The 115,343-nt window shown below is 44.8% G+C and carries 115 protein-coding genes and 1 tRNA gene (2 of these 116 only partly in view); 79 read left to right on the top strand and 37 right to left on the bottom strand.

Annotated elements, in window-relative coordinates:
• The 16 genes from rpoC to NL930_RS11225 form a co-directional block, all read left to right on the top strand.
• On the top strand, positions 1-485 hold the 3' portion of the coding sequence (gene rpoC, locus NL930_RS11300; protein WP_254376742.1) for a DNA-directed RNA polymerase subunit beta'. 4,042 nt of this gene lie to the left of the window's left edge; the window shows 485 of its 4,527 coding nt (coding positions 4,043-4,527); its start codon lies beyond the left edge, outside the window; it ends in the stop codon at positions 483-485.
• A gap of 87 nt (positions 486-572) precedes the next feature.
• Positions 573-950, top strand: a complete 378-nt coding sequence (rpsL, locus tag NL930_RS11295) for a 30S ribosomal protein S12 (RefSeq protein ID WP_039672128.1) — start codon at positions 573-575, stop codon at positions 948-950.
• A 73-nt stretch (positions 951-1,023) separates the two neighbouring features.
• Positions 1,024-1,494, top strand: coding sequence for a 30S ribosomal protein S7 (gene rpsG, locus NL930_RS11290; protein WP_039672129.1), 471 nt, complete (start codon positions 1,024-1,026; stop codon positions 1,492-1,494).
• Between the two features lie 83 nt (positions 1,495-1,577).
• Positions 1,578-3,656: an elongation factor G gene (gene fusA, locus NL930_RS11285; RefSeq protein WP_039672130.1), complete on the top strand. Its 2,079-nt coding sequence runs from the start codon at positions 1,578-1,580 to the stop codon at positions 3,654-3,656.
• Between the two features lie 167 nt (positions 3,657-3,823).
• Positions 3,824-4,783, top strand: coding sequence for a methionine ABC transporter ATP-binding protein (locus tag NL930_RS11280; RefSeq protein WP_254376741.1), 960 nt, complete (start codon positions 3,824-3,826; stop codon positions 4,781-4,783).
• Positions 4,784-5,461 carry a methionine ABC transporter permease gene (locus tag NL930_RS11275; protein ID WP_254376740.1) on the top strand — a complete coding sequence of 226 codons (678 nt, stop codon included), beginning with the start codon at positions 4,784-4,786 and terminating at the stop codon, positions 5,459-5,461.
• A 102-nt stretch (positions 5,462-5,563) separates the two neighbouring features.
• Complete coding sequence (locus NL930_RS11270; protein WP_254376739.1) at positions 5,564-6,385, top strand: MetQ/NlpA family ABC transporter substrate-binding protein; 822 nt, start codon at positions 5,564-5,566, stop codon at positions 6,383-6,385.
• 121 nt (positions 6,386-6,506) lie between these two features.
• Positions 6,507-6,583, top strand: a tRNA-Arg gene (locus tag NL930_RS11265).
• A gap of 32 nt (positions 6,584-6,615) precedes the next feature.
• Positions 6,616-7,623, top strand: a complete 1,008-nt coding sequence (gene yedA / locus NL930_RS11260; RefSeq protein WP_254376738.1) for a drug/metabolite exporter YedA — start codon at positions 6,616-6,618, stop codon at positions 7,621-7,623.
• Positions 7,624-8,055: 432 nt separating this feature from the next.
• On the top strand, positions 8,056-9,294 hold the full coding sequence (locus NL930_RS11255; RefSeq protein ID WP_254376737.1) for an OprD family outer membrane porin: 1,239 nt from the start codon (positions 8,056-8,058) through the stop codon (positions 9,292-9,294).
• 148 nt (positions 9,295-9,442) lie between these two features.
• Positions 9,443-10,714, top strand: a complete 1,272-nt coding sequence (locus tag NL930_RS11250) for a nitroreductase family protein (protein ID WP_254376736.1) — start codon at positions 9,443-9,445, stop codon at positions 10,712-10,714.
• Positions 10,715-10,898: 184 nt separating this feature from the next.
• Positions 10,899-13,448, top strand: a complete 2,550-nt coding sequence (torA, locus tag NL930_RS11245) for a trimethylamine-N-oxide reductase TorA (RefSeq protein ID WP_254376735.1) — start codon at positions 10,899-10,901, stop codon at positions 13,446-13,448.
• A 3-nt stretch (positions 13,449-13,451) separates the two neighbouring features.
• Positions 13,452-14,012 (top strand): hypothetical protein, encoded by a 561-nt coding sequence (locus tag NL930_RS11240; protein ID WP_254376734.1) that lies wholly within the window; start codon positions 13,452-13,454, stop codon positions 14,010-14,012.
• A gap of 100 nt (positions 14,013-14,112) precedes the next feature.
• Positions 14,113-14,799 (top strand): response regulator transcription factor, encoded by a 687-nt coding sequence (locus tag NL930_RS11235; RefSeq protein ID WP_254376733.1) that lies wholly within the window; start codon positions 14,113-14,115, stop codon positions 14,797-14,799.
• The gene (locus NL930_RS11230) at positions 14,789-16,384 is read left to right on the top strand and encodes an ABC transporter substrate-binding protein (protein ID WP_254376732.1); all 1,596 of its coding nucleotides are present in this window, start codon (positions 14,789-14,791) and stop codon (positions 16,382-16,384) included. Before NL930_RS11235 ends, NL930_RS11230 begins: the two co-directional genes overlap by 11 nt.
• Positions 16,381-18,060: a sensor histidine kinase gene (locus NL930_RS11225; RefSeq protein ID WP_254376731.1), complete on the top strand. Its 1,680-nt coding sequence runs from the start codon at positions 16,381-16,383 to the stop codon at positions 18,058-18,060. The genes NL930_RS11230 and NL930_RS11225 overlap by 4 nt, the downstream gene beginning before the upstream one ends.
• Positions 18,061-18,085: 25 nt before the next feature.
• On the opposite strand, the gene NL930_RS11220 is transcribed toward NL930_RS11225, so the two are convergent.
• The 3 genes from NL930_RS11220 to NL930_RS11210 form a co-directional block, all read right to left on the bottom strand.
• The gene (locus NL930_RS11220) at positions 18,086-19,468 is read right to left on the bottom strand and encodes a methyl-accepting chemotaxis protein (RefSeq protein WP_354672756.1); all 1,383 of its coding nucleotides are present in this window, start codon (positions 19,466-19,468) and stop codon (positions 18,086-18,088) included.
• Positions 19,469-19,511: 43 nt separating this feature from the next.
• Complete coding sequence (locus NL930_RS11215) at positions 19,512-20,018, bottom strand: PAS domain-containing protein (protein WP_254376729.1); 507 nt, start codon at positions 20,016-20,018, stop codon at positions 19,512-19,514.
• 241 nt (positions 20,019-20,259) lie between these two features.
• On the bottom strand, positions 20,260-20,736 hold the full coding sequence (locus tag NL930_RS11210; RefSeq protein WP_254376728.1) for a hypothetical protein: 477 nt from the start codon (positions 20,734-20,736) through the stop codon (positions 20,260-20,262).
• Between the two features lie 131 nt (positions 20,737-20,867).
• Here NL930_RS11210 and NL930_RS11205 point away from each other — a divergent pair, with 131 nt between their 5' ends.
• The 8 genes from NL930_RS11205 to NL930_RS11170 are packed head-to-tail and all read left to right on the top strand — an operon-like array spanning position 20,868 to position 29,805.
• Positions 20,868-22,379, top strand: a complete 1,512-nt coding sequence (locus NL930_RS11205; protein ID WP_254376727.1) for a 2Fe-2S iron-sulfur cluster-binding protein — start codon at positions 20,868-20,870, stop codon at positions 22,377-22,379.
• Positions 22,376-23,659: a complex I subunit 1 family protein gene (locus tag NL930_RS11200; protein ID WP_254376726.1), complete on the top strand. Its 1,284-nt coding sequence runs from the start codon at positions 22,376-22,378 to the stop codon at positions 23,657-23,659. The genes NL930_RS11205 and NL930_RS11200 overlap by 4 nt, the downstream gene beginning before the upstream one ends.
• Entirely contained in the window at positions 23,660-24,157 is a 498-nt protein-coding gene (locus NL930_RS11195; protein ID WP_254376725.1) for an NADH-quinone oxidoreductase subunit I, read from the top strand. It abuts the gene before it with no gap.
• Positions 24,154-24,651 carry an NADH-quinone oxidoreductase subunit J gene (locus NL930_RS11190; protein WP_254376724.1) on the top strand — a complete coding sequence of 166 codons (498 nt, stop codon included), beginning with the start codon at positions 24,154-24,156 and terminating at the stop codon, positions 24,649-24,651. Before NL930_RS11195 ends, NL930_RS11190 begins: the two co-directional genes overlap by 4 nt.
• Positions 24,648-24,968 (top strand): NADH-quinone oxidoreductase subunit NuoK, encoded by a 321-nt coding sequence (gene nuoK / locus NL930_RS11185; RefSeq protein WP_039672146.1) that lies wholly within the window; start codon positions 24,648-24,650, stop codon positions 24,966-24,968. The genes NL930_RS11190 and nuoK overlap by 4 nt, the downstream gene beginning before the upstream one ends.
• Entirely contained in the window at positions 24,965-26,845 is a 1,881-nt protein-coding gene (gene nuoL, locus NL930_RS11180; protein WP_254376723.1) for an NADH-quinone oxidoreductase subunit L, read from the top strand. Before nuoK ends, nuoL begins: the two co-directional genes overlap by 4 nt.
• Positions 26,846-26,848: 3 nt before the next feature.
• Entirely contained in the window at positions 26,849-28,327 is a 1,479-nt protein-coding gene (locus NL930_RS11175; RefSeq protein ID WP_039672148.1) for a NuoM family protein, read from the top strand.
• Entirely contained in the window at positions 28,324-29,805 is a 1,482-nt protein-coding gene (locus tag NL930_RS11170) for an NADH-quinone oxidoreductase subunit N (RefSeq protein ID WP_254376722.1), read from the top strand. The genes NL930_RS11175 and NL930_RS11170 overlap by 4 nt, the downstream gene beginning before the upstream one ends.
• A gap of 22 nt (positions 29,806-29,827) precedes the next feature.
• On the opposite strand, the gene nuoF is transcribed toward NL930_RS11170, so the two are convergent.
• The 5 genes from nuoF to NL930_RS11145 are packed head-to-tail and all read right to left on the bottom strand — an operon-like array spanning position 29,828 to position 34,078.
• On the bottom strand, positions 29,828-31,078 hold the full coding sequence (gene nuoF / locus NL930_RS11165; protein WP_254376721.1) for an NADH-quinone oxidoreductase subunit NuoF: 1,251 nt from the start codon (positions 31,076-31,078) through the stop codon (positions 29,828-29,830).
• Positions 31,068-31,553, bottom strand: coding sequence for an NADH-quinone oxidoreductase subunit NuoE (gene nuoE / locus NL930_RS11160; protein ID WP_039672151.1), 486 nt, complete (start codon positions 31,551-31,553; stop codon positions 31,068-31,070). The genes nuoF and nuoE overlap by 11 nt, the downstream gene beginning before the upstream one ends.
• On the bottom strand, positions 31,550-33,217 hold the full coding sequence (locus NL930_RS11155; RefSeq protein ID WP_256497251.1) for an NADH-quinone oxidoreductase subunit D: 1,668 nt from the start codon (positions 33,215-33,217) through the stop codon (positions 31,550-31,552). Before NL930_RS11155 ends, nuoE begins: the two co-directional genes overlap by 4 nt.
• On the bottom strand, positions 33,210-33,728 hold the full coding sequence (locus NL930_RS11150; RefSeq protein WP_060826624.1) for an NADH-quinone oxidoreductase subunit B: 519 nt from the start codon (positions 33,726-33,728) through the stop codon (positions 33,210-33,212). Before NL930_RS11150 ends, NL930_RS11155 begins: the two co-directional genes overlap by 8 nt.
• On the bottom strand, positions 33,719-34,078 hold the full coding sequence (locus NL930_RS11145; RefSeq protein ID WP_060826623.1) for an NADH-quinone oxidoreductase subunit A: 360 nt from the start codon (positions 34,076-34,078) through the stop codon (positions 33,719-33,721). The genes NL930_RS11150 and NL930_RS11145 overlap by 10 nt, the downstream gene beginning before the upstream one ends.
• A gap of 159 nt (positions 34,079-34,237) precedes the next feature.
• Here NL930_RS11145 and NL930_RS11140 point away from each other — a divergent pair, with 159 nt between their 5' ends.
• Genes NL930_RS11140 through NL930_RS11130 form a run of 3 tightly spaced genes read left to right on the top strand, consistent with a single transcriptional unit; the run spans position 34,238 to position 36,633 of the window.
• Positions 34,238-35,359: a murein L,D-transpeptidase family protein gene (locus NL930_RS11140; protein ID WP_254376720.1), complete on the top strand. Its 1,122-nt coding sequence runs from the start codon at positions 34,238-34,240 to the stop codon at positions 35,357-35,359.
• A gap of 9 nt (positions 35,360-35,368) precedes the next feature.
• Positions 35,369-35,602: a hypothetical protein gene (locus NL930_RS11135; protein ID WP_254376719.1), complete on the top strand. Its 234-nt coding sequence runs from the start codon at positions 35,369-35,371 to the stop codon at positions 35,600-35,602.
• Positions 35,603-35,604: 2 nt separating this feature from the next.
• Positions 35,605-36,633: an alanine racemase gene (locus NL930_RS11130; protein WP_039672157.1), complete on the top strand. Its 1,029-nt coding sequence runs from the start codon at positions 35,605-35,607 to the stop codon at positions 36,631-36,633.
• Here NL930_RS11130 and NL930_RS11125 read toward each other — a convergent pair.
• From NL930_RS11125 to NL930_RS11100, 6 genes are all read right to left on the bottom strand, one after another.
• The gene (locus NL930_RS11125; RefSeq protein ID WP_254376718.1) at positions 36,630-37,877 is read right to left on the bottom strand and encodes a diguanylate cyclase domain-containing protein; all 1,248 of its coding nucleotides are present in this window, start codon (positions 37,875-37,877) and stop codon (positions 36,630-36,632) included. The genes NL930_RS11130 and NL930_RS11125 overlap by 4 nt on opposite strands.
• A gap of 4 nt (positions 37,878-37,881) precedes the next feature.
• The gene (locus tag NL930_RS11120; RefSeq protein ID WP_254376717.1) at positions 37,882-38,256 is read right to left on the bottom strand and encodes a hypothetical protein; all 375 of its coding nucleotides are present in this window, start codon (positions 38,254-38,256) and stop codon (positions 37,882-37,884) included.
• Complete coding sequence (locus NL930_RS11115; protein WP_060826619.1) at positions 38,253-38,480, bottom strand: PP0621 family protein; 228 nt, start codon at positions 38,478-38,480, stop codon at positions 38,253-38,255. The genes NL930_RS11120 and NL930_RS11115 overlap by 4 nt, the downstream gene beginning before the upstream one ends.
• Positions 38,470-39,027, bottom strand: coding sequence for a 16S rRNA (guanine(527)-N(7))-methyltransferase RsmG (gene rsmG / locus NL930_RS11110; RefSeq protein ID WP_041962890.1), 558 nt, complete (start codon positions 39,025-39,027; stop codon positions 38,470-38,472). The genes NL930_RS11115 and rsmG overlap by 11 nt, the downstream gene beginning before the upstream one ends.
• Before the next feature lie 124 nt (positions 39,028-39,151).
• Positions 39,152-41,137 carry a methyl-accepting chemotaxis protein gene (locus NL930_RS11105; RefSeq protein WP_305880140.1) on the bottom strand — a complete coding sequence of 662 codons (1,986 nt, stop codon included), beginning with the start codon at positions 41,135-41,137 and terminating at the stop codon, positions 39,152-39,154.
• A gap of 161 nt (positions 41,138-41,298) precedes the next feature.
• Positions 41,299-41,727 carry a desulfoferrodoxin family protein gene (locus tag NL930_RS11100; protein ID WP_254376716.1) on the bottom strand — a complete coding sequence of 143 codons (429 nt, stop codon included), beginning with the start codon at positions 41,725-41,727 and terminating at the stop codon, positions 41,299-41,301.
• A 166-nt stretch (positions 41,728-41,893) separates the two neighbouring features.
• Here NL930_RS11100 and NL930_RS11095 point away from each other — a divergent pair, with 166 nt between their 5' ends.
• The gene (locus NL930_RS11095; protein WP_254376715.1) at positions 41,894-42,490 is read left to right on the top strand and encodes a superoxide dismutase; all 597 of its coding nucleotides are present in this window, start codon (positions 41,894-41,896) and stop codon (positions 42,488-42,490) included.
• A 57-nt stretch (positions 42,491-42,547) separates the two neighbouring features.
• Here NL930_RS11095 and mscL read toward each other — a convergent pair whose 3' ends face one another.
• Genes mscL through ribA form a run of 3 tightly spaced genes read right to left on the bottom strand, consistent with a single transcriptional unit; the run spans position 42,548 to position 43,981 of the window.
• Complete coding sequence (mscL, locus tag NL930_RS11090; RefSeq protein ID WP_039672164.1) at positions 42,548-42,976, bottom strand: large conductance mechanosensitive channel protein MscL; 429 nt, start codon at positions 42,974-42,976, stop codon at positions 42,548-42,550.
• Positions 42,969-43,409 carry a GNAT family N-acetyltransferase gene (locus NL930_RS11085; RefSeq protein ID WP_254376714.1) on the bottom strand — a complete coding sequence of 147 codons (441 nt, stop codon included), beginning with the start codon at positions 43,407-43,409 and terminating at the stop codon, positions 42,969-42,971. Before NL930_RS11085 ends, mscL begins: the two co-directional genes overlap by 8 nt.
• Before the next feature lie 8 nt (positions 43,410-43,417).
• The gene (gene ribA, locus NL930_RS11080; protein ID WP_039672166.1) at positions 43,418-43,981 is read right to left on the bottom strand and encodes a GTP cyclohydrolase II; all 564 of its coding nucleotides are present in this window, start codon (positions 43,979-43,981) and stop codon (positions 43,418-43,420) included.
• 76 nt (positions 43,982-44,057) lie between these two features.
• Here ribA and hemB point away from each other — a divergent pair, with 76 nt between their 5' ends.
• From hemB to NL930_RS11030, 10 genes are all read left to right on the top strand, one after another.
• Positions 44,058-45,032 carry a porphobilinogen synthase gene (gene hemB / locus NL930_RS11075; RefSeq protein ID WP_254376713.1) on the top strand — a complete coding sequence of 325 codons (975 nt, stop codon included), beginning with the start codon at positions 44,058-44,060 and terminating at the stop codon, positions 45,030-45,032.
• A gap of 74 nt (positions 45,033-45,106) precedes the next feature.
• Positions 45,107-46,033, top strand: coding sequence for an ornithine carbamoyltransferase (gene argF, locus NL930_RS11070; RefSeq protein ID WP_060826611.1), 927 nt, complete (start codon positions 45,107-45,109; stop codon positions 46,031-46,033).
• A gap of 29 nt (positions 46,034-46,062) precedes the next feature.
• Positions 46,063-46,521: a DUF2603 domain-containing protein gene (locus NL930_RS11065; protein WP_254376712.1), complete on the top strand. Its 459-nt coding sequence runs from the start codon at positions 46,063-46,065 to the stop codon at positions 46,519-46,521.
• An 8-nt stretch (positions 46,522-46,529) separates the two neighbouring features.
• Positions 46,530-47,903 carry an oxygen-independent coproporphyrinogen III oxidase gene (hemN, locus tag NL930_RS11060; RefSeq protein WP_254376711.1) on the top strand — a complete coding sequence of 458 codons (1,374 nt, stop codon included), beginning with the start codon at positions 46,530-46,532 and terminating at the stop codon, positions 47,901-47,903.
• 2 nt (positions 47,904-47,905) lie between these two features.
• Positions 47,906-49,168 (top strand): (Fe-S)-binding protein, encoded by a 1,263-nt coding sequence (locus NL930_RS11055; protein ID WP_254376710.1) that lies wholly within the window; start codon positions 47,906-47,908, stop codon positions 49,166-49,168.
• Between the two features lie 220 nt (positions 49,169-49,388).
• On the top strand, positions 49,389-49,664 hold the full coding sequence (locus NL930_RS11050) for a DUF2798 domain-containing protein (RefSeq protein WP_254376709.1): 276 nt from the start codon (positions 49,389-49,391) through the stop codon (positions 49,662-49,664).
• A 190-nt stretch (positions 49,665-49,854) separates the two neighbouring features.
• On the top strand, positions 49,855-50,622 hold the full coding sequence (locus NL930_RS11045; RefSeq protein WP_254376708.1) for a helix-turn-helix domain-containing protein: 768 nt from the start codon (positions 49,855-49,857) through the stop codon (positions 50,620-50,622).
• An 18-nt stretch (positions 50,623-50,640) separates the two neighbouring features.
• Positions 50,641-51,036 (top strand): hypothetical protein, encoded by a 396-nt coding sequence (locus NL930_RS11040; protein ID WP_254376707.1) that lies wholly within the window; start codon positions 50,641-50,643, stop codon positions 51,034-51,036.
• 42 nt (positions 51,037-51,078) lie between these two features.
• Positions 51,079-51,705, top strand: coding sequence for a LysE family translocator (locus NL930_RS11035; protein ID WP_041962876.1), 627 nt, complete (start codon positions 51,079-51,081; stop codon positions 51,703-51,705).
• A gap of 99 nt (positions 51,706-51,804) precedes the next feature.
• Positions 51,805-54,654 carry a transporter substrate-binding domain-containing protein gene (locus tag NL930_RS11030; protein ID WP_254376706.1) on the top strand — a complete coding sequence of 950 codons (2,850 nt, stop codon included), beginning with the start codon at positions 51,805-51,807 and terminating at the stop codon, positions 54,652-54,654.
• Positions 54,655-54,657: 3 nt separating this feature from the next.
• On the opposite strand, the gene NL930_RS11025 is transcribed toward NL930_RS11030, so the two are convergent.
• Positions 54,658-55,845 carry a sugar transporter gene (locus tag NL930_RS11025; RefSeq protein WP_254376705.1) on the bottom strand — a complete coding sequence of 396 codons (1,188 nt, stop codon included), beginning with the start codon at positions 55,843-55,845 and terminating at the stop codon, positions 54,658-54,660.
• Between the two features lie 88 nt (positions 55,846-55,933).
• Here NL930_RS11025 and NL930_RS11020 point away from each other — a divergent pair, with 88 nt between their 5' ends.
• From NL930_RS11020 to NL930_RS10975, 10 genes are all read left to right on the top strand, one after another.
• Positions 55,934-56,332: a YchJ family protein gene (locus tag NL930_RS11020; RefSeq protein ID WP_254376704.1), complete on the top strand. Its 399-nt coding sequence runs from the start codon at positions 55,934-55,936 to the stop codon at positions 56,330-56,332.
• Positions 56,333-56,989 (top strand): Crp/Fnr family transcriptional regulator, encoded by a 657-nt coding sequence (locus NL930_RS11015; protein WP_254376703.1) that lies wholly within the window; start codon positions 56,333-56,335, stop codon positions 56,987-56,989.
• Between the two features lie 190 nt (positions 56,990-57,179).
• Positions 57,180-57,608 (top strand): Hsp20/alpha crystallin family protein, encoded by a 429-nt coding sequence (locus NL930_RS11010; RefSeq protein ID WP_254376702.1) that lies wholly within the window; start codon positions 57,180-57,182, stop codon positions 57,606-57,608.
• Positions 57,609-57,724: 116 nt separating this feature from the next.
• Positions 57,725-60,016, top strand: coding sequence for a CHASE domain-containing protein (locus NL930_RS11005; protein WP_254376701.1), 2,292 nt, complete (start codon positions 57,725-57,727; stop codon positions 60,014-60,016).
• Positions 60,017-60,139: 123 nt separating this feature from the next.
• Positions 60,140-60,958: a prolipoprotein diacylglyceryl transferase gene (lgt, locus tag NL930_RS11000; RefSeq protein WP_041962871.1), complete on the top strand. Its 819-nt coding sequence runs from the start codon at positions 60,140-60,142 to the stop codon at positions 60,956-60,958.
• Positions 60,959-61,147: 189 nt separating this feature from the next.
• The gene (locus NL930_RS10995; protein ID WP_039672181.1) at positions 61,148-61,930 is read left to right on the top strand and encodes a fumarate reductase cytochrome b subunit; all 783 of its coding nucleotides are present in this window, start codon (positions 61,148-61,150) and stop codon (positions 61,928-61,930) included.
• 2 nt (positions 61,931-61,932) lie between these two features.
• Complete coding sequence (locus tag NL930_RS10990; protein ID WP_039672182.1) at positions 61,933-63,918, top strand: fumarate reductase flavoprotein subunit; 1,986 nt, start codon at positions 61,933-61,935, stop codon at positions 63,916-63,918.
• Entirely contained in the window at positions 63,915-64,640 is a 726-nt protein-coding gene (locus tag NL930_RS10985) for a fumarate reductase iron-sulfur subunit (RefSeq protein ID WP_039672183.1), read from the top strand. Before NL930_RS10990 ends, NL930_RS10985 begins: the two co-directional genes overlap by 4 nt.
• 126 nt (positions 64,641-64,766) lie before the next feature.
• Positions 64,767-67,136 (top strand): dynamin family protein, encoded by a 2,370-nt coding sequence (locus NL930_RS10980; protein ID WP_254376700.1) that lies wholly within the window; start codon positions 64,767-64,769, stop codon positions 67,134-67,136.
• A complete protein-coding gene (locus tag NL930_RS10975) occupies positions 67,133-69,160 on the top strand; it encodes a dynamin family protein (RefSeq protein WP_254376699.1) in 2,028 nt (675 codons plus the stop codon). The genes NL930_RS10980 and NL930_RS10975 overlap by 4 nt, the downstream gene beginning before the upstream one ends.
• Before the next feature lie 57 nt (positions 69,161-69,217).
• On the opposite strand, the gene NL930_RS10970 is transcribed toward NL930_RS10975, so the two are convergent.
• Genes NL930_RS10970 through panB form a run of 3 tightly spaced genes read right to left on the bottom strand, consistent with a single transcriptional unit; the run spans position 69,218 to position 72,070 of the window.
• On the bottom strand, positions 69,218-70,258 hold the full coding sequence (locus tag NL930_RS10970; RefSeq protein ID WP_039672186.1) for an AI-2E family transporter: 1,041 nt from the start codon (positions 70,256-70,258) through the stop codon (positions 69,218-69,220).
• The gene (gene ruvB / locus NL930_RS10965) at positions 70,255-71,277 is read right to left on the bottom strand and encodes a Holliday junction branch migration DNA helicase RuvB (protein WP_254376698.1); all 1,023 of its coding nucleotides are present in this window, start codon (positions 71,275-71,277) and stop codon (positions 70,255-70,257) included. Before ruvB ends, NL930_RS10970 begins: the two co-directional genes overlap by 4 nt.
• A gap of 4 nt (positions 71,278-71,281) precedes the next feature.
• The gene (gene panB / locus NL930_RS10960; protein ID WP_039672188.1) at positions 71,282-72,070 is read right to left on the bottom strand and encodes a 3-methyl-2-oxobutanoate hydroxymethyltransferase; all 789 of its coding nucleotides are present in this window, start codon (positions 72,068-72,070) and stop codon (positions 71,282-71,284) included.
• An 80-nt stretch (positions 72,071-72,150) separates the two neighbouring features.
• Here panB and NL930_RS10955 point away from each other — a divergent pair, with 80 nt between their 5' ends.
• Both NL930_RS10955 and trpA read left to right on the top strand, forming a co-directional pair.
• The gene (locus NL930_RS10955; RefSeq protein ID WP_041962864.1) at positions 72,151-72,561 is read left to right on the top strand and encodes an Hpt domain-containing protein; all 411 of its coding nucleotides are present in this window, start codon (positions 72,151-72,153) and stop codon (positions 72,559-72,561) included.
• The gene (gene trpA, locus NL930_RS10950; protein ID WP_254376697.1) at positions 72,558-73,298 is read left to right on the top strand and encodes a tryptophan synthase subunit alpha; all 741 of its coding nucleotides are present in this window, start codon (positions 72,558-72,560) and stop codon (positions 73,296-73,298) included. Before NL930_RS10955 ends, trpA begins: the two co-directional genes overlap by 4 nt.
• 3 nt (positions 73,299-73,301) lie before the next feature.
• Here the strand turns inward: trpA and NL930_RS10945 are convergent, their stop codons facing one another.
• Positions 73,302-73,916, bottom strand: coding sequence for an ABC transporter substrate-binding protein (locus NL930_RS10945; protein WP_254376696.1), 615 nt, complete (start codon positions 73,914-73,916; stop codon positions 73,302-73,304).
• Between the two features lie 4 nt (positions 73,917-73,920).
• Positions 73,921-74,664, bottom strand: a complete 744-nt coding sequence (locus NL930_RS10940; RefSeq protein WP_254376695.1) for an MlaA family lipoprotein — start codon at positions 74,662-74,664, stop codon at positions 73,921-73,923.
• 235 nt (positions 74,665-74,899) lie between these two features.
• Here NL930_RS10940 and rpsB point away from each other — a divergent pair, with 235 nt between their 5' ends.
• From rpsB to NL930_RS10890, 10 genes are all read left to right on the top strand, one after another.
• Positions 74,900-75,691, top strand: a complete 792-nt coding sequence (gene rpsB / locus NL930_RS10935; RefSeq protein WP_254376694.1) for a 30S ribosomal protein S2 — start codon at positions 74,900-74,902, stop codon at positions 75,689-75,691.
• Positions 75,691-76,758, top strand: a complete 1,068-nt coding sequence (gene tsf, locus NL930_RS10930; RefSeq protein ID WP_060826585.1) for a translation elongation factor Ts — start codon at positions 75,691-75,693, stop codon at positions 76,756-76,758. The genes rpsB and tsf overlap by 1 nt, the downstream gene beginning before the upstream one ends.
• Before the next feature lie 57 nt (positions 76,759-76,815).
• Positions 76,816-77,460 carry an ABC transporter ATP-binding protein gene (locus NL930_RS10925; protein ID WP_039672195.1) on the top strand — a complete coding sequence of 215 codons (645 nt, stop codon included), beginning with the start codon at positions 76,816-76,818 and terminating at the stop codon, positions 77,458-77,460.
• 3 nt (positions 77,461-77,463) lie between these two features.
• On the top strand, positions 77,464-78,237 hold the full coding sequence (fliR, locus tag NL930_RS10920; protein WP_041962859.1) for a flagellar biosynthetic protein FliR: 774 nt from the start codon (positions 77,464-77,466) through the stop codon (positions 78,235-78,237).
• A gap of 60 nt (positions 78,238-78,297) precedes the next feature.
• Positions 78,298-79,761 carry a hypothetical protein gene (locus NL930_RS10915; protein ID WP_254376693.1) on the top strand — a complete coding sequence of 488 codons (1,464 nt, stop codon included), beginning with the start codon at positions 78,298-78,300 and terminating at the stop codon, positions 79,759-79,761.
• Positions 79,762-79,764: 3 nt separating this feature from the next.
• On the top strand, positions 79,765-80,379 hold the full coding sequence (gmk, locus tag NL930_RS10910; RefSeq protein ID WP_039672198.1) for a guanylate kinase: 615 nt from the start codon (positions 79,765-79,767) through the stop codon (positions 80,377-80,379).
• Positions 80,380-80,448: 69 nt separating this feature from the next.
• A complete protein-coding gene (gene tatA, locus NL930_RS13400) occupies positions 80,449-80,673 on the top strand; it encodes a twin-arginine translocase TatA/TatE family subunit (protein WP_039672199.1) in 225 nt (74 codons plus the stop codon).
• A 30-nt stretch (positions 80,674-80,703) separates the two neighbouring features.
• Positions 80,704-80,943: a twin-arginine translocase TatA/TatE family subunit gene (tatA, locus tag NL930_RS10900; protein ID WP_254376692.1), complete on the top strand. Its 240-nt coding sequence runs from the start codon at positions 80,704-80,706 to the stop codon at positions 80,941-80,943.
• A 9-nt stretch (positions 80,944-80,952) separates the two neighbouring features.
• A complete protein-coding gene (gene argS / locus NL930_RS10895) occupies positions 80,953-82,539 on the top strand; it encodes an arginine--tRNA ligase (protein ID WP_254376691.1) in 1,587 nt (528 codons plus the stop codon).
• Positions 82,540-82,548: 9 nt separating this feature from the next.
• Entirely contained in the window at positions 82,549-83,382 is an 834-nt protein-coding gene (locus NL930_RS10890) for a DNA/RNA non-specific endonuclease (RefSeq protein ID WP_039672202.1), read from the top strand.
• On the opposite strand, the gene NL930_RS10885 is transcribed toward NL930_RS10890, so the two are convergent.
• From NL930_RS10885 to NL930_RS10870, 4 genes are all read right to left on the bottom strand, one after another.
• A complete protein-coding gene (locus tag NL930_RS10885; RefSeq protein ID WP_254376690.1) occupies positions 83,379-85,295 on the bottom strand; it encodes a bifunctional diguanylate cyclase/phosphodiesterase in 1,917 nt (638 codons plus the stop codon). The genes NL930_RS10890 and NL930_RS10885 overlap by 4 nt on opposite strands.
• Positions 85,292-85,750 carry a hypothetical protein gene (locus NL930_RS10880; RefSeq protein ID WP_254376689.1) on the bottom strand — a complete coding sequence of 153 codons (459 nt, stop codon included), beginning with the start codon at positions 85,748-85,750 and terminating at the stop codon, positions 85,292-85,294. Before NL930_RS10880 ends, NL930_RS10885 begins: the two co-directional genes overlap by 4 nt.
• Positions 85,750-87,663, bottom strand: coding sequence for a TonB-dependent siderophore receptor (locus NL930_RS10875; RefSeq protein ID WP_254376688.1), 1,914 nt, complete (start codon positions 87,661-87,663; stop codon positions 85,750-85,752). The genes NL930_RS10880 and NL930_RS10875 overlap by 1 nt, the downstream gene beginning before the upstream one ends.
• Before the next feature lie 139 nt (positions 87,664-87,802).
• A complete protein-coding gene (locus NL930_RS10870) occupies positions 87,803-88,207 on the bottom strand; it encodes a Fur family transcriptional regulator (protein WP_254376687.1) in 405 nt (134 codons plus the stop codon).
• 191 nt (positions 88,208-88,398) lie between these two features.
• On the opposite strand from NL930_RS10870, the gene NL930_RS10865 reads away from it, so the two are divergent.
• Positions 88,399-89,427: a cytochrome-c peroxidase gene (locus NL930_RS10865; RefSeq protein ID WP_254376686.1), complete on the top strand. Its 1,029-nt coding sequence runs from the start codon at positions 88,399-88,401 to the stop codon at positions 89,425-89,427.
• A gap of 31 nt (positions 89,428-89,458) precedes the next feature.
• On the opposite strand, the gene nadD is transcribed toward NL930_RS10865, so the two are convergent.
• Positions 89,459-90,340 carry a nicotinate (nicotinamide) nucleotide adenylyltransferase gene (nadD, locus tag NL930_RS10860; protein WP_254376685.1) on the bottom strand — a complete coding sequence of 294 codons (882 nt, stop codon included), beginning with the start codon at positions 90,338-90,340 and terminating at the stop codon, positions 89,459-89,461.
• A gap of 112 nt (positions 90,341-90,452) precedes the next feature.
• Here nadD and gap point away from each other — a divergent pair, with 112 nt between their 5' ends.
• Genes gap through NL930_RS10830 form a run of 6 tightly spaced genes read left to right on the top strand, consistent with a single transcriptional unit; the run spans position 90,453 to position 95,344 of the window.
• On the top strand, positions 90,453-91,454 hold the full coding sequence (gap, locus tag NL930_RS10855) for a type I glyceraldehyde-3-phosphate dehydrogenase (protein WP_039672207.1): 1,002 nt from the start codon (positions 90,453-90,455) through the stop codon (positions 91,452-91,454).
• A gap of 14 nt (positions 91,455-91,468) precedes the next feature.
• Positions 91,469-92,668: a phosphoglycerate kinase gene (gene pgk / locus NL930_RS10850; protein WP_060826576.1), complete on the top strand. Its 1,200-nt coding sequence runs from the start codon at positions 91,469-91,471 to the stop codon at positions 92,666-92,668.
• Between the two features lie 2 nt (positions 92,669-92,670).
• A complete protein-coding gene (locus NL930_RS10845) occupies positions 92,671-93,384 on the top strand; it encodes a triose-phosphate isomerase (protein WP_254376684.1) in 714 nt (237 codons plus the stop codon).
• Between the two features lie 14 nt (positions 93,385-93,398).
• Complete coding sequence (gene fabI, locus NL930_RS10840; protein ID WP_254376683.1) at positions 93,399-94,220, top strand: enoyl-ACP reductase FabI; 822 nt, start codon at positions 93,399-93,401, stop codon at positions 94,218-94,220.
• Positions 94,221-94,232: 12 nt separating this feature from the next.
• Entirely contained in the window at positions 94,233-95,198 is a 966-nt protein-coding gene (locus NL930_RS10835; protein WP_039672211.1) for an ABC transporter permease, read from the top strand.
• On the top strand, positions 95,195-95,344 hold the full coding sequence (locus NL930_RS10830; protein ID WP_173636964.1) for a hypothetical protein: 150 nt from the start codon (positions 95,195-95,197) through the stop codon (positions 95,342-95,344). Before NL930_RS10835 ends, NL930_RS10830 begins: the two co-directional genes overlap by 4 nt.
• Before the next feature lie 42 nt (positions 95,345-95,386).
• Here the strand turns inward: NL930_RS10830 and nusA are convergent, their stop codons facing one another.
• Positions 95,387-96,517: a transcription termination factor NusA gene (nusA, locus tag NL930_RS10825; protein WP_039672212.1), complete on the bottom strand. Its 1,131-nt coding sequence runs from the start codon at positions 96,515-96,517 to the stop codon at positions 95,387-95,389.
• A gap of 262 nt (positions 96,518-96,779) precedes the next feature.
• On the opposite strand from nusA, the gene NL930_RS10820 reads away from it, so the two are divergent.
• From NL930_RS10820 to NL930_RS10795, 6 genes are all read left to right on the top strand, one after another.
• A complete protein-coding gene (locus NL930_RS10820) occupies positions 96,780-97,022 on the top strand; it encodes an HP0268 family nuclease (protein WP_039672213.1) in 243 nt (80 codons plus the stop codon).
• 9 nt (positions 97,023-97,031) lie between these two features.
• The gene (miaB, locus tag NL930_RS10815) at positions 97,032-98,348 is read left to right on the top strand and encodes a tRNA (N6-isopentenyl adenosine(37)-C2)-methylthiotransferase MiaB (RefSeq protein WP_256497248.1); all 1,317 of its coding nucleotides are present in this window, start codon (positions 97,032-97,034) and stop codon (positions 98,346-98,348) included.
• Positions 98,329-98,970, top strand: a complete 642-nt coding sequence (locus tag NL930_RS10810; protein WP_254376682.1) for a lysophospholipid acyltransferase family protein — start codon at positions 98,329-98,331, stop codon at positions 98,968-98,970. Before miaB ends, NL930_RS10810 begins: the two co-directional genes overlap by 20 nt.
• Before the next feature lie 117 nt (positions 98,971-99,087).
• A complete protein-coding gene (locus NL930_RS10805; protein ID WP_254376681.1) occupies positions 99,088-100,149 on the top strand; it encodes a hypothetical protein in 1,062 nt (353 codons plus the stop codon).
• The gene (locus tag NL930_RS10800) at positions 100,146-100,667 is read left to right on the top strand and encodes a hypothetical protein (RefSeq protein ID WP_039672216.1); all 522 of its coding nucleotides are present in this window, start codon (positions 100,146-100,148) and stop codon (positions 100,665-100,667) included. The genes NL930_RS10805 and NL930_RS10800 overlap by 4 nt, the downstream gene beginning before the upstream one ends.
• Entirely contained in the window at positions 100,660-101,217 is a 558-nt protein-coding gene (locus NL930_RS10795; protein WP_039672217.1) for a hypothetical protein, read from the top strand. Before NL930_RS10800 ends, NL930_RS10795 begins: the two co-directional genes overlap by 8 nt.
• Here NL930_RS10795 and tilS read toward each other — a convergent pair.
• The 3 genes from tilS to panC are packed head-to-tail and all read right to left on the bottom strand — an operon-like array spanning position 101,183 to position 104,287.
• Positions 101,183-102,172 (bottom strand): tRNA lysidine(34) synthetase TilS, encoded by a 990-nt coding sequence (gene tilS / locus NL930_RS10790; RefSeq protein ID WP_254376680.1) that lies wholly within the window; start codon positions 102,170-102,172, stop codon positions 101,183-101,185. The genes NL930_RS10795 and tilS overlap by 35 nt on opposite strands.
• Positions 102,147-103,457 carry a 30S ribosomal protein S12 methylthiotransferase RimO gene (gene rimO / locus NL930_RS10785; protein WP_254376679.1) on the bottom strand — a complete coding sequence of 437 codons (1,311 nt, stop codon included), beginning with the start codon at positions 103,455-103,457 and terminating at the stop codon, positions 102,147-102,149. The genes tilS and rimO overlap by 26 nt, the downstream gene beginning before the upstream one ends.
• Positions 103,458-103,465: 8 nt before the next feature.
• Positions 103,466-104,287, bottom strand: coding sequence for a pantoate--beta-alanine ligase (gene panC, locus NL930_RS10780; RefSeq protein WP_254376678.1), 822 nt, complete (start codon positions 104,285-104,287; stop codon positions 103,466-103,468).
• A gap of 114 nt (positions 104,288-104,401) precedes the next feature.
• Between panC and prfB the strand changes: the two genes are divergently transcribed.
• From prfB to NL930_RS10760, 4 genes are all read left to right on the top strand, one after another.
• Positions 104,402-105,499: a peptide chain release factor 2 gene (prfB, locus tag NL930_RS10775; RefSeq protein WP_039672221.1), complete on the top strand. Its 1,098-nt coding sequence runs from the start codon at positions 104,402-104,404 to the stop codon at positions 105,497-105,499.
• 241 nt (positions 105,500-105,740) lie between these two features.
• A complete protein-coding gene (locus NL930_RS10770; protein WP_039672222.1) occupies positions 105,741-106,067 on the top strand; it encodes a hypothetical protein in 327 nt (108 codons plus the stop codon).
• A gap of 13 nt (positions 106,068-106,080) precedes the next feature.
• Positions 106,081-107,472 carry a DUF945 family protein gene (locus tag NL930_RS10765; protein WP_254376677.1) on the top strand — a complete coding sequence of 464 codons (1,392 nt, stop codon included), beginning with the start codon at positions 106,081-106,083 and terminating at the stop codon, positions 107,470-107,472.
• 4 nt (positions 107,473-107,476) lie between these two features.
• Positions 107,477-108,226, top strand: coding sequence for an EI24 domain-containing protein (locus NL930_RS10760; RefSeq protein WP_039672224.1), 750 nt, complete (start codon positions 107,477-107,479; stop codon positions 108,224-108,226).
• Here the strand turns inward: NL930_RS10760 and NL930_RS10755 are convergent.
• Genes NL930_RS10755 through rho form a run of 3 tightly spaced genes read right to left on the bottom strand, consistent with a single transcriptional unit; the run spans position 108,223 to position 111,787 of the window.
• Positions 108,223-108,720, bottom strand: coding sequence for an asparaginase domain-containing protein (locus NL930_RS10755; protein WP_254376676.1), 498 nt, complete (start codon positions 108,718-108,720; stop codon positions 108,223-108,225). The two genes, NL930_RS10760 and NL930_RS10755, sit on opposite strands and share 4 nt — an antisense overlap.
• A 2-nt stretch (positions 108,721-108,722) precedes the next feature.
• Positions 108,723-110,393 (bottom strand): DNA polymerase III subunit gamma/tau, encoded by a 1,671-nt coding sequence (locus tag NL930_RS10750; RefSeq protein WP_254376675.1) that lies wholly within the window; start codon positions 110,391-110,393, stop codon positions 108,723-108,725.
• A 20-nt stretch (positions 110,394-110,413) separates the two neighbouring features.
• Positions 110,414-111,787: a transcription termination factor Rho gene (rho, locus tag NL930_RS10745; RefSeq protein ID WP_039672227.1), complete on the bottom strand. Its 1,374-nt coding sequence runs from the start codon at positions 111,785-111,787 to the stop codon at positions 110,414-110,416.
• Between the two features lie 227 nt (positions 111,788-112,014).
• Between rho and NL930_RS10740 the strand changes: the two genes are divergently transcribed.
• Both NL930_RS10740 and hcp read left to right on the top strand, forming a co-directional pair.
• Positions 112,015-112,701 (top strand): di-trans,poly-cis-decaprenylcistransferase, encoded by a 687-nt coding sequence (locus tag NL930_RS10740; protein WP_039672228.1) that lies wholly within the window; start codon positions 112,015-112,017, stop codon positions 112,699-112,701.
• Positions 112,702-112,787: 86 nt separating this feature from the next.
• On the top strand, positions 112,788-114,119 hold the full coding sequence (hcp, locus tag NL930_RS10735) for a hydroxylamine reductase (RefSeq protein ID WP_254376674.1): 1,332 nt from the start codon (positions 112,788-112,790) through the stop codon (positions 114,117-114,119).
• A gap of 109 nt (positions 114,120-114,228) precedes the next feature.
• On the opposite strand, the gene NL930_RS10730 is transcribed toward hcp, so the two are convergent.
• A complete protein-coding gene (locus NL930_RS10730; protein WP_254376673.1) occupies positions 114,229-115,230 on the bottom strand; it encodes an RES family NAD+ phosphorylase in 1,002 nt (333 codons plus the stop codon).
• A protein-coding gene (locus tag NL930_RS10725; RefSeq protein WP_254376672.1) for a sce7725 family protein crosses the window boundary here: on the bottom strand, positions 115,223-115,343 show its final stretch. The gene runs 815 nt beyond the window's last position; the window shows 121 of its 936 coding nt (coding positions 816-936); its start codon lies beyond the right edge, outside the window — the gene reads right to left on this strand; the stop codon is at positions 115,223-115,225. Before NL930_RS10725 ends, NL930_RS10730 begins: the two co-directional genes overlap by 8 nt.

The raw sequence follows: 115,343 nt of genomic DNA, 5'->3' as shown, positions 1-115,343 counted from the left end.
ACGATATTTTACGTATTATGGGCGAGAAAGCGCTTCATTACTATTTGATTAGCGAGATTCAACAAGTTTATCGCGGTCAAGGCGTTGCGATTAACGATAAACATATCGAGATTATCGTTTCTCAAATGTTACGACAAGTCCGTATCGTCGATAGCGGCAATACGAAGTTTATTATCGGCGATTTAGTGAGCCGAAGACGCTTTAGAGAAGAAAACGAAGCGGTTATGAAAATGGGCGGAGAACCGGCGATTGCCGAGCCCACACTCTTAGGCGTTACGCGTGCAGCTATCGGAAGCGATAGCGTTATCTCGGCGGCATCGTTCCAAGAAACGACGAAAGTTTTAACCGAAGCGAGTATTGCGGGTAAAATGGATATGCTTGAAGATCTTAAAGAAAACGTTATTTTAGGTCGTATGATTCCGGTCGGTACCGGTTTATACCAAAACAAAAAATTCAATATCGAATTGAACCCGAGTCGTAGTTAAGTTAAGGAATTTTCCTTAACTTAACCTTTTTTTAAGCTATTTTTAAATAAAATTAGCACCTATTTTTTACAAAACAAAGGAATTAATGTGCCAACCATTAACCAACTCGTCAGAAATGAGAGAAAAAAGGTGATTAAGAAGTCGAAATCTCCGGCAATGGCGAAATGTCCTCAACGAAGAGGCGTTTGCACCAGAGTATATACGACGACTCCTAAAAAACCAAACTCAGCTTTAAGAAAAGTTGCCAAAGTCAAATTGACCAGCGGTTTTGAAGTCATTAGCTACATCGGTGGCGAGGGACACAACCTTCAAGAACACTCCATCGTATTGGTACGCGGCGGTAGGGTAAAAGACTTACCGGGTGTTAAATACCATATCGTACGTGGTGCGCTTGATACCTCAGGTGTTGCAAAAAGAACGGTGTCTAGAAGTAAATACGGTACAAAAAGACCAAAAGCTAAATAAATTTAAACACAGGTGATGTCCTTTGGTTTTGACATCATTTGAGTAAAATTTTTAAAAATTTGAAGGAAATAATATGAGAAGAAGAAAAGCGCCCGTAAGAGAAGTATTACCCGATCCAATCTACAATAATAAAGTCATTACGAAGTTCATCAATGCTTTAATGTACGACGGTAAAAAAAGCGTTGCAACCCAAGTATTTTACGGTGCATTAGAATTAGCCGAAAAACGAAGCGGAAGCCTAAAAGGTATTGAAATTTTTAACGCGGCTATGGATAATGTTAAACCCGTTATGGAAGTAAAAAGCAGACGCGTCGGCGGTGCAACGTACCAAGTTCCGGTAGAAGTAAGACCTGCACGTCAACAAGCATTGGCTCTTAGATGGTTGGTTTCATATGCTCGAAAGAGAAGTGAAAGAACGATGATCGAGAGGTTGGCAAATGAACTTTTAGATGCGGCTAACAGTAGAGGCGCAACCTTTAAGAAAAAAGAAGACACTTATAAAATGGCAGAAGCAAACAAAGCGTTTGCTCACTATCGCTGGTAGAATGACGATGAGCGTGTCCAAACAAATGCGACACGCTTTCTCATTTCTCAATTTTTACTCCTATTACATTTAAGGAAACGACAATGGCAAGAAATACCCCTATAAGCATGGTTCGTAATATCGGTATTGCTGCGCATATTGATGCGGGTAAGACTACGACAACCGAAAGAATTCTATTTTACACCGGCATCTCCCATAAAATCGGTGAGGTACACGACGGTGCTGCAACCATGGACTGGATGGAGCAAGAGAAAGAAAGAGGTATTACGATTACTTCTGCGGCAACCACATGTTTTTGGAAAGATCATCAAATTAACATTATCGACACTCCGGGCCACGTCGACTTTACGATCGAAGTTGAACGTTCTATGCGTGTTTTGGACGGTGCCGTTGCGGTATTTTGTGCGGTAGGCGGTGTTCAACCCCAATCAGAGACCGTTTGGAGACAAGCAAACCGTTACCAAGTACCACGAATGGTTTATGTAAACAAAATGGACCGTATCGGTGCGAACTTTTACAACGTCGAAGCACAAATTAAAAATCGTTTGAAAGCCAATCCGGTGCCGATTCAAATTCCTATCGGTGCAGAAGATACCTTTAAAGGCGTTGTGGATCTTGTCGAGATGAAAGCTTTGATTTGGGATGACGATGCGGCGATGGGTTCAAACTACCAAGTCGTTGATATTCCTGCTGAGTTGATGGATAAAGCAAAAGAATACCGTGAAAAAATGGTAGAAGCAGTTTCCGAAACCAGCGACGAGTTAATGGAAAAATACCTCGGCGGCGAAGAGTTAAGCAAAGAAGAAATTAAAGCGGGTATCAAAGCGGGATGTCTTGCGATGACGTTTATACCTATGATCTGTGGAACATCGTTTAAAAACAAAGGTGTTCAACCGATGTTAGACGCGGTTGTTGATTACATGCCGGCTCCTACGGAAGTGCACGCAATCAAAGGCGAGTACGAAGACGGACGCGAGTGTGTCGTTGATTCAACCGATGAGGGTGAATTTGCCGCGCTTGCATTTAAAATTATGACCGATCCGTTCGTCGGACAATTAACTTTCGTTCGTGTTTACCGCGGTACGCTTGAGAGCGGAAGTTATGCGTACAATACGACCAAAGATAAAAAAGAGAGAATCGGACGTCTTTTAAAAATGCACGCGAACAAACGTGAAGAGATTAAAGTCCTTCACGCCGGTGAAATCGGCGCGGTTGTAGGTCTTAAAGACACACTCACCGGTGATACGCTTGCGAGTGAAAAAGATCCTGTGATTTTAGAGCGAATGGTATTCCCAGATCCGGTTATCTCTGTTGCGGTTGAGCCAAAAACCAAAGCGGATCAAGAGAAAATGGGTATTGCGCTTCAAAAATTGGCACAAGAAGATCCAAGCTTTAGAGTTGAGACCGATGAAGAGAGCGGTCAAACGATCATCTCCGGTATGGGTGAGCTTCACTTAGAGATTCTTGTAGATCGTATGTTACGTGAGTTTAAAGTGAGTGCCGAAGTCGGACAACCGCAAGTTGCTTACCGTGAAACGATTCGTCAAGCGGTTAACCAAGAGTACAAATACGCAAAACAATCCGGCGGTCGCGGTCAATACGGTCACGTTTACCTCAAAATCGAGCCTCAAGAAGCGGGTGCCGGTTATGAATTCGTTAACGATATCAAGGGTGGTTCCGTACCGAAAGAGTATATTCCTGCGGTTGATAAAGGTATTAAAGAAGCACTTCAAAGCGGTGTTCTTGCGGGCTATAAAGTGGAAGATGTTAAAGTTACATTGTATGACGGAAGCTACCACGAAGTCGACTCATCAGAAATGGCGTTTAAATTGGCCGCTTCAATGGGCTTTAAAGAGGGTGCGCGAAAAGCAAAACCGGTTATTCTTGAACCGATCATGAAAGTGGAAGTTGAAACACCGGAAGACTTTATGGGTGATGTTATCGGCGATCTTAATAGACGTCGTGGACAAATCAACTCAATGGATGATAGAAGTGGTAACAAAATCGTTAACGCATTCTGCCCATTGGCTGAGATGTTTGGTTACTCAACTGATCTTCGCTCTCAAACTCAAGGTCGTGCGTCTTACTCGATGGAATTTGATCACTACGACGAAGTTCCTAGAAACGTTGCGGACGAAATTATCAAAAAACGTAACGGTTAATCCTTTTACATGTAAAGAGTCTTCGGGCTCTTTACACCCCTTTTTTCTGCGAACTGTGCTTCAATGAGCCAAATGCGTTTTTTCTCAAACAACACTTTTTTTGATAACAGCTTATAACTGGCTATAATCATACGTTTTGGATTTCAACCTCTTTATAAAGGTCACATGTGATAGAGATAAAAAACTTAAACAAATATTTTAACGATCAAAAAGTTTTAGACGACATCAGTGTACATGTCAATACCGGCGAAATTTTTGCCATTGTCGGGCACAGTGGAGCAGGAAAATCCACACTGCTTCGTTGCATCAACGGACTTGAAAGCTACAGTGAGGGAAGTTTAAGCGTTTTGGGCAAAGAGGTCAAAGAGCTGAACGAAAGCGAACTGAGTGCTTTACGCAGTCACATCGGTATGATCTTTCAAAACTTTTCACTGCTCAATCAAAAAAACGTCTACGATAACATTGCCCTTCCAATGAAAGTATGGGGATACGGTAAAGAAGCCATTCAAAAAAGGGTTGATGAACTCTTAACCCTCATCGGGCTTGAACATAAAAAATTTGCTTACCCTAAAGAGCTTAGCGGCGGCCAAAAACAGCGTGTGGCGATTGCAAGGGCTTTAACGCTCAATCCCAAAATTCTTCTTAGCGATGAAGCGACATCGGCTTTGGATCCCAATACCACCAAATCCATTTTGGAACTTTTACAAGAGATCAATGCCAAATTAGGCGTTACGATCATTATCGTAACACACGAAATGGATGTGGTTAAAAAAGTTGCTTCGCGTGCGTTGTTGCTGGAAAATGGGAAAGTCATCGGCCTGGGGCGCATCGAAGAGCTTTTTTTAAAACCCGACGAAAAGATGATGACGTTTTTAGGCGAAGATGAAGAGCTTCCAAGCGAAGGTGCTAACATTCGACTCTTCTTTCCGAGTCAGGTTTCGTATCAGCCCATCGTGACGCAGATGGCAAGGGAACTTGATCTTAATTTTAATATCGTTTGGGGCAAGCTTGAAAAGTTGAACAACCATGTCGTAGGCTCACTCGTGATTAACGTCGATAAAAAAACCGCAAGCGATGTGACGCACTATTTGCAAACAAAAACTGAAGTGATTTGGGAGATTCTCTAAATGGAAGCACTGATAACTTTTTTTGAAAAATCTTTAGGTATGAAAAGCGTTCTTATCGATGCACTCCTCGAGACATTGACGATGAGTCTGGTTTCGACTTTTTTGGCGACATTAATCGGTTTTGTGCTTGCGATTGTTTTGATCACCACCGATAAAAACGGCATCGCACCGAATGCATACACCTATAAGTTTTTAGATGTTACGATCAATATGTTGCGCTCTTTTCCGTTTATCATCCTCATCATCGTGCTTTTTCCCGTGACCAAGTTTTTGGTGGGAAAACACACGGGAACCTTTGCGATGATCGTTCCTTTAACGATCGGAACGGCACCGTTTATTGCGCGTATGATCGAGGGGGCTTTTAAAGAGGTTGATTCCAGTGTCGTGGAAGCGGCGAAGTCGTTTGGAACGAGCAAGTTTCAAATTATCTTTCGTGTGCTTTTGCCCGAAGCGTATCCTAGCATCATTTCAGCGATCACCCTTTCTCTCATCATCATCGTTGGCTTTTCCGCGATGGCAGGAACCGTTGGAGGTGGGGGTCTTGGGGCGGTTGCGATGAATTATGGTTATTACCGTTTTGATGGTATTTACATCTTTTGGACCGTCTTTATCTTGATCGTTTTGGTGCAAATTTTTCAGAGTATCGGGGATTTTCTCTATAAGATCATCAAACATTAAAAGAGCGATTCAGTCCTTTTTAATACGAATGACGTTACGATTTCAGAATTGTTTAGTAAATAAAGTGATTTACTAAACAATTAGTTATTTAAAGGAGCACACATGTTTAAGGGTTTAGGGGTTATTTTAGTCAGCGCAGCTTTAGCATTCGTCGGATGCAGTGGCGATAAAAAAGCTGAGAATAAAGTGGCGGCAAAAGAAGATAAAAGCGCAAAAACGATCATCGTTGGAGCAACACCTGTTCCTCACTCTGAAATTCTTGAAGTGGTCAAACCGCTTTTGGCAAAAGAGGGTTATACGCTTGAAATTAAGGTCTTTAACGACTATGTGATTCCCAATAAAGTCACAGACAGCGGAGAGATCGATGCGAACTTTTTTCAACATACGCCCTATTTGAACGAGTTTAACAAAAGCCAAGGTACGAAATTGGTCAGTGTGGGCAATATTCACATCGAGCCGATCGGTGTTTATTCTAAAAAAATTAAAGCACTCTCAGAGCTTCAAGAGGGTGATAGCGTAGCGATTCCTAACGATCCAAGCAACGCAGGACGAGCACTCGATGTTTTAGCCAATGCGGGGTTGATCAAACTCAAAGATGCTGAGCATAAAACCAAATTGGACATCGTTGAAAATCCAAAAAATCTTAAATTTACAGAACTTGAAGCGGCACAATTACCGCGTGTGATCGAAGATTTTACCATTGCGGTTATCAACACCAACTACGCGCTTCCAGCAGGACTCAATCCAAGTACGGACGCTTTAGCGTTAGAGTCTTCTAACTCTCCGTATGCGAACATCCTTGTGGTAAAAGCGGGCAACGAGAACAGCGACAAAACCAAAGCGTTACTCAAAGCACTTCAATCGGATGAAGTGAAAAAGTTTATCGTTGAAAAATACAAAGGCGCTATCGTTCCTGCGTTTTAACGCTTCATTCTCGTGTTCTTTATCTCAAAGTGCTTAAATCAATCAGGCACTTTGAGACTTTCTTTTTTAGATTTCCTAAGTATGCTTTTGCTATAATCCCGCCACATCAAACTTCATTTTTGTCTCGATAGCTCAGCAGGATAGAGCATCAAATTCCTAATTTGAAGGCCATGCGTTCGAATCGCATTCGGGACACCATCTTTTGATTCTTGATCTCTTCAAACGACTCGTTGAAACCCTTTCGAGCCAAATTAGAACACGGATACATCGCCAAACACACCAAGGAAACGGGCATGAACACTTTACATGTAAACGAAAATTTTTTAACCAAACATCGCAAAAACCTGAGTATTGGTGTGGCATTATTGGCGGTATATATCGTGTGGGGCAGTACTTATTTGGGGATTAAAATTGCCATCGAAACCTTTCCGCCTTTTTTGATGGCGGGCATTCGTTTTGTGATCGCGGGAGTGCTGTTGTATGAGTTTGTTGCGTACAAAGAAAAAAAGCGTCCACGACTGATCGAGTGGAGAGACACCACGATCATCGGCACGTTACTTCTTTTGGGCGGTAATGGGCTTGTGGTTGTGGCTGAAAAAACGATTCCCTCTTCGATTGCCGCTATTGTGATTGCAACGGTGCCTTTGTGGATGATTGCGATCGCTTGGCTCTTGAAAATCCAGACTAGACCCAATAGAAGCACGCTGATCGGAACGCTCATCGGCTTTATTGGGGTGGTTATGTTGATGTTACCCTCAAGGCAAGCCGACCTTCACTTTGATACGTTTGGACTCGTGTTGACACTTTTAGCGGCGATTTTGTGGTCATTAGGTTCGATCTATTCTCAAAAAGCCACCTTGCCGACTTCCGTGATGCTCACCACCGCCATGCAGATGATCTCAGGCGGGCTTGTGCTTATCATCGTCGGCACACTCTTTGGCGAATGGCAGCAGTTTCATGCCGAAAGACTCTCTTTACGCTCGATATGGGCTTTTGCATATTTGGTTTTTATCGGCTCGTTGGTGGGCTATAGCGCCTATGTCTGGCTCTTAAAAAATGTCTCACCCTATCTTGCCTCCACGTATGCTTTCGTCAATCCGATGGTTGCCCTGTTTTTAGGATACTTCTTTGCAGATGAAGTGCTCTCTTTACGCTCACTTCTTGCAACAACGCTGATTATCGGTGCGGTTATTCTCATCACCTTGGCAAAAGCTAAACGAAAATCCCGTAAGTATTGACAACGGTTTTAGTTTATTTTTAGCGATTTTTGTTTCACGATGGGAGTATACTTTCACTATCCAATCTTTTAAGGAGACAAACATGGCATGCAAAAAACCTGCGGCTAAATCAGTCAGTGAAGAGACAAAAGTTGAGAAACCGGCTTCTTCTAAAACATGCGGTACGAAAAAACCGTGCGCTAAAAAATAGTTTTTAGCCTTTTTCGCGATACGAAGGTTTGAAAAAAACGCTTCGTATTGCCTTTTAACGTATTACCGATCGGTAATAAAAACGTCTAAATTTCCTCTTTTTAACCAATGGTTACAGCTTCGTTACGGTTTGATTACCAAACGGTCATAATCTGAAAAAACGCTTAAAAATACGGTTGTGATGCCTTTTTGCTTTTGCTAAACTCATCGTGCCTTTTCATACAATTCAGCAGGAGAAAATAGATGAAATTAGCTAAACTTAGCTTGGCGGCAATCGTAGTTGCGGGACTTACGTCCGGCTCATTTGCAGCGGATACCTTAGCCGACGCTTTTAAAAACGGTAAAGTGAGCGGAGAACTTCGCGCGTACTACTTCGATAGAGATACGGGCGATGCCAATACGGGTACGGCTAAAAAAGGAAATGCTTCCATTTTCAATACGGGCGTCGTTCTTGGTTACGTGAGCGATTCTTTGTACGGATTTAAATTCGGAGCGACGATGCAATCCAACTTTGCTCCGTTTGCCGACAAGGACGCTAAAAACTTATTTAAAGGTGACGAATACGGTTCAGGTGCCGTTCTTTCCGAAGCTTATTTACAATACACGATCGGTCAAACAACCGCAAAAATCGGTCGTCAATTTATCTCTACGCCGTTGGTTGCCGGAAGCGGTTCTCGTATGATCAAACAATCGTTTGAAGGTGCTACGATCGTTAATACTGATCTTCCTCAAACCACTTTGGTTGCCGGATACGTCGACAAATACCAAAACCGTACCTTAACGCAAACCAGCTCATCTGAGACGGGCGTGCCTGAATTTGCGCAAGTCGGACAAAAAGGTGATGGTGCGTACACTTTATTGGCGATCAACAAATCGATCCCCGGTCTAACGGTTACGGGACAATGGGCGGAAGTTACGGATGAAGAAGACGTCTATTATGCCGAACTTGCGTATGCCGGAAAAGCAGGCGATTTTGCGTACGGCTTTTCAGGACAGTATGACGTGATCAACTTTGACAACGCTATGAGCAGGGAAGATTCCGGATTTTACGGTTTAAAAGCCAGCATCGGCTTTAGCGGCCTTAATACCTATGTTGCGTATACGAAAGTCGATAAAGACGGTAATGCCGACACGATCGCAACCAGCGGCAATGCGGGCGTGGGAAGCGGATCGGATATCATCTATACCGCTAACGTGATCGGTAGCGGTAATTACAGCGCGGATGCCAAAGCGTATGCGATCGATAGCAATTACGCGATTAATGCACAAGCTAAAATCGGTGCACGCTACGTTAGCGTCGACCTTCCTCAAGCAGCGGGTGCTAAAAGTAAAGATTATAACACTTTAGATTTTTACGCCAGTTATGCTTTCGAGGGTGCACTCAAAGGCTTCGTGTTAGAAGCGCAGTATGAAGATCTCAGTGCCGATAGCGGTGCTAAAGATACCAACGAATTTCGATTTAAAGCCGCGTATAAATTTTAATCCGACGGTTTGAGAAGAGGCGGTTTCAAACCGCCCCTTTGTCTTACGTACGCCTCTTTTTGACAACGATACTTTCAAGACGTGATTAATCCTGACATGTAAAGCTTTTAGTAGCGATGAAAAGATAGCATACGCTAAAGGAGCAAACATGTCTAGCTACCATGATCAAACGGCCCACACGTACCGCTCGGTGCGAATGAAGTCGCATCGTATCGACTGGGACAATCCTCCCAAACCGTTTAAAAGCTATCCTGAGAGTTTCCCTCGTATTGCGCTGGATGCGAAAGTACCTTCGCATCGCTTTTTGATGCTTATCGGCGGCATTACGGCGCAAAAAAGCTATCCGGGCGTTACGTATGCTTTGCGTACCAATCCAAGTGCCGGAGCTTTGTATCCGACGGAAACGTACGTACAAATTCGCACGGTCGAGGGATTGGAAGACGGAATTTACCATCTATGCACTTTGGAAAACACGTTGGTACGTTTAGGCGATTTAAATGAGAACGAAGGCGTAGAAACATTTTTACATGTAAAAAAAATCAAAGGTTTCGTTTTCTTGTTTTCGGCACTTTACTATCGCTCTTCTTGGAAGTATCAAACGCGTGCGTTTCGCTACTGCTTACTCGATACGGGGCATATGATAGGTACATTGGAAGCTTCGTGCTTGCTTTTCAAGCGCGATTATCGTGTCTGTTATCGCTTGGATAGAAGTCGTTTGAACACGCTTTTTGCTTTTGAAAACGAAGAGTTTTTTCTCTCGAGCGTGATTGTCGGAGAAGAGGACGAAGCATTGAGCCCTCAGATAGCGGCGTTGCGCCTTATGCGGGTGGATGGAACGGGACGGTTTGAAGCCGATCTTCGTATCGAAGAGGCGTACCGGATGACATGTACGCTTCAAGCGGAAGAAGAACAACGTGCTATGCCCGCATTTGCGTTCGATCGTAAACGTTGGGAAGAAGCCATTTGGAAGCGTCGCTCCATTCGCGATTTTACGCAAAAACCTCTTTCCAAAGAGCAATTTTTCGAAACGATACGTTTTGTAACGGAGCCGATTCCCAGCGACTGTGACGTGAGGGTCGATCTTTATGCGGTTATTAACCGCGTGAACGGCATGGAGCAGGGTATTTGGCGGGAGGGAAAATACGTGCAAAAAGGCGATTTTTCAAAATATGCGGGCTATTTATGCTTGGAGCAAGCCCTCGGTGAAGAGAGCGGCGTGACGTTTTTTATCGTAGGAGACGATGCGCAAAACTACCAAGCGATGATGCAAAAAGCGGGTATCCTCGGACATCGCTTGTACCTGATCGCTACGTATTTAGGGTTTGGATGCAGCGGTATCGGTGCTTATTACGACGACGAAGTCAAGGCTTTTTTACAACAAGAAGGCATGATTCTCTATGCGCTGAGTATAGGATATTAGCTGACATGTAAGGTTTTTTGCGATAGATTTTCGATCGTTTGAACGCTTCTCAACACTCATTAATTCCTCATTTTTTTTCGTTAAGCTTCATCTATAAAAGTAAAAATTACATTCTAAACGTAACTTTTACTTAAGATTCATACGTTTTCGTATGGCTCAAATCGTTCAATTCAAGGAGCAGACAATGACAAAGAAGATGGACAGAAGATCGTTTTTAAAAGCAAGCGGTGCGGCGGCAGGCGCGATGGTTGCTACGGTGAACGCCGAAGCGATTCCCTTAGTCGGCGATTCGATTTTACAAGACGGCGTTGATAGCGTGAGTGCCTCACACTTCGGTGCGGTAACGACCAAAGTACGCAACTCTCGATTTGAGAGCGTTGAGGCGTTTGCGGAAGATCGTTATCCGTCGAGCTTAATTCAAGGACTTCCGGCACGTACCTATGCGCAAGATCGTATCTTATATCCGTGCGTTCGCGAAGGGTATTTGAAAAACGGTTACAAAAGCGATAAAAGCAAACGCGGTTCGGACAAATTTGTGCGCGTTTCATGGGAAAAAGCCTTTGATTTGATTGCCGACGAGCTCAAACGCGTCTATAAAAGTTACGGGCCTGACGCGGTATACGGTGGAAGTTACGGTTGGTTTTGCGTCGGAAGTCTCAATAACCCTCAAGCACTTTTAGGCAGAATGCTCGGTATCGCCGGTGGGTATACTTCACGTACGCTAACCTACTCAACCCATGCGATTCGTGCGATTACCCCTTACGTTACGGGCGGCGACGAGTCGAGCAATCAACAAACAGCGTATCCCAATCTCATTGCCAACTCCGAGTGTATCGTTTTTTGGAGCAGCGATCCGATCAATACCAATCAAATTGCGTGGGGCGTGCCCGATCATCAATCGTATGAGTATATGAAACAACTCAAAGCCGAAGCGAAAAAGCGCGGTATCAAGTTCTACTGCATCGATCCGGTTTATAACAACACCGCGGTCTATTTTGGAGCAGAACATATCAAAGTACGCCCAACGACCGACGTTGCGATGATGCTCGGTATGGCGCACTATCTGTACAGCGAGAACCTTTATGCCAAAGAGTTTGTGGAAAAATACACCAGCGGCTTTGCGGAGTTTAAAGCATACCTCTTGGGCGAGGGCGAGGATAAAACTCCTAAAACACCCGAGTGGGCGGCTAAAATCTGCGGCGTAGATGCCAAAGTGATTAAGATGCTAGCCAAAGAGTTTGTCTCTAAACGTACGATGCTCATGGGCGGATGGGGATTCCAAAGAGCGCACCATGGGGAGCAACCGCACTGGATGTTGATCACGCTTGCAAGTATGATCGGCCAAATCGGACTTCCCGGCGGAGGGTTCGGATGTGCATATCACTACTCAGACGGCGGTGTTCCGGCTCCTGCGGCGGCGACGGGCAATCCTTTAAGCGATGTCAAAATGGGCAACGGTAGCCAAGGAACGGCTGCGAGTGCGGATGCCCCTGCGGCCTCTCCCGGACTTACAGGCATTAGCGTGAATTCTAAAGTGGACGGTCCTTGGAAACAACGTAAAATTCCCGTGATTCCCGTTTCACGCATTGTGGAATGTCTGGAAAATCCCGGCCGTGAGATCTTATTTGACGGTAAAAAACTGACCTATCCCGATTTGAAAATGGCGTATTGGGCGGGCGGCAATCCGTTCCATCACCACCAAGACCGTAACCGTATGATCAAAGCGTGGCAAAAATTTGAGACCTTTGTCGTCAACGAGTGCTTCTGGACGGCAACGGCGCGTATGGCGGACATCGTGCTTCCCGCAACCACGGAGCAAGAGCGTAACGACATCACCAAATCACACACCAACAGCTACATTTTTGCCATGAAAAAAGCGGTTGAACCCGCGGGCGAAGCGATGGACGATTTTGATATTTTCGTGAACATCCTCAGGCGTTTTAGTGCCGCTGAGGTGTTGGCGTTTACCGAGGGTAAAAGTAAGATGGAGTGGATCAAATCCTTCTACGAAGAGTCCTTCAACAAAGCGAAAAAATCGGGTGTTACGATGCCTTCTTTTGAAGCATTTTGGGAAAAAGGATTTGTGAAGTTTGAAACACCCGAAGCGGCTAAAAATTTCATCAAGTACAAAACTTTTAGGGACAATCCCGTAACCCATCGTTTGGGAACCCCTTCGGGTAAAATCGAGATTTTCTCGAAAAAAATTGCGGGATTCGGGTATCAAGAGTGCAAAGGACATCCGACGTGGTTTGAGCCGATGGAGTGGCTCGGCAGTTCTACGGCAAAAGAGTTCCCGCTCAATCTGGTCTCTCCGCACCCCAAATACCGCCTTCACTCACAGCTCAACAACACGTGGTTGCGCGATCTTGAAGAGGTTCAAGGTAGAGAGCCTATCTGGATGCACCCTAAAGATGCCGCTAAACGAGGTATTCAAAACGGTGACGTCGTGCGCATTTTCAACAAACGCGGTCAAGTGCTTGGAGGTGCGGTGGTAACCGAAGCGGTCATGGAAGGCGTTGTTAGAATGCAAGAGGGTGGTTGGTATGATCCTAAAGAGCCCGGCAAAATCGGCTCTTTATGCGTACACGGCGACGTCAATGTGTTGATCGCCGATATTCCGACCTCCGAACTTGCCCAAGGTAATCAAGCCACGGCACTTGTGGAGATTGAGAAATTCAAAGGGGAGTTACCTGCCATCGGTATATTTAAAGCCCCGAGCATTAAAGGAGCGTAGAGAATGTTCGTCAAAACGATAACGTTAACCCTATGCCTTGCCTCGTTCCTTTTCGGGGCGGGCGGGTCGTTTATGAGCAAAAATAGCCCTCTGTTTTCCGATGCCAGTGCCAAAGAAGCGATAGGCGAATTGATCGTATCGGCGGAAGTCAAAGATCTTTCCAAAAGCGGTGAGTATACCGAAGTCGAATTTATCGGTTATCAGCCTAAAGACAGCGCCGTCGTGTATGAAAAAGCGGGAGTGCTGATCGTCGGCTTAGAGGTCGCCAATGCCGGTGCACTCAAAGTTATCGGCGAAAAAACGGACGAGTACGGAACGGTTTGGCTCAACGTCTCGATGAAAGGTTTTGTCGCTAGCAGTGCTTTGGGCAAAGACAAAGGGAACATTTTGCAAGCGGGAAAAGAGCTTTTCGGTGCCAAATGCGGTACATGTCACGCTTTGCATGCCGAAAGCGAGTTTGATGCTAACGTGTGGCCGAGTATTTTAGATGCGATGGGCGAACAAGCCGCGCTTTCCAAAGACGAAAAATATTCGATTATGAAGTACCTGCAAAACTATAAGTAACACGCACTTCCTTCGCTCTTCGGGGCGGAGGAGGCTCATAGCATCCAAAGATAAACTTGGCTAGAATCATTACATGTAAGCTCATTTCAAAGGATCACTGATGGAACTTTGGTTGGAAAAACTCAAATCTTTGAAGCTTTTGTATGCCGAAGACGAAGAGGGGATTCGAAAACCCATGGCCAATACCTTGGCGTATTACCTCAAAGAGGTTCTTGAAGCGCGTGATGGCGAAGAGGCACTCGACATCTACTACGAGCAACGTCCCGACATTATTTTAACCGATCTTCGAATGCCCCGAAAAGACGGGCTCGATATGGTCAAAGAGATACGTAAAAACGACAAGAAAACCCCCATTTTAATGATTACCGCGCATACCGATAAAGAGTATCTACTCAGCGCAATCGAGCTGAAGATTGAGAAATACCTGATTAAACCCATCGCGCTCAACGAACTTTTAAGCGGTTTGAGACTTTGCGTCGGCGAGATCGAATCGGGACGTTCGTTGTTTCTCGAATGCAAAAACTGTAAATTCGATTTTAAAAACAGACGGATTTTACACGAGGGAGGCAAAGAGACCGAGCTGACGCACAAAGAGTCCGATTTTTTGGAGCTTTTATTGCGTAAAAAGGGGATGATCGTCAGTTACGAAGAGATTGAACTCAACGTCTGGAAAGAGGAGTTTATGAGTATCGCCGCCCTTCGGACGTTGGTTAAGTCTTTGCGAAAAAAACTTCCGAACAGTTCGATTAAAAACCATTCGCAAACGGGGTACAGCTTTGAGGTATAAGCTTGTTTGCTTACTTCTTTTAAGCCTTCATTGCGGCATTTTTGCGGCGCAAGAGGAACCTTACGTTGAAGATACGAGCGAGCGACACGCCTTACATGTAAGAGATCCGCGTTCGCATATCAAGGTCTTTTTGCCTTCGATGCCGTATAACTATGTTTCGCGTTTGGTGAACGAGGGCTTGGTGCGCTTGGCGGAAAACGATCAAGGGTGGGAGTACGCTTTAGCGACCAAGAGCACCAAACTCTCGCCGCTTTTGTATGAATTCGAACTGCGTAGGGGCGTTCGTTTTCAAGACGGTACGCCCTTTAACGCCGACTCGGTCATGCACAATTTTCGCTACTTTCTTAAACAGCCGTTTAACTACACCAACATTCACCGTTCCCTTAAAAGCGTCGAAAAAATTTCCGACTATACGATTCGTTTGCATCTGTCTCAACCCTACGGTATGCTTTACCGTGATCTTGCGCGTATTTACATCTATTCCGAAGCGTACTTGAAGACGTTCGGTTGGAAAGGTGCGGAGACGGGTGCCAACATCAAAGCATCGGGGCCTTACGGTTTAGGACCGTATATTTTAACCGAGGGAATGATTACGGGGCGCAAACAAACGCCCAAAGCGATTCTCAAAGCCAATCCTTATTATTGGGAAAAACAGTATCCTTGCATCGAAACCATTACGTTTTACACGGAACTCTCAACCGCCGAAGCGTTGCGTTTAGCTTTATACGAAGACGGCGGGCTTGATTTTATGCAAATTCCTTTCAATAAAAAGATCGAAACCATGCTTTCTCCTTATGCCAAGTTGGTTTCCATGCCCTCAACGCATAATTTTACGATCTATTTTAATTTAGCCAAAACCGCTTCGCCCGTAGCGCGTAAAGAGGTGCGTCAAGCACTCAATTGCGCGCTCAACCAACAAAGTTTACTCGACTTCACCTATAAAAAAGAGGGCAGGCTCAACCCCGCCGCGTTCAAAGACGGAGCATGTCCTTTGGACGCGGCAATGATAGAACGTACGCTAAAAGGGCTGGAGCTAAACGTCGCCACGCAAGACTCGTTGCTTTTTTTATGGAAAGGCATCGAATATCAGCTCTCAACGTACGGCGTGAAACTTCGTTACCGCATTACGACGAGCGAAAAAGAGATTTACGATTTGGCGCAAAAAAATCATCGAGATACGCAAGAGTGGGATATTTTGATTCAAAATACCCAAGATTGGTACGGTAGGCATCCGTGGCCGGTGTTTATTCGCTATCAAGAGAATAATCCGTGGAGTTTTGTGCGACACGACGCTTTGATGAAAAGTTCTATCGAAACGTTTTTCGGATTGGAACAAGACGATGCGTTGTTTTACACTTTAACCCAAAAGATTCAAGATCGCGCGCGTGAGGAGGCGTATATGTTGTTTGTCCCGATTCCCAATGCCGTTTTTGCGATGAACAAAGAACTGGTATTTGAACCGCTCGGCATCGGAATGCAGCCGTTTTGGAAAGCGAAAATTACCGATCGGCATTGGTCGGTAAGAGGCGATAAAGCGTATCCGGAAGAACTTCAAAAACCTTTGATTCCCAAGCGGTTCCCATGAAAAAAATCCCTATCAAATACAAACTTTTACTGCTCTTTAGTTTCTCGTTTATCGGCATGTTGATTTTGGCGGAACGAACGTTTAGCCTCTCGCAAGAGAATATCCGTAATGCGACGACGATTTTCGAGAATTCTCAAAGCACGTTGCATTTGCAGGAAAACTACATCGAGCCGACCAACGCTTTACGCGAAATGAGCCTCTCGTTGGTGATGTCGCCCAATGAGGATTACCGAAAAAATATCGAGGCGGACATTATCGACCGGCGTGCGCGTTTGGAAGAGAATTTCGCAAAGTTGGATCCCCAAACCTACAGTGCATGGAAAGCGTATTCAAACAGTGTTCAAAAGACGTGCGGTTATCTGGAAGCGCGTTTTGAGGAGGCGGCATTTGTACATGTCACTTCCATCGAGCGGGAAAACTATACGGCACTTTTAAATCGTCTTAAGTCCCTTCAACACGATGCGATTATGCAAACCAAACACAATTTTTCGGATATTCAAACCGGTGCGCGTGCGCTGAAGTACGAATTGATCGTTTTGGTACTTCTGCTTTCGGCATTGGTGTTCGTCGCGGGCTATTTACTCTCCAGCCATATCGTCTCTTCGATTTTGAAATTGCAAGAGGGACTCAAAGAGTTTTTCGGTTATTTGCAAACCAAAACGACGCAACCTAAACCCATCGAGCTTCACAGCCGAGACGAACTTGAGGATATGGCGAAACTGCTCAATCAAAGCATCTCCAAAGCTTCGGCAACGATTATCCAAGATACGCTCTTTATCGAAGACGCGATTAGCGTGGTCAACGATCTTAAGCTCGGCAAACTCTCTTCGCGCCTCCATTCGACGGCACAAGCGCAAGAGTTGCGTCTGCTTAAAGACGTTATCAACGCGATGATCGACAATTTAGAGTCGAAAATTAACGAAGAGATTCTCAAACGTACGGAGCAGGAGAAACTTCTGATTCAACAAAGCAAACTTGCGAGTATGGGCGAAATGATCGGCAATATCGCACATCAATGGCGACAACCTTTAGGCGAGCTCAGCGCGCTTTTGATCAATCTTCAAGTCAAACACGAGTTTCACGATTTGGATGAGGGGTATTTGCTTGAGAGCATTCAGCGGTGTATGAAAATCAATGCGTTTATGTCGGGTACGATCAGCGATTTTCAAAATTTCTTTAAACCCTCGAAGGAAAAAGAGGTGTTTGAAATCAGCGAAGCGTGTGAACGCGCCATCGCTATTTTGCAAGCATCTTTGCGTTATCACGGGATCGAGTTTTCGTTCGATATTTCCGAAAAGATGGAAGTGCTCGGCTACCCCAACGAGTTTGCGCAAGCGCTTTTAAATATTCTCTCCAACGCCAAAGACGTTTTAAGCGAGCGAGAGATCAGCAATCCGTTTATTCGTCTTTACCTCAAAAAAGGGTATAAGTATATTTTGATCGTCATCGAAGATAACGGCGGCGGCATCGCCAAAGAGCATATGGAGCGTATTTTCGAGCCTTACTTCACCACCAAGTACGCAAAACAGGGAACGGGCATCGGACTTTATATGACGAAGATGATCATCGAAAATAATATGGGCGGCATTATTACGGTCAAAAACACCGAATCGGGAGCTCTGTTCACGATCAAATTACCCAGCGTTCCCGAAGCGGAATCAATGCCTTACATGTAAGAAAATTGCTTACATGTAAGGATTTTTAGAGGCGTGCGTTTTTCTCTTCAATCATCGTATCCAGCGTCGTAAAGAGCGTTTTACTCTCTTTCTCGACCTCTTTAAAAAAGTCGATGATTTGCTTTTTCTCATCTAACAAATTCGATTGCGTCGAACGAATCAGGCCGCTAATGGCAAGAACGTGTTGATGGAAGCTTTGATGCGGTGCGTAAAGGGCTTTAAAGCTTGGCGTATCTCCGAAAATCTTCTCACCGTCTTTGCGGTACCATTCGCCCAAACTGCACGTCTCGTGGGTTTGAAACGAAGCGTTTGCGTCATTGACGTAAACGGCACTGTAGGCGTTGGCTTTGAAAATCGCATGGTTCATTTTCGCAAGCGTGACGAAGATCGTTTGTTGAATCGTATTGATATTAGTCGACGTCGTATTGGAGTGTTCGATCAGACTGTTAAACGTGAGACTGAGTTGATCGAGCGTTTTAGTGGAAGCGTCGGCATTTTCTTTCATCGATTCGGCGTTGCTCTCGAGTCCCGCCGTTTCTTGTTGGAGCATTTTAATCGAAACGGAAATTTCCGCGGTTGCCTTTTGCGTCGTTTCGGCCAATTTTCGTACTTCATCGGCGACAACCGCAAACCCTCGTCCGTGTTCGCCCGCACGCGCGGCTTCGATGGCGGCATTGAGGGCTAAAAGATTGGTTTTATCGGCGATGTCGTTAATCATATCGACGACGTTGCTGATGTCGCGTGTGCGTTGCGCTAAAATACCGATACTTTGCTCGTTTTGGTTGACAAATTCGATCAAAGCGGTAATCTTTTCGATCGTATCGCGTAAGTTTTGGTAGCTTCCTTTAGTTTCGTCGGCATAGATTTCACCGTCTTTGGCGATCTCTTTGAGGCGTTCGACGATGGTCGTGAGGTTGGCTTGGACGGTAGAGAAGTCGTTAGAACCGCTGCTGATTTGCGCCAATTCCGCATTCAACGTGTTGCGTGCGATAAATTCATGGGTTTGCTGCATCGCGTGAACGGCTTGGTTGATCATTTGCGCTTGATCTTTAAATTCGCCGTGCATACCTTTTTGAAGGATTTTACGGCTGAAATCCTCTTTAGAAGCCGCTAAAATCGTCGCTTTGATCTCTTTAGTGACCAATTCGAAGTTATCCAAAAGCGTATTCATATTGGAACAGAGTTGCTTAAGCTCTCCGCCGTCGTCGACGTTGACGATACGCCCGTGAAGTTCTCCGTGCGCACTGTCGTGAATAATGCCGGCTAAAGAGTGAATCGTATTGCGGACTTTATGGATATTGACGAACATAAACCAACCTAGCGCGAAATTGCTGAGGTTCAAGATTTGAATCCAATGAAAACCGTTAAAATAGACCTCCAAACAAAACGCAATAAAAAAAATAGCCAACGAAATAACGTTAGCATTCTGGACACGCGCCAGTGAAGACGATCTATTCGTAGGAGAGGATAAATTCTGCATAAGAAACCTTTAATTTCGCAAGAGTATTGTCAAGAAGCGCTAAAGAACTTTGCATACCGCCGCTTTTTTCCGCTTCGAGCATTTGACGATAAAGGGGTTCGATCACACTAAGGCCTTTTGGACTGGGGCATCGCCTGACGGAGTGGTAGCCGATAATTGTGGCATTTCTCGTATCGACGATCGGCGTAATATAGGCGTGAACCCAATAAAACTGCCCCGATTTGGTACGGTTTTTGACGTACGCAAAGATTTCGTCGCCGGCTTGGACTTTGTCCCATAGAAGTTTAAAGACGGCACGAGGCATATCGGGATGGCGTAAAATATTGTGGGGCGCGCCGATCATCTCTTTTTCACTGTAGCCGCACATTTCGATACAAAGATCGTTAACGTAAGTAATCTTACCTTTGAGGTCGGTTTTGGAAACGATAAACTGATCCTCGCCGAAGAACAGTTCGTTACCTTTTTGCGTAATAGACACGGAACATCTCCTCATAATAACAACGATATCGTATAAATTTTGAAGTGCTTAGTATAACAAAAAAATAGTATATTTTAGTCGCATTTGTGACATTTTATACGTTTTATACGATTAACGATGCAATATCCAATCCGTACGAGAACATGCCGTCCAAATCGTTTACGAAAGCTTTCGCCAAGTCTTTGAAACGCCTTGGAAATAAAACACTCAAGACGACGTTAATGATGATTGTACGAGAAGTTTATTTATCGGTTTGAAACGTGAAAACCGCCCCTAAACTTCGATCGCTTTTGTTTAAAATGACGTTGGCTTGCCATATCATATTCCCGACCGCACATGTGGGTAAAAGACCGCTACCTTCGTATACGCCCTTAGCTGTCGGTTTTAAGACGAACGTATGAAATCCCATGTTCATATTGGTGGCGAAAATTTTCAGTTCGATCGAAGAGAGTTCATGCGGCGTCGTGACCTTAAAATGAAGCGGTTGCATGAGCGGAATGGATTTGGGATCGATCTCAAACGAAAGCGGCGTGTCGTCTTTAAGGTTCAATTCACAGCGTTTGTGATGCAAATCGCACGGAAGCGAAAGCGTCGCAAACTGCGTATCGCCGACCCACCAACGGTATAGGTCGCTCGAATCGATTAAAAAGTATGCCGCAATCAAGACAACGACGATACATTCGACTAAAAAATATTTAATGATTTTTGAACTATTCATGAAAAGCCTTTTTTTGACGTGTTAATATAACACGACTTTGTTAAAATTGAGTAAATGTGAAGTGACAGCTACTTTAAAGTTTGGTGTCGATAGAATGGAGAAACAAGCTCATTATGAGGGTTCAGACGTCCATGGTGTCACTTAGCGTAGACGGAAAACGGATCGAAGTCCGCGAAAACACGTTACTCATCGAAACGTTACTTTCTCAGGGGATTTCTATTCCCCATTTTTGTTATCATCCCGCATTAGGAAAAGACGGTAATTGCCGTATGTGTATGGTCGAGATCGAAGGGCAAAAGCGTCCGCAAATCGCCTGCGATACTTTGGTCAAAGAGGGTATGGTCGTTCGCACGAAAGGCGAAAAGATCGATCGCGTTAAACGCTCGATTTTGGAGATGGAGCTCATCAACCATCCGATCGACTGCCCGATTTGCGACCAAGCCGGAGAGTGCTCTTTGCAAAATTACTACATGGACGTCGGACTTTACGAGAGCCGTCTTAGCACCCCCAAAGTGCGCGGGAAAAAGCATGTCGATTTGGGTTCGAACGTCGTACTCGACCAAGAGCGATGCGTGTTGTGTACGAGGTGCGTACGCTTTACCGAGAAGATTACGAAAACGCACGAACTAGGCGTTCTTTCTCGCGGCGATACGTCGGTCATCGACACGTTTCCGGGCGAAAAGCTGAGCAATCCTTATGCGATGAACGTGGTCGATTTGTGTCCGGTGGGAGCACTTACCAGCAAAGATTTTCGTTTTGCCAAACGCGTGTGGTTTTTGCAAAGCGAAAAAGCGATCTGCAACGCTTGCGCGCGAGGGTGTTCGATTTTCGTCGATCACCATAAAGAAAAGTACCGAAGCGAAAAAATTTACCGTTATCGACCGCGCTTTAACGATGCGATCAACGGTTATTTCATCTGCGATGCGGGACGATTGAGTTATGCTCAAGAGAACGCGCTTTTCGATGCACAGGCGATGATTCGGGGGAAAGTCAGCGAATACGACTACGCCGAGGGAAAATGGCTTCGTTTATTGAAACGCTATTTAGGCAAAACCCTCTTTGTCCTCTCCTCATCGCTTTGTTTGGAAGAGCTCGTACGCCTTCAAAAACTCGCCAAGCTTTACGATATTAAACTAAGCGCGTATGAGCCTGACCGTTTTGATGAATGTTTCGGGGACACGTTTTTAAAATGTTCGGATCGCTCCGCTAACGCACGGGCGTTGCCTTTGTTGGGGATCGACGACACGAAAGAGGGATTCCAAAACGCTTTACAAGATGCCGAACTAATCGTCTTAATCGGCCGTCACGACGTGGCTTTGACGTTTGATGCGCCTTGCCGTAAGAGTGTGGTCGTCTTGGACGCGGGAGGCATGACATGTGAAGCCGTAGAGCTGATGTTGCCCGTCGCGTCGCACACGCAAAAAGAGGGAACGTACGTCAACGTCGACGGTTACGTGCAATACAGCGCGTGCATGATCGCAAACGACAAAGGGCGTAAAACGCTTTTGGAACTTTTAGGTACGGTGCTAGGAGACGGCATTGTGCGTGCGCAAGAGGTTTGGGAAGAAGAGATCATCCGTTTGGAGCCGTTTAAAAACCTCTCGTTTGCTCTGCTTCCCTCGACGCCGAGGATTGCCTTATGAGCGGACTTGCGATCGGTATCGTCGTTTTGAACGTGGTATTGGCTTTGCTCTTTTCGCTCGGAGCCGCACCGATTTTGGTTTGGATCGAGCGTCGGGTCGCCGGATTGATTCAAGACCGTTTGGGCCCTAATCGTTGCCATATCGCGGGAATTCGTTTGGGCGGCTTGGTGCAGTCGTTGGCGGATATGCTCAAGCTTTTTTTTAAAGAAGATTTTAGAGCCAACGCGATTCGCGAAAAATTCCTCTTCTCTTTAGCTCCCGTGATTGTCTTCGTTTCGGCGTTTTTGAGCTTTATGGTTATGCCTTTTGCGGACGACGTGTACGTTGAGGGCGAGCGTTTTATCATGCAAGGCTTACCGATCGATACGGGCGTTTTGTGGTTTTTGGCGTTGGCGGGTCTGAGCGTTTACGGCATTATGATCGGCGGATGGGCAAGCCGTAACAAATACGCACTTTTAGGCGCGATGCGCTCGGGTGCTCAGGTCATCAGCTACGAAGCGGCGATGGGACTTTCGTTGATTTCGGTACTTTTGTGTTATCCCTCGGTGCAGCTAGGCGATATCGTCCGTGCGCAAGGCGAGCTTTTGGGCGGCATTTTGCCCGCTTGGGGCATTTTTCTCCAGCCTTTGGCGGCATTGATTTTTATCGTGACCGCTTTTGCCGAAGCTAACCGAACGCCTTTTGACTTAGCCGAGGGCGAAAGCGAAATCGTCGGCGGGTTTCATACCGAGTACGGTGCGATGCGTTTTGGACTCTTTTTCGTCGGCGAATACGTTGCGATGAGCGCGTCGAGCGCGTTGATCGTTACGCTTTTTTTCGGCGGATTTCAGCTACCCTATCTTAACACCCAAACCTTACATGTCACGATGCCTCTCATCTTAGGCGCGTTGGGAATCGCCGTACCTTTGGGAAGTTTTTATGGTATTCGTTGGATACGAAAACATAACCGTTGGGCACTGCCAAACGACTGCCGAAACCGCGAAAGTGCATGGCTTAGCAACATTATTATCGGATTGAACGGCATTTTGGCGGCGGGTATCGGTTATGTTTGGATCGTCGGATTGTCGTCTTTCTCGACGCAGATGTTAACGGCATTGTTGCAAGTCGTGACCTTTGCGCTTAAACTGTTGGCGATGAATTTCGTTTTCGTATGGGTACGTTGGACGTTGCCGCGTTTTCGTTACGATCAACTGCAAATGTTAGGCTGGAAAGTGCTGATGCCCTTAGCCCTTGCCAATATTATCGTGACCGCGAGCGTCATCGTGTTGAGGGGGGCGTAAATGGGTGTTAAAATCGTTCCGCGTCACGGAAAAACGCTACGGGAAAAACTTTACCTTCCCGCCATTTTCGGCGGTATGAAAACGACCTTGCGCCATTTTACCGTCAATTTAGGCGATACGCCGCAGATTAAAACCTTTAGTTACCCCGAAGAACAGCCCCAAGATATCGGTGAGCGCTACCGCGGCGTGCATCGTTTAACCAAGCGTGAAGACGGTAGCGTGCGATGCGTTGCTTGCTTTATGTGTGCAACGGCATGTCCGGCAGAGTGTATTTTTATCGAAGCGCAAGAGCGCGAAGACGGCGTGGACGAAAAGATGCCCAAACGCTTTGATATCGATCTTTTAGAGTGCGTCTTTTGCGGAGCGTGCGTCGAAGCGTGCCCGTGCGACGCGATTCGCATGGACAGCGGTATTTTCAGTTTTATCGGGAAAAAACGCGAAGATTTTATCCAGACGAAAGAGCAACTCTTAGCCCGTGAAGCCAAGGAAAACGCATGAACGACCTTTTGTTTATATTCCTCTCTTTTTTTGCCCTGCTCGGCGCTTTCGGGATGATCGTATTGCATCAGCCCGTCCACAGCGCATTGAGCTTGATCGTGACGCTTTTGGCACTTGCGGGACTTTTTGCGCTTTTAAACGCTTCGTTTTTGTTTGCGGTGCAAATTATCGTTTATGCCGGAGCGATTTTGACGCTTTTTATTTTTATTATCATGTTTTTAAACGTTAAAGAGTCCAATTTGCCCAAAGAACCCAATAAAACGCTTTACCTCTTTCTCGGCGGTATCGTTTTGATTCCACTCAATCTTCTCGTCGTGCGCGCGTTTTATGCGATGCCGCTTTTAAGAGAGCCTTTGGCGGAAGATTTCGGCGAGATCAAGCCTTTGGGTGCGGAGTTGTTTACGAAATGGCTGTTGCCTTTTGAGCTGATTTCATTGTTGCTTTTGGTCGCCCTTATCGGTGCGGTCGTTTTTGCGCGAAAGGATGAGGTATGATCGTCTCGTCGCTTTTTTCGTACGTGCTGGTGGCGATGCTGCTTTTTTCGATCGGGCTTTTGGGCGTGATTGCGCGCAAAAATATTTTCGTTATCTACATGTCGATCGAATTGATGTTCAACGCGATCAACCTTCTTTTCGTCGCTTTAGCCCAATACCGCCATTCCTACGACGGGCAAATTTTCGCCGTCTTGATTATTGCGACGGCGGCGGCGGAAGCGGCGGTTTTTTTGGCGTTGATCGTTGTTCTGTTTAGGCGAAAGCAATCTTTAGATGCCGACGCGTTTCGCGCGTTGTCTCAAAAGGAGGCGGCATGAGCGTCGTGTTGGCTTGGATCGTCTTGCTTCCGCTGTGTTCGTTTGTACTGCTAGGAGCGATGTACCTTTTTTCGATCACGCAACGGCGTATCGCGCAACGCTACTTTACCTTCGTCGCACTGTTTTCTCCTGCGGTCGTGTTTGTTCTGGGTTTAGCGGCACTACGTGAGCTGATACTCCGCGGACACGCGTTGCATTATCGTGCCTACGTTTGGTTACATGTAGGGGATTATCGCATCGATATGGGATTTTTAGGCGATAAATTGTCATTGTTTATGGTCTTTTTTATCACGCTCGTGAGCGGCTTGATTCATCTTTACGCAACGTCGTATATGAACAAAGACGAGGGTTACGGCAAATTTTTCGCCTATTTTCATCTTTTTACGGCGTGTATGCTTTTGTTGGTTTTGGCCGATGGCCCTTTGATGCTCTTTATCGGCTGGGAAGGGGTGGGGCTTTGTTCGTACCTCTTGATTGGCTTTTATTATCAAAACAATGCCAACGTCGTTGCCGGCAATAAAGCGTTTATCGTCAATCGCGTCGGCGATTTAGGCTTTTTAATCGGTTTGGCGATGCTCTTTTTTTACGGGCAGTCTCATGATTTTAGCTACGAAACGCTTGCCTTGCATATCGGTGCGGTGCCGTCTGAAATTTTAACGGGAATTGCCGTGGCTCTTTTTGTCGGTGCGATGGGAAAATCGGCGCAAATTCCTTTGTACGTCTGGCTTCCGGATGCTATGGCGGGACCCACACCCGTTTCGGCGTTGATTCATGCCGCAACGATGGTTACCGCAGGCGTTTATATGGTTGCACGGTTTCATTTTCTCTACGATTTGGTGCCGCATGTGGGTGTTTTTATCGCGTATATCGGCGCATTAAGCGCATTCTTTGCCGCGCTAATCGCCACGAAACAAAGCGATATTAAGAAGATTTTGGCGTATTCGACGATGTCGCAGTTAGGCTACATGTTCGTCTCCGTTGGACTTGGCGCATACGATAGCGCGCTTTTTCACGTCTTTACGCATGCTTTTTTTAAAGCGCTTTTGTTTATGGGTGCCGGAGCGGTGATTGTCGCGTTGCATCACGAGCAAGACATTTTCAAAATGGGCGAAATGCGTCGCGTCATGCCCGTTACCTATGTTACGATGCTGATAGCGACCTTAGCAATTAGCGGTATTCCTCCGTTTGCGGGATTTTTTAGTAAAGACGAAATTTTGTCGGTTGCGTTTGGAAGCGGTCACTACGAACTGTGGTTGATCGGCACGGTGACGGCGGCATTGAGTTCGTATTATATGTTTCGGCTCTTCTTCGTCGTTTTTGAAGGAACGCACGCGTCGCATTCAAGAGCGCATGACGTCGATTGGGTAATGAAAGCACCTTTAATCGTTTTAGCGGTGGGGGCGACGTTTGCAGGATTTTTAGGATTGCCCGAACTCTTCGGCGGCAAGCATCTCATCGGCGAATGGTTAGCCCCATGGAGGCGCGAGGCATTTCATCTTTCGCACGTTGTTGAGGAAATACTAATCGCACTGAACGTCGTTGCCGCTCTTTTAGGCATAGCAATTGCCTATCGAAAATTTCGTTTTTACGATAGACGCGTCGCATACAAACCCGAAGGAATCGTATACCGCAAATTTTACGTGGACGAGCTCTACGACGTACTGTTCGTGCAGTCGATTCAACGCTTGAGCCGTTTTATCGCCGAGACAATGGACAAAAAGCTTGTCGATCGCGTCGTAATGGGAATGAGTCGAGGATTTGTCGCGGCGGGAACTCGAATCGCTTGGGTTCAAAATGCCTCCGTTCGGTTGTATGCGTTTATTATGATTGCGGGTATCGGCGCGGCTTCGTGTTATTTACTTGCAGTATTGAGGTAGCGTATGGGTATCCTCTCTTGGATTATTTTTTTACCGATGGCGGTTGCGTGCGTGCTTTTGGTTCTTCCCGTGGGCGCAAAAGCAACGCGTAACGGAGCGTTTGGCGTCTCTTTGATTATTTTTGCGTTGGCGTTTTACGTGCATGAACATTTTGTGCCAAGCGCGCAGATGCAGTTTTACGAGCAATACGATTGGATCAAAAGCTACGGTATCGCGTATCGCGTCGGCGTCGACGGTTTTTCGCTGATCGTTTTGATGCTCATCGCCACGTTGCTTCCGAGTGCGTACCTTTTGTTGTGGCACAACGAACGTTCGAAAAGTTATTGGATCAGTATGCTTTTCATTCAATCGGGCATTAGCGGTACGCTTTTTTCACTCGATCTGTTTTTGTTTTACTTTTTTTGGGAAGCGATGCTGCTCCCCGTTTTTATGATTATCGGGCTTTTCGGCTCGGGCAATCGTGTTTTTTCGACCTTGAAGATCACCGTTTACACGATTATGGGGTCGCTTTTTATGTTTGTGAGTATTTTGTATTTGGGCGTGTCGCACTACTACGAATTCGGGGCATGGAGTTTTGCACTTTCGGATTTGGTGCGGATTTCGAGTTTGACACAGGCTCAAGAGATGTTTTTGTTTGCCGGTTTTATGATCGCCTTTGCGATCAAAATCCCGCTTTTTCCCTTTCATTCGTGGCTCTTGGAAACCTACTCGACTTCGCCTACCGGAGGCGTTTTTTTACTCTCTTCGATCATGGCAAAATTGGGCGTGTATGCTTTGGTGCGCTTTACGATGCCGCTTTTTCCCGACCTTTTTGTCGCCTACGCGCGTTTTTTTATCGGCTTGGGAATTTTCGGTTTGATCTATTTTGGCATTGCGGCGATTGTGCAGGATAACATCAAAAAGATGCTCGCGTACTCTTCGGCGTCGCACTTGGGGCTGATCACTGCGGGCGTTTTTTCGCTCAACATGCAAGGCTTAACGGGCAGTGCCTTTCTCATCGTTGCCCACGCGATTGCCACGGGAGGGCTCTTTTTATTGGTCGGCGTGATGCAACGCCATTTGGGGATTCGCCCGCTAAGTGCCTTGGGCGGCATTGCCAAGCGCGCTCCGTGGTTTAGCGTCTACTTTGCGATCATGCTCTTTTGTACGGTCGGCATTCCCGGAACGAACGGCTTTGTGGCGGAACTGTTGATCGTTTTGGGTATTTTTCATTACAATCCCTATTTGGGCGTTTTAGCGGCATTGACCGTTTTGGTGGCGGCGAGTTATATGTTCTGGGTTTTTCAAAAAGCGATTTTGGTGCAAAGCGGCAACGACGTTTCGCACATGCGCGACTTGAGTCTTCACGAAATCGTCGGTCTGTTTCCTTTGGCGTTTTTGATCGTCGCGATGGGTGTTTACCCTGATTTTTTCTTGGCAAAAATCACGCCGACCTTGCACTATTACCTCGATACGATCTTACATGTAGGAGCGAATGCATGATCGCGCTTGGATGCATTGCCTTGGGCGCGGTGCTTTTGATGCTTTTGTCGGCGATGCCCAAAGTTCGTATGGAACACTGTTCCGTGTTTGCTTTCGTGACGCTTCTGATCGGCTTGATCCTTACGCTCACGTCGTTCGGAGAGTTGTTCACCTTTTTCCCTTTGCCGAAATTTTTTCACAAAATGCTCATCGTCGATAGTTATTCGGTCTATTTCGATGCGATTATTTTAAGCGGCGCATTGGTAACTTCACTGATCGGCACGCACTATTTTCAGCCAAAGAGACACTTTAAAAAAGAGTTTTTTTCGCTTTTCTTGTTTTCGGTTTTCGGGATGATGCTTTTGGTGCATGCAAGCGAATTGCTCAGTGCTTTTATCGCATTGGAGATCGCGTCGCTAAGCCTCTACGTGATGATCGGCTTTCAAAAAGTCCACGACAAACGCGTGGAAGCGAGTTTTCAATACCTCGTGTTAGGTTCTTTGGCGGGCATCTTCTTTCTTTTAGGCAGTGCGTTTGTGTATGCGGGGCTGGGTACGACGATCTTGGGAGAGATGGGAAACCGCTTGGATACGCTGATGGGTAAAGACGTTTCACTCGTGATCATCGGTGCGACTTTGATTTTGGTAACGTTTTTGTTCAAAATCTCCGCGTTTCCGTTTCAAAACTGGACGATCGACGTGTATGACGGCTCTTCGCTTCCGGTGAGCGCGTTTATGGCGGCGACCTTTAAAGTGGCGATTTTCGGGTTTATTCTTCGTTTGATGTTGGTGGATTTCGACCCGATCCGCGATACGTGGGATACGCTTTTCATCGTCGTTATTATCGCAACGCTTCTGTACGGCAGTTTCTTGGCGATTATCCAAAAAAGCTTGAAGCGAATGCTGGCGGCTTCGAGCATCGTGCATACGGGCTATTTGCTGATCGCTTTCGTCTCGATCGGTTACGCGGGTGAAAATGCCGCTTCGTCGATCATCTATTACCTCGTCGCTTATTTTCTCTCGGCAATGGGCGCGTTCGGGCTGATTTCGTATATTGCGGCGGACGAACATGTCAGGGTAACGTACGAAGATTTTAGGGGCTTTGCCCATGTGCATCCTTACATGGCGGCGATGCTGAGCGTCTTTATGCTCTCTTTGGCGGGAATACCTAGCACCATCGGTTTTGTGGGTAAATTTTATATTTTTACCGGAGCGATCGAAGCGGGTTATACCTTTCTTGCCGTATGCGGCGTGGTGGCGACGTTTGTATCGGTGTATTATTACTTTAAACTGATCGCGCTTATGTATTTTTACCCTGCGTGCGATTCGGATTGGAAAGACGTACCGAGCCTTAACGGTATTACGCCCTTAACGATCGGTTTGATCGCCCTAGCAATCATCTGGGGCGGCATCGGCAATACCTTTATCGCTTACTTTCCGGGCGTGGATTTTCTGATCGACACCGCACGACTTTCTTACATGTCGTTGTTTATCAAATAACAACGCATCGCATGTCGACATACTAATGTGCGCGAAGCAGTGCCTCGAACTCATCGGGAAATTTTTTAAGGTAGCTTTGCGCGATAAAAGCGACCGATGGCGCAAACACGCAGATGGTTTTACCGTTCATCGTATCGACCGCATCGAGGATGGTTTGGTAGTCTTCTTTGCTTCCTTTGCCCGCTAAGATTTTGGCTAAGATGCGATCGACCCAACCCGTACCTTCGCGACACGGCGTGCATTGACCGCAGGATTCGTGATGGTAAAACGCAAACAAATTTTTCATTGCTTCGGGAATGCTCACGCTCTCGTCCAGTACGATCATACCGCCCGTACCCAAAGCCGAGCCGTGTGCTTTGAGGCATTCGTAATCGAGCGTTATATCGTCGATCTCATCGGCTCTGAGGATTTGTACCGAAGAGCCTCCCGGGATGATCGCTTTGAGATTTTTATCCCCTTTGATGCCGCCGCACAACTCGTAAATGACGCGTTTCATACTCGTTCCGTAAGGCAGTTCGTACACGCCCGGTTTTTTGACATGTCCGCTGATGCCAAACAGCATCGTTCCGGGGCTTTGTTCCGTACCGTAAGCACGGTACGACGCATAACCTTCGCGAATAATAAACGGCACGCTGGCGATGGTTTCGACGTTATTGACGACGGTCGGATTGCCGAAAAACCATTCGGGTTCTTTGCCTTTGGGTTTGAGTCTCGGGTGTCCGCGCTTGCCCTCTAACGATTCCAAAAGTGCCGTTTTTTCGCCGCAAATATACGCTCCCGCACCTTTGTGAATCGTGACATGTAAAGAAAAATCACGACCGAAGACGCTATTTCCCAAAAGTCCCGCCGCATAAGCCTCGTCGATCGCTTGTTGCAGGCGGTTCATCCAAAAGACGTATTCGCCGCGAATGTATACGTAAGCGTGGTGTGCATTGATGGCGTAACTTGCGCAGATGATGCCTTCGATCAGCAAATGCGGGTCAAACTCCAAAATTTGGCGATCTTTAAACGTCCCCGGTTCGCCTTCGTCGGCATTGACGACCAAGTAAACGGGCTTGGAGCTTTGGGGCGGAATGAGTCGCCATTTCTCTCCCGTTAAGGCACCGCCGCCGCCTTTGCCTCGAAGTCCGCTTCGTTCGATTTCGCAAATCGTTTCATCGGAGCTGAGGCAAAAGAGTTTTTCCAAGGAGGCATAACGGCCGTTGGCACGTGCAATTTCGAGGGTGTGGGCATTTGGAATATCGAAATTTTTGCTGACCACTTTAGCGATCATGGCAAAGTCCGTCTAAAATTTCGTCGATTTTTTCAGGGGTTAGGTTCTCAATATACGCATCGTTGAGCCGCATACAAGGTGCCGTACCGCATGAGCCGAGGCATTCGACGAGTGAGAGCGTAAATTGTCGATCGGGCGTCGTTTCGCCTACTTTGATGCCGAGTTTATATTGAAGGTACTCTTGAATGTTTTTCGAGCCGCAGAGCATGCACGAGAGTGTTCGGCAGAGCTGAATGTGGTATTTGCCGACGGGTTGGAGTTGAAACATCGTGTAAAACGAAGCGACCGAATAGACTTCCATAGGCGTACGTTCTAATTTTTTGGCGATAAAACGTATCGCATCTAGGCTAATCCACCCCTCTTGATACTGAACCATCCACAAGGCAGGTAACATTAACGATTGTTTGTCGGGATAACGCTCTAACAACGCGTCAAATTTTTCTTCGTTCTCCCAATTAAACCCAAAACGACTCATCGATCCAACTCTCCTGCAATAATATTCAAACTTCCTAAACTAAGTATCGCATCGGCGATCATACCGCCTTCAATGATGCTCGGATACGCCGCCATCGCATAAAAACACGGCGGTCTGACTTTGACTTTATACGGTTTGGGGCTTCCGTCGCTGACGATAAAAAAGCCGAGCTCTCCGTTGGCCCCTTCGATGGCTCGGTAAGATTCGCTAGGAGGCACTTTGACGCCCTCGAAAACGAGCTTAAACTGATTCATCAAGCCCTCGATATTGCCGTAAACTTCATGCTTGGGCGGTAGCGAAATCGAGCGATCCGCAACGCACACCGCACCTTGGGGAAGGCGTTTCATCGCTTGTTCGATGATGCGTTTGCTTTGCCTGATCTCCTCAAAACGTACCATAATGCGATCGTACACGTCGCCCACGCTGCCCAACGCCATATCAAAATCGAAACTTTCGTAGTGGTAATAAGGCGCATTGACGCGAAGGTCGTACGCCACGCCGCAGGCTCTGAGGTTGGGGCCGCTGAGGCTTCGGTTGATTGCCTCTTCTTGAGAAATAATGCCCACGTTTTGCGTTCGATCGTGAAAAATGCGGTTATGTTCTATCAATGTGAGCGTATCGCCGACTCCCGTATCGATGGCTTTCAAACAGACATGTAAGTCGTGTTCGAATCCTTCGTAGAGATCGTGACTCATACCGCCGATGCGCATATAAGAGTTGGTGAGCCTTGCTCCCGTGAGCTTGGAAAGAAGATCGTAAACGCTCTCTCTAGGGTTGTACAAATACCAATAATTCGTCAGCGCGCCCATATCGACCAAGATCGCCGCCAAACAGACCAAGTGGTCGATCATACGCGAAAGCTCGCCGATAATGACGCGGATAAACTGGGCGCGATCGGGCAATTCAATGCCCAAAATACCCTCCACCGCATGCGCGAAAGCGATATTGTTCAAAATCGCCGAACAGTAATTGAGCCTGTCGGTATAAGGAATGATTTGGTTGTAAGTATGGTTTTCGCACGATTTTTCAAAACCGCGGTGCAAGTAGCCGATTTCGCTGATGGCGCATCGGATCGTTTCGGACTCTAATGCCACAAACGTGCGAATCGTCCCGTGGCTTGCCGGATGTGCGGGTCCTAGATTGAGAAACATTAACGCATCGTGCGATTCGATGCCTTTGCGTTTGAGCCGAGGCGTCATCTCGTCCATCAAATCGTCGCTTTTATGGCAGAGCTGCCCTTGCGTGATGGGATAGTCTTTGCGCAACGGATGACCGATAAACTCTTTATGATTTAAAATGCGCTTGAGGTTGGGATGGTTTTTAAAATGAATGCCGTATTGATCCCAGATTTCGCGCTCCGCCCAATTGGCACTTTTAAATAAGGAAGCGATACTATCGACCGCTAAAGTTTCGTCCACGTCGATTTTAAGCGTTATCGGGTTGGAAAAAAGTCGATCACGTAAAAGATAGACGATCGCAAAACGCCGTAACGCTGAAGGCTGATGTAAATAATCGATGGCCGTCATATCGACTAAAAACGTGTAACCGTCGTTTTGATACAGTACATGTAAGGCTTGCAGTATTAAAGAAGCATCGAGTTTGTACGCACCGTACGCGTCGATTGAAACCTCTTTTTCAAAGCGTTCAAGAAAGGCTTTAGGCATCAAGGCGTCCTTTGAAAACGCGTTTGGCGCGATCATCGAGCAAACGTTCGTCGGCTTGAATCTTTTGAATCGCCAAAAGCGCGTCTAAAAAAGCTTCGGGGCGCGGCGGACATCCGGCGACGTAGACGTCGACGGGAATAATCGCATCGATGCCTTGAAGGGTAGTGTAATTGTCGTAAAAACCTCCGCTACAAGCACAAGCTCCGGCACTGATGACCCATTTGGGTTCGCACATTTGATCGTAGATTTTTTTTAAAATCGGTGCTTGCTTGTAGCTAATCGTCCCTGCGACGATCAGTAAATCGGCTTGTCGCGGCGAAAAACGCACCACTTCCGCGCCGAAACGCGAGATATCGTATTTGCTACTTGCCACGCTCATAAACTCGATGGCACAACACGCCGTTCCGAAAACATACGGCCACATCGACGATTCTCTTGCCCATGAAAGTGCGCTCTCAAGCGTCGACGTAATGACGCTATCGCCGAAAATCGCTTCGGCTCCTACTGCCATGAGAGCGCCTTGATACGATACACGTACCATAATCCCGCCGCTAAAAGCAGGATAAACGTCAGCATCTCAAAAAGACCGAGAAAACCGAGTTCTCTTAAGTTGAGTGCCCACGGGAACATAAAAATAATTTCGACGTCGAATAAAACGAATAAAATAGCGATCAGGTAAAATTTGGCACTCATGCGCCCCTCGCTCGTACCGATCGGAGAACTGATGCCGCTTTCGTAGAGCATATGTTTGTTTTTCGTTTCGCTTCGAGGACCTAAACGAGCCGAAGCTAAAAAAAGCAGAGGAAGAAAAAGCGTTAAAAAAGCGACGATACACGACGCTAAAAAAAGGTTTTCAGACATTAATCGTATCTCCTCTAAGGTCTGAAATCATCATAACCAAAGAAATGTAAAAGAGACGTAAAAAAAGAAAATCAATTTTATCGCTAAAAAAGAGCGATGCTTAAGAGATTTTTTTATACAATAGCACCCAAAATTGTTATTAAAGTTAGAGGATTGTGTATGCGCTATTTGGTTTTTTTGTCTCTTTTCTCTTTAGGTTTGTATGCCGCGATTACGGCAGACGATATTTACTACGTTTACAAAACAAAAGGTATTAAAGCCGTCGAGGAGCTTTTAAAACGAGAGTACGAAGTCAAAGAAGTGAAAGAAATCAAAGAGGTCAAAGAACCCTTTAAAGAAGTAAAAGAGGCGAAAAAAGAAGAGCCTAAAGAGCCGGCGGTTAAATTGGGTCAAAAACGTTTCGTTAAATTCAAAACGCCGAGTGAAAAAGAGTCGGTTTCGCGCGATCATTGGTTGAAGCAACTTAAGGGAATCGATGTGAGTTACGGCTACTACGAAGACGTCGAGTCATTGATCGTGTGTGAAAAAGAGAAAAAACGCTGTGACGTCTTCCATGTCGAAGAAGACGGATTGAAACTCGTTCGCGTTCACGACGACGTTATTATGGGTAAAGGCGGCGATAAAGTCAAACGCGGCGATCTTAAAACGCCGGTGGGCGTGTATGAAATCACGAAACGCTTTAAACCGACCAATCAATTTTACGGACCTTTGGCGTTCTCGCTCTCCTATCCCAACCTTTTCGACGTCTTGCGTAACAAAAGCGGCGACGGCATTTGGATTCACGGTATGCCGATTGACGGAAAAGACAGAGACGATTTGAGCAAAGGGTGCGTGGTCATGGAAAACAACGCCATCTTAACCCTCGATACGGAGATTAACGCACAAAGCGCGGTCGTCATTATCGGCGAATCGAAAGTGCCTAAAATGACGCGCGAACAAGTTGCGACGATTTTAAGCGAAGTTTATAAATGGCAACGGGCTTGGAAGGTCAACGACATTACGACCTATCTTAATCTCTATTCCAACGATTTCAAAAAATCAGACGGCTCGGGTAAGGCAAAATTTTCGGCGATGAAACAACAAATTTTCTCACGCAAAGAGAACAAAACGATTCTGTTTGAAAATATCAGTATTTCGCCGTATCCGACCGTAGACGATCGTAAATTGTTCAAAGTCTCATTTTACCAAACGTATAAGAGTCCCTCTTTTGCTTCAAAAGGCGATAAAGAGTTGTATATAGAGATGGTCGGCGATAAAATGCAGATATTGGCGGAAAAATAGGAAGTAAAGATGCAAGAACACGAAGAGATTGAAGAAGAATTAACCAAGCTGATCGCGGCGCGCGAAGCTTTTTTGGCGTATATGGACGCGACGATTCCTAAAGACGAAAAGGGTATCGGTTTTGACTTTTCAACCAATCCTACGTTGGATGCAAAAACGGTTTACGAACACTTTTACAAACTCGATTACCAAGCGCGCAAAATCAGGAGTTTTGTCGTTAAAGCTTTCGAATTGAGGCATTAACGATGGCGTACATTACGATTAACAAAGCGCATTTTTTTCACAATCTCACGCTTTTGAGCGATAAAGCCGGCGGCAAAAAGAAGCTGATGGCGGTTTTAAAAGACAACGCCTACGGACACGACGTCGCCTTAATGGCGCGTTTATGCCAAGAGTACGGCATCGTCCGCGCCGCCGTTAAGACGATAGACGAGGCTAAAATCATCGCTCCGATGTTTGACGAAGTTTTGGCTTTAGTCGATCATCCGACGCATAAAAGCTTGCATCCGAGCATTTCGTTTGCAACGCATTCGCTAGAAGCATTGCATGCGCTTCCTCCCGGAGCGGCGATTCATTTGAGCATCGATACGGGCATGCATCGAAACGGCATTAAAGAAGAGATGATCGAAGCGGCACTGGCATTGATTGCGCAAAAAGGGTTGCTTCTCAAAGGTGTTTTTACGCACTTTCGCAGTGCCGACGAATTGACGAGCGAGTTTTTTTGGCAACGTTCCAATTTTGAACGCGCAAAAGCAAAAATCCGCTCTTTTGCTAACATGTACGCATTTCCGAAGATTCATTTTCACTGTTGTAACTCAGCGGGGCTTTTGCGCTCGAACTCCTTAGGCGACGACGACTTCGCACGTCCGGGGATTGCGATGTACGGCTACAGTCCGGTCGATCCGCGTATCGGTACGTACGACTTAAAACCCGTTATGGCGTTATGGGCGGAAAAATTGAGCACGCGCATCCTTAAAAAAGGAGAACGCGTCGGATACGGCGGTATTTACGAAGCGAAAGAAGACGAGGTGATTTCGACGTACGACATCGGTTACGGGGACGGTTTTTTCCGCTTCGACGGGTTTGAACCCGTGTTGATGGCAGATGGCAAAGCAACCAAAGGACGTATGTCGATGGATAGTTTTTGCGTGGGCGGCGATGCCGCGAAAGTCTGTATGTTTGATGACGCAGAACCGCTTGCAAAACAATTTCATACCATTAGCTACGAAATTACGACCAAACTTTCCGCTTCGTTAAAACGTATCGTGATTTAGCTCGCGAACAACTTGATTTCGATTGCGCCGCTTGCTTCTCGCGTGCTAGCGACGCTCAATGCGCTCTCCGCTCGAAGTTTAAACGTCGATAAGGTATCTTTGGGAGCCAAAGAGGTAATGCCGAAACTGCAACTAATCGTTCCGATATGGGAAAACTTCGTTTGAGCCAATAAGGCTTGAAATTTTTTAGCGACGCCCAATCCCGCTCTAAAATCGACTTCGGGTAGCAAAAGCGCAAAACGATCGTCGGTCCATTTTGCAAAGACGTCGATGTCGCGCGTATTTTTTTTCACCAGTTGAATAAATTCTCTTTTAAATCCCGTGATAACCGCGGCGGGAAAGATATTGCTGATATTTTTAAAGGCGTTGATCTCGATGAGAACGAGCGTGAGATTCGTGTGGTAGCGTTTGTGACGTTTAAACTCTTGTTGCACTTCGTCTTGGAGTTTTAAATAGGTAAAAACGTCAAGCGTTTTATCGTATTGCGTCATTTCGCCGGCGTAACTCGTATTCATACTTTGCAAGAGTTCTTTTTTTGCCGAAAGGGAAAGTGCAAAGCTTAGCATTTGAAGAAAACGGCGAAGTATCGACATGTGGGCTTCAACGATTTCGGGTGAGAAGCTTGCCAGCATTAAGTTTCCCAAAATCTTTTCATGACGCTCTTCTTTAATCTCAAAAGCAAAAAGCGTTAAAGTCTTTTTATCGATCGTAACATGTTCTTTGGAAAACGCGGATTTCTTGGTGTAGATTTGAATCGCGATTTTTTCGATTTCGCTTTGGTACGGGTTGGTGTGCAGAGGATGAATCTCTTTGGAGCGAAAGTGCGCTTTTATAAAAGTGTTTTCATTGTAAAGTGTCATACTCTCTTTATCGTAGAGAAACAAAAGCGTTGCTTCTAAGGACAAGTTTTTTTCAAGAATCTCCAATGCTTTGACGGTATTGAGTTTGGTAGAAAGCGAAGAGAGTAGGACATCGGAGAGTTGTTGTAGCTGTGCGATCTCGTCTAAAGGTTCGGTATATTTTTCGTCTTGAAGAGGAAAAGAAAAACGTTTCGAAAAGAAAATCGCGGCAAAAATCAGCGCAAAAATCGCTATTTTAATCCATGCGACGCTATGGTTTGAACGCAATAAAAGTTCATCCCCCAACGAGGTTTCGTAAAGCACAACGTTGGAAAAAGCGTCCAATACCCAATAAGCAAGAGCACCGATGAGAGCTACAACGTAGAGGTTAAGGTCGCGGCGCATAGGCTTACTCGCGGATTCCGTCAGCAAACAAAATACCGTCGATACCGTGCAAGGCGGCAAACTCAATGTCGTTATCGTCGCTTGAAGTCAACAGTATTTTGGCGTCGAAGAGATAGTCGTCGGCAATTTTTTGCGCTTGTAACACCAAGGCTTTACCGACGACGAAATACGAAGCATGAAGCGCATGACCCAACATCAGCTCTTGAATGTTTTTGACGTTCATGGCAAACGGAACATTTTGCGCGAAGCAATAGCTTGCCAAAGGCGCGTCAAACTCAAAAAGCACGATCGCGTTTGAGGGCGTGTGAGACAATGCTTCTTGAGCGGCGATACGATAAAAAGGCGTATAGGGAATGAGCGAATGTCCTAAAATGATCATGACGTCAACCTTGCACACTCTTTGGAGCAATAAAAAACACCGTCTTTAATGATGGCGTCTTTATGGCTAATAAACGTTGAACACGCATGGCATTCCACCATCGTTTCGCCTTCTAATTTCTTCGCGTCGCGGTTTTTTTGAATCGTTTCTTTTCGAGCATTTTTGAAAAAAAAGAGATAAATCAATACGATAACGGCGCAAAATAGCGCGATTTTAAGCAACATCGACATCCTTCATCACAAGATAATAACGTTTTTCTCTTTGGTACACGCGACAGTTCGACAACCCTTTGATCTCTTCTTCGACGAATTCGCCTTTGTAGAATAGTAAGGTTGTCGTAGGACGAATAAAATTACGGCACAATCGTACCAGTGTTTTTGTTTGGGTCACGGCGCGCGAACTAATCAAATCGACCTCGAAAGGCGCTACTTTTTCGACGCGATCGGTTGCAATGTCAACGTTTTTAAGATCGAGCGTTGTTTTGACCAGATGTAAAAAAGCACTTTTTTTCGCAATCGGTTCGAAAAGCGTAAAATGCACGTTCGGTAGCGCAAACGCCAAGACCATTCCCGGAAAACCCGCTCCCGTGCCGATATCGATTGCCGTTCGAAACGAAGAGCTTTCCAAAAACTGCAAAGGATAAACGCTATCTTCGATATTTTTCATGACCGCTTCGTGCGTTTTGGCTCCGGAAATATTGTGCGTACGGTTATAGTGCAATAAAAGCGATGCGTACGTTTGGGCATGTGAGTCAAAATATTCCGGAAGCATTGCGTGCCCTTTGAAAAAAAGATATTAAAAGTATATCGTATCTAAAGGGCGATTAAGGAAGGTTTACATGTGGGTCGTACGGTAAGCATTTTTCGTACGATCCACATGTAACCAAAGAAAGCGTTTAACGGATGCGAAAGCGGCGTAGCTCGATATTGGCGTTTTGTGCTTTTGTCAACAACTGACCGGAAATCTCTTTAACGCGTTCGCCCAAGGCGTTGTTATGTTCGGAGAGCGACGTCATATCGTCGATTTGTTGCATAAACGTTTCTGCCGTTTGCGCGACGAGCGTATGTTCGTTACTTTGTTGCTCGGAGATTTCGATGGTACGGCTCAATGTTGCGGAGGTGCGTTCGGAGTCGCCGATGAGTTGATTCGTGTCTTGCGAAAGGCGGAAAAACGATTGTGAAATTTTTTCCGTTTCGTTACTTACAAGGTTGATCGTTTGTACGATGACGTTGGTCGTCGTGCTAATATCAAGCAGTGAGGCTTGTGTGCGTTCGGCCAATTTGCGCACTTCATCGGCGACGACGGCAAATCCGCGCCCGTGCTCGCCCGCCCGTGCGGCTTCGATAGCGGCGTTGAGGGCTAAAAGATTGGTTTGATCCGCGATATCGTCGATAATGCTAAGGACTTCTTTGATTTGCGTCGCTTGTTGCGAAAGCGATTCGACCTGAGAACTTAGAGCGTGTTGTTCTTGTGCGCTTTGGCGCGTGCGATCGACGACGCTGCGCATATTCATCACAAACGTATTGAGGATCTCTTGCGTTTGTTGGAGATCTTGACAGGTTTGAAACGATGTGTGTTTCATCTCCAACTCTTTCGCTTTTAAGCGTTGCATATCGGATTGGACGGTATGCATAAAGCGGTTTTGTTTTTCGATATTGCAAGAGAGGTCGGCGGAAACGCTGTTTAACGAATGGCTTGCTTCGACGCTTTGGTCGGAAGTCTCTAACGCTTTGGAGATGGAGGCTTTAAAATTTAAAATCAAGGTTTGTACCTGTTTCATCGTATCGGAGATTTCGTTATCGTTTTTCAACGTGAGCGATTCGGTAAGATCGAGGTTGGAAGCGATACTTTCCAATTTTTTTCCCGAAACGGTAATGGCCTGTAAAACGTCTTTAAACGTAGCATACAGTAAAACGATGATAATCAAGGCGGTTAAGACAAGCACACTGCCTTCAATCCAAACATGGCGGTACGTTGAGGCTTCCAAGGCGTTAAGGGTTTGTTCGATTTCTGCGGAGAGATGATCGTCGACGCTTTTGAGCAGGTTGATTTTATCGGTAATCGTGTTAAACCATACGGTTGCATCCACGCCAAAATGTCCTTCGTTGGCTTTGGTGATCGCACTTGAGCGCATCTTCTCGACTTCTCCCACGACGGGCGATTGCATCGTTTTTTGGTAAAACGCTATCGAAGCAGGCGAAGCCGTGCCTAAAAAAGCATCCAAATACGAAGCTTGTTCGGAGACGAGGGTAATCAGTTTAACGAACATGTTCGGCGCGAAGGCATCGGCGGCAAAGGTATTGGACAAGACGGCCCGTTCGATGCCCGTGCGTTCTTTGGCTTTGAGAAAATTGGCGTAGGCATTGAGCTGTTTGATGGTTTCGGGATTATTCGAGAGCATGGACGAGGAGGTAACGATGTCTAAAAGGTGTTTGTTTAAAAGCGTGTAAAAATCAACTTGCTCCGCCGCACTAATCGCAAAGGTATCGACGCGTTTTCGAATGCTCTCCAGATTGGAAAGCATGGTATCGATCGTCTGGATCTGTTCACCCAAAGAAGCGGGAAATCGGCTCAAATCGATCGTTTGAAGTGCTTGGCGGTAGCGCGCTCTTTCCTGATCCGTCAATTGACGTTGCGAGGGAAGCTTGTCGGCAAATTTCTTCCCCGACGAGCCCAAATATCCCGCACTCGTACCTCTTTCTTTTTGGCTTTCGTGAACGAGTAAGCTAATGCTCGTCGAAAGAGAGACGATACGTTGAAGGTTTTGAATATTGGAGAGTTTTTCATGCGTCGTCATAGCCATTCTAACACCCATAAGTAAGGCGACGAGACCGACGACGATCGAGACAAAGGCTAGTTGAAGCTTAACGGTGCGGCGCATACTCTATCTCCTCGTATAAAAGTCGTTTTATTTCATAGCGTTGATTATACTGGTGTCGGAAATCCAAATGCATTGACGTACGTCAAACGAATATTAAAGGCTCAAAATCGATACGTGGGGCGCACGTGATGTGCGTCCCAAATACGCTATATCAAAAAAGCTTAAACAACGGCGATAGAAGAGGTATAGTCGCCGTGGAGATTACAGCGTGCAACGGCGGAAAGCGTTTTGACGCTTTTCGTATCGATGCGTGCCGCCAAATAGCCTCGAGACGTTTTAGGCTCAAGCGAAACCGTTGCCGCTTTGTGTCCGTCCGCAAAAAGCGTGATTTCGTAAATCCAATGGTTCTCGACGCTTGGATGAAGAACGCCTTTTTGTCCAATATTGACTTCCACCAGCGCAAAGCCGTTTTTATCCGCCGCACCGATCGTGATTTCGGGAGAGTGTTTAAGTTCCGCCTCGGTAGGATTTGCCGGATCTTTAATGCTCATAGCTTGTTTATTGACGATTAATTTTTCGTCGTAAGCACTTGCAACCGTCGTCGCCAATGCGGCAAGAGCACCTATTTTTAAAGCATCTCTTCGTTTCATACGCAACTCCTTTAAGATGAAAAATACGAAAAAATTATAGCTAAAAAGTTTCAAAAGTCAATTGATAAAAAAATGTAACTAAGAGACTAAATTCATAGATTTAACATTCCTTTAGCAAGAAGCGATAGAATGAACGAGAAGATTATTTTACGACAAGGAGTTTACGATGGCGATTACTTTACCTCCGCTTCCTTACGAAGCTCATGCGCTTGCGCCTTATATCAGTGCCGACACTCTTGGATTTCATCACGGAAAACATCATCAAACATATGTTACAAACCTAAACAATCTCATTCAAGGAAGCGACCTTGCGGACGCGCCGCTGGAAGAGATCATCAAACTTTCGGCGAACAAGCCCGAAAAAGCGGCTATTTTCAACAATGCGGCACAGGTGTGGAACCACACGTTTTACTGGCATTCGATGAAAAAAGGCGGCGGCGGTGCGCCAAGCGGTGCGATCGCTGCAAAAATCGACGAAGCTTTCGGAAGCTACGAAGCGTTTGTTGAAGCGTTTAAAAGTGCGGGTGCGACGCAATTTGGAAGCGGCTGGGCGTGGCTGGTGCTGGAAAACGGCGTGCTCAAAGTGACGAAAACGTCCAATGCCGATACGCCGATGGTGCATGCTCAAAAAGCTTTGTTAACCGTGGACGTGTGGGAACATGCTTACTATTTGGATTATCAAAACAGGCGCGTAGATTATCTCGATATTTTCTTAAAACATCTCGTGAATTGGGAGTTTGCCCAATCCAATTTGCTAGCGTAAGGTCGATTGAAAATCCTTACATGTCATCTTACATGTAAGGATTTTTGTGCGTCGATGTTATGCTTGATCGCTTAAACAATGCGGACATTTTTTAGCGGCGAGGGGAATGTTCATCGCGCACTCGGGGCACGCTTTCGTCGTAGCTTCGGGTGCTTTTTTGGGTGCAATCTTCGTGTAGCCTTTGATCATCATAAACATGACAAATCCCAAAATAACAAAGGAGGTCAGGTCGTTGAAAAAAACACCGAGTTTGATCGCCGGAGCACCCGCTTTTTCAAGCTCACTTAAAGAGGCGTAGCTTTTGCCGTCCAGTGCAATAAAAAGCGACGAAAAATCGACGTTCCCGAGCAACAAGCCGATCGGCGGCATGATGACGTTGCTGACCAGCGATTTGACGATCGTCGCAAACGCCGCTCCGAAAATAAAACCGACCGCCATATCGACGACGTTTCCTTTGACGAGAAAATCGCGAAATTCTTTAAGCATCTTCACTCCTTACATGTAGGTTTTTGACAAAATATTTCGGCGATTCGACGTAACCGCATCGCGCGTAAAAACGGTGTGCGTCTTTGCGTCTTTCATGGCAATGCACTTCGATGCGATCGCAGCCTTTCTTTCGAGCGACGTCTAAAGCATAAGCTTCTAAGGTAGCACCGATGTGAACCGAACGCATCGTTTCATCGACGACAAAGTAGCTAATCCGTAAAAACGGACCGAGTAGGGCGATTTGAGGAATGACATGTAAACAAAGCAAAGCGACGACGCGACCCTCGGTTTCGTACACCGCTAAAGACGCGTCGGGATGTTCTAAAAGCGTTTGAATGCGCGCGGGAAGAAACGAGGACGTGTTCTCATAGCCCAATTGTTCGAGAAGAATCGCTAAAACGTCGGCATCTTGAACGTTGGCTTCGCGTATCACGGTTTCTCCTAAAAAAGGTGTCCCATTTGCTCTTTTTTCGTTTTTAAATACTTCTCGTTGAAAACGTTCGGTTCGATAATCACGGGCACGCGTTCTGTAATTTCAATCCCTTTGAGGCTTTCGAGCTTTTTGGGATTGTTGGTTAAGAGTCGGATTTTCGAGACGTTAAAACGGTTTAAGATAAACTCGACGATCTCGTAGGTACGTTCGTCGGCTTTAAAACCGAGCTGGTGGTTGGCTTCGATGGTATCAAAACCTTTATCCTGCAAAGCATAGGCGTTGACTTTGTTGAGAAGCCCGATATTACGCCCTTCTTGGCGTAAATAAATGACCATACCGCCTTCTTTTTCGATGAGCTTCAAGGCATATTCGAGTTGGTCGCGACAGTCGCATTTCAGGCTTCCGATAGTGTCGCCCGTAAGGCATTCGCTATGAATTCGGACTAAGGGAATCGTACCTAAGGGCTCTTTGAAGATTACTAAATGCTCTTTAATACCCTCTTTAAACGATTGAATTTTGAAGCTTCCAAACCGAGAGGGAAGGTTTGCAACTTCGGAAATTTCGATTTTCATATTTTTTAAATCCAGTTATGGTAAAATCATTATTTTTTATAAGCGACGATAATTCTAACGAAGATAAGGCAAAAGAATGTTTAAAAGATTTAGAAGACTCAGAATGAACGCAACGCTTCGCTCCCTTGTGCGCGAAACCACTCTTAGCATGGACGATTTTATCTATCCGTTATTTGCACGAAGTGGCGAAGGGATTAAAAAAGAGATTGGCTCGATGCCCGGTGTCTTTCAGATGAGCATCGACGAGATTGTGAAAGAGTGCGGCACGTTGCAAACACTTGGAATTAACGCAATTATTTTATTTGGTATTCCCGAAGTCAAAGACAGCGTGGGCAGTGATGCACTTTGTGAGCATGGCATTATCGCAAGTACGATCAAAGCGGTGAAAAAAGCGTATCCGAACATGTTTGTCGTCACCGATCTTTGTTTTTGTGAATTTACCGATCATGGACATTGCGGCATTTTAGATATGGAGCACGAAAGCGTTGATAACGACGCAACGTTAGAGATTTTAGCCAAACAAGCTCTTGTTCACGCGCATGCAGGTGCTGATATGATCGCCCCATCAGGTATGATGGACGGGATGATCGAAGCATTACGTGAGGCTTTGGATAGCGAAGGCTTTATTAACCTTCCGATTATGAGTTATTCGACCAAATTTGCCAGTGCGTACTATGGACCGTTTCGCGATGTGGCAGAGTCTGCTCCTTCTTTTGGCGATCGTAAAACCTACCAGATGGACCCAGCCAATCGCAGAGAAGCCATTGCTGAATCCATCGAAGATGAAGCGCAAGGGGCTGACATTTTGATGGTGAAGCCCGCTCTTGCCTACCTCGACATCGTGCGTGATGTGCGTGAAGCAACGTCGACACCGCTGTGTGTTTACAACGTGAGTGGCGAATATGCGCTCTTAAAAGCGGCCGCAAAAGCGGGCGTGATCGATTATGAGCGTGTGATGATGGAGACGATGATCGCGTTTAAACGCGCGGGGGCTGACATCATCATCAGTTACCACGCGAAAGAAGTAGCTGAGATTTTAAGAAAAAAGTAAATTCTACGCAAAGCGTAAGCTTTAGTGCGGGGAATTTTATGTGGGCTTTGCCCAAATAAAAGGAGACATTGAATATGAGACACTTTCTCACACTGAAAGATTTTTCAAAAAAAGAGATTTTAGAGATCATCGATTTGGCGATCAAGATCAAAAAACAGGCGAAAAAAGGCAAATTTAAACCCTACCTTGAAAATCAAACCTTAGGCATGATTTTTGAAAAAAGCAGTACACGAACACGTGTCAGCTTCGAGGTGGGGATTCATCAGCTTGGCGGAAAAGGGTTGTTCCTCTCTTCCAATGACTTACAACTAGGGCGCGGTGAACCGATGAAAGATACGGCACGTGTCATTAGCCGAATGGTCGATATGGTGATGATCCGAACCTTTGCGCAAAGCACGCTCGAAGAGTTTGCGGCGTATTCACGCGTTCCTGTGATCAGCGGTTTGAGTGATTCGTACCATCCTGTGCAGTTGATGGCGGATTATCTCACGATGGTCGAATACAAAAAAGATCAAAACCCCATCGTTGCGTATGTGGGCGATGGCAACAACATGACCCATTCCTGGTTGATGCTCGCTTCTAAACTAGGTTTTGAACTTCGCATCGCCACACCTAAAGGGTATGAAGTGGATGCTCAAATCTTAGAAGATGCTCTCTCATTTGCCAAAGAGAGTGGCGCGGTGATTAAAATCGGCAATGATCCTAAAGAGGCGATCACAGGTGCTACGGTGGTGACGACCGACACATGGGTTTCGATGGGGCAAGAGGCAGAAAAAGCGAAGCGCATCGCTGATTTTCAAGGGTTTATGGTCGATGATGCGATGATGAGTTTGGCGCAAGACGATGCAATGTTTTTACACTGCTTGCCGGCGTACCGTGATTATGAAGTGAGCGAAAGTGTCTTTGAAGCGCATGCCGATGAGATTTTTGATGAGGCAGAAAACAGACTTCATGCCCAAAAAGCCGTGATGGTATGGCTGGATAAGCACAGAAATAACTAATGGAATTTAAAAAACGAAAAGAGTTTAAGATGATAGAAAAAATTTCTAAAAATTTAAGCCCAACCAAACAAAAAGAACAGACGGTTTTGGAAATTCTTCCAAGCGAAGAGAGTGAGGCGAAAGTATTGCGCCTGAAAAGCGGTTCGTGGGATAACACGAAAGAGCCGTGGTTAGTTTACGACGAAAACGATAAACTTCATGCGCTTTTGTCGATCGAGACGCTCAGTAAAATGATCGAGCATTTTAAAGAAGCCGAACAAGAGGCTCTTTTTTTGAAACTTGAGAAGAGTATTTTAAAGCATTTGCCTTTAGATTTTCACGACGTCTTAAGCGTGGCAATGGAAGAGCTCAATCGAAGCAAAAAGAAAAACATCGATTTTGATAGCTTAATCGCGAAGATCAAAAAAGAGCATCCCAACCTCTTTTTGGATTTGAAAGACCTCTACTTGCCGGAAGGTTCGAGTATTATCAGCGCGACAACGCGCTAAGGACGCATATGATTGATTTTGAAAAATTTGCCAAGTATTCCAAAGCGGGACCTAGATACACGAGCTATCCGACCGCTCCGGAGTTTCATGAGAGCTTTACATGTAGAAGCTACGAAGATGTTTTGGCACATCAAGATAAGAGCCGTAAACTCTCTTTGTATTTTCACCTTCCGTTTTGCCGAAGTGCGTGTTATTTTTGCGGCTGTAACGTCGTATACACGAGTAAGGAAGACAAAAAAGAGCGTTATATCGACTATTTGGAGCGTGAGCTAGAGTTGCTTTCCAAACACCTCGATACCTCGCGCGAAGTGATTCAGATGCACTTTGGTGGCGGTACGCCGACATTTTTTAGCACCGCACAGTTAGAGCACATTATAGGTGCTATCAAGAAGCATTTTAAAAACTTCGCCAAAGATGCCGAGATCAGCTGTGAGATCGACCCGCGCTACCTTACCAAAGAGCAGTTAGAGGTGCTTACATGTAACGGGTTTAACCGCGTGAGTTATGGTGTGCAAGACTTTAACGATGAGGTTCAAAAAGCAATCCACCGCATTCAACCTTACGACGTGACGGAAAATGTTGTAAAAATGGCTAAAGAAGCGGGCATTAAGTCGATCAATATGGACTTGATCTATGGACTTCCCTACCAAACTTTTGAGAGCTTTCAAGAGACCCTTCGTCTTGCCGTAACACTTGATCCAAGTCGTTTGGCGGTCTTTAACTACGCGCACGTGCCGTGGATGAAAAAGTCGATGCGCAAGATCGATGAGACCACGCTTCCGCACCCCAGTGTCAAGCTTGCTATTATGCGCTACACGATTGATTATTTAGAGTCCAATGGCTATAAAATGATCGGTATGGATCACTTTGCAAAACCTGATGATGAGCTGTTTCTTGCCATCGAAAAAGGCGAATTGCACCGTAACTTCCAAGGCTATACGACCAAAGGTGGAGCGGATTTGATCGGTATTGGTTTAACCAGCATTGGTGAGGGTGTGCGCCACTATGTGCAAAACTTCAAAGAGATGGATGCGTATGAAAAAGCGATCGATGAGGGTAAACTACCCGTGCATCGTGGGCTCATCTTAAACGACGATGATGTGCTTCGAAAAGCTGTCATTATGGAGATGATGAGCAACTTCAAGCTCAACATTGCAGGCATCGAAGCGCAGTTTGGCATCGACTTTTTTGACTACTTTGCCGACGCGATTGAAGCGCTTGCGCCGTTTGTCGAAGAAGATTTGGTGATGATCGATAAAGTGGAGAAAAAAATTCTCGTCAATACCACAGGCACACTGCTCATTCGCAATATCGTGATGCCCTTTGATGCGTATCTTAAGAAAATTCCCGAAGCACAACGACGCTTCAGTAAAACGGTGTAAACATGTTCCCCTATACCCTAACTTCAGATGCCTGCGTCAAATGCGGCAAGTGTATTCCGGTCTGTACGATTCACGAAGTGAACCGTGACGAAGTAACGAGTCCGAGAGGTTTTTTAGACCTTTTAGGTGCGTACCAAAAAGGCGAGTTGGAGCTGGATAAAAACGCTAAAAAGATTTTTGAAAGCTGTTTTTTGTGTACCAATTGCGTGAGCGTCTGCCCTAACTCTTTACCGGTCGACGGGCTCATCGAGCAAGCGCGTAACGATATTCGTAAAAAATTCGGGCTTGCATGGTATAAAAAACTTGCGTTCTTTTTGCTACGCAACCGTAATATTATGGACGTCTTAGCCCGTTTGGGTTACATGTTTCAAACGTGCGGTTTTAAACTGGTGGAGAAACAAAGCTCCATGTACATGCGAAACTTCCCGATCATTAAAATGGACAGATTGTTCCCGAGCTTGAAAAAGAAAACGTTTTTGAATTCCCACCCTGACGTGATTTATAACGGCGGCAAAGGCAAAGTGGGCATTTTCATCGGGTGTTTGGCAAACTACATGTACACCGACATCGGTAAGGCACTATTAGAGATTCTCAAAGTCTTGGAGATCGATGCGTATCTCATCAAACAACAAAAATGCTGTGGCGCGCCTCAGTATTTTACGGGCGATTTTGAGAGCGTTGATGCGCTTGCAAAGTTTAACATCGAGTACATCGAGGGCTTTAAAGATGAATTAGACGCCATCATCATTCCAGAAGCGACCTGTAGCGCAATGATCAAAGCCGACTACGTGCATTTCTTCCACGACCAACCAGAGTGGCAAGCCAGAGCCAAAGCTATTGCTCCGCATATTTTTATGGCAACCGAATACTTGGAAAAGAAAACAAACCTAGCGCAAATCTTGGCAACCAAAGCCAAACAAAGCGATGCCGTTACCTACCATGACCCGTGCCACGCGCGCAAAATGCAAGGTGTGTGGAAAGAGCCGCGAAACTTACTCTCACAAAATTACGTGATGAAAGAGATGAGTGACCCGAACCGTTGTTGCGGTTTCGGCGGTGTCACGATGCAAACGGGCAATTACCGTTTCGCTAAAGCCGCAGGCGTACCAAAAGCGGCGATGATCAAAGCCACAGGCGCCGAGTACGTGAGTGCTGAATGCAGTGCGTGTCGAATGCAACTCAGTGACGCTATGCACGGACAAAAAGTCGATGTTATCTTTAAAAACCCGATAGAATTGATCGCTAAAGCGCTAAGAGAGGGGTAATTTAAGGTCGAAATTTTCGACCTTAAATCAGTGACACATTTATCGTAAAGCACAGATTTTTTGCTATAATACCCGTGCAAATTTTTCTATAAAGTATGCCGTAAGCATTTAACGTTAACCAATGCGCTAACTTCTACCGGTTCGTCCGGGGATGAACTTTATGTTATGCCTCATAACATGAAGAGCGCCTTGATAGCCGGTTATTTGCAAAGGATGCTTTATGAGTCACTCTTCTCATACATCTCCCACCATTGTTTTCGGTATACCAAAACTTCCCGCTAAATACAGCGGAATCGTTATGCCGTTTTTCCTCTCCGTTTTAATGACGATGCTCGTTTCGTTCATCAGCACGATAAGGGTTTCAGGGTTGAACTATTCGTTTATCAATCTTTGGATGAGTTCTTGGGCGATTTCATGGTTGATTGCTTTTCCGACACTGTTGCTTATTTTGCCTATTGTGAAAAAAATAACGACTGTTTTCGTCAGACACGCGTAAAAGAAAAAGTATCTAGCCGCATAACGGTTAGGTACTTTTTGAAGTCTCCAAACCGGTCAATCTTGACCTCTTTTTTGCATTAAACTATAATTATCTGCATGTGCAGATTTCTTAAAGTGTATTTTCCATCGGAAAAATCATGCCATGTAGCGTCTAATCTTGTTACATGTAAACACAAAAGGTCATTGATTTGCAGTTTTTGAAGACTCAAAAATACCAACCTTCTTTTACTCTCCAATCTTATATCGATACGTACTGGAGCTTTCAAAACGTTTCGTCCAAAAGTATTTTAATGCCTATTGTGCCGGATGGATGCATGGATCTTGTCTGTCAAAAGCGGCAATGGATGCTTGTCGGAGCGATGAGCGAGAGTAAAATTATGCCGATTGAAGCGGGCGATGATGCGTTTGGAATTCGTTTTCGTCCTTCCGTTTTACCTCAACTGTTACACATCGAAGCCCATACTTTGACCGATCGTATCGTCCCTTTAGCGGAAGTGTCTCCATCGTTGCACTATCAGCTTGATCGTTACGAGTCGGATGAGGCTCAAAAAGTCATTCTCCTTGACGCGCTTTTTGAATCTTTATGCAAAACGACGGTATTTCATCAACCGATACTCGACCTCGTTGATCACATCACATTGTATCAAGGCGTTCGAACGATGCGCGATTTGGAACATTTCACACAGCTTGGAAGTCGCCAAATTGAGCGGCTTTTCAAGCATTACATCGGGTATACGCCGAAAAAATTTTGCACTATTCTGCGCTTTTTTACGGTGTTTAAAGAGGTGATCAAAAACGATATTTCCAATTTTTCCGCGATTGCGTATGAATTTGGCTATTGTGACCAATCTCACTTCAATAAAGAGTTCAAAAAATTCTCACAGTTTTTTCCCACGCATGAGATTATGTCGGTTTTTTACAAGACAAAAGCGTCGTTTCACCCTACAATACGGTAAAAAATTAAGGTCGATACGATGAATATAAAACTTTTGTTAGCAGGGCTTTTGGCACTGGTAACGACGCTGATTCACGTCATTGCAGGCGGGGCGGATGTCGCTTCGGTATTGCTCGCGACGCCGATGGATGAAGAAGCGAAGCTCGTTTTGTATGCCCTATGGCATATGGTTTCGGTAACGCTAGGGTTTTCGGCATTGATTTTCATACGAAGTTCTTATGCCTGTACGAAAGAGCTGCTTGTAACCGTGAAGTGCATTGCTTTTTTGTGGTGCTCTTTCGGCGGTATCTTTTTAGCCGTGATAGCAATGCAAACATCAAGCGGTTGGTGGTTTAAATTACCGCAATGGATATTGCTTTTACCGGTTGGATTGCTTGGATTTTGGGGAAGTTCACACTATAATAGTACGCGATAAACTCTTCAAAACAGAGCACCCTGAAGCAACGCAAGGAGAACGATGTTCGGAACACACGATCTTTGGCTTTTTGTCGTCTCCGGTTTACTGCTCAATATGACGCCCGGAGCCGATACGTTTTATATTCTTTCACACGCTTCGTCACGAGGCTTTAAAGGCGGTTTGGCGGCGGCTTTGGGAATTTCGACGGGATGTATGGTGCATATCGTGGCGGCAAGCGTCGGCTTATCGGCCCTTCTCGTTGCTTCCGCAACGGCGTTTACGGTCGTGAAGGTCATCGGTGCGTTGTACCTTTTGTATTTAGGCTTTAAGATGATCTTTCAAAGTGCCTCTCTCGTTTCGTCGCAACGTGCGCGATTTGTCTCGTTTCAAACGATTTTTTGGCAAGGGTGTTTAACCAACGCGCTCAACCCCAAAGTCGCACTTTTTTTCTTAGCATTTTTACCTCAGTTTGTGGATCAACAAGCGCAATACCACTCCTTAAGCATGCTCTTTTTAGGTGTCGTCTTTAACGTGAACGGAACGTTATGGAATATTTTGATCGCATGGAGTGCAACGCTTGCACTGCAAAAACTAACGTCGGATCATTTCGCAATTCGATGGTTTCATAAAACCGTCGGAGTTCTCTTTCTCTTTTTAGGGTTGAAACTATTGCTTGATGAGCATTAAAAACGTTACATGTAAGGCTAAATGTTTCGGCATAACGCATTTGTAGAAAATTTTTAGTATACTAAGCCCCGAAACACTCTTGTCTTGATAGGGCGTGCCATGAAAGTGATCGTCTCCCTTTTTTTTATAACGGCGTACTTTCTTGGATGGTTGCATGCCGCAACGGTTGAGATAAGTCCACAAGAGCAAGCATGGTTGGATAAAACCAAAACCCTTCACGTTCGCATCACGAAAGACCTTCCGCCCTATCAATTTATGCACGAAAATGAATATGTAGGCATCAGCGTCGAGTACATCAAATTTTTTGCTTCTATGTTCAATCTCAAAATCGAATACGAAACCGAGGGCAGTTGGGCGGAAGCGTTGGAGCGTGTGAAAACGCATGACGGTATCGACGTCATTTTACGGTTGACGCCTAATTCCCAACTCCACCAAACGATGCTTTTTAGCAAAGCCTATTGTGCTTTTCCTTTCTCGCTTTTAACGTCCAAAACCTTTCCTTCCGAAATCTTCTTTAACGGGAGTATGCGTAAAATCGCCGTGGTTCCTAACTACGTGATTAACGAGAAGCTCAAACACGATTTTCCGCATTTTACCTACATCACTTATGCCAATTCTCTTGAAGCGATGAGGGCGGTCAACGAGCATAACGTCGACGGTTTTATCGGCGATATTGCGATTATGAGCATGTTTGTTAAAAATTATCGTCTGGATAACGTCAAGATTTCCAATCTCACGCGCTACGCCACCGAAGAGCAGTCTGTTGCGACGGCAAAGGATTGGCCTGAATTTATCTCGCTTTTTAATAAGATGTTGGATGCCATGCCGCAAGATTTACATGTAAAGATCAAGCGCAAATACCTTCCGCTGGTTCACGAAAAAACTTCGCCTGCAAACACGCAAAGCGTTGAGCTTAGCGAACATGAAAAAATGTATATCGCAACGCATCCAAGCATCAGCGTGACCAACGAGCTGGGATGGTATCCGTACGATTTTAACGAAGAGGGGGAGGCGAAAGGTTTTTCGGTGGATTATTTGAAACTTTTAGGCAAGAAAGTAGGCTTACATTTCAATTTTATCAGCGGTACGTGGCCTGTCGTGTATGAAAAGTTTCAAAACAAAGAGATTCAGATGGCGCAACCGCTCATTCCCTCCGCGGAGCGACGTCACCATTTTCGTTTCAGCGATAAATTTATCACGATGGACTTAGCCCTCATCACCCAAACCAAGCGTCACGACATCAGCACGATGGAAACGCTCAAAGGTAAAACGGTCGGTGCGGGCAAAGGGTGGCCGACGACGCAATACCTCAAAGAGGAGTATCCCGAGCTCAACGTTGTGGAGTATGAAACCGCCAAAGAGATGCTCGAAGCGATCGCATACGGATTGATCGACGCCGGAGTCGACGATGCGTTTACGGCGCATTATATCATCGAAAAAGAGATGCTCACCAACTTACATGTCGCTTTTAAAGTCGCGCTCAAAAATTTGGAAGATAGCAACCTTTACATCGTGATGCAACCCGAAGACGAAATCCTACAAGGGATTATCAACAAAGCCTTGCACAGCGTCACGCCCGATGAACTAGACGCGCTGAAATCCAAGTGGTCGAAAAGCATTATGTCCAAAGAGTTGAGATTGGCTTTTTCCTTAGACGAGCAGATATACCTTGCGCAAAAAAACCGTATTCGTATGTGTATCAATCCCGATCAAATGCCTTTGGAGATGAACCAAAACGGGAAGCACGTGGGCATCATTGCCGATTATATCGCCCTTATGGAGACGTTTTTAGGCGTTCCGATCGATTTGATACCGACGCGCACGTGGGCGGAATCGCTTCTTAAAGCCAAAGAGCGTCAGTGCGACATTTTATCGCTTTCCATCGCGACGCCCGAACGTAAGGCATATCTCAATTTTACCCATCCGTACATGCAAATACCGCTTGTGTTGGTTTCGGGGGAAGACAAAGTGTTTTACGCAGACATGAACGCGCTTGCGGGCAAATCCATCGGTATAACCAAAGGGTATGCGTACGGCGATATTTTGAGGGTTCATTATCCGAATCTTCAATTTGTCGATACCCCAAGCGACGAAGAGGGACTCAAGCAAGTGGCGCAAAAGAAGCTTTTCGGGTTTATCGGGACGTTACCGACGATGGCGTATCAGATTCAAAAAGACTATTTCGGTTCGTTAAAAATCATTAGCAAACTGGATGAAAGAATAGACCTGAGCATCGCGACGCGAAACGATGAACCGCTTTTGCTCTCGTTATTTGAAAAAGCGATCGATTCGATCGATGCGACCCAAAAACAAACCGTTTTAAACAAATGGATTTCGGTCAACGTCGAGGGGCATATGGACTATACGTATGTTTATATGATTTCGGCGTTCATCGGTTTTATTGTTTTTATCGTACTGATCAGGCAGTATCAACTCCATCAATACAACGCTAAATTGGAAATCCTCTCCAACACCGACAAGCTTACGGGTATTCATAATCGTTTGAAGCTGGATGATATTTTGGAGCAGGAAAAAAAGCTGTTCGATCGCTATCAATCACCGCTTTCGATTGTTTTATTCGATTTGGATTATTTTAAAAACGTGAACGACAATTACGGGCATAAACGAGGCGATGAGGTACTCAAAAGCATCGCCGCAATCGTGATGCGTGCGAAACGCGAAAGCGATGTGTTCGGACGTTGGGGCGGCGAAGAGTTCTTGCTCATTTGCCGCAACACGGACAAAAACGGGGCTAAAACTTTGGCGGAAAAATTGCGCGAAAGCATTGCCGCGTACAGGTTTCCCGAAGTAGTTTCGATTACGGCGAGTTTCGGGGTAGCGCAATTTGAAAAATACGATAGTATCGTTAAAGTTTTCGACAAAGCCGACAAAGCCCTCTATGAAGCCAAAGCGCAAGGGCGAAACCGCGTCGTTGCATTTGACATGTAAGATTTAACGTCTCTCTACAAGATACCGCTTCCAAAGCCAAACCGCCAACGCCAGCGCAAAGCTTCCAAACAGTGCGCCGACGAAGCCGACGTATGCCATAGAACTGTGCGAAATGACCAGACTGCCTACAAACGCACCTCCACCGATACCGATGTTGTAAATGCCCGAGTACATCGACATCGCCACGTCGGTCGCGTCGGGGGAAAGTTCCAAGACGCTGATTTGTAAAATGAGATTGACCAAACAAACCGCAATGCCCCATAGGACACACAAGACGCTCAAACTAAGAGGGTAGAATCCAAGCGGTAAGAGCAGTAAAAGTACGCCGATCAGCATGCTTAAAGCAAAGACGATCAGGCGAAACGGATGGCGTTGTTTGAACTTGGCAAAGATCACGCTTCCTAAAAGTCCGGACGTTCCGAAGATAAAAAGTGCGGTCGTGGCAAACGTCTCTCCCAAGAGCGAGACTTGTTGCACGAAAGGCTCGATATAGGTGTACGCGGTAAAATGTGCGGTAATCGTGACAATCGTGAGCAGGTAAATGCCCAGCAACGCCGGACGCTTCCATAACAACGGCAGGCTTTTAAGCGATCCGGCGTTGACGCTTGGAAGCAAAGGCAGAAGCTTGACGAGAAAGAAAAGCATGAGGGTCGATAATGCGGCGATACATCCGAACGTAAAACGCCATCCCAACGCTTGCCCGATAATACGCCCGATCGGCAATCCCAACACCACCGCCAAAGCACTTCCCGTCGCCAAGATGCTGAGTGCGCGCGTGGTTTGACCTTTGGGTGCTAAGCGATAGGTCAACGAAGCGGTAATCGACCAAAAAATCGCATGGGCAAACGCGATGGCAACGCGTGAGACCATCAAGATCGTATAGCTCCACGCAACGCTTGAGAGCAGATGTGCGCCGATAAAAAATACCAAAAGCATCAGCAAAAGTTTTTTGCGTTCGACCGACTGGGTTAAGAGCATTAAGGGCAACGACACGGTCGCAACGATCCACGCGTAAACGCTCATCATCAGCCCCGCTTGCGCTTCGCTCATACGAAAATCGCGGGCGATGTCGGATAAAAGACTGATGGGCGCAAATTCGGTGGTGTTGAAAATAAACGCGCAAATCGTTAAACAAAAAACGGGAAACCACGGGCGAAGCGAGGTATAAAACGGGAGCAATGCAACTTTCATAACGCGAAGTGTAACCAAAACACGTACAAAAGAAGTTGAAAGAAGGTTTGCTATAATAAGCGTTGAATTTCACTCAAAAAGACGTCTCATGAAAAAAGCCGATTTGTGCCCTTGCGGTAGCCAAAAACCGTACGAAGCGTGTTGCGAACGTTACCATAAAGCAGGTAATGCGCCGACATGTGAAGCATTAATGCGTTCGCGTTTTAGTGCGTTTGTCTTCGGTTTGGCGGATTATTTGGTGCAAACGACGCATCCACATTCGCGTGACAAACATCTCAAAGAAGAGATTATCGCTACATGTAAGCGTATCGCATGGGTGAACGTAGAGGTTCTAAGCGTATGGCAAGGCGGCGTCAACGACAAAGTCGGCAAAGTTTCGTTTCGCGCAACGTACGTTCATGAGGGTAAAGAGGGTTTACATGTCGAACATTCGCGCTTCAAACGCTACGGCAAAGCGTGGATGTACTTAGACGGAGAGGTCGCATAAATGTACGCGCTTGAGGTCATTCAACAAGAACTTCATGAGGATATTTCACGCTTCGGGCGAGTGAGCTTTGTCAAAAAAGGCGAGGTGTTGATGCGTCCGGAAGAGTGTTTGGAGCACTTTTTCGTTATTTTGGAAGGGCGCGTGAAAGTCTCTCAAATTAACTTTGAAAACGGTAAAGAACAGATTTTGTACTTGCTGAGCAAAGGCGACATGTACGACGTCGTCAGTTTGTTGGACGGCAAGCTTCACGAAAACGTCGCTATGGCATTGGACGAAGTTAAAGTGCTTGTTTTCCCCATCGAACTGTTTCGCGAATGGATCGAAACGAAACCTTCGTTCAACAAACTGTTTCTCCCTTATGTTGCCAAACAGTTGCGCGACGTCGAAAATTTGGCAAGCGAACTCTCCCTCTACGATACGACGACGCGCTTGATGAAGCTGATCGCGCGGAACATCGAAGAGCACGAGGGAAAACAGACGCTCAAACTCATCAACAACCTTTCGCACGAAGAGCTTGCGAGTTTGATCGGCACGGTGCGCAAAGTGCTCAACCGAAACCTTCAATCGCTCAAAAAACAAGGATTGATTGACGTGAAGCGCAAAGAAATTTTCATCAAAGACTCCCAAAACCTGCTCGAACACCTTCCTGAGGAATAAACGTCATACAAACCACGTGCTACCCTCTCAAGAGGCAAGCCATTTAGTGCTACAGCGGCTTAGCGTAGGCTTTTGGGCTTTGCCTAAAAGCCGTGATGAAAAAAGGGTTTTTGTGCTACTTAAGTGGCAGACATCCTTGATAGGTTTGGGCTAAACTTCTCTCATCAAAAAACAATACAAGGAGTTAGCCATGTTAGTGACACGATTCAATCCGTTTAGAGAACTTAAAGAGCTTGAGAACAAGTTGTTCGGCTACTATCCTGATCAGTCGGACGAGAACGGTATCTCCGCGTTTAAGCCGAGTGTGAGCACGCGTGAGGGCGAATTCGCGTATCACGTCGAAGTTGATCTTCCCGGCGTTAAAAAAGAAGATATTCACATCGACTTGAAAGAAAATCAGTTGATTATTTCAGGAGAGAGAAGCTTCAAAGAGGAGCGCAAAGAAAAAGACTACTATAAAGTCGAAAGTTCCTACGGTAAATTCCAAAGAAGTTTCGCGCTTCCCGATAACGTCGATGTCGAAAATATTGAGGCAAGCAGTGAAAACGGCGTACTAGAAGTTGTACTTCCCAAACTCAAAGTCGAGAAAGCCGAAGTCAAAAAAATCGAAGTCAAATAAGCTTCTGAATCTTCTTCAAGGCAAGGGTTTTCCTTGCCTTCTTTCCCTTGATTCCTTACTTTTCTCTCTTTTTCGCTACAATCTTTGTGTGGATTCTACCATGAGGATTTGAAGCGGTGAAACGTCTTTTGCACAAAATTTTATGGCCCTTACTTATCTTTATGATCGGCGTTTTCGTCTCTGCCTTCGTCGCATGGAAGAGCGAAGAGTGGATCGAGCAAACGGAGAAAACCCGTTTTACCAACGCTTCCAACCAAGTCATTTTACTGATCGAAAAAGCGCTTGATTCGAACGTGCAATTGCTTCAAAGCGCGGTTGCGTTTATGAACGCATCTTCGAACGTAACGCGTCTGGAGTGGAAACATTTTGCCGATCAACACCATGTCGAACAAAATTTTCCGGGACTTCATGCCCTAGGCTACGCGCCGCTTGTCAGAGCACACGATCGTCCCGAGCACGAGCGTGAATTGTGGAATGAGGGTTTTCCCTATTATACGATTTTTCCGCAAGAAGAAGCCGGCGAAATCGCTTTTCCAATTACCTATTTGGAGCCTTTTACCGAACACAACCAAAAAGGACTAGGATACGACCTCATGAGCGAAAAGGTTCGTAAAGAGGCGATTTTTCATGCGATTTCACGTGCGGAAACGACGCTTTCGTCGAAAATTGATTTGGTTCAAGAAAAGAACGACGATCAAAAACCCGGTTTTATTATTTTGCATCCGGTCTACACTCATACGGCACTTCCGTTATCCGATGCGCAACGGTTGGCGCAAACCAAGGGGATCGTTTTTGTAGCGGTTAAAGCACAAACGCTCTTTCAAACGCTCTTGGAAGCTAACTATATTATGGTGGATTTTGAAATCTACGACGGCGATACGCCGGTGCTTCAAAAGAGGCTTTACGACTCAAAACCCGCTTTAACGATGCCAAAATTCGAACGTTACATTGTATTGGAACTTTACGGTAAAAAATGGACGCTTTATTTTAAATCCGATCAAGTGCTCGATATCGGTTTAGGACGCTACCTTCCGGCGGTTCAGATGAGTTTGGGCGTGCTTTTGTTTGCTCTTTTAAGCGCATGGATTTATACGTTACAGCACACGCGCGAAAAAGCGTATCGTATCGCCGAGGAAAAAACACATCGACTGTTGGAGTCCGAAGCGGAAATCCGCTCGATTTTTCAAGCAATGAGCGAAGGCGTGATGGTATTTGACGCACAAGGTAATTTGATTGAGTGCAATCTTGCTTCGCAAGAGATGTTTAACCTCTCTTTGAGCGATATGCTCAAGTCTCCGCCCACAAATCTCAATGTGTGTCATGAAGACGGAAGAGCGTTTTTAAAAGAAGAACGTCCCGTTTACAGAGTTTTGGCGACCAAGCAAGCGTGTTACAACGTCATGATGGGGCATCGACGGGAAGGGGGCGAAATCTTATGGTTATTGATGAACGCGCAACCGATTTTTAAAGCCGATTTTGAAACGATCGAAAAAGTGGTTCTAACCTGTAGCGATATGAGCGAGTATCGAAAATCGAGAAGGGAAATCGAGCGCTATTTAAATATTATCGACACGTACGTTATGATCTCTAGCACCGATACGCAAGGGGTGATTACCGAAGCAAGCGACGCATTTTGTAAAATTTCGGGCTACGAAAAAGAAGAGTTGATAACCAAGACGCACCACCTCTTAAGGCATCCGGACGTTCCGCTTTCGTTTTACGAGGCGATGTGGAAAACGCTACAAACGGGTACTTCATGGCACGGAGAGATTAAAAATCAACGTAAAGACGGCTCGACGTATTGGGTCGATACGATCATTACGCCGCGCTACGACGATGCGGACCGTTTGATCGGCTATATGGCAATTCGTAACGACATTACCGATAAAAAGCGTATCGAGGAACTTTCGGTAACCGATCAATTGACGGGATTGTACAATCGTTTGAAACTCGATGAACTGTTCGCATTGTATCTGAGCTTGGCAAAACGACACCGCTCGGCGTTTTCGATTGCGCTTTTAGACATCGATAAATTTAAATCAATCAACGATACTTACGGTCATCAAGTCGGCGACATCGTATTGCAAGAGCTCTCTTCGGTATTAAAAAGCCGTATTCGTAAAGAAGACGCGCTCGGACGATGGGGCGGCGAAGAGTTTTTGATTTTGCTACCCCAATGCGATCTTGCGGCGGCGTACGCTTTGGCGGAGAAATTACGCGCTTTGGTCGAGAGCCATGCCTTCAGCCGCATCGGAAGCAAAACGGTCAGTTTCGGCGTGGCGACGTTTCATATCGGCGATGATGAAAAAAGTATGGTCGCGCGAGCGGACGAAGCGTTGTACCGTGCAAAAGCGCACGGGCGCAATCGCGTAGAATGTGAAGTTTATACGCAAGATATCTCGTTCTAAACACTTTCTTAACCAAGAAAAGGTAAACTTTTCTTTTCATTTGACCGACGGCGTCGGCAAACTTTAGCATGCCGTAGGCTACGGTAAAAAGTCTACATGTCAAGATTGATTATAAGGAAAATAATGCCGTTTTGGAATCATATTTACGCTCATTTTGATCCGGTCGCTTTTAAATTAGGCCCCGTTGCCGTACATTGGTATGGATTGATGTACATGTTAGCCCTTTTAGGAGCGCTTTATGCCGCAAAGTTTTTTGTCAAAAAAGATGCGCTCGGTTTTTCGAATCAAATTTTGGAAAGTTATTTTATTTGGATCGAAATCGGGATCGTTTTAGGCGCACGCATCGGGTATATTTTGTTTTACGATCCGCATTTGGACTATTATTTGGCACATCCGTGGCAGATGTTTAACCCTTTTATGGACGGAACGTTCGTCGGTATTCGCGGTATGAGCTATCACGGCGCGATTGTAGGATTTTTACTGGGAACGTGGTTTTTCTACCTCAAATACAAAGTAAATATCTGGCGACTTTTGGACCTTGTCGCTTTAAGCGTACCCGTGGGGTATATTTTCGGGCGTATCGGAAACTTTTTAAATCAAGAGCTTTTCGGCCGCGTAACCGACGTACCGTGGGGCATTTACGTAGATGGCGTTTTGCGTCATCCTTCTCAGTTGTACGAAGCGTTATTGGAAGGATTGGCGGTTTTTCTCTTGCTTTACATGTACCGTTCGTCTAAAAAATTCGACGGTGAATTGATTGCGCTGTACGGTCTTTTTTACTCTTTAGCGCGCTTTACGGCGGAGTTTTGGCGTGAACCCGATTTCCAAATCGGCTTTGTGTACGGAGGGTGGATGAGTAAAGGTCAAGCCCTTTCACTCGTAATGGCGGTTGCATCGCTCGTTTTATACGGGGTGATTAAAAGGCGGACAAAGAGGGGATAAAAAATCCCTTTTAAATCCCCTTGGCTATATTATAATTTCGTAAACCGAGTTCTTAATTGACGAAAAAAAGTACAAAGTAATCGAGGCTATTTCGTTGAAAGCGTTCGAAACGACGTGATTAAGTACATCCGAATGCGCAAACAATGCGCCTTCGGATGTGTTTATTAAACTTCACAAAAAGGATGAGATGTGAGTGACCTACTTGAAGGTTTTCTAGGTACCAGCGTAGAAGGGAAAAAGAGTAGAGTTCCGGCAAAACTTGATTATATTCAAAGTGCGACCGGCCTCTTCTTAGGTTTGTTTATGTGGGGACATATGTTCTTTGTTTCAACGATTTTAATTAGCAAAGACTTTATGTACACCATAACCAAAATGTTTGAAGGCAGTATGTTCTTAAGCGAACCGCAACCTTGGATCGTTTCAGGAATCGTATTGTTCGTTTTCGCCGTATTTATCGTCCACGCGATGCTCGGAATGCGAAAATTACCTATTACGTTTCGACAATACCAAGCCTATAAAACCCATATGGGCATGATGAAACACGACGATACGACGATGTGGTTTACGCAAGCATTTACCGGTTTTGCGATGTTTTTTATGGGATCGGCGCACCTTTTGATGATGGCGGCACAATCCGATAAAATCGGACCGTTCGGATCGTCAGAGCGTATGTACGGCGATTTTATGTGGCCGTTTTACCTTCTTCTTCTTTTAGCCGTAGAGTTCCACGGCGGCATCGGTTTGTATCGCCTCTGTGTTAAATGGGGTTGGTTCGAAGGTGCTAACGCAAAAGAGTCTCGAAAGAACCTCAAAAAAGCAAAATGGGCCGTTACGGCGTTCTTCTTGGCGTTAGGACTCTTAACATTGGCCGCATACGTCAAATACGGGTACGAATATAGCCACGGTTTGGTCGATAAATATAAACCTACGGCACAAGTTGAAGTAAGATTTGATGAGAAGGTTAGGGCGTAAAAATGAACGTAAAATATTGTGATGCACTGGTCATCGGTGGCGGTTTAGCAGGTTTAAGAGCGGCGATTGCGACGCAATCCAAAGGTTTGAGTACAACGGTTTTAAGTTTATGTCCGGTAAAACGTTCGCACTCTGCGGCGGCACAAGGCGGTATGCAAGCAAGTCTTGGTAACTCAAAAATGAGTCGCGGTGACAACGAAGACGTTCACTTTGCCGATACCGTTAAAGGTAGCGACTGGGGATGCGATCAAGAAGTTGCCCGTATGTTCGTAACGGTTGCGCCTAAAGCGATCCGTGAACTTGCCGGCTGGGGCGTGCCTTGGACGAGAATTGCCAAAGGTCCAAGAGAAGCGATCATCAACGCGGAGAGAACGACGATCGTTGAAGACGACGAAGTACACGGTTACATTCATTCTCGCGACTTCGGCGGTACGAAAAAATGGAGAACCTGTTATACGGCGGATGCAACAGGTCATACCATGCTTTTCGGCGTTGCGAATGAAGCTTTAAAACATAACGTCAACATCGAAGATCGAAAAGAAGCGATTGCGTTGATTCATGAAAACAACCGTTGTTACGGTGCGATCGTAAGAGACCTTGTAACAGGCGAGCTTTGGGCTTACGTTGCTAAAGGAACACTCATCGCAACGGGCGGTTACGGAAGACTTTACAAACAAACGACCAATGCGGTTATCTGTGACGGTATCGGTGCGGCGATTGCGCTTGAGACGGGCGTTGCACAGCTCGGTAATATGGAAGCGGTACAATTTCACCCGACTCCGATCGTTCCATCCGGTATTCTTTTAACGGAAGGTTGTCGAGGAGACGGCGGTATTTTACGCGACGTTGACGGTCATCGTTTTATGCCGGACTACGAACCTGAGAAAAAAGAACTCGCCAGTCGTGACGTCGTAAGCCGTCGTATGATGGAACACATTCGTAAAGGCAAAGGCGTTAAATCTCCCTATGGCGAGCACTTGTGGCTTGATATCTCTATTCTCGGTCGTGCTCACATCGAGCGTAACCTAAGAGACGTACAAGAAATTTGCCAAATTTTTAACGGCATCGATCCTGCGGATGAGGGTCCAAAAGGTTGGGCACCGGTTCTTCCGATGCAACACTACTCTATGGGCGGTATCAGAACCAAACCGACCGGCGAGTCTCCGACCCTTAAAGGTCTATTCTCTGCTGGTGAAGCGGCATGCTGGGATATGCACGGATTTAACCGTTTGGGAGGTAACTCCGTCAGCGAAACCGTTGTTGCGGGTATGATCGTGGGCGATTATTTTGCGGATTTTTGTTTGGCAAACGAAGTAGACGTCAATACGGCAACTATTGAAAAAGCATTAAAAAAACAATCCGATTTCATCAACCACTTGTTAACCAACAAAGGTAAATACAACATTTTTGAAATCAAAAACAGAATGCGCGACATTATGTGGGAAAAAGTAGCGATTTTCCGTGACGGTAAAGGTCTTGCCGAAGCCGTAAACGAGCTTGAAGAGCTACTCAAAAAATCACACGACGTTACCGTTAAATCCAAAACAACCTCCGCCAATCCGGAGCTTGAAGAAGCGTATCGCGTACCGATGATGCTTAAACTGGCTCTTTGCGTCGCCATGGGTGCGCGCGAGAGAACGGAAAGCCGTGGTGCGCATTACCGAGAAGACTTCTTGAAACGTGATGATGCCAACTGGTTGAAACGTACCCTTACGTCATGGAAAGAGGGCGCGACCCTTCCAACCGTAAGCTATGAAGATTTAGACATTATGAAAATGGAAATCCCGCCGGCGTTCCGCGGATACGGCGCAAAAGGTATGATTATCGAAAACGAACTCAGCCTTAAACGCCAAGAAGAAGTGGATAAAATCCGAGAAGAGATGGAGGCCGCAGGCAAAGATCGACACGAAATTCAAGACGCGTTGATGCCATTTGAACTTCAACCTTACTATAAAGCTAAAAATGAGAGATTTGGAGATGCAAAATGAGTAGAACTATTACCATCAGGGCTATGAAATATAACCCGCAATCAAAACTTTCAAAGGCGCATTTTGCAGAGTACAAGCTGGAAGAAACCGATGGTATGACTTTGTTTATCGCCTTAACAAAGATTCGTGAAACGTTGGATGCCGACTTATCGTTTGACTTCGTATGCCGTGCCGGTATTTGCGGTAGCTGCGGTATGATGGTTAACGGTAAACCCGCACTTGCATGTCGTACGTTGACGAAAAACTTTCCTGAAGGTGTAATTCAATTAATGCCGATGCCGGCGTTTAAATTGATTAAAGACCTTTCCGTCGATACGGGTAACTGGATGAACGGTATGAGTAAACGCGTCGAGAGTTGGATTCACACCAACCATAAACCAGACATCGCAAAACTCGAAGCACCGATGGATCCGAAACTTGCCGACGAAACGTTCGAATTGGATCGTTGTATCGAATGCGGTATCTGCGTTGCGGCGTGCGGTACGAAATTGATGCGTCCTAACTTTATCGGTGCGGTCGGCATTAACCGAGTCGCCCGTTTCGCGATGGATCCGCACGATGAGCGAACGGATGAAGATTATTACGAGCTTATCGGCGACGATGACGGAATTTTCGGATGTATGAGTTTAGTCGCATGTGAAGACAACTGCCCTAAACACTTACCGCTTCAATCTAAAATTGCGTATATGAGACGAAAACTCGTCGCACTTCGCGATAAATAGTCGACTTCCGAAAAGGACGAAGCACTTGCTTCGTCCTTTGTTTAATCTTTTCCGTTAACTCCGTATTTTGGTTTTTATTATAATAAAAGCTGATATAATCAAAAAAACATTTAAAGATAGATTCGTATGCATGTGATTCACGATTTTTTTCTGCTAATTTGGAACGAACGGTTACAACAACCCGCTGTTTTCGACGAAACGCTTATGGATGCGCTGATGCGGTTTGCCGTGCGCGATCAAGACGCTTTTTGCGATCATCTGACGATTGTTTTGATGCTAACGCCGCAAAACCTCTCAAGTGTCGCATCGCTTGAGCCGACTCAAACCGTTTTTACGACACTTTTTTCAAACCTTCCGACGCAAAAAACATGCATGTATGCCCAAAAACATGCCTTAGAGTGTTTGGTTCGCTTAGGCAATCTTTCGTTGGTCGTTTCAATCGAGGAGAGGCTAGAGCGTTTACGAAAAGAAGGCATTATCTCTTACGACGCTTTGCGTAGTTTAAGCAGCGTTCTTGCCTTAATCGAAGAGAAAAAAGTCGAAACGCTTCCTTTTGAAATCAAAAGTGCGCTCGGTGGAAAAAATTACTATCAAAATGCATTGAATCTTTTGCAAACGGCGATTTCCAATCTGCATAACGTCGTTGAAAACGATACGTTTCACGAGCGCTTAAATCAAACGCACGAGCGTTTGACGAAAGGAGACTTTTCCATCGGCGTAACGGGAGTCATGAATGCCGGTAAATCGACCATGCTCAACGCCTTACTCGGTGAAGAGGTACTCGGAACGTCCGTGGTTCCCGAAACAGCCAATTTAACGCTGATTCGTTATGCGCAAAAGCCTTATGCGATCGTTCATTTTTGGAATCGAAAAGAGTGGCAACGCATCGAAGAGGGTGCAACGAGGCTCAAAAGTCTCGAAGCGTTCGTACATGAGTCGAAAATGCATTTCGGTACGCAATTTGAAAGCTTTATTACCCCTCAAGGACTCAGCCAAACTATCCGTACCGATCAATTAGCGCAGTTTACTTCCGCAAAACACTCCGACAAAAAATGCAATCTCGTCAAAAGCGTTGAGCTTTACACCGATTTAAACTTCCTCAAAGAAGGCGTCGTCATCGTCGATACTCCGGGTTTAGACGATCCCGTCGTCCAACGCGAAGAGATAACCGTATCGTACCTTAGCGAATGCGATTTAATGATTCACTTGATGAATGCGGCACAAGCGGCGACGCAAAAAGACGTCGATTTTATCATCGATGCTTTACTCTACCGCAACGTTGCTCAGCTGTTGGTCGTCATTACGCGCATCGACGCCGTGCGGGAAGACGAACTCGAAGAGGTCATCACGTATACCAAACAAAGCATTGAAGCGCGTTTGAGAGAACAAAACAAAGCTTCACGCTTAGACGACGTGATCGCACGGATCGTTTTTCTTCCGATGGCGGGAAAATTGGCGTTGCTTCACAAACTCGGACGAGGGGAAGAGGCGTTAGCCCTCGGATACGATCAGCAAAAAACGGGCATTTTAGCCTTGGAAGCGTATTTGGAAGAGGTCTTGTTCGGAGAAAAAAGCCATAAAGCGCGACTCATCGTCTCCTCTAACCGCAAAGAACTTGAAAGCATCGTTGAAAGTGCCTTGAGCGCCTTTGCGCAAGAGAAACGTTTGTTAAACGTTTCCCAAGAAGAGGTGGCGGCGGCATACGAAGAACATCAAGCACAAAAAGGGCGCATCGCTTCATTTTTAGAGCAGATAAAACAAACGTTAAACGAGAGCCGAAACGACATGCAACTCTACTTTACGACGCTTCAGAAGTTTGCGTTGCAAAGACTCGAAACCTTGCAAGGTGTTTTGAAACGCCGCATTTACGACGACGTGAGTTACGAAACGATGAAAAACAAACGTTTACCCAAAGAAGAGCGTATTGCTTCGATGATCGAAACGGCAATGAAAGACGGAATGGTCGATTTGATTCGGGATTATCGTTACGAATTCGAGAAAAAAACGCACGGTATGTTTGAATACATGAACGCCAAATACGGAGAGTTTCAGCACGAAAGCAGTGCCGTAACGCTTGATGCGCGCAGTTTTTGTGAAGAACATTTAAGCACATTATCGGTTTTTAAAAATAATGCGGCACTGATGCAAGGCATTGAAAGCGCGATGCATCGTCACGCAAAAAGCGATTTAAGCCGGTTCTCGCAAGAGTGCGATCTTGTTTTGGATGAAGAGTTTGCGCAAATCAAAGAGATGATCGAAGCCAAGCTCGTCCCGATGAACGCAGCACTTCTACAAGCCTTCATCGCACAATGTGAAGCTCCTGCACACACCCTTGAGATGCGTTTTGTTCAAGAGGGCGAACTCTTGGAGAAAGCGATGCATCGCATTCAAGATCAAGGGTTTAGACGTGAAGTTCGTTTGGACGAAATCGGCGAAAAAGAGCGCGTATTGCTATGCGTACGAGACGAGTTGCGAACGATAATGGAGGCACAATGAGCCGTATTTTAGAGACTTTTATCGCGTGTTATCACGAACGTTTTTTAAAGCAAACGCCGACGTTTGACGCGACGCTTTTAGGATTTCTCAAAAAACTTCAGTATGTTCTGCTGGACGAATCGCATTTACCTTCCGCACAACTGACGTATGCACTCGAACAGTTGCAAATACGTTCCGAAGAACCGATGAAAGTGGCCATTACGGGGCAGTTTTCCAGCGGTAAGTCTACGTTCTTAAATGCGCTTTTGGCAAAAAATATCTTGCCGACGGGCATTACGCCGGTCACGTCGAAGGTCAATTACATTCGCTACGGCGACGCTTTTAAGATTCGTGTCCATTATAAGGACGGTCGCGACGAATACCACGATATTGCTACGATCGCGCGCTTTACCGATCAACGGGAAAACGTCGAAGATATTGCGTATTTGGTTTTGTACGCACCGCTCAATATTCTCAAAGATATCGTCTTCGTCGATACGCCGGGGCTCAATTCTCAAGCGGCAAGCGACACGCAAACGACGGAAAAAGTCTTACGCGAGGTAGACGGCATTATCTGGTTGACCTTGATCGACAATGCGGGGAAAATGAGCGAACTGCATGTGCTAGAAGCGTACCTCGGAAAATACCAAAATAAATCTTTATGCGTTCTCAATCAAAAAGACAAGTTTACCGAAGCGCAAGTCTCTCAAACCGAGGAATACGTTAAAACCGCCTTCAAAGAGTTTTTTAGCGACGTCATTCCCATTTCGGCGCGTCAGGCGTTGGAGTCACGAAGCCACGATAAAAAAGTGATGATGCAAGAACGGCTTGACGCTTTTATGCAAAGCTTACATGTCAAGCTTGAAAAAAGCGGCGATAAGCTTGACTTTGCACAAATCGAGCAAGATTTTAAAGCGTATGAAGCCTCGTTGGACGTTATTTTACAAAGCGATTTGGGAGCCAATCTCGAACTTTTAAAAGCGTCCAATATCGATAAAGTCTTAGACTTCATTCGCAACGAAATACAACCCAAAGCGACCCAATCCAAAGAGTTTGCCATCAAAAAAGAGATTGAAGAGATTACGGGTAAACTCATTGCGCAACACGAACTTTTTATCGCGATTTACGATCAACTTTTGAATGAAATTTTACGTTTTGAGTCTGAGGCGACGGCATTGTTTACGGATCTTAAGGGAAAATTTTCACACGATCTAAAAAGTGCTTTTATGCGTATCGAACAGATTATCGACACCATTGCCGATGCGATTTACAACCAAGTGACGCGCGAAAAAAAAGTGCGCTACGAAGCCCAAAAAGAAGGACTTTTTTCCAAACGAATCGCTTATGTGCCGTTTGAATATTTAGCCCCCAAAATCAATTCCGATTTGATCTATAAAAACCTTTTCTACGACGATAACGTCATCGGAAAAATGTTCAAACAGTACGTACGAAGCTTGGGTGCGATTCAAAACGAAGTCAACGATAAAAACCGCTTGGTTTATCGCTCTTTGGAACACGGCATTTTAAAATGGCAAGCACCTTATGAGATTATCCGAAAAAGCGAAGCGTTGCATTCGGATATCGAATTTGCTAACCTTCGCCGTTTCGCTTCCAAAGTCTATGAAACGATTTTAAAGCCTTTTAACGATGAAATTGCGGACTCTTACGCCAAGATCAGTTCGGAATTTAACCACCTTAGCAGTGCCGTGAGCTTTAATTATCAAAACGCTACCGAAGTGTGCGTGGCGTTTTTGGAAAACAAGATCGAAAAATCGCTCAAACTTTATGAAGAGAATCCGACGAAGTTTTCGTTATATCAGCCTAAAATCGATGAGATCAAAGAACGGCTTCGCACCGCTTTTCACCTCTACGAACTTGAAAATATGATGAATACGCGCCATACGTTTTTGAGCAAAGATTACGATCGTTTGATTGTGCATTTTCAAGAGATTAAAGACGCGAAAGTAGCCTTTATCGAAGAGAAAAAAGCACGGCATTCGAAGTTTATAGAGCAGATTACTTTGTTGGTAAACGAGATAGCGTAACGTCGGTTTTTCGTAACATGTCACGAAAAACCGGCGTTGAAACGACGGGTAAAAATCTTACATGTAACGTTTTTCTTTGAGCAGTTTGTAGAGTTTTAAAAGTGAAATAAAAAGTGTCGTAATCGCAGGTCCTAAAATCATTCCCCAAAAACCGAACGTCGTCAAACCCGCGAAGATGGCGAAAAAGATTAAAAGCTCGTTAACGGCGGTCGGCGTTTTGACCAATTTGTTATTGATGTATTTGATAAAAAGCGGCTTGACGAACGTATCTGCGATAATAGAAATCACGATAATCGAATAAAGCGCGATCACGACGGCGGCAGTAACGTTACCGTGTGCCAACTCCAGCGCACATAAAGGCACCCACATCAAAGCTCCCCCGATAATAGGAATCAGCGAAGCAAAACCGTAGAAAATCCCAAGCAATAAGCCGTCGTATCCAAAAACCATACCGATGATCGAAAAAAGCGCACCCTGAAAAATGGCACTCAGTAAAATAGAGTAAAAAACGACGCTCATGACGTTGGTCACTTCGACAAAAACGAAATTGACCTCTTTTGCGTCCATCGGCATCACGCTTTTAAAATAGTCGATCAAATCTTTGCCGTTTAAAAGCGCGAAAAAGAAGAAAACGACGATCAGAAGCATGTCTTTTAAAAAGCCGGCACTGTTTTTACCGATAGCTCCTAAATACGAGAGTGCCGTCGTCGAAATTTGAGCGATATTGAGGTTATTGATAAAATCGTCCAAATTAGGTTGTAAAAAGGCTAGTGCATCGGGTAGCCTATAGTCGAGGTTTCGCAAATAGGTTTGTACTTTTTCGATCATCGAAAGATCGAAGTTGTTAACGATACCGCCGACGGAAGTGATCGTATAGACGATAGGCCCGAACAGCAATACCAAGAGCAAAAGCGTCGACAACAATGCCGAAACGTGTTTGTTGCGAAAGATCGTGTAGAGCTTAAAATTGATATTGTACGTCGCCATCGCCAGCAAAGAAGCAATCGTAATAATCATCAAAAAAGGCTCGTAAAGTTTGATGATCGAGTAAATGACCGCCAGAAAAATAGCCGTTAAAAAAAAGCGATGTTCGTTCATACATGGTCCTCAAATAATCCGTTTTGCATCAAAGGCGGCGTAAGCCTGAAAAGCTCGTACGTTTTAGGCGTCGCAACCCGTCCGCGCGCGGTGCGCTCGATATAGCCGTTAGCCAGCAAATAAGGCTCGATTACATCTTCGATCGTGCCTTCGTCTTCACTGAGTGCCGCGGCAATCGTGCTCAGTCCTAAAGGGCGACCTTTGGCTTGAATCAGTAACTCCAAATACTTTAAATCGAGTTCATCAAAGCCCAAGTCGTTCACGCCTAGTTCATTCAAGCCGTAACGTGCACGCTCTTTCGTGATAGAGGTTTCATCGCTCACGTCGGCATAATCGCGAATACGTTTTAAAAGACGCAATGCGATACGAGGCGTTCCCCTCGAACGGCGCGCCATCTCCAAGGCGGCGTCTTGCAAACAGGGTTTTTCAAGTTTGCCGGAGGCTTTGGTAATAATCTGAGCCAACTCCTCTTTGGTGTAAAACTGCAAACGAAAATGCATTCCGAAACGATCGCGTAAAGGCGAACTGATCATACCCGCGCGCGTGGTCGCCCCGATAAGGGTAAAGCGGGGTAGATCGATTTTGATCGTTTGTGCCGCAGGTCCCGAGCCGATGATAATATCCAGTCGGTAATCTTCCATTGCCGGATACAAAATCTCTTCAATGGCGGGCGAGAGTCTGTGGATTTCGTCGATAAACAAAATGTCGCCTTCTTGAAGGTTGGTTAAAATTGCCGCCAAATCACCGCTCTTTTCGATCATCGGTGCAGCGGTAATTTTAATATTAGCGCGCATTTCGTTGGAAATAATATGCGCCAAAGTGGTTTTACCAAGACCGGGAGGACCGAAAAAAAGAATATGGTCTAAGCATTCGGAGCGTTTAATGGCGGCTTGAATGAAGACATTGAGGTTCTTTTTGATCTTTTCTTGCCCGATGTACTCTTCAAAAGAGGTCGGTCTCAAACTTTTTTCGTATTCGCTCTCAAAAGAGACTTTTTCGATTTCGACGATGCGTTCCATTCTCTCACTTTTGATAGGTGTATTCGGTTTGTGGAAAAGAACGCTCTTGAACCTCTTTGATATAAGCGTCAAGTGCGGTTTGAACCAAGGCGGCACCCTCTAGGTAACGCTTGACGAATTTAGGTTGGAAAGCTTGGAAAAAGCCTAACATGTCACTCCAAACCAAGACTTGTCCGTCGGTATATTTCCCTGCGCCGATGCCGATCGTAGGAATAGAAATCGCTTCGGAAATACGTTTGGCGGCTTCTTCGACCACACCTTCGATCACGACGCTAAACGCACCGGCTTTTTCGACGGCTCTGGCGTCTTCGATGAGGGTCGCAATATCTTCTTCGGTGCGCCCGCGTACTTTGTACCCGCCTTCACTCCGCACGAATTGCGGCATTAAGCCGATATGCCCCATCACCGCAATTGAATTTTGCGTCAAGGCTTTGATAATCGGCGCACGGGCTATGCCGCCTTCAATCTTTACGGCATGTGCATCGGTTTCGGCATAAACGCGCGAGGCGTTATAAATCGCCGTTTTTTCGTCGGTATAAGTACCAAAAGGCATATCGCAAACGATAAAGGTCTCTTTTGCCCCCGCACAAACCGCTTTCGTGTGGTACAGCATAACGTCCATGGATGCTGAGAGCGTATCGGGTTTGGCGTTAAAGCTCATATTGAGGCTATCGCCCACAAGAATGATATCGACTTTTTGATCGAAGAGGGAAGCAAAAAGCGCATCATACGCGGTAATGACGGTTAAAGGAGTCGTTCCTTTGTGTTTTTGAATGGATGTAATTGTTTTCATAAAGAGGATTATACCCTAATTTGGGATAAGAAAATTTTAGATTAAAAATGGTACAATGAGTCACTTCGGAGGTATGCACCATGGGTATTCTGGCACAATTGGAAGTCGATTTTGATATGGAAATTGTTGAAGATTTTGTTTCCCATTTTGCGATCATGTGTGAAAACATGGAACCTTTAATTATCGGAATGAGTAAAGCGGATCGCTACAGCGATAATATCGGAGATCTTTTTCGTATTTTCCATAATATGAAATCCGCCGCCGGTTTTTTAAAATTAGATCCGATCATTAAATTAGCGGTTTTAGCCGAAGATATTGCCGAAGAAGCACGCGTGTTAAAAGGACCCGCAAGCGAAGCATTTATCGATTGGTTACTTTTAGTAAGCGATCAGTTTGAAAAATACCGCAAAGACGTCGAAGACGACGCGCCCTTTTTTACCGTGTTAAATCCCTTGATTATAAAAGTACCCCATCAGTTGGAGAAAGAGTGAAGCAATTAGTCGCGTACGTAACGGCGGGTTTTCCCGATAAAGCATTTACGTTGGATTTAGTATCGTCCTTAAAACAATCGGGCGTTGATAAATTAGAGTTAGGTATTCCTTTTTCCGATCCCGTGGCGGACGGTCCGATCATCGAATCGGCAAACCTTAAAGCCTTGCAAAACGGTTTTAAACTTGAAATGCTTTTTGAAATATCTTCCGTCGTCGCAACGGAACTTGAGACTTATTGGATGGGATATTTTAACCCTTTTTACCATAAAGGTTTAGATGCCATCACTCAAAAAGCACTCGATTTGGGCGTGAAGGGTTTTATTATTCCCGATTTGCCGCATGAAGAAGCATTGTGTTACATGCCTTTGATGCAGCAACGCAATCTTGAAATGGTTAGCTTCGTCGCACCGACCGATACTAAAGAGCGTATCGCACATATCGTCAAGCATGCACAAGGGTTTATTTACCTTGTCGCGTATGCCGGTATTACGGGAGCTCATGCCGGCGAAGATTTGAGCAAAACGATTCATGCGATTAAAGAACAGAGTCAAACGCCGGTATTCGTAGGATTCGGCGTGAATGAAAAGACGGCTAAAGAGCGAGCAAAGGGCGTTGAAGGCGTGATCGTAGGAAGTGCGTTTGTCGAAGTCTTACTGGACGAGAGCTTAAGCGGTACTCAAAAAATCGAAAAAATTGCGGAAAAAGCACGCATCATCAAAGAAAAAATTAATGCTTAAGCATTATTGAGGTGCTTTTTTTGTATCGGCAGGCTCGGGTTCTTTGAGCCTTGCCAACAATTGATCAAACGGTTCTTTCGCTAAAATTTCCGCAAACTGCGTACGGTACGTTTGAATAATACTCACGCCTAAAATATCGACATCATAGATCATCCATTCTCCGGCGTTGGCGGTTTTATAAAATTTGTAAATAATTTCGTACACTTCGCCGTTTTTCATCAGATGGGTCGTTAAGTGAATTCGCGTGTCTTTGATTTTCTCTAAGTTCTTAATCACGATCTTTTCGTCGGTATAAAGATCGAGTTTTTCCATGTAGGAGTTTTTCAGGCGCATCTCGAACAACTTCGTAAATTCGTGCTGTTTCTCTGAAGATAAACTTTCCCATTGCTTTGCGCCTATCGATAGTTTTGCCATTAACGTGTAATCGAACACGGAATCGAAAATGGCAAAAATTTTACCCGAACGTTCTTGTTTTGAGAGATGCGTATTCCGTAGGATAGAGGTAGCAAGATCGATATTAGAGCGCATAAAAGAGGTAATGTCGCTTTCGGGGAGTGCTAGAAGCGAATGCGCACATACGAGCATAACCCAAATGCCGGAAAGTAATTTTTGCAACATGGTTTTATTCGCTTATCAGTTTGTTTCGACGTGATTCGTAAATATCGCGTAAAAACGGATAAAGTTCGATTGCATCTTTTTTGAGACTGTCGTATTCGTTGACATGTAAAGACGTTCGATTGATCATGTAAAATGCCGTTACGCCGAGAGATTCGGCGGTATTGTCGACCATATTTGCGTCGCGCGCTTCGATATACGTCAGCGGATTCAACCAATAATCACCCGCAAGCCCGACAAGATCGCGGGCATTGGACGGTCCTATAATCGGCAGTACGATGTGAAAGCCGCTACCGACGCCGTAAGCACCCAAGGTTTGTCCGAAATCCTCATCGTGTGCGTAAATGTGCAACTCTTCTGCGGCAACGTCGCGAAAACCCAAGATACCCATTGTTGAATTCAAAACGAAACGCTCGGATTCTTCAAAAGCATTGAGCCATTTAAACTGTAAAAGGTTATTGACGAAACGAATCGGGAAAAAAAGGTTTTCAAACGCATTGGAAAGACCTTTACGTGCGCCCTCGGGTATGAGATAAGCGTATCCTCGCGCCGTCGGTCTAAGAAGGTATTCGTAAAAATGATCGTTGACGTCCGTCATAAAACGGTTGTATCCTTCCAACGGATCAAAAAGAGCTTCGCTTGTTTTATCGGCAAATTCGGTTTCAACGTCTTCGCTTGCTTGTTGCGGCGTAGGGTTTGCCGCCCATAATAGCGATAAACTGAAAAAACATGTCAAAAATAGTAGACGCACCGGCAACTCCGAAATAGTAAAATAGTAAAATTGTTGCAATTATAGAACTTTTCTAATTTATTTTAGATTAAAGTTTATGAGCGGTGCTTTTCTTTAGCATGAAACAAGCAAATTTTAATCTTGTTTTGACTATAATCTCCGTCCTAATCTCACACACACCAATCCTTTACGGTTGCAGTGTTGAACTGTTGACGGGTGTGGAGGCAAAACCAAAAATTAAACAAAGGAGAGCTTCATGGTAACCATGAAAGACCTATTGGAGTGCGGTGTACACTTCGGACACCAAACAAGACGCTGGAATCCAAAGATGAAAAAATTCATCTTCGGAGAGAGAAAAAATATTTATATCGTAGACCTTCAAAAAACGCTACGTTATTTCAGATATACCTACAACGTCGTTAAAGATGCGGCAGCAGAAGGTAAATCTATGTTGTTCGTCGGAACCAAAAAACAAGCAAGCCAAGCTATTCGCGAATATGCGGAAAAATGCGGTATGCCATATGTCAACCACAGATGGTTAGGCGGTATGTTAACGAACTATCAAACCATCAGACAATCCATCCGTAAACTTGACATCATCGAAAAAATGGAAGAAGACGGTCAAATCGATCTTCTGACTAAAAAAGAAGCGTTAATGCTTCGAAGAAAAAAAGAAAAACTTTTGGATTACCTCGGCGGTATCCGCAATATGAAAAACTTACCCGATATGATCTTTGTTATTGATACCGTGAAAGAAAAAATCGCCGTTCAAGAGGCTAGACGCTTAGGTATTACGGTCGTTGCTCCACTTGATACGAACTGCGATCCTGATATGGTTGATTTACCGATCCCCGGAAACGACGATGCGATTCGTTCGATTCAACTTTTCTGTAAAGAGATGTGCGAAGCGATGAGCGAAGGAGCGGAGATCCGTGCTAAAGACGCTCCTGCGGCTGAAGAAGCGGTCGAAGCAAGCGAAGAAGAGAAAAACGATTTAATCGATGAAGCAATGAGCGAAGAAGTAGCAGTAGTAGAGGAAGGCGAATAATGGCTGAAATTACCGCTGCTTTAGTAAAAGAATTACGCGAGTCCACCGGTGCCGGTATGATGGATTGTAAAAAAGCACTCGTCGATACGGACGGCGATTTTGAAGCGGCTACGAACCTTTTAAGAGAAAAAGGTTTGGGAAAAGCGGCTAAAAAAGCGGACAGATTGGCAAGTGAAGGTTTGGTAAACGTTTACGTCGATCCGACGCTCAAAACGGCAACCGTTAGCGAGATCAATGCCGAAACGGATTTTGTTGCGAAAAACGAAGGTTTTATCGCTTTGACGAAAGACACGACGGCACATATTCAAGCAACGAACGTCGAGACGACGGAAGAGCTCATGAAAACGACCATCAACGGTACGCCGTTTGAAGAGTATTTTGCTACGAAAGTCGCAACAATCGGTGAAAACTTAGTCGTAAGACGCTTTGCAACGCTTAAAGCGGGTGCCAACGGCGTCGTCAACGGTTATGTTCACTCTAACGGACGCGTGGGTGTTTTAATTGCGGCAAGTTGTGACAGTGAAGCGACTGCTCAAAAAGCAGGCGAATTTATTCGTAACCTTTGTATGCACGCCGCGGCGATGAAGCCTACATACTTAAGTTATACCGAACTCGATCCTGCGTTCGTAGAGCAAGAAACGATCGGTATTAAAGCCGATATCGAAAAAGAAAACGAAGAATTAGCTCGTCTTAAAAAACCTCTTAAGCGTGTACCGCTTTTTGTCTCTCGCGTACAATTGACGGATGAAGTTTTAGTGCAAGCGCAAAAAGAGATGGAAGCGGAGCTAAAAGCTCAAGGAAAACCCGAAAAAATTTGGGATAAAATTATTCCGGGACAAATTGAACGCTTTATCGCCGACAATACGCAACTTGACCAACAATATACGCTTTTAAGTCAATTCTACGTTATGGACGATAAAAAAACTATCGCTCAAGTGGTTGAAGAAAAAAGCAAAGAATTCGGCGGTAAAATCGAACTGGTAGGTTATGTTCGTTTTGAACTCGGCGAAGGCTTAGAAAAAAAAGCATGCGACTTCGCTTCCGAAGTTGCAGAACAACTGAAATAACGATTTTAAACGATCGGTGAAGGGGCAACTCTTCACCTCTTTTTTGGAAGGACATTGATGTCTTTACTACACGCAAACGCACTCTCACACTCTTTTGACTACCTGCTGTTCGACAATGTTACGTTTGACTTGGCTGCAAAAGAGTCTATGGCGATTTTAGGCGTGAGCGGTAGCGGTAAATCAACTTTATTGCATATTTGTTCGACGCTTTTAGCTCCGAATAAAGGTGAAGTTGTTCTATGTGATCACCAGATCTACAAAGATAGCGATGATGTTCGTTTAAAATTACGACGTTACGACGTCGGGATTATTTTTCAATCCCATTACCTTTTTAAAGGTTTTTTTGCCGATGAAAACGTTGAATTAGCCTCATTTATTAGCGATCAAACGGTTGATCCGATGCTTTTGGAGCGTTTGGGTATCGCGGAGTTTATGCATTATCGAGTCGGAGATCTTTCCGGCGGCCAGCAACAGCGTGTTTCCATCGCACGCGTTCTTGCAAAAAAACCTAAAATTATTTTTGCCGATGAACCGACGGGAAATTTGGACGATAAAACGGCTCAAGAGGTCATGAACGTGCTTTTCGAATACATCGAACGCGAAAATGCCGCTCTTTTACTTGTGACGCACAATCGGCAACTTGCACGACAATGCACGTACGTCAAACATCTTCACGTCGACGGATTGAAAGAGGAAGTATAAACGATGGAATCGCTTATTCGACTCTTCGGCGAAGAACATGTGATTCTTTTTTTTCTTCTCTTTGCCCGACTAAGCGGCTTATTTGCCTTTTTCCCTTTTTTTTCGCATGCGACGATTCCTTTAAGCATTAAAACGTCGATAACGTTTTTTATGGTTATTTTTCTTTATCCTTTATTGCCTCCTTTACCGTTTGTGCCGACTTTGCTTAACTTATTGCTTGCAATTCTCTCCGAACTTTTGATCGGTTTAATCGGCGGATTAATGTTAACGATCGTTCTTTCGATTTTACAAATGGCGGGAATGCAAATCGCTTTTGTCATGGGCTTTACGATGGCAAGTGTTATGGATCCTCAAACCAGTTCGTCGGTACCGGTTATTTCTCAAATTTTAGCGTTAATAGGTTTAATGGTCATTTTGGCGTTTAACGGACATCATCAAATGCTTTTATTTATTGCCGATTCTTTGACGCTTTTACCGCTGGGGACGTTTTACCCTCACATGAACGTTTTGACCTACTTAATCAAAGCAACGACGGGGATTTTTGTTTACGGTTTTGTTCTTTCATTTCCCGTTGTGGCATTTTCGCTCCTACTCGACGTTGTTTTTGGTATGCTCATGAAAACCATGCCTCAATTCAACCTATTAGTCGTCGGATTTCCGATTCGTATTGCTGTTTCGTTTGTCGTTTTGATTGCCGTTTTGGCATCGATGATGCTGATTTTCAAGCGGGAATTTATCGAAGCGATGAACCATTTGTCACTTCTTTTTCTACGTTAAAGCAATCATAAATTTTTTTATACTACAATGGGAAATACTAATTCTCATTCAGGAGTGAGCATGCGCCTGTTACTACTCAACACGAACCCCGCCGTTTCAAGGCTTATCAAACTTAGTACCGATAAGGTCGGGTATGAGTTGGACGAATTTGACGATTACGGGTTGGTTCCCTTGGTTCAATACGACGTCATATTGGTAGATAACGAGGTGTATGAAGAAGAAGCCCTTGAAGGCGTGAAAGAGACGAGTGAATGTAACTATGTTGTTTATATCGGGCAACGAGGTACGCAAAAACCACAAGGCGTAAACGTTCTTTTGGAAAAACCCTTTTTACCGACCGATTTTCTAACGTTACTGGAAAAAGCGAAAAATACGCTTTTGAGCGTTAGAGTTGAAGATCCGATCGTATTGCCGGAGCAAAACGACGAAGAAAAAGCCTTCGATATCGACAATATCGATACCTTAGACGAAGACGAGCCGTTAACGCTTCCGATCCCTTCCGACGATGAAGATACATCGTTAGAATTAGGGGAAGTGGAGCTCGGTGAAATGTCGTTTGAAGATGAAACATTACTCGACGCGCATACTCAAGATATGCCATCTAAGAATGAAGAAGAGTTGGCTTTGGACGAATTGGATGAGGCGTCATTATTGCTTGAAGAAGACGAAATACTAGGTACTGTGCCGGTGCAAGAAGACGACGAAGAACTCATTGAAGAAGAAAAAGGCGAAGCAACGCCGTGTATTTTAGACAAAGACGATATTAACGAAGTTAAACAGCTTTTAGACGACAGCGATCAAGAAGAAGAAAACGAAGCTTTGCATGAAATCGACGATACTTTAGCTTTCCTCAACGATGAAGATGAAGACGAGAAAAAAGAGGAAGAAGACGATTTTGCATTTGAAGAAGACACAAAAATGCAAGATCAGACGGATGTGATCTCTTTAGGGGCTTTTGAAGATGAAGATTTGGCGTTGGAGGAAGCGTCCGATGTGCATGAAATGCCGACGATAGCCCAAGTCGACGAAGAGGAAGCTGAAGAAGAAATCCTTCCGCAAGAAGAGATCATCGACTCTTTTGAGGAAACGTTGATAGAATTGCCTGAAGAAGTACCTGAGGATGAAGACGAAGCGGACTTCCCCGAAGACGATGCGCTTATGATCCCGCATGTCGATGATGCTGTGGAAGAGCTTGAACACGAAGACGTTTCATTCGAACCCGTTACCGCTATCGATGTTGTTGCCTCTCGTAGCCAAGATGCTAGCATCGCATCGCTGGATGATTTAAACGAAAATCTTCTTAAATCGGCGTTCGGAGAAGCCATAGACGAAGATTCTCCAGCGTCTTTAGCGCCATGTTGCGATCAAGAAAGTGCGCAAGAAGAAGAGAAAATAGACGTTATACGCGGTGAAATCGAAAATAGCATTTCCAGAAGTATTTCGGGACTTGCCCAAAGCGATATTTTACGTGAAGCTTTAAAAGGAATGCGTATTAATATTTCCATTACCTTTGACGAGAAATAAAGGATGAAAGGCAATCTTTTAGTGCTTTCAGGTCCTAGCGGATCGGGGAAAAGTTCTTTGATGAAGCATGTACTTCAGGCAATTCCCGATGCTTATTTTTCTATCTCGAGTACGACACGCGCGATACGTGAAGGCGAAAAAGAGGGTGTCAGTTATCATTTTATTTCCAAAGAGGCTTTTGAGCAGGACATGGAAGCGGGATACTTTTTAGAATGGGCAAAGGTGCACGACAACTATTACGGAACTTCTTTAAAGCCTATTTTAAAAGCGTTGCACGAGGGGCATTTGGTCGTATGCGACATCGATGTTCAAGGGCATAAAATCGCTCGCGAAAAATTCGGCGACGTGATTACTTCGGTTTTTATTACGACTCCGGACCAAAAAAGCTTACGGGAACGACTGTGTTTTCGAGGTACGGATTCGAATGACGTCATCGACAAGCGATTGGCGAATGCCGTTTCAGAGATGACATGTATCAAAGAATACGATTATTTACTGATTAACGACGATTTGGAAGAAACCGCACATACGCTTATTGCGATCGCTTTAGCTTCACGTACGAAAACGGCTTTAACGGATTTGGGCGAATTCATCAGCTCTTGGGCGAATATCGAGTAGCAAGTCCGCCTCATTTTTCGTTTAGGAAAAAATGCTATAATAAGTTACTTTTAGAGTATAAGGAACACAATGGGAACGTTTAGTATTTCACACTGGCTCGTCATTTTGCTGATTATCGTTTTGCTTTTCGGTGCGAAAAAAATCCCCGATCTTGCTAAAGGGGTCGGTCAAGGAATCAAAAACTTTAAAAAAGCGATAAAAGAAGAAGAGACGCCGACAATAGAAAATATGGAAACAAAAAACGATACGACTGCGACGACAACGCCGCCGCATGAAGAAAAAAAATCAAATTAAGCGTTGAGATCAATTACGTAAGGAGAAAAAATGGGTACGTTTAGTATGGGACATTGGTTAGTTATTTTAGCCGTGGTTGTTTTGCTTTTCGGTGCAAAAAAAATTCCTGAATTGGCCAAGGGCTTTGGACAGGGAATTAAAGATTTTAAAAAAGCAATTAAAGAAGACGACGAAGCTACAGCCGTAGCACCAAGCGAAAAAGTAGAGTCTAAAGTAGACGTCACGGCGTCGACGACAGTGCCTCACGTCGACGAAAAAAAATCCGTATAAGGTTCGGTGTTGAAAAAAAGAGTTACCGAAGTCATTCAAAAGACACTGCAAAGAGAGTTTGTTTTAGAAAAACCGACCAATCTTTTTTTTGGGCATTATGCAACGCCGATCGCATTTTCGTTAGCAAAAGAGTTGAAAAAATCTCCTATTGCGATTGCCGAAGAGCTTTGTTCCAAGTTCGATACCGACGGTATTTTTCAAGCCGTTACGCCGATCAAAGGGTACATCAATTTTAAATTGAGCGAGTCGTTCCTTGATCACTATGCGACATGGGCATTGGAACATGAAGCCGAATTTGGCAGCGATACGCATGACGAAACCATTTTATTGGAATACGTCAGTGCAAACCCTACGGGACCTTTGCATATCGGGCATGCCAGAGGCGCGGTTATGGGCGATGCTCTCTATCGTATCGGAACGCATCTTGGGTATCAAATTACGACCGAATATTACGTCAACGATGCGGGAAATCAAGTCGATTTGCTGGGGCTTTCGATTTACCTTGCCGGACGTGAGCATATACTGAGCGTTGACGTGCAATGGCCCGAAGAGTTCTATCGCGGTGAGTACATCGTCGATTTGGCGTTCGTCGCCAAAGATGAGCTCGGCGAAGCAATTTTCCATAACGAAGAAAACATCAAACGCTTGTCCGTTTGGGGCAAAGACAAGATGTTAGAGCTTATTCGATCCAATCTTGCGGACGTGGGAATCCATTTTGAGCAATTTGTCAGCGAAAAATCCCTTTATGATCAATGGGACGCCAGCTTTACGCGATTACGCAACAATGCTAAAACGTATGAAGAAGGCGGCAAAGTGTGGATTCGTTCGACCGACTTGGGCGACGAAAAAGATCGTGTCGTTGTCAGAGAAGACGGCAGACCGACTTATTTGGCGGGGGATATTATCTACCACGACAATAAGTTTCAACGCGGCTACGATCACTATATTAACATTTGGGGCGCAGACCACCACGGTTATATCGCACGCGTGAAAGCGGCGATTAATTTCTTAGGGTACGACGAATCCAAACTGGAAGTGTTATTGGCGCAAATGGTCTCTTTACTCAAAGGCAAAGAGCCGTATAAAATGAGTAAACGTGCCGGAAATTTCATTTTGATGAGCGACGTCGTTGCCGAGATAGGTAGGGACGCATTACGTTTCGTTTTTCTCAGCAAAAAATCCGATACGCACCTTGAGTTTGACATCGACGTGTTTAAGCAAGAAGATAATAACAATCCCGTTTTTTACGTGAATTACGCGCATGCAAGGGTCAATCAGATTTTTGCAAAAGCCGAAAAATCGCTTCAAGATATCGTACATGTCACATTAGAAAACTTAAGCGAAGAGGCTCAAAACCTTCTTTTTAGTGCTCTGTTGCTTCCTGAAGTTTTAGATGATGCGTTTCATTCCCGACAAGTACAAAAAGTGACCGAATATTTAAAATCCCTTGCGGCGGCACTGCATAAATTTTACAACGAAAACCGTGTCGTCGGAAGTGACGACGAGGCAAAGCTACTTAAGCTGTTCGCCGTCGTTGCGCTCTCTTTACGCGTAGGACTTCGCATGATCGGCATTCATGCTAAAGAGAGAATGTAGTCTTTCTTCATGCGACGTGAACGCCTTTTAACGACGCTTCTGCGTTTAGCGATACGCTATCCAAAACTCTTAATCATAGCCCTTCTTTTAGGAGGGCTTTCTTACATGTACGAAGTTTTTATCGCGCGCGATACGATGTGTTTTAAAGGTGTTCCTCAAGCACTCGATGCACGTAGCGAACATTGGACGCGTGTTTTTCGCAATCGTGCGTATATGGTAGGATATTCGGATATAAAAGCCAATCCACTTTGGGTGGTTTATAAACTTACACCTTCTTCTAGCGAGACAGGTTCACTCAAACGCCCTGAAAGTTTTAGTCGCGATTGGCGAAATCTCGGCTTAATCGCACAAGAGGATTATACCAATAGCGGGTATGATCGAGGGCATATGGCACCCAATTTTGCGATAGCCCGTCTCTACGGTAAAACCGCTCAATACGAGACCTTTTTGATGACCAATATTACGCCGCAAAAACCCTCTTTAAATCAAAAAATTTGGCAACGTCTAGAAGAAGCGGAAATCGAGACGTTCGCTCCAAAATACAAAGTATTGTGGGTGTATACCGGACCCTTGTTTGAAGGACGTTCTCAAACGTTAAAAAGTTCGGCATGGATTCAAGTTCCCTCGGCATTTTATAAATTTTACGTCGGTATCGACGCCACCGATCAGCTTCATACGTTCGGCGTGATTATTCCTCAAAACGCCAAGCCAAACGATTCTTTCGAACGTTATGCGGTTAGTATCGATGAAATCGAACGTCGCAGCGGGTTTGATTTTCTATGCGAGCTAGACGATGCGCTTGAAGAAAAAATAGAAGCCTCGCAAGGGGAGAAGTGGTTTTAATCGCAAAGTGAGGAAGCCGGTTCGGGGCGAGAGAAGAAGAAGCCTTGGGCGTAGCGAATGCCTAAATCGCGAATTTGTTCACAGATGCCTTCATCGCTTACGTATTCGGCGATGACTTCGATGCCGGCTTCTTTGGCAAACGTCACGATATTTTTGACCAATAAAAATGAAATCGTATCGGTTAGAATTTTTTGAATAATACTCCCGTCAATTTTAATAAAGTCGGGTTTTAATTCGGCAAGGTAAATAAAGTTGGAATATCCGCTCCCAAAATCATCGATAAAGATTTGATACCCTAAGCGCTTCAGCATCGACAAATTCTCTTTTGCTTTTTCTTTACGTACCAAATCTTCCGTCTCAACCAGCTCTAAACCTAAGCGTTTTGCGATCAAAGGGTCTTGTGCGTAGGTTTTTAGAAGCGATAAGATCGTCTCGTCGATAATATCTTGAGGATTGAGATTCACGTTGATGCAAAGCTTGGGATGAAGACGAAGTTGTTGATAGCAGACACCGAGAACTTTTTGCGTAATGTTCCGCAATAAAAACGTACCTTGAATGCTCGGAAGGATTTTATCGGGCGTTACGATGCGGTTTTCATGGTCGAAAAGGCGCAAAAGAGCTTCGTAATGTGAAATCTGAGCGGTTTCGACATCGATAATTTTTTGATAGTAACATGTCAGGCGATCTTCTTCGATTGCCGCTTTAATTTCGGCTAAGGATAAATGACCGCGTTGATCTTTGTGTCCGGATTCGTCGTAAATCTCAATGGTATTGCGCCCTTTCGATTTGGCATTGTAAAGTGCGACGTCGGCAAGTTTAAAAGCTTCTTGAAACGTACGTGATTTTTGAGGAACGAGATTAACGCCGATCGAAACGCTAAGCTGAATCGATTCATTGGAGGGCAATACAAAACGGGTATTTTGAATCGTGCTGAAGAGTTTTTCAATGATATTAAGCGGTGTGCTCGGATCATTTTTTTGCATACGCGCTAAGATTAAAAACTCTTCTCCTCCGTATCGAATGACGATATCTTCTTTTTCTCGCGTTGAAGTTAAAAGCGTTTGAGCGATTTGCGTTAGCACCTGATCGCCGCTATCGTGTCCGTAGGTATCGTTGATTTTTTTAAAATAGTCGATGTCTAACGCCGCAATAATATAATCGTCGAGCGGAATCAAATCTTGGTAATGTTGCAGGTAGTTACGGTTATAAACGCCGGTCAGTTTATCGATAAAGCTATTTTTGCGTATATCTTTCAAACGAATCGCCTGCAGGATCAAAAAGAATAAAATAACGCCGATAATCACCATTATGCCGATAATTCCGCGTTTTAAAATCGTCAAAACATAGTTCACTTCTTCGATTTTTTGAACCGAAAAATCAATAGCCAAGACGAGTCGCACCTGATGGTCGTATTGAATGGGCAGGAGGTAGGTAAGCGATAGTTGATGCAAGAGCGTATGATGAATAATAACGGGACGTTTTTCTTCGTAGATACGAAACCATTCGGGACTTTCAATATCTAGTTTTTGATTGATCATCGCTTTGTCTTCTTTTGCGGACGCATCGCTTAAAAAGCGAAAGATGCCGCGGTCGTCTTTGTAAACCAAATACGCGTATTTGATATTGGGCGTTAAGAGTGTTTTGAGATACGATTCGACGCGGCGTTGTAACGTGACGTCGTTTTTCAACGCTTCGACGTAATCTTGTTGGGAATGAAGCAAATTTTCGACTTGCGAAGCGCAATTTTGGGTGATGCTGAAAAGATCGGAAGTGGAAATCGTAAAGAGTTTGCGACCGATTTGCTCTTCAAGTTTAATCGTATAGCTAAGAAGTAAAAGCAGAACAAAAGCAATCAAAAGCGTCGGAATAAAAAAATAAAACGGACTTTTATGCCATAACGAGCGCAGTGTCATTCGATCGGCTCGATAAACTGTTCAAAAGAGCTCGGTAAATGGATGCGGCGTGCTTGGAGTCGTCGTTGGATAAAAACGATATTCGGTCGGCTTTTATTCCAAAAAAAAGCACCGAAATAACGTTCGTCGGAAAGAAGTTTCCGATAATTGTTGGTAAAGTAAAGCGTGTTTTTACCATGGCAGATATTTTTTTCATCGATGTTTTTATTGATAAAAATAAAGTTGGCATCTTCACATGTCGTGCTAAGCGTTGCATACTGCGCGTAGACGCTTTTTTCAAGTTTTGAAATTTCCGGGATAAAGAGTCTAAGGGGTTCGTCCAAAGAAGAAGCGGCAATTTCGGCAATAATTTTTGCCTCTAATTCTATCTCTTTTTGATACGGTTTGACCAAAAACGTATAATTATCCGCATACGTGAAAATCGCAAGTAAGCTAATGATTATGACGTGCTTCATTAAAAAATCCATTGCAGCGAAAAAAAGATGCTTCGATCGTTATCGTCTTCGAGTGTGAAAGAGCCGTTGACGTTTTCTTGGTAAAGAGAACGCGTCGATTTGTCGAGAATGTTATTGACTTTGACGCTATAGCTCAGATCTTTTGTTAGATGGTAGGTTGCACCGAGGCTCACGTTATAGCTTGCCGGAACGTTGATCGTTTCGTAACGGTAGGCGTTTTTGTAAATCAAAGAGGTAAAGTAGTCCCACTTTTGGTAACTGCCCATGTATTTAATATAGCCGCCCTTGGTTGAATTAGTGATCGTTTCGCTAAGCGTCGACGTGTAATAATTGAGGTGCAATTTGTCGTTGCGCGATAAGGCGTATTCGTAATCAAAGATCAGACCTTCGGTATGAATCGTATGATCGACGTTCAAAAATCCGACCGTAGGGTCATAGTAGATAAAATCGTCGATAGCGACATGATCGTACGTAACATTCACTTTAGAGTCGCCAAACGTCAATGCCGCTTCCAAGGTATAGAAACGGTAAATTTGCGATTGGAGTTCTTTGTCGAAAAAAGCGGCATAATCGATCGTGTAAAATGTGGGTGCAATAGCAGTTTTCGTGTAAAAGCTTTTGAGACCGAGATAATCTGTCGGCGTATAAATTGCCCCGATACGATAAAGCGAATCGGTCGAGTCTTCCATAAATCCGTCACGTCGGTGTCGATCCGATTTTGCGTTGGCGACGAGAATGATCTCGTCGCTTAGTCGGTAACTGTCTTGCACGATCAAAGAGCCGATCGTCTCGGTATCGAAGTCGTTGTATGCCCCAACATCGGTTGTTTGATGCAACATATTGGTTGTTTTTCTAGTGTTGACGTCGTAGCTTTTATGTTGAACGTTAAGCGCCGTAAGGAACGTATTTTCATCACTCGTGAAGGTTTTTGAAAGAAATGCGTTGGTTTTGAAAACCTCTAATTCTTCATCGAATACGATAGGAATCGTTAATCCCAATTGCGTAAAATCGAGTACGGGAACGAGCCATAATCCTTGAGCATTTTCTTCGTAATACTCTCGGTTATTCGCGTCAAAAGAGAGGTTAGCTTTGATGGAACGGTCGTCTAAAAAAAATTGCGTTACGTCAACGAAAAAATCCTTGGATCGTATACGTCCGCTATCGGGGATAGCATCGATGGAAAGGCCCGCGTAATTGTTGCTTGCAAGGTCGGTATACGCTATGCTGATGCGAGAGTTTTCGTTACTGGCATCGGCAAAAAGATACCTTCGTGTTCCGTTAGCATTAAGGGTTTGATTTTTATAATCCGACTCTTTAAACATTCGGGATTGATTGACAAACATAAGGTATTTCCAACCGTTTTCAAAGGTTTGCGACTGCGTAAAACTTTGTGAATACGCTTTTTGGGAATTAATGCCTAGATTAATTGCCGAAGCATTTTCTTTTTCGGGCTTTTTAGTATAGATACGAATATAATAAATTCCCGTTTCGTTACCGAAGGAAAAAGAACTTTCTCCGTAATAAATTTCGACGTGATCGATAAAATCCAGAGGAAGATCGCCCCATGAAAGTAAGGTTGATTGGTCGTATCCGGAGCTCAGTTCATGATCGTTAATAAAAAAGCGAAAGAAGCCGCTCGCCGCCGTTTTCGTGCCGACCAAAGAAGGAGTGGAAAGTCCAAAACGGTTGGAGTTTACGTTAAAAACGGGCAATTCTCGAAGAATGTCGTTGAGGGTGCGGTACTGCATCAAACGAATCTCTTGTTGGGAGTAGTTAATGACATGCCCTATTTTTTCATCGACGGTTTGTAACGAATTATCGGAAACACGCTCGTATTCGTTTAATAAAGAAGCTATCGTTTCACTGAATAAGAAAGAGTTGAATAGTACTAAACACAGAAAAATTTTGATCAAAATAACAGTACCTTTTGTCTTGTACGATAATTGAAGAGGATCATACGATTACTTACAGTATAAAAAAAGAGAACTTAATATTTTATAATTCTGATAAAACGGTAACGTATCGGTAATCAAAGGTAATAAAACACGTAAGTTAAGAGCGGCAGTGTTGGCAAATACCGTTCATCACCATAAAACTGCTATTGATTGTAAAGCCGCTTTGGTGGGAAATTGCTTCTAAAAGAGGTTTCGTATCGATAAAAATATCTTCGACGCTACCGCATTTTGAACATAAAAGATGAATATGCGGTACTTTTTTAATTTCGTATTGTTGTTTTTGATGTGGGAGTTTCACTTCTTCTAAAATATGAAAATTAATAAGATCGTTAATGTTACGATAGAGAGTAGCTTTCGACATCGTCGGATATTTACGGATAATAACGTCAAAAAGCGTATCGATGTCGATATGTCCAAACTGATCGATAGAATCGAGTATCGCCAAACGTTGATGCGTCGATTTGAGGTTGCTTGCCTTTAGTACATCTTTAAATCTTTCCATAAAACGCACTTACCTTTGTAATAATGTTAAAAATACCGTAAATGCCGTAATTTTATAGCAGTCGAGCTTAATAAGATATTAACTATCCTATTTAAGAAAAATTAATTATAGGAATAAATTCTAAATAAGATTAATTACTATTTAAGATAGATATCTTTATAATGCTTGTACATTCTTAAAAAGGAGATGAAATGCAAATGTCTAAGGTTCTAAGCCTTTGTGCGTTGAGTGCTACCGTAGTTTTCGGTGCAAACAGCTTGGTAGAAAAAGTTAAGCAAAACGGAATTGAGGCGATTCCCGTAAGTCAGCTTGAGGTTTTAAAATTAATTGATGATCCTAAAGATCCAATCACATCGGCAAAAGTGGAGCTTGGGAAGAAACTCTATTTTGATCCGAGAATGTCGCGCAGTTCTTTAATTAGTTGCAATACCTGTCACAACCTAGCTACCGGAGGTACGGACGGGATTAGTGCGGCGATCGGTCACGGATGGACGGCCAATCCGCATCACCTCAACTCTCCGACGGTTTACAACTCCGCTTTTTTTAAAGCACAATTTTGGGACGGTAGAAGCCCGCACCTAGCCGATCAAGCGCAAGGTCCCGTTCAAGCAGGTCCTGAAATGGCTGCCCCTCCTAAATTAGTCGAAGAGCGCATTAATTCAATTCCGGCTTACGTCGATGAGTTCAAATTTGCTTACGGCGATAACGTTAAAATTTCGTTTGAGAAGATTACGTCGACGATTGCTATTTTTGAGAAAACGTTGGTTACGCCTTCACGGTTCGATGATTTTATGAACGGAAACGATAACGCGCTTTCCAAAACCGAGAAAGAAGGGTTGGAAGTGTTTATCGACAAAGGGTGTGCGGCGTGCCATAACGGTATCGCTTTAGGCGGTACGATGCAAGCGTTTCAGGTAGCGGGAAAATATAAGTTCGCGCAAGTCGGAGATTTTAAAGGCGATGCAAACGGTATGGTCAAAACGCCGACCTTGAGAAATATTACCGAAACGGCTCCGTATTTTCACAACGGTGCGATTTGGACCTTGAAAGATGCGATTAAAGAGATGGGAAGTACGCAACTGGGAATTACGATCAGCGATGCGGACAGTGCTAAAATCGAAACGTTTTTAAAGGCATTGAAAGGAAGAAAGCCTGTTATTACGTATCCCGAACTTCCGGAAAGCAATGAAAAAACACCGAAGCCCGATGCAAAACTCTAAACTCGAAAGCTGACATGTAAGGAGGTGTAGATTACTCTACGCCTCTGATTTTTTTCATTTCTTCTTCTCTCTCTTTGAGAAAAACTTCGATATTGTATTTTTTACGGTACTCGGGCGTCATCAGATGAATTAAAAGATCGCCCATATCGATGACCGTCCAATTATCGTCGGCATCAACGTTTAAAAAGTTTTCTCCCGCGCTTTTGAGCTCGGTTTTAAGATGATCGAGCAAAGAGAGCCCGTGTCGTTCTCCCATCGTACTTGCAATAATAACGGTGTTGACGAAATAGTCTTTCCCGCTCATATCAAACACTTGTATATCTTCCGCTTTTTTATCACTTAACGCGGTGATAATTCTTTCGATTCTATTGTCCATTGGATTCCTTGTATAAAACGCTATCACTTCATTTTCGATGGCTTTGGGGATAAATCTCGGGTCCAAAAACGAGCGCAGCTTTGAAGAACTGATATTAACATTAATCGGTAAAATTTTCAAGTCTTCGGGCGGAATAAAGCTTCCGCGTTGGGCGACAACGATTTCAACGTTTCGTACGATTTCTTCGTATCGATTCCATCGCGGAAGATTCGCATACGAATCGCTTCCGACGATGAGGTAGCAATGTGCATTCGGATAACAGCTTTTGACATGTAAGATCGTTTCGATCGTCGGTACTTGCCTTTGTTGATCTACTTCGTACGAAAGAACCTCGACGTCGGGAAGGTGGCAAAACATACGTTTTAGCCATTCGAGTCGCATCGGTGCCGGTGCGCAAAAGCTCTCCTTAAAAGGACTTAGGTAGGTTGGAACGATGAAGAGTTTGGAAAGATTGAGACGGCGCAGTGCTTCAAGTACGATTTTTTCGTGAGCCGTGTGCGGCGGATCGAACGAGCCGCCAAAAAGAGCGATATGCAACGGTGTGTCTTCCTTACTTTAAACTTTTTTATACTACATTTTGGATAAAATAATTCGCTTTTATCAAAGCAAATTGTAGATTAAAACGACTATTATATCAAAAGGAAAACCTATGGCACTCAAAATTGCTATAAACGGATTCGGTCGCATCGGAAGATGTGTCGCCAGAATTATCGATTCTCGCGATGACGTTGAACTTGTCTGCGTGAACGACACCGCAGATCGTGCTACCACAAAACAACTACTCAAATACGATAGCGTGCACGGCGGATTTTTAGGACATGTCGAACTGCTTGAAGATGATTATATGCAAATGGGAAAATCCAAAGTCAAAATGTTTTCTACCCGCGATGCGAAAGAGCTGAACTTTGCCGATTACGGCGTAGACGTCGTTCTTGAGTGTACGGGTGCTCTTTTAACACAAAAAGATATGCAGGTTTTTATCGATAACGGCATTAAAAAAGTCGTGCTCTCTGCTCCGGCAAAAGATGACACGCCGACCTTCGTGCTGGGTGTCAACGAAGAAGCATATGCCGGTCAAACGATTATTTCCAATGCCAGTTGTACGACCAATTGTTTGGGCCCCGTCGCTAAAATATTAGACGATGCTTTCGGTATCGACAAAGGGCTTATGACGACCGTTCACTCTTACACCAACGATCAAAATATTTTAGACGTGAAACACCGTAAAAACGATTTACGTCGAGCGCGTGCGGCGGCGGTCAATCTCATTCCGAGCAGTACGGGTGCGGCAAAAGCGATCGGTTTGGTTCTTCCTCACCTTAAAGGTCGCTTACACGGACAAAGCGTGCGTGTACCGACGCCGAACGTTTCGATGGTCGATTTGAACGTTTTATTGAAAAAAGAGACGAGCAAAGAAGAGGTCAATGCGCTTTTTAGCGAACACGCCAAAGGAAAACTCAAAGGCATTTTAGAAGTCGATACGGAGCAACGAGTCTCTCAAGATTTTGTGACCAGTTCATGGAGTTCCGTCGTGGCACTTGATCTAACGCAAGTCATTTGCGGCGATATGGTCAAAGTTATGGCATGGTACGACAACGAGTGGGGTTATTCGACGCGTTTAGTCGATATGGCCGTTTACGTTAGCAAATAAAGTAAGGAAAACATATGATTCGTTCCATTAGAGATCTCGATATTGCAGGTAAAAAAGTTTTTATTCGATGTGATTTCAATGTGCCTTTAGACGAGTTTGCCAATATTACCGACGATCGCAGGGTTCGTTCGGCAATTCCGACGATTCGTTATTGTTTGGATCACGGATGTTCGATTATTCTCGCGAGTCATTTAGGCAGACCTAAAGGCGCCGTGGACGAAAAATATTCGCTTGCCCCCGTTCAGATGAGGCTTAAACGTCTGTTGTCCAAAGAAGTGGTTTTGAGTTCGGACGTGATCGGAAAAGATGCGACGGAAAAAGCGGCGGCGTTGCAAGCGGGAGAAATCTTACTGTTAGAAAACCTCCGTTTTTGCAAAGGCGAAACGGCAAACGACGAAGAGTTTGCCAAAGCGCTTGCCGATATGGCGGAAGTTTATATTAACGATGCCTTCGGCGTATGCCACCGTGCGCATGCTTCGGTTGAGGCGATTACGCATTATTTCAATGAAAAATCTTCGGCGGCGGGATTTTTGCTTCAAAAAGAGATCGAATTTTCACGCAATTTATTACGCCGTCCGACCCGTCCGTTTGTTGCCGTCGTGGGCGGTAGCAAAGTCAGCGGCAAACTTCAGGCCTTGGTCAACTTATTGCCTCGCGTCGATAAACTCGTTATCGGCGGCGGTATGGCGTTTACGTTCTTAAAAGCGCAAGGGCTTGATATCGGGAATTCGATCGTAGAGGACGAATTGATCGATGAAGCCAATCGCGTCATGGAAGAAGCCAAGCGTTTGGGCGTCAAAATTTACCTTCCGGTCGACGTCGTTGCCGCGCAAACATGCTCACAAGACGCAACGATTAAATTTGTAACGGTTCAAGAAATTCCCAAAGGCTGGATGGGGCTTGACATAGGACCTGCGACGTCGCGCCTTTTTAGAGAAGCACTTGCGGATGCTCAGACGATTTTATGGAACGGTCCGATGGGTGTTTTCGAGCTTGAAAAATTTTCCAAAGGAAGTTTCAAAATGTCGCACGACATTGCTCAAGCACATGCAACGACCGTCGTAGGCGGCGGCGATACGGCCGACGTGGTGGCGCGTGCGGGAGATGCCGACGAAATGACGTTCATCTCCACGGGCGGCGGTGCAAGCTTGGAATTGATCGAGGGAAAAGAGCTTCCCGGCGTTAAAGTTTTAAGCCAAAGCGAAAGCGAATAACGATGATTATCGCGTCCAACTTTAAAACCAATTATACAAGAGCCGGCACTAAGGCATTTGTTCAAGCGATTCAAGCTTATATCGCACAGGCAAAAAGCCGACAGCAAGTACGTATTTTTGCGCCTTTTACGGCATTGGATCGTTTTGGCGAACATGACAATCTTAAAGTAGGAGCGCAAAACTTTTATCCGGTGCAAAGCGGATCGTATACCGGGGAAATCGGCTTTCAACAGTTAGAAGAGTTCCAGATCGAAAGCGTATTGATCGGACACAGCGAACGTCGGCATCTTTTAAAGGAGTCTCAAGCTTTTATCGCACAAAAATATGATTTTGCCAAAGCAAGAGAAGTCGAAATCGTCTATTGTATCGGTGAGCCCGCCGAAATTCGCGTTCAAGGTATCGATGCAGTAATGAGTTACCTTTGGGAGCAATTTGAAGGTATCGACGTGCATTACGATCGTTTGGTCATCGCTTATGAGCCGGTTTGGGCGATCGGTACGGGTCTAAGTGCTAGCTTAGACGATATCGACGACGTTTTGAGTCGTTTGCGCGCAAAGCTTTCAAAACCTCTTTTATACGGAGGAAGCGTTAAAGTGGACAATATCGAATCTATCTTACATGTCAAAGCATGCGAAGGTGTTTTGGTCGGAACGGCAAGCTGGAATGAAAATGCTTTTTGCGAAATGATTCGCATTGCAGATCACGTGAACAAATAAGAGGAGTCAAGCATATGGTTATGAAGGGTAAAAAAGGTCTTATCGTAGGAATCGCCAATAACAAGTCCATCGCGTACGGGATTGCGAAAGCATGTTGTGAACAAGGTGCGGAATTAGCGTTTACGTACTTAAACGAATCGTTGGAAAAACGCGTACGTCCTATCGCCGAAGAGTTCGGAAGCGATAAAGTGTACGAGCTCGACATTAACAATCCGACACATTTGGAAGCCCTTAGCGTTTCGTTGGAAAAAGATTTCGGAAAGATCGATTTTGTCGTTCACTCCGTTGCGTATGCTCCTAAAGAAGCACTGAGCGGTCATTTTATCGATACGACTAAAGAAGCATTTGACATTGCACTTGGAACATCCGCATATTCGTTGGTTTCGCTTTCTCGGGCATGTTTACCCGTCTTGAACGACAACGGCTCTATTTTAACGCTCTCGTACTTAGGCGGACCGCGCTACGTACCGCATTACAACGTGATGGGTGTTGCCAAAGCGGCACTTGAAGCGAGCGTACGCTATCTTGCGGTGGATTTAGGAAGTCGTGGTATTCGCGTTAACGCTATTAGCGCCGGACCGATTAAAACGTTGGCGGCAAGCGGAATCGGCGATTTTAGAATGATTCTTCGTTGGAACGAAACCAATGCGCCTCTTCGTAAAAACGTGACGACCGATGAAGTCGGCAACAGCGGTATGTATCTTCTCAGCGATCTTTCCAGCGGCGTTACGGGCGAGATTCATTACGTGGATGCGGGCTACAATATCATGGGTATGGGTCGGGATGAAACCGATGAAGAAGGACATACCGTGCTTGCGTGGGATTTGCAAAAGTAAGGATTGCCTCGGATGAAAACGGTACTGCAAAAAATTTCTTACGTGGTACTAATGCTAGGTCTTATCTCTTTAATCTCTTTTGGAGCTATTCATTTAGCTCCCAACTCCTTTTTTGCGAGCGGCGAGCTCAATCCTAACATTACGCAAGAATCTTTAGAGCAACTCAAACGGGTTTACGGACTCGATCAATCCCTTTTCATGCAATTTTTTTCGTGGCTGAAAGCCATCGTGCATTTAGACTTTGGTATCTCGTTTGCAAGCGGAAAGCCGGTACGCGACGAGATTTTAGATCGGCTTGCGATTACGTTAGTTCTCAACGGTGTCAGTTTAGTTCTGGTGTTGGTCATTTCGCTTTATTTGGGCATCAAAGCGGCGATGAAACAAGGTTTTTACGACAAAAGCGTGAAACAGTTTGCCTTGATCAGTTATGCCATGCCCTCGTTTTATTTAGCACTTTTAACGATCATCGTGTTTGCGGTACGTTATAAACTTTTTCCGATTTCGGGACTGCATTCGCAAGGTCTTCCTCAAGAAGGCTGGATCGCGTATGCCGATGTTGCTTGGCATGTCGTTTTGCCTATTTTCGTGATGGTTTTTGGAGGCGTGGGAAGTTTGATTTTGTACGTTCGCAGTTTGAGTTTGGCGGTTTTAAAAAGCGACTACGTCTTTTTTGCCAAAAGCAGAGGCATTGAAGGCAAAGTGCTTTTAAGGCATTTTATTCTGCCCAATCTTGCTCCTCCGATCGTGACGATTTTAGGTTTGTCGCTACCGGGACTGATCGGAGGGAGTGTGATCTTAGAATCGATTTTTGCCATCAACGGTATGGGCTTGCTTTTTTACCAAAGTGCTTTAAGTCGTGATTATCCCGTAATTATGGGTATACTCATTATCGCTTCGTTCTTGACGCTTTTGGGCAATATGATTGCCGATTTGATCTTAGTGAAACTCAATCCACATTTTAAAAGGAGAAACATATGAAATATTTATTCCCCCTTTTTTGTATTGCGCTTTTGAGCGGTTGCGCTACTTGGGGCGGCATTAAAAAAGATGCGAAAGACGGCTATGAATGGACGAAAGAAAAGGTAAACGACGGAGCGACCTACGTCAAAGAGAAAACGGAATAACGTCTTACATGTAAAGCGAAAAAGCTTTACATGTAACGAAAATTAAAGTCCGCCGAAGAGTTTTTTCAAAGCGTCCGGATTACGTTCGGCTTGTTCAGGTGCACTTTCGCCTGATGGAAGCGCAGATGCTCCCGTGCTTGAAGATTCGTGCAGTTCGACTTCGACGCCGCACAGCATAGACGTTAGACGGATATTGATGCCGTTTTTACCGATTGCTTTTGATTTTTGATCGCTGGGAAGCGTGACGATCGCTTTGCCGTTTTGCAGTTTAACGTTGGAAATAATCGCCGGTGCCAACGTACGGGCGATGAAAATTTCCGGAACGTTTGAAAATTCGATACAGTCGATATTTTCATTATGCAACTCTTTACTCACCGCATTGATACGCACCCCTTTTGTTCCAACCGTCGCACCGACGGCATCGATGTTCGGATGCAACGAAAGTAAAGCAATCTTTGCGCGCTCTCCGGGGATTCTCGCACTACCCACGATTTTGATCATACCGTCTTTAATTTCGGGGACTTCGAGCTCTAAAAGCGATTCTAAAAATTTAGGACTGGTACGGGAAAGTTCGACGTACATGCCTTGCGATTTGTCGATAAGCACTTTGCGAATAACGCTTTTGACGACGTTGCCGACTTTAAATTTTTCGCCTTTGATACGGTTTTTTCGAGGAAGTACCGCACGAATTTCGTCGATTTCGATGTAGGTGTTTTCATCGTTATCGACGCGTACGACGGTACCGAAAACGGTTTTCCCGACCAGTTTTTGGTATTTTTCGAAAATATTGTTTTCCAAAAGGCGCTGAATATGGTATTCGAGCTCTTTTTGAAGGGTTGCCGCGGCTGTTCGACCTAAATTGTCTAAAGGTAATTCATAGGTCAGCTCATCGCCGATTTCGATTTCGGGATCGACCTCTTTGGCGTCTTTAATTGCGATAAAATTTTCATTGCCTTCTTGCAAACGTTCGTCTTCGGGTGTGACGACGAGCACTTTTTGATACAATTTAAGGGTTTTGGTCGCAGGATCGATTTCGGCGTCGTACTCGTATTGCGAGCCGTAAATTTTCTTGGCGGTTTTAACGAGTGCCACCGTAACGGTGTTTTTCACTTCATTAATATCCAACCCTTTTTCATGAGCAATGGATTCTATAATATCAACAATTCTTTCCATAAGTATCCTTAAAAAATTAACGTATTTTACGCTTTCGATAGGTATCGCAATGATGAAAACTCAAAATTAAATCATGGAAATTTAAACGATAGCGAGCTGAGGAAAAATGATTATAGCCAAACTCTTCTTTTATTTTTCTTTATAAGAGTAAAGTAGTATGCTTTTAATGAGGAATTTATCGTAAATAAAGTATACTTCGCGATATATCTTTGTGCATAGTGAACACATACGATAATTTTTGCGATAGAAAAGAGGTTGGCAAATGGAAATTAAATTGGCAAGAAACGAAATCAACGGAAAACCCAAAACGATTACCTTAGAAAAAGTAGCCGAAATTATTGAAAAAGAGGGACAAAAAATTTTTTATTTCGACAAGGAAAACTCTCATAAAGATCTTGTCGCGCTTGTCGAGCATTTTGAGGCAAAAGGGTTGAGCGTTTATTTACGCGATATTCGTTACGGTTTAGGCGAAGGCGATTACATGTACGAAGTTCATATTTTATAAGGTCGTGTTTTGGGTATAAAAGAAGAGAAAAAGCTTTTTATTGAGACTCTAGGGTGTGCGATGAACGTTCGGGATTCCGAACATATCATCGCAGAACTCGGAAGTCTTGAAAATTATGTTCTAACGCAAAATATACAAGAAGCGGATTTAATCGTGATTAACACCTGTAGCGTGCGCGAAAAACCCGTCAGTAAACTTTTTTCAGAAATCGGAAAATACAATCTTCAAAAAAAAGCGGGTGCTAAAATCGGCGTATGCGGATGCACCGCAAGCCACTTAGGTAAAGAAATCTTTAAACGTGCCCCTTACGTCAGTTTTGTGATCGGTGCGCGTAACGTCTCTAAGATTTCAACTGCGGTTAATAACGAAAAATTTTTAAGCGTCGATACCGATTACGATGAAAGTGCTTACGCGTTTGGAGAGTATCGTAACAGTCTTTATAAGGCGTATGTCAATATCTCTATCGGCTGCGATAAAAAATGCACCTACTGCATCGTCCCGCATACCAGAGGCGAAGAGATATCTATTCCCGCCGACCTCATTTTGAACGAAGCACGCAAAGCGGCTAAAAACGGAGCAAAAGAGATTTTCTTATTGGGGCAAAACGTCAACAATTACGGAAAGCGTTTTAGCGGCAACGTACGTTTAGATATGGACTTTTCGGATCTTTTAAATCGCATTGCCGAAATTCCCGAAGTTGAGCGCATTCGCTTTACGTCTCCGCATCCTTTGCATATGGACGATAAATTTTTAGAGACGTTTGCTTCAAATCCCAAAGTCTGCAAGTCGATGCATATGCCCCTACAAAGCGGTTCAACACGCATTTTGGAGCGGATGAAACGCGGTTATAGTAAAGAGTGGTTTTTAAATCGGGCATTGAAATTGCGCGAAATGATTCCCGATGTTTCGATTAGCACCGATATTATCGTGGCATTTCCGGGTGAGAGCAACGAAGATTTCGAAGAGACGCTCGACGTGATGCGACAGGTCAAATTTGAGCAGGTATTTGCGTTTAAGTATTCCGCACGTCCTTTAACCAAAGCGGCGGAATTTACCGATCAAATCGATTCTGAAATTGGCTCGGCGCGTTTGGAACGACTGCAACTTTTACAAGACGACATTTTAGACGAGATCGCTTTATCGCACCTTGATAAGATCTATCCAGTGTATATCGACGAACTTCGCAATAGCGGTTATCTCGCCGGACGAAGCGACAACAACGCACTGGTTCAGATCAAAGGTGATGAAAGTTTGCTCGGTCGTACCGTCAATATTAAAATCACCAATCCTAAACGGCTTTCGCTCTATGGCGAATTGGTTCTCTAAAAAAAATCGGCGCGCATTGCTTGTGCGGGTCGCGCCGCCCGTCGTTTATCTGTTAACGAAAATTCTTTTTGCGACATGTAAAAAAGTGCTACACGAAGAGATTAACGGTGCCGATACGCCGAGTATTTACGCGGCATGGCACGGTGATATTTTAGCGCTGATTTTCGGTTACATGTATTATGCAAAACAGATTAAAGTAGATGCGATTATTAGCCGTCATAGTGACGGTGAAATGATTGCGAGGGTGGTGGAGCTTGCCGGTGCGCAGACGATTCGCGGTAGTTCGTCCAAAGGCGGTAGCACCGTTTTACGAGCGGCTTTGCGGAGCTTGAAAAACGGACGCGACGTGGCTATCACGCCTGATGGGCCAAGAGGGCCTCGTTATTCCGTTGCGGACGGCGTAGTTATTTTAGCACAGATGCGCCGTGCTCCGATTATCGCGGTTAATTGTCGTCCGAGCTCTTTTTGGACGATGAACAGTTGGGACGCGTTTTGTATTCCCAAACCTTTTAGTACGCTTCATTTTTATTACAGTAATCCTTTTTACGTGGATGGACTTTCGCTTGAAGAGGCAAAAGCTTTGATTCAACGCGAACTCCTTGTGCATGCGGCAAATGTTTAACGGTACTCAATCGGTACGTCTTTTGCTTGCACTTTTAGAAAGCTTAAGCAAGATTAGTCTAATATATAAGCTAAAATTAACCTCCGTGAGCAAGCATGTGAATAAAAGAGACGACGTATGAGCATTAAAACGGTTCTACAAAAAAAATTTGAAAATCTTTTTGTCTCTATTGTGGTGAACGATGCCGAATACGTTTTGCGTTGCAAGGTTCTCAAAAAAGGAGCGGTTCTCAAAACGTTTACGAAGACGTTTCCCCTCACACTTCCGCTCGAAGCGTTGGATCAAGCGCTTGAAAGTTATTTGATGCATTTACAAGACGAATACCGCTTCGTTTACATCGCTTATTTATTGGATGCATTGGGGCAAGGCGCGGTCGAGGGTGTCGATAAAAAAAGCCTGCAAAGACACAATATCGATACGGAGATTACTTATTGTCTGCCGGTTCGTAATCAATGGACGGCGTATGCTGCTTCGATGGAAATTAAAAGCGTCAAAAATCTTTTTTCGGAAGTAGGAGTCGATTTTATAGTCTCTCCTTTTATCGTTTTAAGCGATTTTGTCAGCAGTCAAAAACCGAAAAACAAACCTACATGTTATCTTTTAAACGGGCATAATTTTTTTATTATGGCGGTGTTTAACGAAACGCGTCTTCATTTCGGCGCTTTCTTTAAAACGCAAAACGAATCCTCTTTTACACGTAGCAACGACCTCAACGATTGGGAGAACGAGCAAAAAGAAGAAGAAATCGTCGGTGCGGGAGAACTTCCTGAGTTGGCGCATGGCGAGACCGAACAAGAAGAGCTGGATGAACTCGGAGAGCTAAGCGATTTGGATACGATCGACGATTTACGTTCGGGCGATACCTTCTCCGACGTAGACGATAAAACGCTCGGTTTTTTCAAGGGTATTAACGAAATCAAAGAAGAAGACGTAAGTTTAGAACTTTACGGTCGGGATTTAACGATTTACAAATACTTAAAATCGTCGCTGGAAGAGTATTACCACAATCCTCTCTATCCGAGCGAATTTATCGAAGAGATCATCATTTTCGACGGTTACGAAGTGAGTTCGGACTTGATCCATCAAATCGAAGACGAACTTATGATGGACGTAGAGCTTCACAAAGTCGATATCGGCGAAAAAGTTTGTGATTTGGCGATTCGCGAGGTGTTTCAATGAAATACAGCTTTATAACGCCAAGACCAAAACCCTTTTTATCGCTTTTTAGCAAAATGTGGGTGATTTTCATTCTTTCGATGTCGGGTTTTATGCTGCTTTTCGACGGCTATCTTGCGTATGAGATCCGCTCGTTTAAAACCGGTATGGTCGATTTAACGAACGAGCGTGAAACACTTGAAAAACGCATCGACGAAGACGATGAGATTATCGGGTTGATCTTGCGTCAAAAAGCGCTTGCGGAAGAGATTTTTTCCAACAACACGCTTTTAAAAGAGAGCATGAAAAATTTGTTTGATTTGGTTCCCGATCAAATTACGCTGAAAAAAGTCGAAATGGAGCGCAATTCGTTGATCTTATACGGGGTAACGCCGACGCAAGACACGTTCAATTTTCTTTTGGCGGCACCTTTGAAATCGATTTTTCATACCAGCAATACGAATTTTTATTTGACGAAAGAGGGATGGTATAACTTCGTCAGCGTTAATAAAATCATCGCAGAGGAGAGCATCGGTGACTAGTTTTGATCGCAGTCTTGAAAAAATAGATTTGATGAAACTCTTGCTTTTCTTGATGGTGTTTCTCGTGATTACGTTCGGGTTTATTTTTATTTTGATTATTCCAAACGTCAAAGAGTACCGCGTATTGCAAGCCGAATACAAGCGGGTTTTAGTGCATAAAACGCGCGTCGAAAACCTTTTTTTGGAGCGTGAAGCCGAACTTTCGAAGCTTAAAGCCGAGAACGTTCATGCGATTCAGGCGTTTAAACATACCTTCGCACCCGCCGAATTTATACGTTATGCCGGAAAGTTTTTTACCAACGTCTCATTGGTCGAAGTTTCAAAATCCGATTATAAAAAAGAGTTTGTCGAGTATGAGCTCAACGTGACTTCGACGCTCAAAACTCCGACGAATTTTTACAATTTCCTCGAAGGACTCAACCGCTATAACAATATCGTACAAGCCGATTTTCCGATTCATTTAGAATCTAACGCGCAAACGATCTCCTCAACGTTCAAAATCAAAGTTTACGACCTCAATGCAACGACGAAGGATTCAGCTCGGAAGTAAACAGGTACGCACGAATCTTAAGAGGAATACGTGCCTTGCGGCAGATTTCTTTAAAGGATTTGGGCATGTCGGTTTTAAGAAAAGGCGCGACGTAAATTGTAGACTCGTCAAACACTACCGCAAATCTTCCGCCGACAACGCAGTCTTTGGTACGTAACACTTCATCGCGCTCGGCTTTAGAGAGGACTTTCCCTAAACATTTCAACGCTTTGTCGACACGGCGAATATTGATCAAATCATCGGCGTTTCTATCGTAGATAAAAAGATCGCCGAGCCGCTTGGAACCTTCGGGTAAAAGGCGTTTAGCATCTGCTTCGAGGTAAGCAAAGCTTTGAGCGATCCCTGCTTCGTTTAAGCCAAGAAAAGGCGTCGCAAACGTATGGCGGATACGGTTGCGTAACACGGAGGTATCGTCGTTACTTGCGTCGTGAAAATACTCCACGCCTTGTTCGTCTAAAAAGTGTTCCAATGCCGCTTTAGTAAGATGCAGAAGCGGACGAACCAACATGTAAGTCTTTCGTTTCTCGTAGGTATGCATACCGAGCATCTCGACCAAACCCGCACCTTTGGAGAGTTGCATCAAAAACCACTCCAAACGATCGCCCAAATGGTGCGCCGTCACCAACGTGTCGTATCCGTAGTAGCGCATCAAGGTTTCACAACAGCCGTAACGCTCATAACGAGCCCGATGCTCAAAATTAGACGAAGAAAGCTTACATGTAAAGACAAAATAGCGTTTACGGAAACGTGTCGCAAGCGTTTTGGCATAGCGCTCTTCGTCGTCGCTTTGCGCTCGGGTTTGATAATTGACTAAGACGATATCGAAAGGGATGTTCGCTTGTTCGAGTAAAAAGAAGAGGGCGGTCGAATCGCCGCCTCCCGAAAAGGCTAAAAGATTTTTGCGGTTACGAAGAAAAGTCAGGGTTTCTTCATGCAAGAGCGGTGATGGCGGCAATGAGCTTATCTCCGGCAAGTTCGTTGATGCGCGCTTGGTAGCACGCTCCGATACGAACGTTTTCAACGTCCGAGTCGTTGACGAGAATTTCGCCGTCGATGCTCGGCGCCCAAAGCAGTTCGCGCGCTCCCATAAAAAGCTCATGTTCGCTGCTCTCTCCTTCGATCAGGATCGTTACGCTTTTACCGATTTCGTTTTTGAGGCTTTGCATGGTCTGCGCGGCAACGAGTTTATCGAGCTTTTTAATGCGTGCATTGATCGTTTTAGTATCGATTTTGCCTTCCATCGCATGCGCGGAAGTATCTTCTTCGTCCGAATACGCAAAGATATTGACGCGATCAAAGCGAAATGTTTTCATAAAGGAAAGCAGTTCTTCAAATTCCGCATCGCTCTCTTGCGGATGTCCGACGATAAAGCTGGTGCGAATAAAACTGTTCGGTGCTTGGCGCATCAAGGTTAATTGTTCGATAATGCGCTCTTTTCCGGCACCTCGTTTCATGCGTTTGAGCATCGTATCGCTGATGTGTTGAATCGGCATATCAAAATAGTTGTGAAACAAAGGCGAAGCGATAATACGTTCAATCAGTGCATTGGACGTCGTTGTCGGATAGAGGTATAAAATGCGCGCGCTCTTGACGCCTTCGATGGCTTCAATCGTTTCAATGAGGCGCATCAAACCCTCTTTTTCACCGCGATCTCTTAAAAAGGAGCTACTGTCTTGGGAGATAAAACTAAAATCGAAAAAGCCTTTGGCAACAAGGAAGCGTACCTCTTTTTCGATCGATTCGAGCGTGCGCGAAAAGAGTTTTCCTTTAAAATTCGGAATCGCGCAAAAACTACAGGTTTGGTTACAGCCCTCGGAAAGTTTGACGTAAGCATGGGCATTGGAACCCGTAATGACGCGTTCTTCTTCGTTTAAAAGATAGGTTGAGGAAGAAAAGCGATTTTGACGAAGCGCGATAATCTCGTCGATTTTGTCGTAATCGCCGACACCCGTAAAGAGATCGACTTCTTTGAGCTCATGGGTCAGCTCTTCTTTGTAACGCTCGCTCAAACATCCTGCCATTACGAGTAAAGAATTTTTTTTACGCGCTTCGTGAAGTGAAAAAATCGTATTGAGGCTCTCTTGTTTCGCAGGACCGATAAATCCGCACGTGTTGACAATGAGTACGTCGGCTTTCGCGGGATCGTCGCAAAGCTCGTACTGTTTGAGTTTGCCGAGCATGACTTCGCTGTCGACGAGGTTTTTGTTGCATCCGAGTGAGACGAGATGGAGTTTTTTCACAGGTGTCCTTAAATCCATAAATTGTCGATCAAACGCGTCGTGCCGACTTTGGCGCAGACTAAAATAATCGAATGACCGATATGTAATGTAGGTATTGTATCAAAATCGCGGTTTAAAATAACCGCATATTCGACATGTAAAGGCTTTAAGGCTTGAAGCATCGCCGCTTGAATCACGGAAATATCGCGTTCTCCCTTCATAACCAAATAGGTTGCGCATTTGAGCGACTCGCACAGTTTTAAAGCTTCACGGCGTTCTTCGGGATTTAAATAGGCGTTACGGCTCGAAAGCGCCAATCCGTCGTCTTCGCGGATAATTTCGCACGGAACGATCGTAATGTCCAAAAAGAGGCATGTGATCATATTTTGAATGAGATAGAGTTGTTGAGCATCTTTTTTCCCGAAATACGCCCGCGTCGGCTTGGTCAGGTTGAACAATTTTAAAACGACGCGCAAAACGCCGTCAAAGTGTCCCGGACGCGCCAATCCTTCCAAAATGTAGGCTTTGGAGCTAGGGGCGTGAATCGTCGGTTCGATCGTCGCGTACATCTCTTCTGGTCGTGGCATAAAAAGCACGTCGACACCCGCCAATTCGCAAATTTTAATATCGGCTTCGGGTTTTCTAGGGTATTTGTCGAGATCTTCTCCGGGTAAAAATTGCGTCGGATTGACGAAAATCGAAACGATCGTACGGTCGTTTTGCGCCGTGGATTGTTGAAGGAGAGAGAGATGTCCGTTGTGCAGCGCTCCCATCGTCGGAACCAGTCCTACCGAACCTTGAAGTTCGGCACGCGCGGCAATGAGCTCGCTTAAGGTATGTACTATTTTCATTTTAGGCACTTTTGAGTAAAATAATAGACTTCTTTAACGATCCAAGACGTCGATGGGGCGTTAGAGGTTTGAGAAGTCTCTTTGAAAGAGCGTATTATAGCAAAAGGAAAGTATTTGGATAATTACGAGTATACGGAACTGCTCAAAAAATTGACCACAAAAGTCGATAATATCGCGCAGATCATTAAACCAAACGAAATTCAAACACGCCTCGACGAAATAGAAGCGATTGAACACGATCCCGAATTTTGGAACGATGCGAAAAAAGCGGGCGAAATTCAAAAAGAAAAACGCGCGTTAAACTCCTTGCTGGATCGTTATATAAAAGCCAAAACCGTCGTAGACGATGCGGGCGATTTGTACGAAATGGCGAACGCGGAAAATGACGAGGCGACGATCGAAGAGCTTTTTAAAGATGCGGAGCATTTGGAAACGCACATTACCGATCTTGAAATCGCCATGATGTTAAGCGGCGAGAACGACGGTAACGACGCCATTATCTCGATTCATCCGGGTGCGGGTGGAACGGAAAGCCAAGACTGGGCGAGTATTTTGTACCGTATGTACTTGCGCTGGGCGGAGCGATGCGGCTTTAAAGTCGAAGTCTTAGACTACCAAGAGGGCGAAGAAGCGGGCATTAAGGACGTGAGTTTTATTATCCGCGGAGAAAACGCTTACGGCTACCTCAAAGTCGAAAACGGCATTCATCGTTTGGTGCGTATTAGCCCTTTTGACGCGAACGCCAAACGTCACACGTCGTTTAGCTCGGTGATGGTTTCTCCCGAAGTGGACGACGATATCGACATCGTCATCGACGAAAAAGATTTGAAAGTCGATACCTATCGCTCCGGCGGTGCGGGAGGTCAACATGTCAATAAAACCGACAGTGCGATTCGTATTACCCACCTTCCCACCGGTATCGTCGTACAGTGTCAAAATGATCGTTCACAGCATAAAAACCGCGCATCGGCGATGAAAATGCTTAAATCGCGTTTATACGAGTTGGAACTTGAAAAACAACAAGCCGAAAAAGACGGTATCGAAAAGAGCGAAATCGGTTGGGGACATCAGATTCGCAGTTACGTTTTAGCGCCTTACCAACAAGTTAAAGACAATCGAAGCAATATCGCCTATTCGCAAGTCAACAACATTCTCGACGGCGATATTTCCAAAGTAATCGAAGACGTGCTAATCGCACAAAAACGCCAATGACGTGTTGCGCAATCAATTTTGCAAGAAGTAAAAGCACCGAAGGTGCGTGGGCACTCTGCCAAAGAGAACTCAGCGTTAGCGTAGCTTTTAGAGCTTAGCTCTAAAGGCGTGATAAAGATAAAAAAGCACCAAAAGTGCGCTGGGCATTGCGTCTGGCAAAACCCAGTGTTAACGTAGTCTTTGGAGCTTTGCTTCAAAGGCGTGATAAAGATAAAAACAACCCAATTTATAAGGAGAAACGATGCATAAACAGGCTATTTTAACGCAACTTGGATACGGGTTAACCCCAAGTACCGAAGCGCAATTGGATCGCGTGATCGCTCATACCGTAGGATTCGAAAACGTTGAAAAACACCTCATTGCTCTGCATGACGCACTCAAGGCATACCACGGTTTTGTAGCGCTTTCCAGCAACAAAGATTATTTTAAAATTAAAAACGAAGCACCCAGTAGCGAAATGATCGAAGAAGTCAACGATATGATCTTGAAATGGTCGGCCAAGTACAAAATTACGGTGGAAAAAGTTCCTAACAAAAATACCTATTACGTGATAGGTTATAAATCCTAAATAAAGGCACTTTATGTCGAGTACAAAATACCTTATCGGTGGAGGCGTTGTCATCGCGGCACTCGCGCTAACGCCTCTTTACATCTCTTCGCGCGTGGACGCAAAGCTCGATGAGACAAAACGCTTTCTCGAAGGACACGGTTTTAAACAGGAGATGCTCTCAAAAAACGGTTACGTAAACGGTACGCGTACGTTCACTCTTGAAATCGACGATGCCGCTAAAGTGCGTGATTTTATACTCGACACGTTGGTTGCGAAAAATCCGCAATACGCTATTTTGGCGCAAGGTTTGACGCAAGAAGACGATGCGGATATTCGCGAGGTACTGGACGGTTTGAGTTTTAAAGGCGAAGTCGTTTGTTCGCATCTTTTGCCAAGCGACGTAACCGTCTCTTTAGCCTTAGCGAAATTGCCTCGCTCGGCTCAAGAGTCTTTGTCTCAAAATCCGGACGTTGCCAAAGTGCTCAATCCGATCGTCGATAAAGGCGCGTTGGCGTTTACGATGATTTTTGGAAGCGACGAACGTCTCAAATCGTTTGCGATGAAAGACATCAAAGAAGAGTTGGCGATGAAAGAGGGAACGGTGCAAATCGACACCTCCGGCAATGCGCTGACGCTTCATGAGCGCGCCGGCGTCATGCAAGGGGTTTTGGGTATTCAAAAACAACTATTCGGCGTGAATGCATCCGATTTGACGCTGCAAAGTCGTTTAGAAAATCTTCGCTATACGTTTGATTATAAAGACGATCTTAACAACAAAGGCGACTTCTCGTTTGGCAGTTACCTGCTTTCGATCAAAGAGCCTTACAGCACTCTTAACATGTCGCTTGGCGGGATGAAAATTATGAGCAGTGCGGAAGAAAGCAACAAGCAATGGAACGCCAAAGCCGAATACGCTTTAAACGGGCTTAACGCTGCTTCCAACGCAGAGTCGGTTTCGCTGGAAACGCTCAATGCGACGCTTGCCTTAAAAGGCGTCGATGCCGCAACGATTAAAAAGCTTCAAAACGATTACAATCGGCTGATGCTAGCACCCCAAGGTGGCGGTGAGCAGGCTTTAGTCGGCGACGTGAGCGAATTGATCCGTCACGGACTCAAATTGGACTTTAACGTCGGACTTAAAAATATGCGCGGCGTTCTTGCCCTTAAAGACGTGACGCTCACTTCGACGTTGCAAATTTCTCAAAACGACTTTGACGCCAATAGCAACCCTCTCTCCGCCGTGACGCTTTTGGACGTGAGTGCTAAGTTTAAGTTGCATAAAGACGATCGCACGACGTTGGAAGCTCTGAACCTAACCGCGCCTTCGGATTTTGCGCTAGGTAAAGCCGAGGGTGATTTTTTCGTGTACGACATTGCCTTTAAAAAAGGCGTTTTAAGCGTTAACGATCAGGCGATCCAATAAAACGATGCAACCGCAACGTTCGCTCTTAAACAGTTTTACTTTGGCTCTTGGAGATACGCTTTCTCCAAGGGTTCTTCTTGTGTCGCTTCTGTCGTTTGTCTTAACCCTTCTTTTTTTCATCGCGATGATTTGGCTGAGTTTCGGCGGTATCGGCGCGTTAAGCGTTTGGCTCGGCGAGTGGCTTCAAGGCTTTGAGGGCAATTTCGAACAAACGTGGCTTTTTAGCCTTATTTCGCTTTTTGTTATCACGAAAACCGTTGTCGGCATTCTTTTTTTTATCACATCGATGTTGGTGGTGTACTATCTGTTTTTGATGGTTTATTCTATCATCGTCGGATTGTTCGCGGGATACTTTATCCAAGAGATCGGGAAGACCTACTACCCGAACGTTCACATGAGAGCCATGGCGTTATTTTCGTATTTGGGATTTGTCGCCAAAACGCTTTTGATTACGGGAGTCTTGTTAATCCTTTTGTTGCCTCTGGCGTTGATCCCCGTTTTTAATTTTATCCTGCTCGTTCCCGTTTTTTACATGTTTCATAAACTTTTGGTTCTTGACGTATCGTCGTTACTGAATTCAAAAGAGGAGTATTTACGCTTGAAAGGTCGTTATGCCGCTTCGATGCGCGGAATCTCTTTGGTGTGCTTCGCTTTAACGTTGATTCCGGTATTTGGCGTGTTAATTTATCCTTACTACGTGATCGTGATGAGCCATTTTCTATTTCAAAAAACCCAAGAGATCAGAGCCCTTTAACGAACGGGCTCGAAAATACCTTTTTGTCGATTTTTATAAAGCAGGTTATAGGGTGCGACGCAACCGTGCATACCGATGTAAATTCCCGCCTGATTATTGCGCATAATATCGCCTAAAACCATCGCAAAATTAGCGGTTGCTTCAACGGTCTCGATGTGAAAAGGAACCATTGCTCCGGTTAAAGTGACGATTTTATCTTTGACATGTAAGGCAAGAAAAGCCGCGCTGACGTCCATCGTGTCGGTACCGTGAAGGATAATGACTTTACGATGGGAAGAGGCTTGAACGGTTTGAAGCAGTAAAGCTCGATCCTCATCGTTCATCTCGAGGCTGTCTTTATGAATGATGTTGACGAGTTCGTAAGCGGTATTGTAGCAGTAGCGTAAAATCGCTTCGGGTGCGACACCGTCTTTGGGAACTTCGAGCTCGCCTTTGAGCGGATTGTAGCGTTTGTTAAACGTTCCGCCCGTGTTGATGATAAGTATTTTTTCCATGGTTAAACTTTTTGACGAATTTGAATTTTTTGCGCCACAAAAAGATCGGTCGCTTTTTGTACGAACGGCGTATTTAAAATTTCCGTAGCATCCAACTCTTTTTGCATGCTCATCATCGCTCCCGTTGCACAACTTTCGCTTTGCGGCGCACCTTCAAACGTCGTATTTTCGATCATCGAATAGTTGCTGTCGTCTTCTAAAGGCAAATCCTCGAGCATCGTCAAGGATTCCGTCAAAGGTGCGGGTGCGGCAATTTGCGTTGCGGGAGCATCGGTTTTAACGATTTTGATTTGGCTTTCAAAACCGAAAACGTCTTGGACGAAATGTCGGATAATTGCCGAGTTGTGTTTTAAAATTTTTGCGGATTCGTCTTTAGCGCTGGAATTGAGCGTTAAGACGTGATCTTGAAAACGCTCGAAACGAATATATTGTTGAAAACATTCGCCGAGTTCGACGTTGCGATCGAGTAGTTTTTCGCATAAACGCGCATACAGTTGCGCATCGGTAACGCCGTGATCTTGAACGCTGGTAGGCTCTGTCTCTTTTTGAGTCTCTTTAAGAGGTACGTCTTCATGCTGCTCCGATGACTCCGTCGTAGCGGCGGGCAAACGAAACTTCTCTTTTTCCAACGAGTCGATCATCTCTTCGATGGTTTTAATGTTGGTAGCCTCGACCATTTTAAACAACACCAACGAAAGCACGAAGCCGTTGTCGGCGTTGATATAAAGAAGGCTTTTAGCTTCGCTAAGAATTTTGAAAAAACGTTCGTACAAAAGGGTCGAAAAGCGTCGATCTTGTTCGAAAAAAGCGTTTTTCAAATAGGCGATCAATTCGTCGAGAACCACTTCGCACTCATAGCTCTCCAACTCTTTAATCATTGCCAAGAGTTCGAGTTTGTTACGGTTTAAAATCGCCGTAAACAGGATGTCGAGTTGTTTGGGATCTAAAAGTCCGAGCATCGAAGCCACGTTTTCGGGCGTAATGTAGCCTTTTGAAAAGATAATCGCTTGATCGAGTAGGGTCAACGTGTCGCGCAGCGAACCGTTTCCGGCACGTGAAATCATCTCGAGAGCCTCTTTTTCGTACTCAATGTTTTCAAGGTTGAGAATATGGCAGAGGTGGTTGACGACGTCGCTTTGTTTGATTTGCTTAAAGCGAAAGTGTTGCACGCGCGATAAGATCGTTGCGGGGAGTTTTAAAGGATCGGTCGTCGCCAAAATAAATTTGACGTAACTTGGGGGTTCTTCCAAGGTTTTTAAGAGTGCGTTAAACGCTTGCGTGGTTAACATGTGAACTTCATCGATGATGAAAATCTTGAAACGTGCGCTTGAGGGTTTGTACTTGGTGCTTTCGATGAGCTCGCGTATGTCGTCGATGCCGCGGTTAGAAGCCGCGTCCATTTCAATAATATCGATGTGACGGTTTTCGTTCGCGCTGAGGCAGTGTTCGCAGGTTTCACACGGCGTCGAAGTCGGGCCGTTTTCGCACACCAAGGCTTTGGCAAAAATGCGCGCGGTCGAGGTTTTACCGCTTCCGCGAAGTCCCGAGAAAAGGTAGGCGTGTGAAAGCCTATCTTGATTGAGGGCTAAAGAGAGCGTCTGTGCGATCGCTTCTTGGCCGATCAACTTGTCAAACGAAGAGGGGCGATATTTGAGGGCAAGTACTTGTGACACGACGCTACCTTTGTAAAAAATTATTCATTCATAATCGATAAAAGCTCTTCGTTGTCTTTGGTTTTGAGCATCTTGGCGTAAAGGAATTTGAGGGCTTCCACGTCGTCCATTTGGTTGATCGCACTGCGAAGCGCCCATACTTTTTGAAGCGTGTCGGGGCTTAAAAGAAGCTCTTCTTTACGCGTTCCCGATTTCATAATGTTAATCGCCGGATAGATACGACGATCGGAAATATTGCGATCTAAAACGATCTCGCTGTTACCCGTACCTTTGAACTCTTCAAAGATAACTTCGTCCATGCGGCTTCCCGTTTCGATCAGCGCGGTGGAGATAATGGTCAAACTACCGCCGTCTTCGATATTACGAGCTGCACCGAAAAAGCGTTTGGGTTTGTGAAGGGCATTGGCGTCAACGCCGCCGCTCAAAACTTTACCGCTGGAAGGCGTGACGGTGTTGTACGCGCGAGCAAGTCTGGTGATCGAGTCCAGCAAGATGATAACGTCTTTACCCATCTCGACGCGGCGTTTGGCTTTTTCGATGACGAGGTTGGCGACGCGTACGTGATTGGAGGCGGGCATATCGAACGTTGAGCTATAGACTTCGCCTTGAACGCAACGTTGCATATCGGTGACCTCTTCGGGACGCTCGTCGACGAGTAAAACGATGAGTTCGGATTCGGGATGATTGCGTGCGATACCGTGTGCGAGCTCTTTCATCAGTTCGGTTTTACCGCTTCTAGGAGGTGCGACGATGAGTCCGCGCTGACCTTTACCGATCGGCGTAAAAAGATCGAGTACGCGTCCGGTAATTTTCATCGGATCATATTCGAGTTTGATTTTTTCGGTGGGGTAAAGCGGTGTGAGGTTTTCAAAAAGAGGACGTTTTTTGCTCTCCGTCATCGGGAGATAGTTGATCGCTTCGATTTTTAAAAGCGCGTAGTAACGCTCTTGATCTTTGGGCGGTCTGACTTGTCCGGTAACGATGTCGCCCGTTCGGAGGGCAAATTTTTTAACTTGCGTACTGCTGACGTAAGCGTCGTTTGCGCTATCGGAAAAGTTGGCGTCCATCGCACGCAAAAAGCCGTATCCCTCGCCTGCGATCTCTAAGATACCCGTAAAAAGAATAAATCCGCCTTGGTTGACTTGAGATTTTAAAATCTCAAACATCAAATCTTGGCGTTTGAGTTCATTGGGATTTTCGATGCCCAGTTCGGTAGCAATTTCAAGAAGTTTTTCTAAAGGCGTGGTTCGTAAGCTTTCGATTTTATAGCCGTCAACGGGAACGTGGGTGCGTGATTTGTTATAGTACGTCGGTTTTGCTTGTCCGTTGGTTGGCGCCTGATTTGCGCAAGGTTGGGGTTGCGTCGTCGCTTGGGAGGGAGTCGTTCCGCTCATTGTGCCTTCTTTGTTGTTAGTTTGATCGTTCATGAAGCTAGAGTCTCTGGTAGGGTAGATGCCCAAAAATAGAGTTGCTTGAGTCGATTTTTATGAGACTACTTTGTGAGAAATCTAAAAAGTAGCGATGGCGTAATTTTAGTCAAAGTGGCAAGATTTGTCAAGGTGGGCTAAAGAGAAAAAAGATAGAATGGCGCTTATCATTTTGGGTAAAAAGAAGTAAAAAAATGAATGATTTAGTGCATTTAGCGATTATCATGGACGGTAACGGAAGATGGGCAAAGCGTCAGGGAAAAGAGCGTTCGTTTGGCCATAAAGAAGGGGCTAAAAAGGTTCGCGAAATTACCAAATATGCCGCAAAAATGGGCATCAAATACCTTACCCTCTACGCGTTTAGCACCGAAAACTGGAATCGCCCCAAAGCGGAAGTCGGCATTTTGATGAAGCTACTCTCCAAGTATTTGCACAGTGAAATTCCTACGCTTTTAGAACACAATATCCGCTTCGACGTCATCGGCGATATGAGCCGATTTTCTGCGACGTTACAAAAAGAGATTGCCTACGCTAAAGAAAAAACCGCGCATTGTACGGGCTTGACGCAAGTTTTGGCGATCAATTACGGTGCGCAAGACGAGATCGTTCGTGCCGTTTCCAAACTCTTACATGTAAGAAGCGACGTGAGCAAAGAGAGCCTTGAAGCATGCTTGGATACGGCAGGTATGCCACCTGTGGATCTGCTCATTCGCACGGGCGGCGATTGCAGGCTTTCAAATTTTTTACTGTGGCAAGCGGCGTACGCGGAACTTTTTTTCAGTAAAACGCTCTGGCCGGACTTTTCGGTCGGAGAGCTCGAAACCGTCGTTTCGGAATACCAACATACCGAAAGGCGTTTCGGCGGCGTCATCGAACAATAATCCTCAAAAGTCTTGATTGAGATCAATCAATGACTTCCCTCTCTCCTCTTGATAAGATGCTGGAAATTTTTGAAAGAGGATAAAAAATGTCTTTAAACATGTTATGTGATCAATGCTCTATGAGTGCGATAGGCGGCTGTGGTTCTAAAGGTCAAGATGTAGGAACGTGTGGCAAAGATGCCAACTTGGCTAAACTTCAAGATATCATGATTTATGGTCTTAAAGGTCTTAGTGCGTACCGAACACACGCGAATGAATTTGGTGCTGACACCAAAGAAGTCGATGACGTCATCGCTCAAACCCTTTACTTTACGCTCACAAACGTCAACTTCAACTTTGACGACCATATCGCTCAACTGATGAAAATCGGCTCTGCGGGTGTTAAAATGATGGACATCTTAAGTGAAGCACACACCTCTCACCTTGGTATTCCAACACCTGTTCGCATCTCTCAAAACAAGGCTGAGGGCAAAGCGATCTTGGTCAGCGGTCACAACCTTGACATGCTTTTAGAGCTTCTCAAACAAACCGAAGGCAAAGGCATCAACATCTATACCCACTCTGAGATGATCCCAGCGCACGGTTACCCAGAACTCAGAAAATACGCACACCTCAAAGGTAACATCGGTAAATCATGGTTTGACCAAACCAAACTCTTCGAGCAATGGGGCGGAACCATCATCGTAAACACCAACTGTATCGTTCCTCCAAAATCAAACTCAACCTATGTCGATAGACTTTATACGTACGACATCGTAGGCATCAAAGAGGGCAAAAAAATCCACAATAACGACTTTAGCGAAGTCATCGCTCAAACACTAGCCCTTCCTGATGTTACAGGTTTTGACAGTGACGAAACGCTTGTAACAGGTCACCACTATAAAACCATCTTAGGACTTGCGCCTCAAATTCTTGAAGCAGTTCAAGCAGGCAAAATCAGCCAGTTCTTCGTCATCGCTGGGTGTGATGCCCCAGGAACGGGTGGGGAATACTACAGAAAAATGGCAGAGAGCTTGCCAAATGACTGCGTCATCTTGACATCAAGCTGTGGTAAATTTAGATTTAACGACATCGACTTTGGAACGGTGGCAGACACGGGCATTCCTCGCTACCTAGATCTTGGTCAATGCAACGACAGTAACGGCGCTGTTCACATCGCTCTAGCCCTTGCTGGCGCTCTTGGCGTTACGGTACACGATCTTCCTGTTTCTATCGTTCTTAGCTGGATGGAGCAAAAAGCAGTTCTTATTCTTCTAGGACTCTTTAGCCTTGGCATCAAAAATATCTACTTAGGCCCTAAACCACCACAATTCGTGAACGACGACATCTTCGCTTTCTTGCAAGAGAACTTCAACTTGCATTTGACCGATGACGCGGCAAGTGACACTGAGAAATTGTTGATTAAAAAACCTGCGTAAGGTTTACATGTAAAGATGGGGAAGCCTTGAAAAGGGCTTCCGTTATACCATTTAATTATAAGTTAGAATGCAAAATTTGAGTTTATCTTGGATATATTTTTCTTTTGTATTAAATTTTTGAAGAATCAAATGACAATTTTTTTACTTCATATAATTCGACATTTCTAAATTCAACATTAGTATCACTGAATAGAGCTATGTTGTCACCATTTCCAACAGAACTTTTATAAATAATCCCATCAAAATTTGCATCTTTAATTAATTCTGCGAGATATTGACTTGGCAAATATTCTAAATGAGCGTCTCGTGGTAATATCGGTTTTGATAGTTCTTCTCCTAGCTGTTGGAGTAATTCTATATATTTAAATAATTCTTCAACATTATAATCAGTGCGTATAAAAGGGGATAAACTATTTTTTGGATTTCGCAAATCAACTAATTTTAAATTAGATGGTATTTTTAGTTTTACAACACTAACAAAATCTGATTTATGAGGTCTGATTTCAGCTATTGCTGTTGAAATATCACTTGCTACATACAAATACGAAATGCCTACAGGATTTGCTCTTCCTCCTGTTGCTATTTTCAAGGGAGGTTTGCCCATTTTATTTTTTTTTATTTTGACTTTGTCTTCACAAATTCTAGCCCTAAATAGTACGGTCGGGTATTTGTCTGTATATAATTCTTGTATCCATCCTTGAAGCTCGTTTATATTTACTTGTGATTTTTGAAAAAATCTATTGTTGTGCTTAATTTCATACCTGAACTCATTCCAAAGATTTGCTACAAATTTATCATCTATTCCAAAGTATTCATAGAATTTTCCATTGGTATAATCTAGTATTTGAGGTATTAAGTGCTCTGCAATATTTAAGCTTGAAAATATACTCCAATCTTTTTGAATTAGTTTATATAGTGGTAAAGCAGTAGGATTATCTGATTCTTTGTAAAGATGTAATAAAACTTCAAATGTGTCAGTAAAATTTTCAGGTTCAACAAGCTGAACATTACGGCTACCGCAAAATGAACAATTCCCATAATCTGAAGATTCTTTTTCAATATACGCTGTAATTAACTTATCATTGAAGCAATTGGAACAACACTTAGCCATTAAGTGACCTTAAAAAACGTGCAACGATTTCAAGGTGATTTTGCATAGAAAGTTTTTTTGCATATCCAAGACCTCTAAAAAGTTGCTTTTTATGCAACTCCACGTATTCTTCA

The sequence above is a fragment of the Sulfurospirillum sp. hDNRA2 genome (assembly GCF_024206095.2).
Taxonomy (GTDB): domain Bacteria; phylum Campylobacterota; class Campylobacteria; order Campylobacterales; family Sulfurospirillaceae; genus Sulfurospirillum.
This window is presented reverse-complemented; position numbering and strand designations above follow the sequence as displayed.

Excerpts from the sequence above, each read along its gene's own strand:
- NL930_RS10970 (WP_039672186.1), bottom strand. The coding sequence starts at position 70,258 with ATGAACGAACATCGCTTTTTTTTAACGGCTATTTTTCTGGCGGTCATT.
- nusA (WP_039672212.1), bottom strand. The coding sequence starts at position 96,517 with ATGGAAAGAATTGTTGATATTATAGAATCCATTGCTCATGAAAAAGGG.
- tsf (WP_060826585.1), top strand. The coding sequence starts at position 75,691 with ATGGCTGAAATTACCGCTGCTTTAGTAAAAGAATTACGCGAGTCCACC.
- NL930_RS11015 (WP_254376703.1), top strand. The coding sequence starts at position 56,333 with ATGTACGCGCTTGAGGTCATTCAACAAGAACTTCATGAGGATATTTCA.
- NL930_RS11210 (WP_254376728.1), bottom strand. The coding sequence starts at position 20,736 with ATGAATAGTTCAAAAATCATTAAATATTTTTTAGTCGAATGTATCGTC.
- NL930_RS10765 (WP_254376677.1), top strand. The coding sequence starts at position 106,081 with ATGTCGAGTACAAAATACCTTATCGGTGGAGGCGTTGTCATCGCGGCA.
- NL930_RS10810 (WP_254376682.1), top strand. The coding sequence starts at position 98,329 with ATGGCGAATTGGTTCTCTAAAAAAAATCGGCGCGCATTGCTTGTGCGG.
- NL930_RS10885 (WP_254376690.1), bottom strand. The coding sequence starts at position 85,295 with ATGACACTGCGCTCGTTATGGCATAAAAGTCCGTTTTATTTTTTTATT.
- NL930_RS11275 (WP_254376740.1), top strand. The coding sequence starts at position 4,784 with ATGGAAGCACTGATAACTTTTTTTGAAAAATCTTTAGGTATGAAAAGC.
- NL930_RS10770 (WP_039672222.1), top strand. The coding sequence starts at position 105,741 with ATGCATAAACAGGCTATTTTAACGCAACTTGGATACGGGTTAACCCCA.
- NL930_RS10760 (WP_039672224.1), top strand. The coding sequence starts at position 107,477 with ATGCAACCGCAACGTTCGCTCTTAAACAGTTTTACTTTGGCTCTTGGA.
- NL930_RS11120 (WP_254376717.1), bottom strand. The coding sequence starts at position 38,256 with ATGATCATTTTAGGACATTCGCTCATTCCCTATACGCCTTTTTATCGT.
- nuoL (WP_254376723.1), top strand. The coding sequence starts at position 24,965 with ATGAGCGTCGTGTTGGCTTGGATCGTCTTGCTTCCGCTGTGTTCGTTT.
- hemN (WP_254376711.1), top strand. The coding sequence starts at position 46,530 with ATGATTGATTTTGAAAAATTTGCCAAGTATTCCAAAGCGGGACCTAGA.
- NL930_RS11190 (WP_254376724.1), top strand. The coding sequence starts at position 24,154 with ATGAACGACCTTTTGTTTATATTCCTCTCTTTTTTTGCCCTGCTCGGC.
- torA (WP_254376735.1), top strand. The coding sequence starts at position 10,899 with ATGACAAAGAAGATGGACAGAAGATCGTTTTTAAAAGCAAGCGGTGCG.
- lgt (WP_041962871.1), top strand. The coding sequence starts at position 60,140 with ATGCCGTTTTGGAATCATATTTACGCTCATTTTGATCCGGTCGCTTTT.
- NL930_RS11025 (WP_254376705.1), bottom strand. The coding sequence starts at position 55,845 with ATGAAAGTTGCATTGCTCCCGTTTTATACCTCGCTTCGCCCGTGGTTT.
- panC (WP_254376678.1), bottom strand. The coding sequence starts at position 104,287 with ATGAAAATAGTACATACCTTAAGCGAGCTCATTGCCGCGCGTGCCGAA.
- NL930_RS10955 (WP_041962864.1), top strand. The coding sequence starts at position 72,151 with ATGGGTATTCTGGCACAATTGGAAGTCGATTTTGATATGGAAATTGTT.
- NL930_RS11235 (WP_254376733.1), top strand. The coding sequence starts at position 14,113 with ATGGAACTTTGGTTGGAAAAACTCAAATCTTTGAAGCTTTTGTATGCC.
- NL930_RS11255 (WP_254376737.1), top strand. The coding sequence starts at position 8,056 with ATGAAATTAGCTAAACTTAGCTTGGCGGCAATCGTAGTTGCGGGACTT.
- NL930_RS10985 (WP_039672183.1), top strand. The coding sequence starts at position 63,915 with ATGAGTAGAACTATTACCATCAGGGCTATGAAATATAACCCGCAATCA.
- NL930_RS10730 (WP_254376673.1), bottom strand. The coding sequence starts at position 115,230 with ATGGCTAAGTGTTGTTCCAATTGCTTCAATGATAAGTTAATTACAGCG.
- gap (WP_039672207.1), top strand. The coding sequence starts at position 90,453 with ATGGCACTCAAAATTGCTATAAACGGATTCGGTCGCATCGGAAGATGT.
- fliR (WP_041962859.1), top strand. The coding sequence starts at position 77,464 with ATGGAATCGCTTATTCGACTCTTCGGCGAAGAACATGTGATTCTTTTT.
- nuoK (WP_039672146.1), top strand. The coding sequence starts at position 24,648 with ATGATCGTCTCGTCGCTTTTTTCGTACGTGCTGGTGGCGATGCTGCTT.
- NL930_RS11225 (WP_254376731.1), top strand. The coding sequence starts at position 16,381 with ATGAAAAAAATCCCTATCAAATACAAACTTTTACTGCTCTTTAGTTTC.
- NL930_RS11100 (WP_254376716.1), bottom strand. The coding sequence starts at position 41,727 with ATGAAACGAAGAGATGCTTTAAAAATAGGTGCTCTTGCCGCATTGGCG.
- NL930_RS11140 (WP_254376720.1), top strand. The coding sequence starts at position 34,238 with ATGCGCTATTTGGTTTTTTTGTCTCTTTTCTCTTTAGGTTTGTATGCC.
- gmk (WP_039672198.1), top strand. The coding sequence starts at position 79,765 with ATGAAAGGCAATCTTTTAGTGCTTTCAGGTCCTAGCGGATCGGGGAAA.
- NL930_RS10805 (WP_254376681.1), top strand. The coding sequence starts at position 99,088 with ATGAGCATTAAAACGGTTCTACAAAAAAAATTTGAAAATCTTTTTGTC.
- rpsG (WP_039672129.1), top strand. The coding sequence starts at position 1,024 with ATGAGAAGAAGAAAAGCGCCCGTAAGAGAAGTATTACCCGATCCAATC.
- NL930_RS10990 (WP_039672182.1), top strand. The coding sequence starts at position 61,933 with ATGAACGTAAAATATTGTGATGCACTGGTCATCGGTGGCGGTTTAGCA.
- tatA (WP_254376692.1), top strand. The coding sequence starts at position 80,704 with ATGGGTACGTTTAGTATGGGACATTGGTTAGTTATTTTAGCCGTGGTT.
- NL930_RS11095 (WP_254376715.1), top strand. The coding sequence starts at position 41,894 with ATGGCGATTACTTTACCTCCGCTTCCTTACGAAGCTCATGCGCTTGCG.
- NL930_RS11030 (WP_254376706.1), top strand. The coding sequence starts at position 51,805 with ATGAAAGTGATCGTCTCCCTTTTTTTTATAACGGCGTACTTTCTTGGA.
- argF (WP_060826611.1), top strand. The coding sequence starts at position 45,107 with ATGAGACACTTTCTCACACTGAAAGATTTTTCAAAAAAAGAGATTTTA.
- pgk (WP_060826576.1), top strand. The coding sequence starts at position 91,469 with ATGATTCGTTCCATTAGAGATCTCGATATTGCAGGTAAAAAAGTTTTT.
- mscL (WP_039672164.1), bottom strand. The coding sequence starts at position 42,976 with ATGCTTAAAGAATTTCGCGATTTTCTCGTCAAAGGAAACGTCGTCGAT.
- NL930_RS11200 (WP_254376726.1), top strand. The coding sequence starts at position 22,376 with ATGAGCGGACTTGCGATCGGTATCGTCGTTTTGAACGTGGTATTGGCT.
- NL930_RS11035 (WP_041962876.1), top strand. The coding sequence starts at position 51,079 with ATGTTCGGAACACACGATCTTTGGCTTTTTGTCGTCTCCGGTTTACTG.
- NL930_RS10880 (WP_254376689.1), bottom strand. The coding sequence starts at position 85,750 with ATGAAGCACGTCATAATCATTAGCTTACTTGCGATTTTCACGTATGCG.
- ribA (WP_039672166.1), bottom strand. The coding sequence starts at position 43,981 with ATGAAAATCGAAATTTCCGAAGTTGCAAACCTTCCCTCTCGGTTTGGA.
- tatA (WP_039672199.1), top strand. The coding sequence starts at position 80,449 with ATGGGAACGTTTAGTATTTCACACTGGCTCGTCATTTTGCTGATTATC.
- NL930_RS11115 (WP_060826619.1), bottom strand. The coding sequence starts at position 38,480 with ATGTTGCTTAAAATCGCGCTATTTTGCGCCGTTATCGTATTGATTTAT.
- NL930_RS10890 (WP_039672202.1), top strand. The coding sequence starts at position 82,549 with ATGCGACGTGAACGCCTTTTAACGACGCTTCTGCGTTTAGCGATACGC.
- NL930_RS11130 (WP_039672157.1), top strand. The coding sequence starts at position 35,605 with ATGGCGTACATTACGATTAACAAAGCGCATTTTTTTCACAATCTCACG.
- nuoF (WP_254376721.1), bottom strand. The coding sequence starts at position 31,078 with ATGATCGCTAAAGTGGTCAGCAAAAATTTCGATATTCCAAATGCCCAC.
- rsmG (WP_041962890.1), bottom strand. The coding sequence starts at position 39,027 with ATGCTTCCGGAATATTTTGACTCACATGCCCAAACGTACGCATCGCTT.
- NL930_RS11270 (WP_254376739.1), top strand. The coding sequence starts at position 5,564 with ATGTTTAAGGGTTTAGGGGTTATTTTAGTCAGCGCAGCTTTAGCATTC.
- NL930_RS11105 (WP_305880140.1), bottom strand. The coding sequence starts at position 41,137 with ATGCGCCGCACCGTTAAGCTTCAACTAGCCTTTGTCTCGATCGTCGTC.
- NL930_RS10870 (WP_254376687.1), bottom strand. The coding sequence starts at position 88,207 with ATGGAAAGATTTAAAGATGTACTAAAGGCAAGCAACCTCAAATCGACG.
- NL930_RS11150 (WP_060826624.1), bottom strand. The coding sequence starts at position 33,728 with ATGGCAGTAGGAGCCGAAGCGATTTTCGGCGATAGCGTCATTACGTCG.
- NL930_RS11250 (WP_254376736.1), top strand. The coding sequence starts at position 9,443 with ATGTCTAGCTACCATGATCAAACGGCCCACACGTACCGCTCGGTGCGA.
- NL930_RS11050 (WP_254376709.1), top strand. The coding sequence starts at position 49,389 with ATGAGTCACTCTTCTCATACATCTCCCACCATTGTTTTCGGTATACCA.
- NL930_RS11010 (WP_254376702.1), top strand. The coding sequence starts at position 57,180 with ATGTTAGTGACACGATTCAATCCGTTTAGAGAACTTAAAGAGCTTGAG.
- nuoE (WP_039672151.1), bottom strand. The coding sequence starts at position 31,553 with ATGAGTCGTTTTGGGTTTAATTGGGAGAACGAAGAAAAATTTGACGCG.
- NL930_RS11240 (WP_254376734.1), top strand. The coding sequence starts at position 13,452 with ATGTTCGTCAAAACGATAACGTTAACCCTATGCCTTGCCTCGTTCCTT.
- NL930_RS10845 (WP_254376684.1), top strand. The coding sequence starts at position 92,671 with ATGATTATCGCGTCCAACTTTAAAACCAATTATACAAGAGCCGGCACT.
- NL930_RS11135 (WP_254376719.1), top strand. The coding sequence starts at position 35,369 with ATGCAAGAACACGAAGAGATTGAAGAAGAATTAACCAAGCTGATCGCG.
- rpsB (WP_254376694.1), top strand. The coding sequence starts at position 74,900 with ATGGTAACCATGAAAGACCTATTGGAGTGCGGTGTACACTTCGGACAC.
- fabI (WP_254376683.1), top strand. The coding sequence starts at position 93,399 with ATGGTTATGAAGGGTAAAAAAGGTCTTATCGTAGGAATCGCCAATAAC.
- fusA (WP_039672130.1), top strand. The coding sequence starts at position 1,578 with ATGGCAAGAAATACCCCTATAAGCATGGTTCGTAATATCGGTATTGCT.
- NL930_RS10915 (WP_254376693.1), top strand. The coding sequence starts at position 78,298 with ATGCGCCTGTTACTACTCAACACGAACCCCGCCGTTTCAAGGCTTATC.
- NL930_RS11175 (WP_039672148.1), top strand. The coding sequence starts at position 26,849 with ATGGGTATCCTCTCTTGGATTATTTTTTTACCGATGGCGGTTGCGTGC.
- NL930_RS11170 (WP_254376722.1), top strand. The coding sequence starts at position 28,324 with ATGATCGCGCTTGGATGCATTGCCTTGGGCGCGGTGCTTTTGATGCTT.
- NL930_RS10925 (WP_039672195.1), top strand. The coding sequence starts at position 76,816 with ATGTCTTTACTACACGCAAACGCACTCTCACACTCTTTTGACTACCTG.
- NL930_RS10945 (WP_254376696.1), bottom strand. The coding sequence starts at position 73,916 with ATGTTGCAAAAATTACTTTCCGGCATTTGGGTTATGCTCGTATGTGCG.
- NL930_RS11195 (WP_254376725.1), top strand. The coding sequence starts at position 23,660 with ATGGGTGTTAAAATCGTTCCGCGTCACGGAAAAACGCTACGGGAAAAA.
- NL930_RS10835 (WP_039672211.1), top strand. The coding sequence starts at position 94,233 with ATGAAAACGGTACTGCAAAAAATTTCTTACGTGGTACTAATGCTAGGT.
- NL930_RS10975 (WP_254376699.1), top strand. The coding sequence starts at position 67,133 with ATGAGCCGTATTTTAGAGACTTTTATCGCGTGTTATCACGAACGTTTT.
- NL930_RS11055 (WP_254376710.1), top strand. The coding sequence starts at position 47,906 with ATGTTCCCCTATACCCTAACTTCAGATGCCTGCGTCAAATGCGGCAAG.
- NL930_RS11155 (WP_256497251.1), bottom strand. The coding sequence starts at position 33,217 with ATGCCTAAAGCCTTTCTTGAACGCTTTGAAAAAGAGGTTTCAATCGAC.
- rho (WP_039672227.1), bottom strand. The coding sequence starts at position 111,787 with ATGAGCGGAACGACTCCCTCCCAAGCGACGACGCAACCCCAACCTTGC.
- NL930_RS11040 (WP_254376707.1), top strand. The coding sequence starts at position 50,641 with ATGAATATAAAACTTTTGTTAGCAGGGCTTTTGGCACTGGTAACGACG.
- NL930_RS10800 (WP_039672216.1), top strand. The coding sequence starts at position 100,146 with ATGAAATACAGCTTTATAACGCCAAGACCAAAACCCTTTTTATCGCTT.
- NL930_RS10755 (WP_254376676.1), bottom strand. The coding sequence starts at position 108,720 with ATGGAAAAAATACTTATCATCAACACGGGCGGAACGTTTAACAAACGC.
- NL930_RS10830 (WP_173636964.1), top strand. The coding sequence starts at position 95,195 with ATGAAATATTTATTCCCCCTTTTTTGTATTGCGCTTTTGAGCGGTTGC.
- NL930_RS11065 (WP_254376712.1), top strand. The coding sequence starts at position 46,063 with ATGATAGAAAAAATTTCTAAAAATTTAAGCCCAACCAAACAAAAAGAA.
- panB (WP_039672188.1), bottom strand. The coding sequence starts at position 72,070 with ATGAAAACAATTACATCCATTCAAAAACACAAAGGAACGACTCCTTTA.
- NL930_RS11145 (WP_060826623.1), bottom strand. The coding sequence starts at position 34,078 with ATGTCTGAAAACCTTTTTTTAGCGTCGTGTATCGTCGCTTTTTTAACG.
- hcp (WP_254376674.1), top strand. The coding sequence starts at position 112,788 with ATGTCTTTAAACATGTTATGTGATCAATGCTCTATGAGTGCGATAGGC.
- NL930_RS10865 (WP_254376686.1), top strand. The coding sequence starts at position 88,399 with ATGCAAATGTCTAAGGTTCTAAGCCTTTGTGCGTTGAGTGCTACCGTA.
- NL930_RS11125 (WP_254376718.1), bottom strand. The coding sequence starts at position 37,877 with ATGCGCCGCGACCTTAACCTCTACGTTGTAGCTCTCATCGGTGCTCTT.
- NL930_RS11020 (WP_254376704.1), top strand. The coding sequence starts at position 55,934 with ATGAAAAAAGCCGATTTGTGCCCTTGCGGTAGCCAAAAACCGTACGAA.
- NL930_RS10740 (WP_039672228.1), top strand. The coding sequence starts at position 112,015 with ATGAATGATTTAGTGCATTTAGCGATTATCATGGACGGTAACGGAAGA.
- ruvB (WP_254376698.1), bottom strand. The coding sequence starts at position 71,277 with ATGGAACGCATCGTCGAAATCGAAAAAGTCTCTTTTGAGAGCGAATAC.
- NL930_RS10820 (WP_039672213.1), top strand. The coding sequence starts at position 96,780 with ATGGAAATTAAATTGGCAAGAAACGAAATCAACGGAAAACCCAAAACG.
- hemB (WP_254376713.1), top strand. The coding sequence starts at position 44,058 with ATGTTTAAAAGATTTAGAAGACTCAGAATGAACGCAACGCTTCGCTCC.
- NL930_RS11205 (WP_254376727.1), top strand. The coding sequence starts at position 20,868 with ATGGTGTCACTTAGCGTAGACGGAAAACGGATCGAAGTCCGCGAAAAC.
- NL930_RS10980 (WP_254376700.1), top strand. The coding sequence starts at position 64,767 with ATGCATGTGATTCACGATTTTTTTCTGCTAATTTGGAACGAACGGTTA.